The organism is Sphingomonas trueperi (assembly GCF_040545965.1).
Classification (GTDB): domain Bacteria; phylum Pseudomonadota; class Alphaproteobacteria; order Sphingomonadales; family Sphingomonadaceae; genus Sphingomonas; species Sphingomonas trueperi_C.
Genome location: NZ_JBEPMV010000002.1, coordinates 55,360 through 170,702, shown reverse-complemented (window position 1 = coordinate 170,702; position 115,343 = coordinate 55,360). Strand labels below are relative to the sequence as shown.

The 115,343-nt window shown below is 66.0% G+C and carries 100 protein-coding genes and 1 tRNA gene (2 of these 101 only partly in view); 37 read left to right on the top strand and 64 right to left on the bottom strand.

The genetic code is table 11. The features are described from left to right. On the bottom strand, positions 1-135 hold the beginning of the coding sequence (locus ABIC35_RS04620; protein ID WP_121079380.1) for a DODA-type extradiol aromatic ring-opening family dioxygenase. It extends 666 nt beyond the left edge of the window; the window shows 135 of its 801 coding nt (coding positions 1-135); the start codon lies at positions 133-135; its stop codon lies beyond the left edge, outside the window. A 78-nt stretch (positions 136-213) separates the two neighbouring features. On the opposite strand from ABIC35_RS04620, the gene ABIC35_RS04615 reads away from it, so the two are divergent. The 3 genes from ABIC35_RS04615 (at position 214) to ABIC35_RS04605 (ending at position 2,473) form a co-directional block, all read left to right on the top strand. After that, positions 214-687 (top strand): (2Fe-2S)-binding protein, encoded by a 474-nt coding sequence (locus ABIC35_RS04615; protein WP_093294958.1) that lies wholly within the window; start codon positions 214-216, stop codon positions 685-687. A gap of 107 nt (positions 688-794) precedes the next feature. Further along, the gene (locus ABIC35_RS04610) at positions 795-1,676 is read left to right on the top strand and encodes an RcnB family protein (RefSeq protein ID WP_121079378.1); all 882 of its coding nucleotides are present in this window, start codon (positions 795-797) and stop codon (positions 1,674-1,676) included. A gap of 74 nt (positions 1,677-1,750) precedes the next feature. Next, positions 1,751-2,473: a 2OG-Fe(II) oxygenase gene (locus ABIC35_RS04605; protein ID WP_354278322.1), complete on the top strand. Its 723-nt coding sequence runs from the start codon at positions 1,751-1,753 to the stop codon at positions 2,471-2,473. Positions 2,474-2,476: 3 nt separating this feature from the next. On the opposite strand, the gene ABIC35_RS04600 is transcribed toward ABIC35_RS04605, so the two are convergent. After that, the gene (locus tag ABIC35_RS04600) at positions 2,477-2,896 is read right to left on the bottom strand and encodes an RrF2 family transcriptional regulator (protein WP_121077083.1); all 420 of its coding nucleotides are present in this window, start codon (positions 2,894-2,896) and stop codon (positions 2,477-2,479) included. 130 nt (positions 2,897-3,026) lie between these two features. On the opposite strand from ABIC35_RS04600, the gene hcp reads away from it, so the two are divergent. The 5 genes from hcp (at position 3,027) to ABIC35_RS04575 (ending at position 8,406) form a co-directional block, all read left to right on the top strand. Beyond that, entirely contained in the window at positions 3,027-4,667 is a 1,641-nt protein-coding gene (gene hcp, locus ABIC35_RS04595) for a hydroxylamine reductase (RefSeq protein WP_121077081.1), read from the top strand. An 84-nt stretch (positions 4,668-4,751) separates the two neighbouring features. After that, positions 4,752-6,518, top strand: coding sequence for a single-stranded-DNA-specific exonuclease RecJ (gene recJ, locus ABIC35_RS04590; RefSeq protein ID WP_121077079.1), 1,767 nt, complete (start codon positions 4,752-4,754; stop codon positions 6,516-6,518). Between the two features lie 54 nt (positions 6,519-6,572). Continuing rightward, positions 6,573-6,647, top strand: a tRNA-Glu gene (locus ABIC35_RS04585). A gap of 60 nt (positions 6,648-6,707) precedes the next feature. Next, on the top strand, positions 6,708-7,721 hold the full coding sequence (locus tag ABIC35_RS04580; RefSeq protein WP_436286774.1) for an Arm DNA-binding domain-containing protein: 1,014 nt from the start codon (positions 6,708-6,710) through the stop codon (positions 7,719-7,721). Next, positions 7,693-8,406: a hypothetical protein gene (locus ABIC35_RS04575; protein ID WP_121077078.1), complete on the top strand. Its 714-nt coding sequence runs from the start codon at positions 7,693-7,695 to the stop codon at positions 8,404-8,406. The genes ABIC35_RS04580 and ABIC35_RS04575 overlap by 29 nt, the downstream gene beginning before the upstream one ends. A 254-nt stretch (positions 8,407-8,660) precedes the next feature. Here ABIC35_RS04575 and ABIC35_RS04570 read toward each other — a convergent pair whose 3' ends face one another. Further along, positions 8,661-9,974, bottom strand: a complete 1,314-nt coding sequence (locus ABIC35_RS04570; protein WP_183049385.1) for an HlyD family type I secretion periplasmic adaptor subunit — start codon at positions 9,972-9,974, stop codon at positions 8,661-8,663. A gap of 38 nt (positions 9,975-10,012) precedes the next feature. Next, on the bottom strand, positions 10,013-11,734 hold the full coding sequence (locus ABIC35_RS04565; protein ID WP_121077074.1) for a type I secretion system permease/ATPase: 1,722 nt from the start codon (positions 11,732-11,734) through the stop codon (positions 10,013-10,015). A 284-nt stretch (positions 11,735-12,018) separates the two neighbouring features. On the opposite strand from ABIC35_RS04565, the gene ABIC35_RS04560 reads away from it, so the two are divergent. Both ABIC35_RS04560 and ABIC35_RS04555 read left to right on the top strand, forming a co-directional pair. Next, positions 12,019-15,807: a calcium-binding protein gene (locus ABIC35_RS04560; RefSeq protein WP_121079376.1), complete on the top strand. Its 3,789-nt coding sequence runs from the start codon at positions 12,019-12,021 to the stop codon at positions 15,805-15,807. A 206-nt stretch (positions 15,808-16,013) separates the two neighbouring features. Further along, complete coding sequence (locus ABIC35_RS04555) at positions 16,014-17,084, top strand: NAD-dependent epimerase/dehydratase family protein (protein ID WP_121077072.1); 1,071 nt, start codon at positions 16,014-16,016, stop codon at positions 17,082-17,084. A 554-nt stretch (positions 17,085-17,638) separates the two neighbouring features. Here ABIC35_RS04555 and ABIC35_RS04550 read toward each other — a convergent pair. Together ABIC35_RS04550 and ABIC35_RS04545 are read right to left on the bottom strand one after the other, a co-directional pair. After that, positions 17,639-18,274, bottom strand: coding sequence for a helix-turn-helix transcriptional regulator (locus ABIC35_RS04550; RefSeq protein ID WP_183049384.1), 636 nt, complete (start codon positions 18,272-18,274; stop codon positions 17,639-17,641). A gap of 97 nt (positions 18,275-18,371) precedes the next feature. Beyond that, positions 18,372-20,573 carry a GumC family protein gene (locus tag ABIC35_RS04545; protein WP_147425873.1) on the bottom strand — a complete coding sequence of 734 codons (2,202 nt, stop codon included), beginning with the start codon at positions 20,571-20,573 and terminating at the stop codon, positions 18,372-18,374. A 333-nt stretch (positions 20,574-20,906) separates the two neighbouring features. On the opposite strand from ABIC35_RS04545, the gene ABIC35_RS04540 reads away from it, so the two are divergent. Beyond that, positions 20,907-22,283, top strand: coding sequence for a lipopolysaccharide biosynthesis protein (locus ABIC35_RS04540; RefSeq protein WP_183049382.1), 1,377 nt, complete (start codon positions 20,907-20,909; stop codon positions 22,281-22,283). Here ABIC35_RS04540 and ABIC35_RS04535 read toward each other — a convergent pair. The 8 genes from ABIC35_RS04535 to ABIC35_RS04500 all read right to left on the bottom strand — a co-directional run bounded on the left by ABIC35_RS04535 (position 22,201) and on the right by ABIC35_RS04500 (position 30,340). Then, positions 22,201-22,914: a LuxR C-terminal-related transcriptional regulator gene (locus ABIC35_RS04535; RefSeq protein WP_121077064.1), complete on the bottom strand. Its 714-nt coding sequence runs from the start codon at positions 22,912-22,914 to the stop codon at positions 22,201-22,203. The genes ABIC35_RS04540 and ABIC35_RS04535 overlap by 83 nt on opposite strands. A gap of 137 nt (positions 22,915-23,051) precedes the next feature. Next, a complete protein-coding gene (locus ABIC35_RS04530; RefSeq protein ID WP_183049381.1) occupies positions 23,052-24,161 on the bottom strand; it encodes a glycosyltransferase family 4 protein in 1,110 nt (369 codons plus the stop codon). Beyond that, positions 24,158-24,862 (bottom strand): HAD family hydrolase, encoded by a 705-nt coding sequence (locus ABIC35_RS04525; RefSeq protein ID WP_121077061.1) that lies wholly within the window; start codon positions 24,860-24,862, stop codon positions 24,158-24,160. The genes ABIC35_RS04530 and ABIC35_RS04525 overlap by 4 nt, the downstream gene beginning before the upstream one ends. Continuing rightward, positions 24,859-25,881 carry an ATP-grasp domain-containing protein gene (locus ABIC35_RS04520; protein ID WP_121077059.1) on the bottom strand — a complete coding sequence of 341 codons (1,023 nt, stop codon included), beginning with the start codon at positions 25,879-25,881 and terminating at the stop codon, positions 24,859-24,861. Before ABIC35_RS04520 ends, ABIC35_RS04525 begins: the two co-directional genes overlap by 4 nt. Before the next feature lie 2 nt (positions 25,882-25,883). Further along, entirely contained in the window at positions 25,884-26,573 is a 690-nt protein-coding gene (locus ABIC35_RS04515; protein WP_121077057.1) for a PIG-L deacetylase family protein, read from the bottom strand. Beyond that, positions 26,570-27,481, bottom strand: a complete 912-nt coding sequence (locus ABIC35_RS04510; RefSeq protein WP_121077054.1) for a methionyl-tRNA formyltransferase — start codon at positions 27,479-27,481, stop codon at positions 26,570-26,572. The genes ABIC35_RS04515 and ABIC35_RS04510 overlap by 4 nt, the downstream gene beginning before the upstream one ends. Then, positions 27,453-29,195, bottom strand: a complete 1,743-nt coding sequence (locus ABIC35_RS04505; RefSeq protein ID WP_121077052.1) for a sugar transferase — start codon at positions 29,193-29,195, stop codon at positions 27,453-27,455. Before ABIC35_RS04505 ends, ABIC35_RS04510 begins: the two co-directional genes overlap by 29 nt. Beyond that, a complete protein-coding gene (locus tag ABIC35_RS04500; protein ID WP_183049380.1) occupies positions 29,192-30,340 on the bottom strand; it encodes a glycosyltransferase in 1,149 nt (382 codons plus the stop codon). The genes ABIC35_RS04505 and ABIC35_RS04500 overlap by 4 nt, the downstream gene beginning before the upstream one ends. Before the next feature lie 675 nt (positions 30,341-31,015). Between ABIC35_RS04500 and ABIC35_RS04495 the strand changes: the two genes are divergently transcribed. The 7 genes from ABIC35_RS04495 to ABIC35_RS04465 all read left to right on the top strand — a co-directional run bounded on the left by ABIC35_RS04495 (position 31,016) and on the right by ABIC35_RS04465 (position 39,711). After that, positions 31,016-33,013, top strand: coding sequence for a polysaccharide biosynthesis protein (locus ABIC35_RS04495; RefSeq protein WP_121077048.1), 1,998 nt, complete (start codon positions 31,016-31,018; stop codon positions 33,011-33,013). 14 nt (positions 33,014-33,027) lie between these two features. Next, positions 33,028-34,287: a DegT/DnrJ/EryC1/StrS family aminotransferase gene (locus ABIC35_RS04490; RefSeq protein WP_121077046.1), complete on the top strand. Its 1,260-nt coding sequence runs from the start codon at positions 33,028-33,030 to the stop codon at positions 34,285-34,287. A 12-nt stretch (positions 34,288-34,299) separates the two neighbouring features. Next, the gene (locus ABIC35_RS04485) at positions 34,300-35,142 is read left to right on the top strand and encodes a sulfotransferase (protein ID WP_354278321.1); all 843 of its coding nucleotides are present in this window, start codon (positions 34,300-34,302) and stop codon (positions 35,140-35,142) included. Next, positions 35,139-36,410, top strand: a complete 1,272-nt coding sequence (locus ABIC35_RS04480; RefSeq protein WP_121077042.1) for an O-antigen ligase family protein — start codon at positions 35,139-35,141, stop codon at positions 36,408-36,410. Before ABIC35_RS04485 ends, ABIC35_RS04480 begins: the two co-directional genes overlap by 4 nt. A gap of 125 nt (positions 36,411-36,535) precedes the next feature. After that, entirely contained in the window at positions 36,536-37,069 is a 534-nt protein-coding gene (locus ABIC35_RS04475) for a polysaccharide biosynthesis/export family protein (protein ID WP_354278320.1), read from the top strand. Next, a complete protein-coding gene (locus ABIC35_RS04470) occupies positions 37,066-38,340 on the top strand; it encodes an outer membrane beta-barrel protein (RefSeq protein ID WP_183049379.1) in 1,275 nt (424 codons plus the stop codon). The genes ABIC35_RS04475 and ABIC35_RS04470 overlap by 4 nt, the downstream gene beginning before the upstream one ends. A gap of 30 nt (positions 38,341-38,370) precedes the next feature. Continuing rightward, positions 38,371-39,711 (top strand): pectate lyase family protein, encoded by a 1,341-nt coding sequence (locus ABIC35_RS04465; protein ID WP_121077036.1) that lies wholly within the window; start codon positions 38,371-38,373, stop codon positions 39,709-39,711. On the opposite strand, the gene ABIC35_RS04460 is transcribed toward ABIC35_RS04465, so the two are convergent. After that, a complete protein-coding gene (locus ABIC35_RS04460) occupies positions 39,688-40,557 on the bottom strand; it encodes a hypothetical protein (RefSeq protein WP_121077034.1) in 870 nt (289 codons plus the stop codon). The two genes, ABIC35_RS04465 and ABIC35_RS04460, sit on opposite strands and share 24 nt — an antisense overlap. 234 nt (positions 40,558-40,791) lie before the next feature. On the opposite strand from ABIC35_RS04460, the gene ABIC35_RS04455 reads away from it, so the two are divergent. After that, the gene (locus ABIC35_RS04455; protein WP_121077032.1) at positions 40,792-42,429 is read left to right on the top strand and encodes a hypothetical protein; all 1,638 of its coding nucleotides are present in this window, start codon (positions 40,792-40,794) and stop codon (positions 42,427-42,429) included. On the opposite strand, the gene ABIC35_RS04450 is transcribed toward ABIC35_RS04455, so the two are convergent. The 6 genes from ABIC35_RS04450 to rfbF are packed head-to-tail and all read right to left on the bottom strand — an operon-like array spanning position 42,323 to position 48,735. Then, positions 42,323-43,345: a glycosyltransferase family 2 protein gene (locus ABIC35_RS04450; protein WP_121077030.1), complete on the bottom strand. Its 1,023-nt coding sequence runs from the start codon at positions 43,343-43,345 to the stop codon at positions 42,323-42,325. The genes ABIC35_RS04455 and ABIC35_RS04450 overlap by 107 nt on opposite strands. Continuing rightward, on the bottom strand, positions 43,342-44,283 hold the full coding sequence (locus ABIC35_RS04445; RefSeq protein ID WP_121077028.1) for an NAD-dependent epimerase/dehydratase family protein: 942 nt from the start codon (positions 44,281-44,283) through the stop codon (positions 43,342-43,344). The genes ABIC35_RS04450 and ABIC35_RS04445 overlap by 4 nt, the downstream gene beginning before the upstream one ends. 19 nt (positions 44,284-44,302) lie before the next feature. Beyond that, positions 44,303-45,523, bottom strand: a complete 1,221-nt coding sequence (locus ABIC35_RS04440; RefSeq protein ID WP_121077026.1) for a class I SAM-dependent methyltransferase — start codon at positions 45,521-45,523, stop codon at positions 44,303-44,305. 26 nt (positions 45,524-45,549) lie between these two features. Further along, on the bottom strand, positions 45,550-46,773 hold the full coding sequence (locus ABIC35_RS04435; RefSeq protein WP_121077024.1) for a DegT/DnrJ/EryC1/StrS family aminotransferase: 1,224 nt from the start codon (positions 46,771-46,773) through the stop codon (positions 45,550-45,552). Beyond that, positions 46,764-47,924: a CDP-glucose 4,6-dehydratase gene (rfbG, locus tag ABIC35_RS04430; protein ID WP_183049377.1), complete on the bottom strand. Its 1,161-nt coding sequence runs from the start codon at positions 47,922-47,924 to the stop codon at positions 46,764-46,766. The genes ABIC35_RS04435 and rfbG overlap by 10 nt, the downstream gene beginning before the upstream one ends. Further along, a complete protein-coding gene (gene rfbF / locus ABIC35_RS04425; RefSeq protein ID WP_121077022.1) occupies positions 47,917-48,735 on the bottom strand; it encodes a glucose-1-phosphate cytidylyltransferase in 819 nt (272 codons plus the stop codon). The genes rfbG and rfbF overlap by 8 nt, the downstream gene beginning before the upstream one ends. A gap of 336 nt (positions 48,736-49,071) precedes the next feature. On the opposite strand from rfbF, the gene ABIC35_RS04420 reads away from it, so the two are divergent. From ABIC35_RS04420 to ABIC35_RS04400, 5 genes are all read left to right on the top strand, one after another. Beyond that, positions 49,072-50,175 (top strand): glycosyltransferase family 4 protein, encoded by a 1,104-nt coding sequence (locus ABIC35_RS04420; protein ID WP_354278319.1) that lies wholly within the window; start codon positions 49,072-49,074, stop codon positions 50,173-50,175. Next, the gene (locus ABIC35_RS04415; protein ID WP_121077018.1) at positions 50,166-51,797 is read left to right on the top strand and encodes a sensor histidine kinase; all 1,632 of its coding nucleotides are present in this window, start codon (positions 50,166-50,168) and stop codon (positions 51,795-51,797) included. Before ABIC35_RS04420 ends, ABIC35_RS04415 begins: the two co-directional genes overlap by 10 nt. Continuing rightward, the gene (locus ABIC35_RS04410; RefSeq protein ID WP_121077016.1) at positions 51,794-52,444 is read left to right on the top strand and encodes a response regulator; all 651 of its coding nucleotides are present in this window, start codon (positions 51,794-51,796) and stop codon (positions 52,442-52,444) included. The genes ABIC35_RS04415 and ABIC35_RS04410 overlap by 4 nt, the downstream gene beginning before the upstream one ends. Positions 52,445-52,518: 74 nt before the next feature. Beyond that, entirely contained in the window at positions 52,519-53,499 is a 981-nt protein-coding gene (locus ABIC35_RS04405; protein WP_220667352.1) for a class I SAM-dependent methyltransferase, read from the top strand. A 184-nt stretch (positions 53,500-53,683) separates the two neighbouring features. Continuing rightward, complete coding sequence (locus tag ABIC35_RS04400; protein ID WP_354278318.1) at positions 53,684-54,295, top strand: PEPxxWA-CTERM sorting domain-containing protein; 612 nt, start codon at positions 53,684-53,686, stop codon at positions 54,293-54,295. A gap of 379 nt (positions 54,296-54,674) precedes the next feature. Here ABIC35_RS04400 and ABIC35_RS04395 read toward each other — a convergent pair whose 3' ends face one another. After that, positions 54,675-55,817 carry a S41 family peptidase gene (locus tag ABIC35_RS04395; RefSeq protein WP_183049376.1) on the bottom strand — a complete coding sequence of 381 codons (1,143 nt, stop codon included), beginning with the start codon at positions 55,815-55,817 and terminating at the stop codon, positions 54,675-54,677. A gap of 85 nt (positions 55,818-55,902) precedes the next feature. After that, the gene (locus tag ABIC35_RS04390; RefSeq protein ID WP_121077011.1) at positions 55,903-56,880 is read right to left on the bottom strand and encodes an AraC family transcriptional regulator; all 978 of its coding nucleotides are present in this window, start codon (positions 56,878-56,880) and stop codon (positions 55,903-55,905) included. Positions 56,881-57,194: 314 nt separating this feature from the next. On the opposite strand from ABIC35_RS04390, the gene ABIC35_RS04385 reads away from it, so the two are divergent. From ABIC35_RS04385 to ABIC35_RS04370, 4 genes are read left to right on the top strand one after another with little or no spacing between them, the layout of a single operon-like run. Continuing rightward, complete coding sequence (locus tag ABIC35_RS04385) at positions 57,195-57,836, top strand: acyl-homoserine-lactone synthase (RefSeq protein WP_183049375.1); 642 nt, start codon at positions 57,195-57,197, stop codon at positions 57,834-57,836. 2 nt (positions 57,837-57,838) lie between these two features. Further along, complete coding sequence (locus tag ABIC35_RS04380) at positions 57,839-58,057, top strand: hypothetical protein (protein WP_121077007.1); 219 nt, start codon at positions 57,839-57,841, stop codon at positions 58,055-58,057. Between the two features lie 42 nt (positions 58,058-58,099). Further along, positions 58,100-62,107: a non-ribosomal peptide synthetase gene (locus ABIC35_RS04375; RefSeq protein WP_121077005.1), complete on the top strand. Its 4,008-nt coding sequence runs from the start codon at positions 58,100-58,102 to the stop codon at positions 62,105-62,107. 33 nt (positions 62,108-62,140) lie between these two features. Next, a complete protein-coding gene (locus ABIC35_RS04370; protein ID WP_121077003.1) occupies positions 62,141-63,427 on the top strand; it encodes a glycosyltransferase in 1,287 nt (428 codons plus the stop codon). A 34-nt stretch (positions 63,428-63,461) separates the two neighbouring features. Here the strand turns inward: ABIC35_RS04370 and ABIC35_RS04365 are convergent, their stop codons facing one another. The 16 genes from ABIC35_RS04365 to ABIC35_RS04290 all read right to left on the bottom strand — a co-directional run bounded on the left by ABIC35_RS04365 (position 63,462) and on the right by ABIC35_RS04290 (position 78,474). After that, complete coding sequence (locus tag ABIC35_RS04365; protein ID WP_121077001.1) at positions 63,462-64,172, bottom strand: autoinducer binding domain-containing protein; 711 nt, start codon at positions 64,170-64,172, stop codon at positions 63,462-63,464. Between the two features lie 633 nt (positions 64,173-64,805). Beyond that, positions 64,806-65,036 (bottom strand): 50S ribosomal protein L31, encoded by a 231-nt coding sequence (rpmE, locus tag ABIC35_RS04360; RefSeq protein ID WP_064313046.1) that lies wholly within the window; start codon positions 65,034-65,036, stop codon positions 64,806-64,808. A gap of 82 nt (positions 65,037-65,118) precedes the next feature. Continuing rightward, the gene (locus ABIC35_RS04355; RefSeq protein ID WP_121076999.1) at positions 65,119-65,334 is read right to left on the bottom strand and encodes a hypothetical protein; all 216 of its coding nucleotides are present in this window, start codon (positions 65,332-65,334) and stop codon (positions 65,119-65,121) included. An 18-nt stretch (positions 65,335-65,352) separates the two neighbouring features. Next, positions 65,353-65,832 (bottom strand): 3-hydroxyacyl-ACP dehydratase FabZ, encoded by a 480-nt coding sequence (gene fabZ / locus ABIC35_RS04350; RefSeq protein WP_121076997.1) that lies wholly within the window; start codon positions 65,830-65,832, stop codon positions 65,353-65,355. Next, complete coding sequence (locus ABIC35_RS04345; RefSeq protein ID WP_121076995.1) at positions 65,829-66,590, bottom strand: OmpH family outer membrane protein; 762 nt, start codon at positions 66,588-66,590, stop codon at positions 65,829-65,831. Before ABIC35_RS04345 ends, fabZ begins: the two co-directional genes overlap by 4 nt. Then, positions 66,590-69,337, bottom strand: a complete 2,748-nt coding sequence (bamA, locus tag ABIC35_RS04340; RefSeq protein WP_121076993.1) for an outer membrane protein assembly factor BamA — start codon at positions 69,335-69,337, stop codon at positions 66,590-66,592. The genes ABIC35_RS04345 and bamA overlap by 1 nt, the downstream gene beginning before the upstream one ends. A 68-nt stretch (positions 69,338-69,405) precedes the next feature. Further along, positions 69,406-70,539, bottom strand: a complete 1,134-nt coding sequence (locus ABIC35_RS04335; RefSeq protein WP_121076991.1) for a M50 family metallopeptidase — start codon at positions 70,537-70,539, stop codon at positions 69,406-69,408. After that, on the bottom strand, positions 70,536-71,693 hold the full coding sequence (locus ABIC35_RS04330) for a 1-deoxy-D-xylulose-5-phosphate reductoisomerase (protein WP_121079368.1): 1,158 nt from the start codon (positions 71,691-71,693) through the stop codon (positions 70,536-70,538). Before ABIC35_RS04330 ends, ABIC35_RS04335 begins: the two co-directional genes overlap by 4 nt. Then, a complete protein-coding gene (locus ABIC35_RS04325) occupies positions 71,690-72,490 on the bottom strand; it encodes a phosphatidate cytidylyltransferase (RefSeq protein WP_183049374.1) in 801 nt (266 codons plus the stop codon). The genes ABIC35_RS04330 and ABIC35_RS04325 overlap by 4 nt, the downstream gene beginning before the upstream one ends. Next, positions 72,487-73,155: a polyprenyl diphosphate synthase gene (gene uppS, locus ABIC35_RS04320; RefSeq protein WP_436286773.1), complete on the bottom strand. Its 669-nt coding sequence runs from the start codon at positions 73,153-73,155 to the stop codon at positions 72,487-72,489. Before uppS ends, ABIC35_RS04325 begins: the two co-directional genes overlap by 4 nt. A 108-nt stretch (positions 73,156-73,263) precedes the next feature. Further along, a complete protein-coding gene (gene frr / locus ABIC35_RS04315; protein WP_121076988.1) occupies positions 73,264-73,821 on the bottom strand; it encodes a ribosome recycling factor in 558 nt (185 codons plus the stop codon). A 33-nt stretch (positions 73,822-73,854) separates the two neighbouring features. Beyond that, positions 73,855-74,583 (bottom strand): UMP kinase, encoded by a 729-nt coding sequence (pyrH, locus tag ABIC35_RS04310; RefSeq protein ID WP_121076986.1) that lies wholly within the window; start codon positions 74,581-74,583, stop codon positions 73,855-73,857. 123 nt (positions 74,584-74,706) lie between these two features. Beyond that, on the bottom strand, positions 74,707-75,636 hold the full coding sequence (gene tsf, locus ABIC35_RS04305) for a translation elongation factor Ts (RefSeq protein ID WP_121076984.1): 930 nt from the start codon (positions 75,634-75,636) through the stop codon (positions 74,707-74,709). Positions 75,637-75,718: 82 nt separating this feature from the next. Next, a complete protein-coding gene (gene rpsB / locus ABIC35_RS04300) occupies positions 75,719-76,474 on the bottom strand; it encodes a 30S ribosomal protein S2 (protein ID WP_019369395.1) in 756 nt (251 codons plus the stop codon). 435 nt (positions 76,475-76,909) lie between these two features. Continuing rightward, the gene (gene pssA / locus ABIC35_RS04295; RefSeq protein ID WP_121076983.1) at positions 76,910-77,749 is read right to left on the bottom strand and encodes a CDP-diacylglycerol--serine O-phosphatidyltransferase; all 840 of its coding nucleotides are present in this window, start codon (positions 77,747-77,749) and stop codon (positions 76,910-76,912) included. Next, a complete protein-coding gene (locus tag ABIC35_RS04290) occupies positions 77,746-78,474 on the bottom strand; it encodes a phosphatidylserine decarboxylase (protein ID WP_121076981.1) in 729 nt (242 codons plus the stop codon). Before ABIC35_RS04290 ends, pssA begins: the two co-directional genes overlap by 4 nt. 196 nt (positions 78,475-78,670) lie before the next feature. Here ABIC35_RS04290 and ABIC35_RS04285 point away from each other — a divergent pair, with 196 nt between their 5' ends. After that, on the top strand, positions 78,671-79,294 hold the full coding sequence (locus tag ABIC35_RS04285; RefSeq protein ID WP_121076979.1) for a class I SAM-dependent methyltransferase: 624 nt from the start codon (positions 78,671-78,673) through the stop codon (positions 79,292-79,294). 98 nt (positions 79,295-79,392) lie between these two features. Here ABIC35_RS04285 and manD read toward each other — a convergent pair whose 3' ends face one another. The 5 genes from manD to ABIC35_RS04260 form a co-directional block, all read right to left on the bottom strand. Continuing rightward, the gene (gene manD / locus ABIC35_RS04280) at positions 79,393-80,601 is read right to left on the bottom strand and encodes a D-mannonate dehydratase ManD (protein WP_121076977.1); all 1,209 of its coding nucleotides are present in this window, start codon (positions 80,599-80,601) and stop codon (positions 79,393-79,395) included. A gap of 141 nt (positions 80,602-80,742) precedes the next feature. Further along, positions 80,743-81,540: an SDR family NAD(P)-dependent oxidoreductase gene (locus ABIC35_RS04275; RefSeq protein ID WP_121076975.1), complete on the bottom strand. Its 798-nt coding sequence runs from the start codon at positions 81,538-81,540 to the stop codon at positions 80,743-80,745. Beyond that, the gene (locus ABIC35_RS04270; RefSeq protein ID WP_121076973.1) at positions 81,537-82,553 is read right to left on the bottom strand and encodes a phosphotransferase family protein; all 1,017 of its coding nucleotides are present in this window, start codon (positions 82,551-82,553) and stop codon (positions 81,537-81,539) included. Before ABIC35_RS04270 ends, ABIC35_RS04275 begins: the two co-directional genes overlap by 4 nt. Further along, positions 82,550-83,635 (bottom strand): Zn-dependent alcohol dehydrogenase, encoded by a 1,086-nt coding sequence (locus ABIC35_RS04265; RefSeq protein ID WP_121076972.1) that lies wholly within the window; start codon positions 83,633-83,635, stop codon positions 82,550-82,552. Before ABIC35_RS04265 ends, ABIC35_RS04270 begins: the two co-directional genes overlap by 4 nt. A 9-nt stretch (positions 83,636-83,644) precedes the next feature. After that, positions 83,645-84,928 carry an acyl-CoA dehydrogenase family protein gene (locus tag ABIC35_RS04260; RefSeq protein WP_121076970.1) on the bottom strand — a complete coding sequence of 428 codons (1,284 nt, stop codon included), beginning with the start codon at positions 84,926-84,928 and terminating at the stop codon, positions 83,645-83,647. Between the two features lie 139 nt (positions 84,929-85,067). On the opposite strand from ABIC35_RS04260, the gene ABIC35_RS04255 reads away from it, so the two are divergent. Next, positions 85,068-86,303 (top strand): TetR/AcrR family transcriptional regulator, encoded by a 1,236-nt coding sequence (locus tag ABIC35_RS04255; RefSeq protein WP_121076968.1) that lies wholly within the window; start codon positions 85,068-85,070, stop codon positions 86,301-86,303. Positions 86,304-86,502: 199 nt separating this feature from the next. On the opposite strand, the gene ABIC35_RS04250 is transcribed toward ABIC35_RS04255, so the two are convergent. The 7 genes from ABIC35_RS04250 to cyoA are packed head-to-tail and all read right to left on the bottom strand — an operon-like array spanning position 86,503 to position 93,143. Next, positions 86,503-87,030, bottom strand: a complete 528-nt coding sequence (locus ABIC35_RS04250) for a response regulator transcription factor (protein WP_121076966.1) — start codon at positions 87,028-87,030, stop codon at positions 86,503-86,505. After that, complete coding sequence (locus tag ABIC35_RS04245; protein WP_121076964.1) at positions 87,027-88,298, bottom strand: ATP-binding protein; 1,272 nt, start codon at positions 88,296-88,298, stop codon at positions 87,027-87,029. The genes ABIC35_RS04250 and ABIC35_RS04245 overlap by 4 nt, the downstream gene beginning before the upstream one ends. Next, positions 88,295-88,960 carry an SURF1 family protein gene (locus ABIC35_RS04240; RefSeq protein WP_121076962.1) on the bottom strand — a complete coding sequence of 222 codons (666 nt, stop codon included), beginning with the start codon at positions 88,958-88,960 and terminating at the stop codon, positions 88,295-88,297. The genes ABIC35_RS04245 and ABIC35_RS04240 overlap by 4 nt, the downstream gene beginning before the upstream one ends. Before the next feature lie 23 nt (positions 88,961-88,983). Continuing rightward, positions 88,984-89,376, bottom strand: coding sequence for a cytochrome o ubiquinol oxidase subunit IV (gene cyoD / locus ABIC35_RS04235; RefSeq protein WP_121076960.1), 393 nt, complete (start codon positions 89,374-89,376; stop codon positions 88,984-88,986). Continuing rightward, positions 89,373-89,999, bottom strand: a complete 627-nt coding sequence (gene cyoC, locus ABIC35_RS04230; protein ID WP_121079366.1) for a cytochrome o ubiquinol oxidase subunit III — start codon at positions 89,997-89,999, stop codon at positions 89,373-89,375. The genes cyoD and cyoC overlap by 4 nt, the downstream gene beginning before the upstream one ends. A gap of 4 nt (positions 90,000-90,003) precedes the next feature. Further along, positions 90,004-92,001: a cytochrome o ubiquinol oxidase subunit I gene (gene cyoB, locus ABIC35_RS04225; protein WP_121076958.1), complete on the bottom strand. Its 1,998-nt coding sequence runs from the start codon at positions 91,999-92,001 to the stop codon at positions 90,004-90,006. Between the two features lie 8 nt (positions 92,002-92,009). Beyond that, entirely contained in the window at positions 92,010-93,143 is a 1,134-nt protein-coding gene (cyoA, locus tag ABIC35_RS04220; RefSeq protein WP_121076956.1) for a ubiquinol oxidase subunit II, read from the bottom strand. Between the two features lie 129 nt (positions 93,144-93,272). Here cyoA and ABIC35_RS04215 point away from each other — a divergent pair, with 129 nt between their 5' ends. Beyond that, on the top strand, positions 93,273-94,604 hold the full coding sequence (locus ABIC35_RS04215; protein WP_121076955.1) for an MFS transporter: 1,332 nt from the start codon (positions 93,273-93,275) through the stop codon (positions 94,602-94,604). A 77-nt stretch (positions 94,605-94,681) separates the two neighbouring features. After that, positions 94,682-95,434, top strand: coding sequence for a nucleoside triphosphate pyrophosphohydrolase (gene mazG / locus ABIC35_RS04210; RefSeq protein ID WP_121076953.1), 753 nt, complete (start codon positions 94,682-94,684; stop codon positions 95,432-95,434). Positions 95,435-95,588: 154 nt separating this feature from the next. Here mazG and hflX read toward each other — a convergent pair whose 3' ends face one another. The 7 genes from hflX to dusB form a co-directional block, all read right to left on the bottom strand. Then, positions 95,589-96,881 carry a GTPase HflX gene (gene hflX, locus ABIC35_RS04205; RefSeq protein WP_121076951.1) on the bottom strand — a complete coding sequence of 431 codons (1,293 nt, stop codon included), beginning with the start codon at positions 96,879-96,881 and terminating at the stop codon, positions 95,589-95,591. 7 nt (positions 96,882-96,888) lie between these two features. After that, a complete protein-coding gene (hfq, locus tag ABIC35_RS04200; RefSeq protein WP_277600097.1) occupies positions 96,889-97,440 on the bottom strand; it encodes an RNA chaperone Hfq in 552 nt (183 codons plus the stop codon). Between the two features lie 64 nt (positions 97,441-97,504). Then, a complete protein-coding gene (gene ntrX, locus ABIC35_RS04195; protein ID WP_121076947.1) occupies positions 97,505-98,884 on the bottom strand; it encodes a nitrogen assimilation response regulator NtrX in 1,380 nt (459 codons plus the stop codon). Then, complete coding sequence (locus ABIC35_RS04190) at positions 98,881-101,148, bottom strand: sensor histidine kinase NtrY-like (RefSeq protein ID WP_121076945.1); 2,268 nt, start codon at positions 101,146-101,148, stop codon at positions 98,881-98,883. The genes ntrX and ABIC35_RS04190 overlap by 4 nt, the downstream gene beginning before the upstream one ends. A gap of 94 nt (positions 101,149-101,242) precedes the next feature. Then, positions 101,243-102,682 (bottom strand): nitrogen regulation protein NR(I), encoded by a 1,440-nt coding sequence (gene ntrC / locus ABIC35_RS04185; protein ID WP_121076943.1) that lies wholly within the window; start codon positions 102,680-102,682, stop codon positions 101,243-101,245. Then, a complete protein-coding gene (locus ABIC35_RS04180; protein WP_121076941.1) occupies positions 102,679-103,788 on the bottom strand; it encodes a two-component system sensor histidine kinase NtrB in 1,110 nt (369 codons plus the stop codon). The genes ntrC and ABIC35_RS04180 overlap by 4 nt, the downstream gene beginning before the upstream one ends. Then, on the bottom strand, positions 103,764-104,762 hold the full coding sequence (dusB, locus tag ABIC35_RS04175) for a tRNA dihydrouridine synthase DusB (protein ID WP_121076939.1): 999 nt from the start codon (positions 104,760-104,762) through the stop codon (positions 103,764-103,766). Before dusB ends, ABIC35_RS04180 begins: the two co-directional genes overlap by 25 nt. Before the next feature lie 145 nt (positions 104,763-104,907). Here dusB and ABIC35_RS04170 point away from each other — a divergent pair, with 145 nt between their 5' ends. Both ABIC35_RS04170 and ABIC35_RS04165 read left to right on the top strand, forming a co-directional pair. Further along, on the top strand, positions 104,908-106,065 hold the full coding sequence (locus tag ABIC35_RS04170; RefSeq protein WP_121076937.1) for a bifunctional 2-C-methyl-D-erythritol 4-phosphate cytidylyltransferase/2-C-methyl-D-erythritol 2,4-cyclodiphosphate synthase: 1,158 nt from the start codon (positions 104,908-104,910) through the stop codon (positions 106,063-106,065). A 39-nt stretch (positions 106,066-106,104) separates the two neighbouring features. Then, on the top strand, positions 106,105-106,641 hold the full coding sequence (locus ABIC35_RS04165; RefSeq protein ID WP_121076935.1) for a CinA family protein: 537 nt from the start codon (positions 106,105-106,107) through the stop codon (positions 106,639-106,641). On the opposite strand, the gene ABIC35_RS04160 is transcribed toward ABIC35_RS04165, so the two are convergent. Together ABIC35_RS04160 and lipA are read right to left on the bottom strand one after the other, a co-directional pair. After that, positions 106,566-107,063 carry a type II toxin-antitoxin system RatA family toxin gene (locus ABIC35_RS04160; RefSeq protein ID WP_121076933.1) on the bottom strand — a complete coding sequence of 166 codons (498 nt, stop codon included), beginning with the start codon at positions 107,061-107,063 and terminating at the stop codon, positions 106,566-106,568. The two genes, ABIC35_RS04165 and ABIC35_RS04160, sit on opposite strands and share 76 nt — an antisense overlap. Beyond that, complete coding sequence (gene lipA, locus ABIC35_RS04155; protein WP_121076931.1) at positions 107,063-107,995, bottom strand: lipoyl synthase; 933 nt, start codon at positions 107,993-107,995, stop codon at positions 107,063-107,065. Before lipA ends, ABIC35_RS04160 begins: the two co-directional genes overlap by 1 nt. Positions 107,996-108,125: 130 nt before the next feature. Between lipA and ABIC35_RS04150 the strand changes: the two genes are divergently transcribed. Next, positions 108,126-108,755: a carbonic anhydrase gene (locus ABIC35_RS04150; RefSeq protein ID WP_121076929.1), complete on the top strand. Its 630-nt coding sequence runs from the start codon at positions 108,126-108,128 to the stop codon at positions 108,753-108,755. Positions 108,756-108,899: 144 nt separating this feature from the next. Here the strand turns inward: ABIC35_RS04150 and ABIC35_RS04145 are convergent, their stop codons facing one another. The 3 genes from ABIC35_RS04145 to aspS are packed head-to-tail and all read right to left on the bottom strand — an operon-like array spanning position 108,900 to position 112,520. After that, positions 108,900-109,676: a polyphosphate kinase 2 family protein gene (locus ABIC35_RS04145; RefSeq protein WP_121076927.1), complete on the bottom strand. Its 777-nt coding sequence runs from the start codon at positions 109,674-109,676 to the stop codon at positions 108,900-108,902. A gap of 8 nt (positions 109,677-109,684) precedes the next feature. Continuing rightward, positions 109,685-110,701, bottom strand: coding sequence for a 2-hydroxyacid dehydrogenase (locus ABIC35_RS04140; RefSeq protein WP_121076925.1), 1,017 nt, complete (start codon positions 110,699-110,701; stop codon positions 109,685-109,687). A 16-nt stretch (positions 110,702-110,717) separates the two neighbouring features. Continuing rightward, on the bottom strand, positions 110,718-112,520 hold the full coding sequence (gene aspS, locus ABIC35_RS04135; protein ID WP_121076923.1) for an aspartate--tRNA ligase: 1,803 nt from the start codon (positions 112,518-112,520) through the stop codon (positions 110,718-110,720). A gap of 146 nt (positions 112,521-112,666) precedes the next feature. On the opposite strand from aspS, the gene rnd reads away from it, so the two are divergent. After that, on the top strand, positions 112,667-113,842 hold the full coding sequence (gene rnd, locus ABIC35_RS04130; RefSeq protein ID WP_121076920.1) for a ribonuclease D: 1,176 nt from the start codon (positions 112,667-112,669) through the stop codon (positions 113,840-113,842). Then, positions 113,839-114,129, top strand: a complete 291-nt coding sequence (locus tag ABIC35_RS04125; RefSeq protein ID WP_121076919.1) for an I78 family peptidase inhibitor — start codon at positions 113,839-113,841, stop codon at positions 114,127-114,129. Before rnd ends, ABIC35_RS04125 begins: the two co-directional genes overlap by 4 nt. Before the next feature lie 6 nt (positions 114,130-114,135). Here the strand turns inward: ABIC35_RS04125 and ABIC35_RS04120 are convergent, their stop codons facing one another. Continuing rightward, positions 114,136-115,343, bottom strand: partial view of a cryptochrome/photolyase family protein gene (locus ABIC35_RS04120; protein ID WP_121076917.1) — the 3' portion only. 166 nt of this gene lie beyond the right edge of the window; only the last 1,208 of its 1,374 coding nucleotides appear in the window; the start codon falls outside the window, past its right edge; the stop codon is at positions 114,136-114,138.

The following is a 115,343-nucleotide window of genomic DNA, read 5'->3' as shown; positions in this document are numbered from 1 at the left end:
CTCGGGTAGGCTGGCGATCAGCCCCGCGAGATAGGCTTGCATCGGGCGCCACATCGGATCGGGCGGACCGCCGGCGGGGTCCATGAAGAAGCAGGGGCCGCCGCCATGGGGGATGAAGAGTGCGGGTAAGGTCATGCCGGCAATGTCGCCCACGGCCTGGCCCTCGACAATGCCGGTTTCGGAAACCGGTGGTTTCCCGCTAGGGTCGCCGCCATGACTCGGTTCACCGTCAACAACCAGCCGGTCCAGTACGACATGGATCCGCAGACGCCCTTGCTCTGGGCCTTGCGCGACGCCTCCAACCTCACCGGCACCAAATATGGCTGCGGCACCGGCGATTGCGGCGCCTGCACCGTGGATATCGACGGCGCCGCGCGGCTCGCCTGCCGCGAGACGATCGGCGCGATCGAAGGCACCTTCGTCACGACGATCGAGGGGCTATCGCCCGATCGCAGCCATCCGGTGCAGCAGGCCTTCCTCGCCGCCAATCTCGTCCAGTGCGGCTATTGCATCCCCGGCATGGTGATGGCGGCATCGGTGCTGATCCGTACCAATCGCAACCCGTCGGAGGAAGACATCCGCCAGGGCATTCCCAATATCTGTCGCTGCGGCATCTATCCGCGGCTGGTCGCGGCGATCCAGGACGCCGCGCGCATTGCCCGCGGCGACCCGGCCGACGACGCCTGAATGCTTTCAATCTGCTGTCAGTCCAATTCAGAACCCGCTCAGTGTCGGGCGCGTATTCAGGCAGCATCGGCACGGCGACTTCGCCGCTGCCACCGGAGAATGGTTCGATGAAGAGGATGCTGTTGGCGGCGATCGCAGCCGCGACTGCGCTGGTTCCCGCCGCTGCCATCGCGCAGGAGCGCGGCGAGCATCGCGGCAATGGCGGCTGGATGCGCCCCGACAACTTCCGTCCGCAGGGCGGCCAGGGTGGCCAGGGCTGGCAGCGCCCGCAAGGTCAGCCCCAGGCACAGCCCCAGCCGCAGGATCGTGGCAATTGGCAGCGCCCCCAGGGTCAGCCGCAGAACGGCGGCAACTGGCAGCGGCCACAGGGCGCGCCCCAGGCGAGGGATCGCGGCGACTGGCGCCGGCCCGAAGGCCAGCCGCGCCCGGCCTTCCAGCAGCCGCAGGGAACGCAAAGCCCCGTCCAGCCGCAGCGCGACTGGCGCGGTGGGCAGCGTCCCGACTGGCAGAACCGCGGCGACGTCCGCAGCCCGCAGGCCTGGCAGGATCGCCGCTGGGACGATCGCGGCCGCGCGCAGTGGAACGGAACCCGCGACTGGGGCCGCCGCGACGGCTATCGCGGCTGGAACGATCGTCGCGACTGGGATCGCGCCGATCGCTGGCGCGGCAACGGCGGGATCTGGAACAATGGCTGGCGCAACGACAATCGCTACGACTGGCGCGCTTATCGCGACTATAACCGCAGCCTCTATCGCCTGCCGCGCTATTATCCGCCGGCGCGGTGGAGCTATGGATACCGCCGATTCTCTGTAGGTTACCGGCTCGACAGCTTCCTGTTCGCGCAGCAATATTGGATCAGCGATCCCTATTCCTATCGCCTGCCGGAAGTCTGGGGGCCGTATCGCTGGGTCCGCTATTATGACGACGCGCTGCTCGTGGACGTCGACAGCGGCCAGGTGGTCGACGTGATCTACGGCATCTTCTGGTAAGCGAGACGGCGGTCGGCAGCGATGCCGGCCCCTTCCGCTTGCAATCTCCGATGTCCGCGGCAAAGAGTCTCGCCGTGAGCAAGACCAACCCCAACAGCAAGGGCTCGCCCTCCCCCGAACGGGCAAAGATCGGCCGCGAGGTCGCAGCACGGCTGGACGCCAACCCAAACGTGCGCCGCGCCAAGGTCGAGCTGGCGCAGGTCTATACCTATCCCGATTTCTTCAGCGACGCCGAGTGCGACATGCTGATGGCGCTGATCGACAGCAATGCCCGCCCCTCGACGCTGCTCGCCGCCACCGACGACCCCGACTATCGCACCAGCCACAGTTCGGACCTGTATCGCTGGTCGCCCGACGTGCTGGCGATCGATAACCGCATCGCCGATCTGCTCGGTATCCCGGTCGAGAATGCCGAGACGATGCAGGGCCAGCGCTATGCGCCCAACCAGCAGTTCCGCGCGCATTGCGACTATTTCCACGAAGACAGCGGCTATTGGGACAAGATGGTCGAGACCGGCGGCCAGCGTACCTGGACCGCGATGGCCTATCTCAACACCGTCGAGGAAGGCGGCGCCACCTGGTTCCCGCGCGCCGGCATCCGCTTCAAGCCCAAGCGGGGCCTGCTGGTGATCTGGAACAACATGCTTCCCGATGGCAGCCCCAATTACGACACGCTGCACGAAGGCATGCGCGTGGTCGAGGGCACCAAATACATCATCACCAAATGGTTTCGCGAGCAGGCCTGGATAAAGGCCCCGATCCAAACCTATCGTTCGGGCGTGGTCGACGCCGACTGAGCCTCAGGCGGCGTGCAGCGGCCAGAGCTGGTCCGAGCGCCCGCGCAGCACGTCCGCCAGCGTGTAGCGCCGCAGCACGTCCATGAACGCGCGCCGGGCCTCGGCGAGCACGCCCGGCAGGTTGCAGCCGCGGACCAGCCGGCAGCCGGTACAGTCGACCATGGCACAGCGCGGCTCGGTCACGTCGAGCACCGCGCCGATGTTGATCTCTGCCGGGTCGCGCGCCAGCCGGATCCCGCCGCCACGACCACGCACCGCCTCGATATAGCCGGCATGGGTGAGGCCGTTGGCGATCTTCAGCAGATGCGTGGCGGAAATGTCCTGCGCCTCCGCCACCGACGCGATCGAGACGCGCCCCTCCCCGCTGCTGCCCAAATGGATCAGCAGACGCAGCGCGTAATCACTGTGGCGGGTCAACTGCATGCAACATCTTCTTAGCTGGCGAGCTCTGCAGATGCATGCGGAAGACTACGTATGTTTGACAAGTATCAAAGTGACGACGTCGGCCGCCGAATAACTGGAATTCGATATTCAGCTTTATCGGAGACCGGCGATGTACTGCGTCCAGTGCGAACAATCGAACAAGGGTGGTTGTGCCGCCAAGATGGGCTCCTGCGGCAAGACCGCGCAGGTGGCGGAACTGCAGGACGTGCTGCTCCGGGTGATGCAGGGCGTGTCGGTCTATGCCGATCGCGCTGCCGCCAAGGGCGCGCGCGACGCCGAGGTCGATGCGTTCACGCCGCACGCCTGGTTCACCACGCTGACCAACGTCAATTTCGACGACGCGCGCTTCGTGCCGCTGATCGCCCGTGCGCTTTCGATGCGCGAGCGGGCGCGGCTGCTTGCCGAGACCGCAGGCGCCGATCTCTGCTCGCTCCCCGAGCCCGCACTGTGGAGCCCCGGCACCACGCCGTCCGAACTCGCCGCCGCGGCCCCTGTCGCCGCGATCCAGCGCTTCCTGGACCGCGACGGGCCCAGCATCGTCGGCCTGCGCAATCTGATCCTGTACGGCCTGAAGGGCACCGCCGCCTATGGCGAGCATGCCCGCGTGCTCGGCTTCGAGGAGGACGCGATCAGCGCAGAGTTCCACCTCATCGCCGCCTTCCTCGCGACCGACCCGACAGATGTAGACGCGCTGCTCGGCAACGCGCTGGCGATCGGTGCGCTGAACCTCAAGGTCATGGAACTGCTCGACGCGGCCAACACCGGCCGCTTCGGCCACCCGGAGCCAACGGTGGTGCGGATGACGTCCAAGGCCGGCAAGTGCCTGCTCGTCTCCGGCCACGACATGGGCGATCTGGATGCCATACTCCAACAGACCCAAGGCACCGACATCCAGGTTTACACCCATGGCGAGCTTCTCCCCGCAAACGCCTATCCCGGCTTGAAGAAGTACGCACATCTCGCCGGCAACTACGGCGGCGCCTGGCAGGACCAGCAGAAGGATTTCGACGCCTTCCCCGGCGCGATCGTGATGACCTCCAACTGCCTGATCAACCCCAACCTCAAGGGCTATGGCGGCCGCATCTTCACCGCCGGTCCGGTCGGCTGGAACGGCTTGCCGCATCTGGTGGACCATGACTTCGCGCCCGCGATCGCCTGTGCCCTCGCCCAGCCCGGCTTTGCTGAGGACGCGCCCGAGCAGACGATCACCATCGGCTTCGGCCGCAACACGGTGATGGGGGTCGCCGACACGCTGCTCGGCATGATCGGCAAGGGCGAAGTGAAGAACCTGTTCCTGATCGGCGGCTGCGACGGCGCGCGACCGGGGCGCAACTATTTCCACGACCTCGCCATGGCGACGCCCAGGGATAGCTTGGTCCTCACCCTGGGCTGCGGCAAGTTCCGCTTCAACCGCGAGGATCTCGGCACGATCAACGGTGTCCCGCGGCTGCTCGACATCGGCCAGTGCAACGATGCCTATTCGGCGATCCGCATCGCCACCGCCGTCGCCGAGGCGCTGAACGTCGGCGTCAACGACCTGCCGCTTCATTATGCGATCAGCTGGTTCGAGCAGAAGGCCACCGCGGTGCTGCTGACGATGCTGCATCTAGGCCTGCGCCGGATCCATCTGGGCCCCACCCTGCCGCAGTTCCTCACGCCCGAGGTACTCGGCATCCTGGTCGACAAGTTCGACATCCGCCCGACCGGCGATGCGGCGACCGACCTCGCGCTCATGCTCGAGGCGGCCTGAGCAACCCGGCCCCGCCCGGCGTGCCGGGCGGGGTTTCGGCGCATGCCCCTCGACAATCGGCCACCCCCCAGCCACATCGGGGGCATGTCCCCTGCCCTCAATGTTCACCATTCGATCCTTGGTCAGCCCTGGCGCTGGCGCGGCCTCGCCGCCGATGCGCGCGACCCCAATTTTGCTCCCGACGACCTCGTCACCCAGTTGCTGCTCACCCGCGGTGTCGATCGCGCCGATCTGGAGCGCCACCGCACCCCGAGCATCCGAGCCTTCATGCCGGACCCCTCGATCTTCCGCGACATGGACCGCGCTGCCGAGCGCCTTGCCGACGCAGTGGAAGCGCGCGAGCAAGTCGCGATCTTCGGTGACTATGACGTCGATGGCGCCACCTCCGCCGCGCTGCTGATCCTGCTGCTGCGCGAACTCGGCCTGGAAGCTACCCCCTATATCCCCGATCGGCTGATGGAGGGCTATGGCCCCTCGGGCGAGGCTTTGGTCCGCCTGAAGCAGCAGGGGCACCGGCTGATCGTCACCGTCGATTGCGGCGCACAGGCGTTCGAGGCGCTGGCGATGGCGCGCGACGCCCGGGCCGACGTGATCGTCGTCGACCATCACAAATGCGCGACCGAACTGCCGGTCGCGCACGCGCTGGTGAACCCCAACCGGCTCGACGAGGCCGAGGGCGCCGAACACGGCCATCTCGCCGCAGTCGGCGTCGCCTTCCTGCTCGGCGCCGCGCTGGTGCGGACCCTGCGCGCGCGCGGCTTTTTCGCCAGCCGACCCGAACCACGGTTGCTCGATCTGCTCGATATCGTGGCACTGGGCACCGTGGCCGACGTTGCGCAGCTCAAGGGGCTCAACCGCGCCTTCGTGGCGCAAGGCCTCAAGGTGATGGCGCGGCGCCGCAATATCGGCCTCGCCGCGCTGATCGAAGCCTCGCGGCTCACCCGCGCGCCGACCTGCACCGACCTGGGCTTTGCGCTGGGGCCGCGGATCAACGCCGGTGGCCGCGTCGGCAAGTCGGATCTCGGTGTCCGCCTGCTCACCACGCGCGATCCCGTAGAGGCACGCGCCATCGCCGCCGAGCTCGACCTGCTCAACGAGGAGCGCCGCGCGATCGAGGCCGAGGTCCAGGCCGCGGCCGAATCGCTGTGCCTCGTCGGCGGAGACCGCATGGTCGCACTCGTCTCCGGTGAAGGCTGGCATCCGGGCGTGATCGGCATCGTCGCGGGGCGGCTGAAGGAGAAGTTCGGCAGGCCGGCGCTGGTGATCGCGATCGGCGAGGACGGGATCGGCAAGGGCTCGGGCCGCTCGATCCCGGGCGTGGACCTGGGCGCGGCGGTGCTGGCGGCAAAGGACGCCGGGTTGCTGATCGCCGGCGGCGGTCATGCAATGGCCTGCGGGGTAACCGTGGCGGCCGAAGGCGTGGAAGCGCTCGCCGCGTTTCTTGAACAGCGCCTCGCCGAGCGAATCGCCGCCGCACGCGGCGAACGCGCCTTGCTGCTCGACGCAGTGCTGAGCCCGGCGGGCGTAAACCCGATGCTGGTGGAGGCAATGGAAGCCGGCGGCCCCTATGGGATGGGATGGCCCGCGCCCCGAATCGCCGCAGGGCCGGTGCGCGTGATCAAGGCTGATGTGGTCGGCACCGGGGGGCACGTCCGCGCGATCGTCGCGGGCGCGGACGGACAGAGCCTGAAGGCAGTCGCCTTCCGCCAAGCCGAGTCGGAACTGGGCCAAGCATTGCTCTCCGCACCCTCCCATCGCCGGCTGTGGCTCGCCGGTCGGGCGAAGATCGACACCTGGGGAAGCCGCCCCGCAGCAGAATTGCACATAGAAGATGCTGCATGGGCAGATTGAGTGCTTGACGGCTGCGGAATCGCCCCCTATTCGGCCGCTCCACGCCAAGCAGTTGGCCCCTTCGTCTAGCGGTTAGGACGCGGCCCTTTCACGGCTGAAACACGGGTTCGATTCCCGTAGGGGTCACCAAATTGCCTCTCCAGGGCATACCAGAACATGCCGTAACTGGCTGATTTCTGCGCTTTTTTGGTGGTATCGGTCCCTTATCAAGCTGGCAGAATGCTCTACCTGCTCGTGACGCCATCCGGCGGACGCTGTTGGCGCATGAACTACCGGCATTACGGGAAACGAAAGACCCTCGCTTTCGGGGTTTGGCCCGACACCGGTCTGGCAGAAGCACACGCCGCGCGTGCCGCCGGGCTGGACCCGAACAATGCGACGCTCGCGACCGGTTATCTCGATCTGTACAATCAGTCGCCGACCGCCGCCGCCCGCTTTTTCTATCAGATCAGCACGCTGCGCGAGACGGGGGTTACGCGTCAGAGCGTCACCGATCTTCGCATCCACGCCTATATCGACCGCACGACCGGCGAACGCTTTTCGCTGCCAGGCGGCGGTCGCGCGGGATCAGGCTTCGTCAACATCGCGCGACAGACGCTCGGCCGCGAACCGACCGAAGCCGAGGTGCAACGGACGCTCCGCGCCGACCAGTCCCGCAGGATGCAGGACATGGACGCGGCGATCTCGACCGCCGGGCCGGCCACGTCCGTAACGCCGCGCACCGTGGCCGGTGACGGCCCCCCGCGGTTCGCCAGCAGCCCCGGGATCGACCTTACGCCGGCGGCGACGCGCAGCGCCAATGCGCTGCACGACTCGATCCGGTCGACGACCGGCTACGCGATTGACGTGACCAGTGGCAGGCGTAGCCCCGATCGCCAAGCGGCGGCGATGTACGGCAATTTCGCGGACAACAGCGCGCCTCGCTCCGCCAATCAGGCGGCCTTCAACGAGGTTCGAGACGCCTATCTTTCCGGCAAGCGTGCCCGCCTGGGACGGGCGGCCATCGTCGATCGCATGGCCAATGTGCTCCAGCGGCAGGTCGATCGGGGCGCGCTGGTCTCCCGCCACATATCGGATCGCGCGCTTGATATTCGCCTTCCACCTGCGGCGAGCCGCCAGGCCGTCGTGGCAGCAATACGTGACGATTCCTTGGTTCAGTCGATAGGGATCGAGGATGACCATCTCCACGTCCAGCTTCGCTAGCGTTCTGCTGCTGGCCTCCGCGCCGATGGCGCTGCTGCTCGCCGGCGGAGGTGATCGGGCAGGCAGCGCACCCGCTGCGCCTGCGAGAGACGCGCCGCAGACGCAGATGCAGGCCGCCGCGGAAACCCATCCTGCCGCGCGCCAGAGCACGAACGCGGCCACGCGCTACAACTCTGATCTGGACAAGGCCGTGGCGGGGGCGAAGAAGATGCCCTTTCCGACGGGCGTCGCCGGCATCGGCGGCATGGACTGTTCGCCCGCAACGCTACGGGGGACGGATCCCGCTTCTCGCGCCTTCACATTGACGCTGCCCGCAGACGCATCCGCGCGCCGGCACGTGATTGCGGTGGTGACTCCAGAACGTGGGCTGCTGGGGATATACGCTCCCTACGATGCGGATGCCGTGGAGGCGGGCGACCTCCTCATCCCCTCGCAGGCGATCTCCTGGGCCAAGGCTCGCACACAGAACCGGTTCGCCGTTGATACGGACGATCTCGACGGTCTGCGGCCCGGCGCGACCAAACCGGAAGCTTTGTTCCTGGAGCCGGGCCGCTATCGGTTTGCGTTGATCAACGGCATGGATGCCGCGTTGCTGAAGGCCAACGGTACCTCGGTGAAGGTAATAGCGGCCTGCTCGGTCGATTGGGCGCCGCGAGAGGCGGGTTCAGCCGGAACATCGCCGTAGCGTTCTTGTAAAGCTTGGCTGCGGGTGCGCGGGCGAGGAGACGAAGGCTGGAGAGTACACGCTCGACTTGCCCATGCCGACGCCGACAAGAATGCGACGTTCGTCGGCGACGACTCCAGCAGCAGCTTGTTCCAAGAGCCGAGGACCAGCACTTTCCCGCTCGGCCATCGAAGCGCATCTGACAATAAGCCGTGATCTGTCAGACTGTCTTCATCCGAGCGCGACGCGGCGGTCAGCGGTAAAACCTAAAATCCTCAACGCTCCCGCAACGATCGCCAGAAGGGGCTGAGCAGCGGAGCCAACGCATATTGCAACGGCGTCCGCTGCCGCAGCTGGATCAATGCCTGTGCGGGTGTGCCGGGTTTCGCCACGTAGGTGGTAGCACCTAAGTCGCCGCGACCTAGCGCAGACGGATCGATGACAACGTCTGCCGAGAAAAAGGGGATGCCCGTGCGCGGTTCCACCAGTCGATCTGCCGAGATGCGCGTCAGGGTGCCGGTGAGGTCTGGAGAGCTTCGGTCGCGCAGCGCGCCAAGCCGGATGATCGTTCGCTGACCAACCTTCACGTCGGCCGCGTCGTCTGGAGAAACTCGAACGCGCAGGAGTAATGATCGATGATCGGGAACGATCTCCATTAGCGTCTGCCCCGGCGTGATGACTCCGCCCTCGGTGAACACGGCCAGACCGATGACCGTACCCGTGACTGGCGCACGGATCTCCGCATGGGCCAGCTGTTCGCGTACGGCAGCCAGACGCGGCGCGAGATCGTTCAGCGCCATCTGAGTCTGGTACAAATCGGCTTGCGCGCGAGAGCGATAGGCACTTGTCGCTTCGGCGCTCGCCAACTCGCTCTCCCGTACCGCGCCATCCGCCTGCAAGGCACCCTGGTCCAGCTGGTCGTGCTGGCCTGCCAGTTGCGCATGCGACCGTTCCAGCTCGCGAAGCCGTGTCTGCGAGACCCAGCCCTTTCGCGCCACCGGTGCGAGCGCTGAAAGCTCGGCCGTCAGCAGGCCAATCTGTTTCTCAGTGGAGGCGCGTTGGTAGCGCAACCCCTGTGCCTGGTGCCGCGACTGACTGGATCTTTGTGCCAACTCTGCCTTGCGCGCCGCCAACTCGCTCGTCAGCGCAGCCAGCATGGCGTGTTGTTGCGCCATCGCCTGCTGTGCCTCGCGCAGGGCATTGCCGGTCAGCCCTGCAAATTCACCCGGCGGCGCGAAGCTGCTCTGCCCGAGCAGCTGGGCCTGCTGCCGCGCGCGCTGGGCCAGTAGCTGGACCTGTTGACCGACAAGCCCGCGTTCCTGCGCGCGTAGCGATTCCGCAGATAAGCGGATCAGAAGCTGCCCATGCTGAACATGCTGTCCCTCGGCGACCAGCAGCTGCTCAATCACGCCGCCCTCGCGTTGTTGCACGGCCTGTCGTTCCCCGGCGACCACAATTTCGCCGGGCGCGTAGGCCGCAGCATCCAGCCGGGTCAGCGCCGCCCAGCCAAGAAACAACCCGAAGAATAAGAGCGCAGTAATTGCCCCCAACCGTATGTCGCGCGCGGAACCGCCCGGGTTGGCGCCCAACGAAGGGGCCTGCTCGAACGCGGCTGGTCCAGCATGTTTCACGCGTGCGCCACCGTTCGGGCAGTGCCGCCGTCAAGTGCAGCAAGGATCGCGTCGCGTGGGCCAATGTGCTGGATGCGGCCGCTGTTGAGCACGATCAAGCGATCGAGGACCGGCAGAATCGTACGCTTGTGCGAAGCGAGAACGATCGTGCACCCCCGCGCCTTCGCCTGCTGCAACACCTCTAGCAGGCGCACGTCGCCCGACCCATCGAGATGCGCGTTCGGCTCGTCAAGGAGGAGCAGCACGGGATCGCCGTAGAGTGCGCGGGCGAGCGCGATGCGGTGCGCCTGGCCCACCGACAGCCCTCCGCCGTGCGCATCAAGTACATACTCATAGCCACCCGGCAGCCCCAGGATCATCTCGTGAATGCCGGCCGCTTGCGCCGCGGCAATCGAGCCCCGATCGGCGCCCCCCGATTCCTTGAGACGTTCGGTGGCGAAACGGCAGATATTCTCCTTGATCGTTCCGCCGAAGAGCTGCGGGTCTTGGGGCAGATAGCCGACGTGACGAGCGAGGCGTTCCGCGTCCCATTGGCTGGCCTCTGCGCCATCGATGCGCAGGATGCCACGGTTCGGCGGGACGATCCCGGCCAGCAGCCTCAGCAGCGTCGACTTTCCCGCGCCGCTGGGCCCGATAATGCCGATAGCCTCTCCCGCAGCGATGTCGCAATGGATAGCAGTGAGGAGGGGCACCTCACGCCGCTCATGTACGACAGTGACATCTTCCAAGCGCAGGGCGCCGCGCGGGGTCGGAAGTCGCGTGGGGAGCATTTCCGGCGACGTCGCGCCAAGCAGCGCGTTCAGCTGGCGCATGATGTTGCGGGCCTGCTGTAGGCTCCGCCACGATGCGATCAACTGTTCGGCAGGGGCGAGCGCCCGCGCGATGAGAAAAGACGAGGCAAAGATCGCGCCCGCCGATATCTGGTCTTCCGCCGCCAGCCAGGCGCCGAGCCCGAGCGCGCAGGATTGCAGCGCGAGTCTCAGGAAGCGCCCGAACGATGTATAGTTTCCGGACGCGAAGCCCGCCGCGACCTGTTGGTGGAGCAACGCCTCGCGCTGCCGCATTTGGCGCCGCACCATCGCCGTCCGCATGCCCAGCGCGCGAACGATGTCCGATCGCGCCAGAATGGCATCCTGGCCCGCATAGATGGCCGCGGAAAGCAACTGCGCCCGGCTCACCGAGGCTCTCGTGACGCGTTCGGAACACCAGGCGGTCATCGAAAGCGCCATCACGCCCACCAGAGCGAGCGCCCCGATCCAGGGGTGCAGCAGCGTACAGATCAGGAGATATACCGGCATCCATGGCGCGTCGAAGAGCGCTAGCGCGCCTGCGCCCGTGAAGGTTTGCCGCGCGGCGTCGAAATCTCGCATAGCCTGTCGCGCCGCAATCGGCTGCGAACGCGCGAGAGTGGCATCGAGAATAGCCGGTGCAAGCGCTGCGTCGATCCGCAGCCCGGCACGAACGAGCAGACGCACGCGAATGCGGTCAAGCACGGCCAGCGTAACCAGCGCAAAGAGCAGCGCGACGGTCAGCACGGCCAATGTCGCCAGACCGTGCGTAGGCACCACACGATCATATACCTGCAGCATGTAGACGGTAGGCGCGATGTACAGCAAGTTGACCAGCGCGCTGAAACAGGCTGCACCGATGAAGTGCGACCGGCACAACCCGAGGGCTGCGTTCAGTTGCGTCGGATGACGCGCCTCATCCGCGGGCATCGTGCAGCTCCTGCGAAACTATCTGAATGCCTATCGCCATCTTCACCCACGAAGTGAGGAAACACACCTTGTCGAAGGCGCGCCCGCCCTTTGCGCATGCATTGCATGCGACAGCGGTGGCGCGTGATCACTCTTTCGGGTTAGCTCACTTGCCGGCCGAGGCGGCCGAAGCATCGTCGCTGAAGGTCTTGGGGGTTACGGTGGTACCCAACTGCGCGTGTGTCGCGCTGCGATGTGTCGGCGTACGATGTCCCAGCGGCTCGCGTGCCGCGCGGGAGGGCATGATGGCCGACTATTTCAACGTTCTGGGCAGTTCCACCGTTACCGGTGGAACCGGACCCGACAGGTTCTTCCTGTTCAACAAGGATACAAACCTAGATCGCCTGCGCGCCGACGGGACTGTCGCGAATTTCGTCTGGAACACGTCGCTGCACTGGGCGGACGGATCCGTGTTCCAACTGATCGGCATCAACGTCAACATTTCGATGGATCTGATCATCGGCGACAAGACCGATGCTCTCTACGGGTCCAACTTCAACGACGCCATCGTCTACAACAATGGTGGCTTCGGCGACGGCCTTGGGGGGTTCCGAGACATTCAGCTGATGTACCTGGGCGGCGGGGACGACTTTGTCGACCTGACCGGGCACGGCGTTGGCGGCGTCGCGTATGCCAAGGACATGAAGATCTATGCCGGCGACGGCAACGACACCATCGTCGGCGGTGCGGGCGCGGACATCCTGTACGGTGAAGCGGGCGACGATCTGATCCTCGGCTTCGCTGGGGCAGATGTGATCTATGGCGGCGACGGGAACGACATCCTCTATGGCGAGGATCTCGGCTACGACAACAGCTCCAGCTATGACACGCTGTTCGGCCAACGCGGCAACGACATTCTCTACGGTGGCGGCCGCAACGACAAACTCGACGGCGGAGACGGCAACGACATCCTCTATGGCGGCGCGGACGACGATTCGCTGATCGGGGGAAGCGGAGACGACATTCTCTATGGCGACGACCTGAACAACTCCGGCAACGACAAGCTGAGCGGCGGCGCGGGCAATGATCAACTGTACGGCCGCGCCGGCAATGACGAACTCCATGGCGACGCGGGGGACGATCTGATCGATGGGGGTACCGGCCGGGATTATCTGGGCGGCGACGCCGGGGCGGATACGATCCTCGCTGGTGCCGGCGACGACACCATCGACGGCGGCGACGATAGTGACACGGTGGTCTTCACCGGAAATCGCACCGACTATCGCTTCACCGTCAACGCCGACGGCAGCTTGACCCTCGGTGATCTGCGGAGTGGCAGCCCGGACGGAACGGACACGATCCGGAACGTGGAATATTTCGCCTTCGCCGATGGCACGGTCTCCACCAACCACCTCAATACGCCGCCCGTCATCGTCTCCAACGGGGGCGGCCCGACCGCTGCCATAGATATCGTTGAAGGGGCGACGGGCGTACTCGCAACGGTACTCGCCAGCGATGCCGATGTCGGCCAGTCGCTGCGCTACGCCATCGGCGGCGGCGTCGACGCGGCCCTGTTCCGCATCGACGCCGCTACGGGCGAGCTGTCCTTCGTCACCGCTCCCGATTTCGAGGACCCCTACGACGCGAATGGCGACAACAGCTATGAGGTCACGGTAATCGCCGACGACGGATTTGGCGGAGTCGCGCAGCAGGCGATCACGATCAAGGTGGCGGACGCCAGCGACGGCAGCCCCCCCACCATCACCTCTGACGGCGGGATGGCAGCCGGATCGATTTCGATACTGGAGAACAGCACCTCGGTGACAACGGTTCAGGCTATTCAGCCAGACGGACTTTCCCTCTCCTACCGGATCGTCGGCGGAGCCGATGCTCAGCGCTTCCTGATCGACGCAAACTCCGGCGCCCTGTCCTTCGCCGTCGCACCCGATAGGGAGGCGCCAAGCGACGCCGATCACGACAATGTCTACGACGTCGTGATCGGTGTCAGCGACGGGACCAATGGTGATCACCAGCGGCTGGCTGTCACCGTCATAGACGTGAACGACAATCCGCCGGTGCTCACTTCCTTCGGGGGTGTTCCCGTAGCCATGCTGTCCCTCGCGGAAAACACAACCGGGGTCGCGGTGATCAGCGCCACCGACGCCGACGGCACCGCCGCAACCTACCAAATCCTGTCCGGCGACGATGCGGCGCTCTTTGCAATCGACGCGGTCACCGGGGCCCTGTCGTTCAAGAACGCCCCCGATTTCGAGCAGCCTCTGGATGCAAATGGCGACAATATCTATTCGGTCGTGGTCGGCGCGACCGATGGCGCGACGATGGTCACCCAGGCGCTCTCGATCAGCATCGGGAATGTGAACGACCTCGCACCGATCATTCAGTCCAACGGCGCCGGTGCGAGCGCGCAAATCGGGATGCTGGAGAATAGCAGCTTCGTGACGACCATCACTGCGACGGACGGGGATGGTACCACACCCGCATACGCCATCGTCGGGGGGGCCGACGCGGCGTTCTTCACCGTCGATGGCAGCACCGGCGCGCTGCGCTTCGTCAAGGCGCCCGACTTCGAGTTCGTCCGCGATGCCAATGGCGACAACGTCTATGACGTGATCGTCTCGGCCAGTGACGGGACCTTCATCGATACGCAGGCGCTAAGCGTACAGATCCTCGACGTGAACGAAATTGGCCGCACGCTGACGGGCACCAGCGCCGGGAACATTTTCTCTCCCACCGCGCCGGCGGCAGCGCAGACCACGGACCTTAACGACACGATCTACGCACTGGCAGGGAACGACGTCATCGATGGCGGTGCAGGTGCCGATCGCATGGAGGGCGGTACCGGCAATGATACCTATTATGTCGACACCTGGTCCGACGATGGTTTCTCTGGCAATGACGACCTTGTCGTCGAGGCGCCGAATGCAGGTACAGACCTCGTCATCAGCAGCGTGAACTATCAGCTGACGGCCGAGGTCGAGAACCTGACGCTCGTCGGTACTGCGGTCTCGGGAACCGGAAACATCCTTTCCAATATCATCACCGGCAACGTGCTGGACAATGTTCTGGACGGCGGCGCGGGAAACGACCGGCTTCTGGGGGGCGATGGCGCGGACACGCTGATAGGCGGCGACGGGACCGACATCCTGAACGGCGAAGCCGGCAACGACACCCTGTTTGGCGGTGCGGGATCGGACGTGCTGGACGGCGGAACCGGCGCAGACCGCATGGAGGGCGGCACCGAGAACGACACCTATTATGTCGACAGCTGGTCCGACGACGGCAACGCATCGAACGACGATACCGTGGTAGAGTTGGCGGGTGGCGGCACCGGCGATCTGGTCAATGCCTCCGTTACCTACCGCCTGCCCGATCAGGTCGAACGGCTCACTATGACCGGTTCGATAGCCATCGATGGCTATGGCAACGCGCTGGACAATGTCATCACCGGGAACAGTGCAGCCAATCTGCTGTCGGGCGACCTCGGCAACGACACGATGGACGGCGGCGACGGCAACGACATCTTGCAGGGCGGCGAAGGCAATGACGTGCTGAGCGGCAGCGGTGGTGACGACCGACTGTTCGGCGGCAACGGCGTTGACAAGCTGGACGGAGGAAACGGCAACGATCTGCTCGACGGGGGAGCCAGCAACGATACGCTGCTCGGCCAGGCGGGGGACGACATCCTGACCGGCGGCAAGGGCAAGGACGTGATGACCGGTGGCGCCGGTGCAGATACGTTCACCTTCGCCTTCGGTGACACGTCGGCAACGAGCGGCTTCCTCGACACGATCACCGATTTCGACGCGACGCAGGACTCGATCGACATCGACGTCTTCACCTCGCCGCTATCGCCTGCGGCCTATGCCGAACAGGCCATCGCATCGAACGACTACAGCACCGCGCTGACCACGGCTAAAGCGACCGCAACGCCTGGCATCGCGGCGGTGTTCATCGCCGGGACCACGGATGGCTGGGTCTTTTGGGATGGCAATGGCGACGGCGCACTCGATCAGGCGGTGACGCTGCAGGGTGCCAACGCGCTCGCGGCGTTCGACGCGCACCACCTGTTCTAGGTGGACCTACCTCCAATTTTCCAAGCGTTGGCTCGCTGGAGCGCAGATGGAAATGCCGACCACCCTTCTCGGTAATTACTGCCGGACCCGGGTGTCGCTACCCTGCTTCGATATCCGCCATCGCAGGAAACCGGCATGCTTCTCCTCAACGGCATCCATGTGCCTGGTCCACAACGGTCGACAATTCACCGGGAGGGGGTCGGCGCATGACCCAGTTCCTGATCACCGGCGCCGCCGGGTTCATCGGCTATCATCTCGCAAGCCGCCTGCTGGCCGATGGGCACGGTGTTTGCGGAATCGATGGGATGACGCCTTATTACGATCCTGCACTCAAGGAAGCCCGGTTGGAACGGCTGGAGAGATGGCCCTCATTCCATCTCATCCGCGGGATGGTCGAGCAGCCGGGGGTGATAGCCGGCGCCATCCAACGCTGCGCACCCGATGTGATCCTGCATCTGGCTGCACAGGCCGGCGTCCGCTACTCGATCGACCATCCCGGTGCTTATATAGACAGCAATCTGGCAGGCTCCTGGCAGGTCCTCGAAGCCGCCCGTGCGGCACCACCCCGCCATCTGCTGCTTGCCTCCACCTCGTCCGTCTACGGCGCCAACCCCATCGCGCCCTTTGCGGAGTCGCATGGTACCGATGAACCGCTGAGCCTGTACGCCGCGACGAAGAAGAGCATGGAGGTGATGGCACATAGCTATGCGCATCTCTTCTCCATCCCCACGACGGCATTCCGCTTCTTCACCGTCTATGGTGCCTGGGGCCGGCCGGACATGGCGCTGTTCAAGTTCGTCGATGCGATCCTGCACGATCGGCCGATCGACGTGTACGGCCATGGGCGGATGTCGCGCGATTTTACCTATGTCGACGATCTAGTCGAAGCGATCGTGAGGCTGATCCCCGTCCTTCCCACCGAGGCGAGCCGCGTGCGATCGAGCGCCGCGACCGACACGCTTTCACAACACGCGCCATTCCGCACCGTGAACATCGCCGGCGGCAAGCCCGTACCACTCATCGAGTTCGTTCGAACGATCGAGACTTGTCTGGAGAGGCGCGCGACGATCCGCATGCTCGAGAACCAGCCGGGCGATGTCCCTTTAACCTATGCGGATCCCTCGCTGCTGAAGGCATTGACGCAGTATGTGCCCGCCACGCCCATCGACGTCGGGGTGGCCGTGTTCGTTGACTGGTACAAGCGTTGGCGCGGAATGTCCGCGCCGATATATCAGGCCGAGCTTCAGGATCAGATCATCGGGCGACCGCAGTTGTAAGCCGGCAACGGCCCGGTCCCGCCAGCGATCTGCCCCCAATATCGTACATCGTCCTTCGCCATCGCGCTCAGATATTCTTCCATGTTGGTATAGCCGTCGCCGTCCTTGTCGTCCTTGGCATTCCATAACAGGGGATTGGTGTTCCGGAAGCGTCGCTCTCACGCGTCAGGCATGCCGTCCTTGTCGGAATCCAGCTTTGCTCGATGGGTCGAAGGACTGCCCAGCCACTCGCCTCGGCCACAGAGGATGGTCAGGCGTTCTGGAAGAGATACGGCGCGCGGTCGCACATCCGCACTCGAAAATGCCGCAAGATCAGTTCGTCCCCGCTCGTCTGGTATCGATCAGCAAGTCTACCGGGTTGTACCGATTACCCAGGCGAAGTTCGATGCCGCCGGGGGAAGTCTAGCCGGCGATCTGGATCCTGGGTACCGTGGCGTGCTATCCGCGTCGAATACCACAGCCACCCGCCTTGCGATATCTTCCAGACGGATATTCTAAGATTCAGCCGTTAGTGATCGCTGACAGAGCTCACTATATTTGTACGGCTATCGAGTTCAGGCCATCTTGTCTCGGGATACGATTGCGACGACTTGTGTCCGATTATTCGCATTGAGCCGCCGCATTAGCGCCCTGACGTGGGCTTTCACGGTGCGCTCCCGCAGGCCGAGCTCGATTGCGATCTCCTTGTTGGTCGCCCCACGCTCCAGTAAGGCCAGCACCTGTTCCTGCCGGCGCGTGAACATCGGCTCTGGCTGCTCGCCGTAGCTCTGCCGTGTCCCCGTCGCCCCGCAAAGGATTCGCGTATAGTCGAATGCCGGATAGATCACCCAACCCGCACACGCGAAGCCAATGGATTGCACGATCCGGTCCAGCGAAATCGCGTCGTCGAGTAGCACGCGCACACCCTGGTACGCAGCGGCCAAGGCCTGCTCTGGCTCTATCGTTTCTTTCAGCACCAACACCACAAGACTGCCCCCGGCTTCCCGCAGTCGCCGGACAATCAGGGAGAGCGCGGCTTCGTCGAACCGGTCGGCCGCGAGATTGACCAGCACCGCATCCGTTCCCCGCTCGCACACAATCGCTACCGCCTCGTCGATATTCGCCACCGCGCCCACGGTTACGATGTCCCGCGTCTCCGCCAGCGCGGCTTCCAGACAAGCGCGAGGCAGTTGCCGCGGATCGATGATCAACAGCCGGGCGGGGCCCTTCCGGCGCTCCTCGCCCTGCCCCCCGGCGCCGCACCCTCCGCCCTCCTCTGCCCTCATCGGACCACGCTCAGCGGAGGGGTCACGCGGCGCGATCAAAGATCGGAAGGCGGGGGCGGCGGCGTTGATCGTGCTGGTCGCGGTAATAGCCCCGCACCTGCTGGTAATATTGTAGCCCGTCGCCCAGCGCGAGCCGCGCATGCCGGAGATAGCTGACACGGTTGAACACGACGCCGGTGATGTCGCCGTCGAACTGTTCGAGGGTCGATCGCACCAGATCCGGCGTCGTATGCTCCCATGGCAGGACCAGCAGCACCGCGTCGGCGAGTTGACCGGCCAGCCGGGCATCGCCGGCGGCGAGGATCGGCGGCGTATTGAGGATCACATAGTCGAACGTTCGCCGCAGCGTCGCCAGCATGTCGGCCACCTTGCGCGAGGCGAGCAACGCCTGCGGATCGGCAGCGCTCCGGCGGGCATGGATGAACTTCAGCGCCGGCAGCGCCGCATTCTGTTGGATGATGTCCTCCAACGACGCCTCGCCCTGCAGATAGTCGAGCAAATCCGGAGACTCCGAGCCCGGTTGCGCCAGCGTGCCCAGGTCCGGCCGCCGCAGGTCGAGCTCCACCACGATCGCAGATCGCCCGGTGGCGGTCGCCGCCGCGGCGATCGCGACGGCCACGGTCGTCTTGCCGTCGCCGGGCAGCGGGGAGGTGACGACGACGATATTGCCGCTCTCGCGCGGCAGCGTCCGTGCCAGCTTGCGCTCGACCGACCGGGCAGCCTCGGCAAAGGTCGCATAGGGCCGATCGGTGACCATCAGATGCGCGGGGAGATCGTCCCGCCGGTTCAGCGCCGGGATCATGCCGAAGGTGGCGAGCCGGCTCAGTTCGTAGACCTGCCCGGCGGTGCGGACATGATTGTCGGTCGCCTCGGCAACGATCACATAGAGAAAGCCGAAGATCAGCGCCGCTGCCGAGGCCGCCCCCATGATCGGCATGGATCGCGGGAAGCTGGCCTGGGTGGGACGCAACGCGGGCGAGGCCAACGCCGCATCGGCCTTGACGACGTCGCTGAGCGTTTGCTTCAGGCGGGACAAGATCGACACATACACGCTCTGCAGGGCGGTAACGTCGCGACCATAATCGGCTAGCGGCACGCTCGTGACCCCGCGGTCCAGCGACTGGGCACGCAGGCCGGCAACATCTCCTGCCAGAGTCGTCCGCCGGGCTGCCTGCGCATTGACTTCCGCGCGTAGCTGCCGCTGCACCCGGTCCCCCTCCTCGGATATCGTCTGGCGAACCTGCGTAAGCTCGGCTTCCGCCTTGCGCACGTCGGGATGGCCGCCGCCATACGATGTACGAAGCTGCGCAATCTGTGCCGTCAGCACGCCCTCGCGCGCTTTCAGCTCGGCGAGCAGGGGCGAGACCGTCGCATCCCCGCTGGCGACGCGCGCCGCTGCCTCAGAAACGGCGGCCTTGGATGCGGCGAGTTCGGCGCCAGCGCGCGCGACCTGCGCCGCATCCCCGGCGCCGCCGACCTCCGCGTCTATTCCGTGCACCCGGCGGTAGTTCGCGATCTTGAGCTCGGTAGACACCAATTGCTGGCGAAGCTCGCCCGCGCGCCGCCGCAGTGCCTCTGCATCGCGGATCTGCGACGCGCGGCGCTCCCGGATCTGCGTGTCCATATAGGTCGTCGCAACCTTGTTTGCGATGCGCGCCGCCTTTTCGGGCGATGTCGAACTGACCGTGACATTGATGTAGTTGGACGTCGAATCCTGCGCGACCTTCAGGGCGGAAAGAAGCCTGTCCGTCACTTTCTCGCTCATCTGCGGCGTGACGATCAGCTTGGCCGGCGGGGCGGCAGGAAAGAAGGTATCAGAAAACCACCTACGAAGCCCCGTGTTAGGCATCGGCAACGCCGGGTTGAACTCCGGATCCCCGGTCAGCGCCAGATCCCGTACGACCTGGCGGGCAACTGCGCGGGACTGGAGCAGCTGGATCTGAGTGTCGATCTGGTGCGCCTGACGCATCTCGATGTCACGAATGGAGGGCGGCGCAGTCGATGCGGCGATCGAGTCCGGCATGCCGATATCGGCGGTATCGACCCGCATCACCGCCGTTGCATCGTACCGCGGCGCGATCATCGAGAGCACCAGCGCCGTTCCCAGCAGCGTCAGCGTGATCGTCACGATCAGGCCTCGCATGCGTCGGCGCAGGATGCGGATCAGCTCCGTCGAACCCGTCGTCATGGTTTCCGCCGGTGCCGGCAGCAATGCTTCCTGCATGTTCACTGGTCGTCTCGCCCCCTACGCTTCCAACCGCTCGGGTGTAGGGCGCGACGGCGGGAGACGCATGGTCCATGACGGATGATTGACCGGCTCTTAAAGTCGGGCAGCACCTGCCCAAAGGGATGAGGCGCAGTTCCACGCGACGCGCGCACGGCGGGCCGGGCTATCCCAAAAGCGACATAGCCAATCCCTGAGCAAAGCTGCGATGACGTGCGCGATGCGGCGCTATCCGGCGCAGCACCTCGAAGCCGGCAGGTGTGATCCGCTGGCACCTTCGACGGGAGAGACAGATTTGCGGCGCAAGGCAATAGTAGCGCACCGGTGCAGCCGGTGAGCGAGAATCCCGCCGGCTGTGCAACCCCTGCCGTGCGGGCGACGGCTGCGTCCCCCGCCCCCGCTTCGATCTTTCGCTTTGCGCGCAACGCGTTCCACTTGCTCACCGGCAATGCGGCTTCGGTCGGGCTCGGCATGATCACCCTCGCCTTCACCGCCCAGATCCTCGGGCCCGCCCTGTTCGGCATCCTTGCGACCATCGAAGGCTATTGCCGAATGGTGGACCAGGTCGTCCGGCTGGAAACCTGGCAGGCGCTGATCCGCTACGGCGCCGAAACGCTCGAAGCCGGTGCCGGCGACCGTTTCCGCAGCCTGATCCGGTTGGGTCTGATGCTGGATTTCGGCGGCGCAGCACTGGCCGCGCTGATCGCACTGGCGGGCGTTTCTCTGGTGAGCCCTTGGCTCGGATGGGGCGTGGCCGAAGCAACGATGGCGCGGGTCTATTGCATCACGGTGCTGTTCGGCATTTCATCGACGCCCATCGCCGTGCTGCGCCTGTTCGATCGGTTTGCCGTCGTCGCCTGGATGGAGCCGGTGATCGCGCTGGCCCGACTGGGCGGCGTCGTCGCGATCTGGGCATTGGATGGCTCGATCTGGCAGTTGCTTATCCTCGGCATCACCCTGCAATGCTGCCAGCGTCTGGTGCTCGGCTGGTGCGGCTGGCGTGAGCTGATGCGCCAGGGCCATACCGGCGTGCTGCAGGCGCCGCTGAAGAATGCGAAGCAGATGTTCCCGGGATTTCGGCGGTATCTGTTCGCCGCCAACGCAACCGTGCTGATCCGCAAGAGCACGCAGGAACTGGATCTGCTGGTGGTCGCCGCATATGCCGGCCCCACTGGTGCCGGCATCTATCAGCTCGTCCGCAAATTCACGCTCGCCGCCACCAAGGCGGGAGCGATGGTGCAACAGGTGGTATACCCCGATCTGGCGCGAACCTGGGCTCGCCGGGACCTCCCCGCCTTTGTCTCGACGATCCGGCAGATGGAAGCGGTGACACTAACCTTCGGTCTGCTGCTCTTCGCATCCGCCTGCCTTGCCAGCGATCGCATCGTGGCGATCCTCGGTGGCGGGCAATTCGAGGACGCCGTGCATCCGCTTATTGCACAAACCTTCGCCGGCCTGTTGTTCCTCTCCGGCAGTGCGCTGAAGCCGGGTCTCGCCTCAATGGGACTGCAGATGGCGATGATGCCCCCCACGATCCTCGCTGCGTGTATTTTCTACCTGGTGCTGTTTCTAGCGGTCCCGCAGATCGGCGTCGTGGGCGCGAGCCTGGCCCATATCGCCTTCAACCTCATTCTGCTGCCAGCATCTCTTCTGATCTGCAGCCGGGGCTTGCGAGCGGCCGACCAAGCTCCTTCGGCCGGGACAGGTTGAAGCCCCGGCTCGCCGCCCAGATCGCTGCTTGCGTGCGGTTTTGCACGCGCAACTTGCGAAGGATCGCCTTGATATGCACCTTCACGGTCGCATCCGCGATATTCAGCCGGCGGGAGATGATCTTGTTGGGATCGCCGTCCATGAGGCACCGGAGGATTTCGATCTCACGGCTCGAAAGCGGTACGCCGGAAGTGCCGACCTGCCCCTCGTTCCAAATGATCTGGGGCACCGAGTGGATCAGCGAGTCCGCTACTTCAGAGGGCAGCACCCGCTCGCCCATCGCGACAAGCCTAAGGGCCCCAGCCAGGGGTTCGCAGGAGATTGCCTTGACCAGATATCCATCGACGGCACCGCTGGCGAATGCCTTCCCGACGTCTTCAAGACGATATTGATCGATCATCAATACGATACGTGTTGTACTTGAAGCTTCTCTAATATGGCGACAGGTTCCGATACCCTCGTCCACGTCGTGCGCATCAACGATCACAAGATCGGAATGGGCAAGATCAATAGACCCGCTTTGCGCGCTGGCAGCATCCACCACAAAGTTCTGATCTATCAAAATCCTACGGAGCCCTTCTCGGATTATCTCACTTTTCCCGATAATGGATACATGCAGCTGACGATTCATCGCGCCCCTCCCCCTTTGGGTTCAATCAAAAACAAGCAATTGGAAAAAAGCCTTTTTTAGTGTTTGCCCATAACGTCGAAACGTTTTTACCGATTACAGGTATTTTTCCTGATTAAGTATACATTAATTCGAGGTATTCAGTGCCACAGATTGGTACATTCGAGCCCTGCGTGGCGACCTATCACGTCAATCCACGACTCAGGGGTAGCTCGTTTGTGCCATCCTTGATCCGACGCCTGCGCCGCCAGACGAGCGCGAAGGGGTGGATCCGTCATCACCCGCAGCAGCGCCTCGCTCAGCGCGCGAACGTCGCCATTCGCGACAAGCAGTCCGTTTCGTTGGTGCTCAATCAACTCGCTCGGTCCGTACTCGCAATCAAACGCAACCACGGCCATGCGTGCCTGCATCGCTTCGAGCAGCACATTCGGATAGCCCTCATAGCGCGAGGGGAGGACGAAGCAGGAGCCGGTCGAGACCCAGGATCCTGGTACCTCGCTGAGCCCTGGCAGGCGAACGCGTCCGGTGAGACCCAGTTGCGCCACCTGCCGCTCCAGTTCCAGCCGATCTGGCCCCTCGCCCCAAATGACCAACTTCCAGGCGGGCACCGCCTCGGCGATGGCGGAGAACGCATCGAGCAGCAGGTCAAATCCCTTCTGCGCCGTCAGCCTGCCGACGGCCACGAGTACGGGGAGATCGGGCGCTACGGGCTGCGGACCACGCGGTCGATCCATGGGGTTGGGGAGAACCACCGCGCGCGCCCGCTGCCCTGGTGGCAGGCAGGGGCGGCTGCGCTCGGTCTGTAGTACGATCTGTGCCGCCCGGGCATACAGCAGCCGAAGCGCGAAATTCCATGCTGGGCTCATAGCTTGGCGCTGCGGGTTATTGCGCTCGGCCACAATGGTCGGAATACCCGTGCCGGAAGCGGAGATCAGCGAAATGACGTTGATCTTGGTGAGAAAGGATACGAGCACCGTGAATTGCCGCGCGCGCAGGAGCCGCCGCAACGCGGCCAGGCGGCGGGCCACGGCCCACCACTTTGCCGCGCCGCCGCTACGCGGCGGCAGGTCAAGCCTCTCAAGCCGCACGTCGGGATGAAAGCTGTTGAAGGGCGGTGACGCGGGACTGTCGAACGCCACGACCGTTACCTGCCAGCCCCGCTCGATCGCCGCACGCGAGACGATCTCGATCACGCGTTCGGCGCCACCGGCATCAAGGCCTGCGAGGACAAAGGCGACGTGAACCGTCACGCCCACCGCCTCCGCCTGACCGCAAGCAGCTCTTCGACCAGGCCCGGCGTCAGCGCTTCCAGCGAGGCGATCTCTGCGTCGGCCGCGTGACGCGGGCTCGGCGGCACCCGGGGGTGAATCGCGCCGGGCCGATTGATCTGGACGGTGCTCCACCCGAGCCGGGCCGGAGTTATGAAATCCTTGGCCGGGTTGTCGGCGACATAAAGAAATCCGGTCGCTGTCCCTGCGCGGCTGGCGTGAACCACCTCGAAGGCGCGCCGATGCGGCTTCCAGAAGCAGCGCCCCCAATCATCGGTGCAGATGATGGGATCGATGTTGAAACGGTGCAGGCCGAGCGCATCGATCTTTCTCCGCTGGCTCTCCGCAGCGCCGTCGGTGATGAGCGCCATCGACCAATCGCAGGGCGCCTGCAGGAACGCGAGCGCATCGGGCTCCAGCGCAATGTCCGGCAGGTGCGCGCGATAGCGGATGATGCATTGATCGATCAATTCGGGTTCCGGCGTAACCCCCAGCGCAGCCAGCGTGGCGTCGAACAGCCTGGTGGTTACGCCCTGGCGTCGCAGACTGCAGGCGGTTTCGCAGAAACCGTGCGTGCCAAGGCTGGCGTCCGCCCATTCCCCCACGGCGGCGAGGCCGCTCCGGATATAGCCCTCCTCCAGGTAGAGCGTGTCGTCCAGATCGAGAACGATGGTGGTCGTCATGATTGGACGAACACCGCTGCATCGTAGCGCAGCATCATGACCCCCTCCGCCCAGTCGTTGCCCGCAGTGCTGGGCAGCCCCAGCCGGCTCTCGAGCAGCCAGCGCGCGAAATGCGCGCCGGCATGGTCGGCCAGCGGAAAGCCGCCGCCGAACCTCGCATTGATCTCGAAGACGCTCGCCGTCGCATCCGGGTTGATCATCGCTTGGTAGCAGAGCACGCCCGACGCGTCCGGCAGCTGGGCGGCCATCGCCTCGGCAGCCTCGATCAGCCGCGGGGCGCGCCGCGTGACGCCCTTCTCCACCTCCCCCGCGCGCACGCTGATCCGGCGATGTGGAACCACGGCGCGAAGCCGCCCTGCATCGTCGAAATACATGTTCACCGTCCACTCGTCGCCGGTCAGCAACTTTTGCACGATCATTGGCTCGGCTTCGTCGCGCGGCAGTTCGTCCGGGCCGCGGGCGATCAGGATCGCGCGGCTGGCGCTCCCGTGCCGCGGTTTGACGATGGCCGGCCACATCCAGTCGCCGGGGTTCTCCCGCACCTCGTCGAGCGTGGCCGTGCGCGGGTTGGCGACGCCACAACGATCGAGGAACTGCGCGGTGGCCAGCTTGTCCCTCGCCATCCCCACCACGTCGGGCGCGCTGATCGCGACGCGGGCGCCGGCCTGCTCGAAGCGCTCCCTGGCTCGCGATAAGGGCAGCAATTCGGGATCGATCGTCGGCACCACGAGCGCCACCTTCCGATCGCGGACAATCGCCAACAGGGCGTCGACATAGCCGGGCGCGGTCGCTTCGGGCACCGGATAGGCCCCATCGGCGAGATGGCAGGCGGCACTGAGAAGCGGCTGCTTGTCGCACGCCAGCACCTCCAGATCGATGCCGAGCTCCGCACCACCGCGGCGGAATGCCTCGATCAAGCCCGCGCGTCGGCCGGCCGAGGTGATCAGGATGGTCAGATGGTGTTGCTGCCTGCGCCGTGATCCGTGCCGGTCGAGCGTGGACGCGTTGAGATGGAGCATTGCTAAAGAACCTCCCGAATGGCGACGAAGGCTTCGGCGGCGTCGCGGTGCACCGTGGCGCCGCGCAGCATGGCAAGCGCGCGGATGGCTTCCAGAGACCGCTCGTTGGGAAAAGCGCAGGCCTGCGAGTGGAAGCATGCGAACGCGGCGAGCTTGCGCTCCAGGGTAGCGCCGATGTCGATATAGACGTTGGGAACGAACGGCGGATGCAGCACCGGTGTGGACCAGTTCGTCTCCGACAGCGTTTCATAGGCGAACACTTGGGTTGGATAGTCGGCCTGCCTCGGGCGAAGCGCGACCATCGCCGACTGGAACACGCGCTGGTGATCCACATGGATGTCGCCGGGGAACGGCAGGAAGACGATGGTGGGACGGACCGCGTCGATTGCTGCGCCGATATGCGCGTTGATCGCCGCCTGCGGCACCTGGTCGAGCTCGGCCGCGGGCAAGTCGAGGAAATAGGTGGCCGTCACGTTCAGCATTGCATGGGCAGCGCGCGCTTCGGCACGCACCTGTTGCACCCGCTCGTCAGAATAGCGCGGCGCCGTTCCGCGAGTGACCACAACGACTTCCACCAGCACGCCCTCGTCGTGCAGCCGGGCGATCGTGCCGCCACAGCCAAGCACCTCGTCGTCCGGATGCGGCGCGATGACGAGCGCACGTGCGCCCGCGGGGAATGCGGTCCGCTTCATGCTGCACCCAGGATGCTGTGCGGACGGGGCGGCGACCCGTCCGGCGTTTCCCACTCGGTGATGACCAGAGCGCCGCCGTCCCCGCACCGCACCGTGAAGCCTGCCCCGCACCGCGCGAGGACCTGTCCCGGCAGTGCATGATGCCGGTCCGCGGCGGGGGCCGGCTCGGCCGCCCACAGGATGACGCGTGTGCCGCCGCAGTTGGAGAAGGCGCCGGGATATGGCCGGCCGACCGCACGAATGAGGCGTTGAACTTCGTGCGCCGGCCTGTTCCAGTCGATCCGGCCGTCGTCGGGCCGCCGCCGCGTCGCCCATGTGGCGCACCGCGGATCCTGGACCGTTCCCGACACGTTGCCATGCGCCAATCTCGGCAGCGTCTCGTCGAGCAGATCGGCCAGGGCGACCATGTGCTTGCGGTACAGGCTGCCCGCCGTCTCGTCCGGCGCAACGTGGAAGAAGCGCTGGCCCAGGATATCGCCGCTGTCCACGTCTTCGTCGATGTAGAACAGCGTCGAGGCTGTGATTTTCTCGTCGAGCAGGATCGTCCACGGGATCACCGCGCGCCCCCGCAGGCGTGGCAGCGGCGCGGGGTGATAGCCGACGACGCGCCCGCCGGCGGCAGCGCGGAACGCCGGCCCGCAAAGCTGGGACCAGCCGATGACGAACACCATGTCCGCCGCCAGCGTACCCAGCGTATCGATGAATTCCGGACTGTTGACGTTGCGGACGAAGATCGTGTCGACGCCGGCCGCGGCCGCCGGGGCGGCCAGATCGACAAAGTCCGAATGCCGGTGCGAGAGATCCGGTGGGAGCGTGGCGACGGCCGCAAGGCGCCAGTCCGGCGCGCGAAGGAAGGCATCCAGCGCCACGCGGGAGCCCTCAACCGCGCCGATGAGAATGGCTTGCATGACAATGCTCGATTTGGCGTGAATCTATCCGTTCGCCACGCATCAGCGTAACGAGGGTCCGGAACAGGATGGCGATGTCGATCCGCCAGCTGCGGTTGTGGACGTACCAAAGGTCCAGCGCCAACTTATCGGCATCCTCCAGCAGGCTGTTGCCATGGATTTGCGACCAGCCGGTCAGGCCGGGCCGGACCGAGCTGCGGTCGATGCCCCCCTGCCCCATCGCCGCGATCGTTTCGGGCAGCAGCGGTCGTGGACCGACCAGGCTGAGATCGCCGCGCAGCACGTTCCAAAGCTGGGGCAGTTCATCCAGGCGGCTGCGGCGGAGCGCCCGCCCGAAGGGCGTCAGCCGCGCCGCATCGTCCCGAATGTCCCCCGCGCGAACGGGTCGCATCGAGCGGAACTTTACGAGGACGAACGTCCTGCCGAACCGGCCGGTGCGGCGTTGCCGAAACAGAACGGGAGTCGACAGCGACAGGAGGACGGCGATACCCACGCAGGCAAAGAGGGGAGCGAGCGCCAGCAGCGCCGTCAGCGCCACGGCTCGCTCCAGAAGCGGCCAGTCACCCAGCCCGCTTCCGCCCGGGACCGGCCGCTGACCCGCCAGCCCCATGGCGCTCAACAGCTGCGCATTGACCTTGTCGACATCGTAGGTCTGGACGGCGGCTTCGCGCGCCCGTGCGCCCATCTGCGCAATTCGGCCAGGATTCTCGATGAGCCTGCGTAGCGCAGTCGCAAGCGCATCGCCGTCGCGGGGCGGCACCAGGAAGCCGTTCCACCCGTCGGTCACCGCATCCCGGCAGCCCGGCATGGAAGTGGTTACGACCGGGCGTCCGGACGCCAGCGCCTCGAGGATCGTGCGCGGCAGCCCCTCGCGATAATAGCTGGGCAGCACGAAGACGCTGGAATTCTGAAGATGCGGCGCAACGTCGCGGCATTCCCCAAGATACTCGATCACGCCCTCGTCGGACCACGCCGCGATTTCCGCCTCGGTCACTGCGGTAGGATTGCTGTCTCGCGGGCCGAGGATGCGGAATCGGGCGTTCGGGTATTCCGCGCGCAGCGTACGCGCTGCTGCCACGAACTCGAGCAGCCCCTTGTCCCGCATCAGGCGAGCGATCATCAGGAAGACGGGACCGTCCACCGGAAGCGAAGCGGGCCGGAAGCGATGAACGTCGACACCCGATCCCGGCACTTGCTCGACCCGCTGGTCCGACCGAACGATGCCATGCCGGACCATCTCCGCCCGGTCGTCCGCATTGAACACGAAGATGCCCGCAGCGCGCGCCACTGCGGCGCGGTAGAGCGCCGAGATCAGCTTGCGTAGCGCCGGGCGATCGAAATCGCTGCCATAAACGTGACCCAGGCCGCTCACCATCGCAAAGAACGCGGTCTGTCGGCGCGTCAGGCGGCACGCCAAGCCGGAATAGAGGATCGGCTTTTGCGTATAGGCGAGCACCACGTCCGGCCGCTCGCGGCGTATCAGTCGCACCAACGCGCCAAACGTAACGACATCCCGGAGCGGGTTGGTTCCGGTCCGATCCATTGGCACGCGATGGTAGCCGACGCCCATTGCCGCGAGCGCCGCCTGCGTTTCGGCATCCTCATCCGGCGCGCAGGCAACGACGTCGTGACCGTGTGCGACCATACTCGCGAGCAGCGCCCCCCGAAAGTTGACCAGGGAATATGCAAGGCTGGCCACGACGAGGACCTTCATGCAGATTGCACCGGCAACAGGGTGGCGACGGCATCCGGAAGCCCGGAAGATGGCGACGAGCTTCGGTCCAGTACCGATGCATAGAGCCGCCGATATTGGCTGGCGACCCGAGTCATATCATATTCTGCAACAACCCGCTCGCGGCCCAGTGCGCCCAGCCGATCCCATCCCGCGCGGCCAAGCCGCACCAGTTGCACCAACGCCTGCGCCATGGCCTCACGATCGCCCGGCGGGACGATCACCCCCGCCTCGCCGAGGATCGCGGCGCAGTCTCCGACGTCCGTTGCGATGCAGGGCACGCCGCACGCCATGGCTTCGCCGAGGACGTTGGGAAAGGCCTCCCCCCAAGCCGAGGAAAGCGCGAGCAGGTCCACGCCGGGCAACCAATCGGCGACGTCGGTTCGCTCTCCGGCGAGCGTATAGGAGCTCGGCGGGAGATCGCGCAGGGCTGAAGCCAGCGGCTCCGAGGGGCTGTCGAGGCCCGTGCCGACGAGCAGCAGATGGACCTTTCCGCCCAGCGAACGCGCCCGCGCCGCAGCTTCCACGAGCATCCGATGATCCTTCATCGGGTGCAGGCGTGCGACCATTCCCACAACCGGATCTTCCGAGACGATCCCGAAGCGATGCCGCAGAAGCGCCCGTTTTGCGCCATCGGGCCGAAAGCGCTCACAATCAAATCCGTTGGGGATATGCACCGCACGATCGGCCGGGAAGCCGAACGCGGCATGCTCGCGGGCGGCCGCATGCGAATTGTAGATGATGGCGGCCGTCGACGCCGCGAAATGGCGGCTCAGCGCCAGCAGACGCCGGGTCATGCGGGTTTCGTTCGCCGGATCATGGAGCGAATGACGCACATTCCAGATCACCGGCACGTTGCCGCCGTGGAAAAAGCCTGCCGCGGTGGCGGCCAGATTGCCGTGGTACATCCAGCCCTGGAGGATATCCGGGGAGAGACGTGCCGTGATCCGGACGAGCCGCAACAGCGCCAGCGGGTTCATGATCCCGCGCCGCATCCCCAAGGTATAGATCGGGCAGCCGGCATCGCGCAGCTGCGGCGCCAGTACGCCGGGCTGCAGGAGCGACAGAACACTTGCTCCGCTGGCGCGCGTGCCGGCTTCGGCGGCGATCAGCTTGGCGAGCATCATCTGTGCTCCACCCATGTCGAGGCTGGTTGCGATGTGCTGTGTCGCGATGGAACGTCGAGCCGTAGCGGCCTCGCTCGCCCGGCTCATTGCCCGGCTACTCCATCGGCGTCGGCGGCGACCACCACCACCCTGCCCTTCCGGGCCCACCGGGTGGCGGCCGCGGACCGCTTCAGGGCCTCCCGTTCACGCCGGTCCCTGCATAGTCGCCGCGCCGACGCCCGTCCTGCGTATCGAGCCGCGGTGGCTGCACATGGTCGCACTTTCTGCATTGCAGATCCGATGGAATCCAGCATCTCCGATCGCCCCCCTGCTTGAGGCGAAACGTAGCGGTGTTATGGGATTCGGCGCATTGCTACTTCGGCCATCCCCTTTCGGATTAGGGTGATGCACCATGGGGCAGGTGGGGCGCGAAGGCGTTAGCGGATCTTCCAAGACGGGGTATTGCCCCTCCCACTTCCGTTAGCCAATCCCATACGAGGTATTCCGCACACTCGAAAGTATGGGACCCTCTGCTCGGCTTCATGCCCGCATCCGCCAAAGATACAGTCTCCTCCACGATCCGGTGACGTGGGGGCATCCCTGCCAGATCGTACCGGCATCGCTGCCAAACGGAAGATTTCCTTTGCCGATCGGCGCGCATCGCGTCGCGCTGCAAGCAGAATCTGGGGGAAGAGTATGCGACCGCTTCAACGACGGTATTGGCACTCGATTTCCGCGCGCGCCGCCGCCATCATCCTGGGCGACGCCGTGTCGGCAGCGCTCGCGTTGGTCATCGCGCTGGCGCTGCGCACCGATGGGGAGCGGGCAGGCACCTATCTACAGGCCTTTCCCGCTGCACTGCCGCTGTTCGTGGCCGTTTCGGTTGGCGCTTTTGCAATCTTTCGATTGCACCGGCGCCTCTGGCGGTTCTCGTCGGTTACCGATCTGGTCGCGATCATCGCCGCCGCGACGCTGGCCGTCTCCGGCTTCGTATTGCTCCTGGCGACGATCGGCAAGCTCGGCTGGATGCCCCGCTCGATCCCGGTTCTCCTCTGGCTGGTGCTGGTGACGCTAATGGGCGGAGTGCGCGTAGTGCGCCGCGCCGCGGCCGACTATCTCGGCGGAATCGTCCGCCCGCCGCGCCCCTTGGGTGCCGTGGCCGGCCATTCCCGCCGCGTGCTCGTCGCGGGCTCGGGCGATCAGGTCGAGCGCGTGTTGCGCTATATCGAACGCGAGCGCGGAACGCTGCTGGATCCTGTCGGCATTCTCGACCATGTCGAAGCGCGCGCCAGCCTGCGCGTTCGCGGCGTGCCGATTTTGGGCGCGATCGGCGAACTCGCCCGAGTGGTCCAGGCGTTGGAAGCTACCGAGCGCCGGCCCGATTGCCTGCTCTTCGCCGGCGACCCGGGACAGCTGCACAATGGCCCGCTCGTGTCCATGGTGGCGGCCGCGCATACGCTCGGCCTCGAGATCGCCTATCTGCCCGGCGTCACTGAATATGATCCGGCGCACAGGAGGAAGATCGACCTCCGCTTCGTCGATGCTGCCGATCTGCTTGGCCGCCCGCAGGTCGAGCTCGACGCACAGCTCGTCGGCGAGGCGCTGCGCGGCCGCTCCGTACTCGTGACCGGCGCCGGCGGCACAATCGGCCGCGAGCTGGTACGCCAGATCGCCGCCTTCGCGCCGCGCAAGCTGATCCTGCTCGATGCTAGCGAGATCAACTTGTACGAGGCGGATCTCGAAATGCGGGAGAACCATGCCGGCGTGCCGCGCGTGGCAGTGCTTTGCTCCATCCGCCAGCGCGCCCAGCTGATGCAGGTATTTGCCGAGCACCGTCCCGACCTGGTCTTCCATGCCGCCGCGCTCAAGCATGTGCCCATCGTGGAGGAGCATCCCGCCGCCGCGGTGCAGACCAACGTGCTCGGCACGCGCAACGTCGCCGACGCAGCGCTTCGCTATGGCGCGACCGCCATGGTCCAGGTGTCTACCGACAAGGCGGTCAATCCGGTTGGCTTTATGGGCGTTACGAAGCGTCTTGGCGAGCTCTACTGCCAGGCGCTCGATCTGGAGGGACGCGATCGGCCGCGGGCGCCGCGGTTCATGACCGTGCGGTTCGGCAATGTGCTGGGGTCGAGCGGATCCCTGATCCCCCTCTTCCAGCGCCAACTGAAGAAAGGTGGGCCGCTGACCGTCACCCATCCGGAGATCACGCGGTTTTTTATGACGGTTCACGAAGCCGTGCAATTGGTGCTGCACAGCGCGGCGCGCGGGATGACGGACCAGGAAACCCGAGGCCGCATCTTCGTCCTCGACATGGGAGAGCCGGTGCGGGTGATGGACATTGCCCGCCGCATGATCCGCCTGTCCGGCCTGCGCCCCGGTGTCGACGTGGATATCGAGGTCGTCGGTCTCCGGCCTGGCGAGAAGCTGTACGAGGAGCTGTTCGACACGCGCGAGAAGCGCAGTCCTTCGCCGCTCAAAGGCGTGTTCGAGGCAGCCTCCCACATCATGCCGAAGCCAATGCTGCAGCGCGTGTTCCGCCAGCTGGCGGAGGCGGCGGAGCAAGGGGATGACGCGGCGTGCCGGACGATTGCCGTTGCCTTGCTCACGAAGGAAGCGGAGCCGCAGCCTCTGCCCTCGCTGCCGCAGGTGGCGCACGTCGCGCAGCGCGAACTGCTCGCGCACAGCTTCTGACATCAGGAGGAATCATGCGAGACTCCGCAGCAACCCTGACGCCCATCGAGCCGACATCGGCATTCCTCCAGACCGAATATGCCCAGCCTGAGCCGACTGATCCGCCCATCCGTTCGCGTTGGCCGATCTATGGCGAGGACGAGATCGAGGAAGTCCTGGCGGTGCTGCGCTCGGGCCGGGTCAACGCGCTGCACCACGGCGAGCGTTGCAAGCGCCTCGAGGAAAGGTTCGCACAGCGGTGCGGGCGTTCCCACGCTATCGCCGTTTCCAATGGAACGGTCGCGCTGGAGCTGGCGCTGCGTGCGCTTGGCGTCGGGCCGGGAGACGAAGTGATCGTTCCTGCCCGCAGCTTCATCGCAACCGCGAGCTGCGTCGCGGCAGTCGGTGCGCGCCCGATATTCGCCGATGTCGACCCGATCACGCAGAATCTCAGGGCCGAGACCATCCTTCCCGCGCTGACGGATGCCACACGCGCCGTGATCGTGGTGCATCTGGCTGGTTGGCCGGCACCCATGGACGAAATCGTTGCGTTGGCGGACGCGGTTGGGCTCAAGATCGTCGAGGATTGCGCGCAGGCGCATGGCGCGATGCTGCGGGGCCGCCCGGCGGGCGGGTTCGGGGACGCCGCGGCATTCTCCTTCTGCACTGACAAGATCATCTCGACCGGAGGCGAAGGCGGTCTGCTGGTGCTGAAGGACGAAGCGGCCTGGGCACGCGCCTGGGCCTTCAAGGACCATGGCAAGCACCCCTCCGCGATGGCGGGTGGGGCGCCGGACGGCACGTTTCGCTGGCTGCACAGCTCGCTGGGGAGCAATTATCGATTGACGGAACTTCAGGCCGCTATCGGCCTCCGCCAGTTGGCGAAGCTGCCGCACTGGGTGAAAATCCGGGGGGAGAACGCGCAACGGTTGAACGATCGCCTCGCCGACCTGGTCGCCGTACGACGGACGCTGCCGCCTAGCGACACGCTGCACGCCTATTACAAATATTATGCCTTCATCCGGCCGGAGCGACTGCAGCGCGGATGGTCGCGGGACCGGATCCTCGCGACCCTCATCAAAGCGGGCGTACCCGCCGGGTCCGGGATATGTCCCGAGATTTACCGCGAGCAGGCATTTCTAAGCAGCGTATCCGTGCCGCCGTCCCGCCTGCCCGTCGCGGCGATGCTGGGCGAGACGAGCCTCATGCTCCCCTGCGATCCGACCCTCGACTCCCGGACCATCGATCGCATGGGCGACCTCGCCGCCGAGGTCCTCGCGCAGGCGACCAATTGACAGGGGACTATCGTGCACCAGCGGCTTCTTCCCAGCTTCATCATCATCGGCGCGGCCAAGGCGGCCACGACTTGGATCGCTCACCAGTTGCGGTCACGCGGCGACGTTTTCCTGCCCGGCCCGGAGCCCCATTATTTCAGCCGCGCCTATGACCGCGGGGCCGCGTGGTATGAGTCGCTGTTTGCGGCAGCACGACCAGGGCAGCTGATCGGCGAAAAATCCGCGGACTATCTGGCCAGCCCGGAGGCGCCCGCTCGTGCCGCAGCGCTCCTCCCGCGCGCCAAGCTCGTAGCGCAACTGCGTAACCCCGTGGAACGGGCCTATTCCGATTACTGCATGCTTTATCGGCGCGGCCAGGTAGGGCCGGAAATCGACCGCTATCTCGATCGACATCTCACCCGCACGCCGCGGTTCCTCGACGACGGCCTCTACGCGCGCCACCTCGCACGCTGGCTGGACCGCTATCCGGCGGAGGCCCTGAAGGTGATCCTCTACGACGATATCCGCGGCGCCCCCGAACAGGTACTCGGTGAGGTCTGCACCCTCCTATCGATTCCATCGGTGCCGGTGGACCGGGAGCAGGTCCGCGAGCGCAAGAACGATAGCGAGGCGCCACTGGTGCCGATGGCACTGCGCCGCCTGCCTTCGCCGGTGAAGGCACTGGTAGCGCCGTTGCGCGGCAACAGGTTGTTCGAGAATCTGCGCAACACGATCGCCCGCCCCGTTCGCTATCCACCGCTGAGCGACGCGCTGCGCGAGAAGCTGACGGATTTCTATCTCGACGACGTCGAGGTGCTGAGCCATTTGGTCGGGCGCGATCTGACGGCCTGGACGCCGGCCAGGCTACCGGTGTGACCGCCGCAACGGCTCTCCTTTACGCGCCGACCCTGGGCGCGCGTGTGCCGAAGCTGCGGCAAGCGGGCATCGCGGCGACGCTGCTTGCCGTGGCACTTGCCTGCTACACGACATGGCGGCCGGTGAACGCGTTTCTGTTCACCTTCAGCGATGCCGCCTTCTGCTTCTCCATCCTCGCCGCACTGGGGGGCAACCGCTTGGCGCCGCGCCCCTTTGGCCGCTTGTCGGCAATGTGGTTTTTGGGCCTGGCGCTGCTGCTGGCCGGCCTTCTGATCGGCAGCGTCGCGCATGGCGATCCGCTCCGCTGGATTATCGTCGCCGCGCAATATGACTTTGCGCTGGCGCTCGTGCCGATGGTGATGCTGGGTCTACCGCCCGCAGCCGCGACCCGCCAAGCACAAGCGCTGGTGCTGGGCGTGGTTGGCATGGAGGCATTTGGCATCTGTGCCTATCTCTGGATGCGCGGCAGCTATGAAGCCGCCAAGATACTGGGCGCCGAGTTCATTACCGGCGAGCACCGTCTCGGCGCCTTCATGGCGGACGCCAACTGGAACGCCTCGATGATTGCGATGACGCTGCCCTTTGTCCTGTACCTGCACCGCGTACAGCGGCTGGGGCATGTCACGGCGGCGGGGGCCCTGAGCATCCTGGCGGCCGGGACACTCTTCTCCGGGTCGGTCACCGGCGTCCTCTCCACTGCCGCGGCCGGGCTGTTGTTCCTGATAGTGGCAGGCGGCGGAAGATCGCTGCGATTGGCACTGCCCTTGCTGCTGCTGGGCGGGATTGTCGTCACCTCCAACCTGGGCGTTCCGACGGCGTTCGAACGCCGCGTGCTCGGCGCACTTGAGGAGCAGGATCTGGCCCGGGCGGGCACGTTCACCGGACGAGTCGCGCTGATGCAGGAAGCCTGGACCATTGTCGAAGGTACGACGCTAGTCGGCCTCGGCGCAGATCAATATCGCGTGGTCAGTCGCTTCCAGGCGCCCGTTCACAATGTGTATCTTCTGCTCTGGGCGGAAGGCGGGCTGGCGGCCGCACTGGGCTGGATCCTGATGCTGCTCGTCCCGCTGGCCATCAGCCTTGCCCGATTGCGGACCGATCGCCTGGCGGCGGCGCTGGGCCTGGCGGTTCTGCTCCCCTTTTACGGCTTCACCTTGGCCGCGCCGCATATGTATGCGCGCAGCTGGATCGTGCCCGTTCTCGCCGCCGTCGCCATCATGGCCTCGCGGCAGCTACCACGGCGCGGGGAAGCACCTCATTCCGACTGACTACCCCCTTTGGGACAGCCTGGATGCCCGGAAGTACCCGTCCGGCCACCGCAGCATCGCGTACAATCATCGGCATAGCAGATGCGGGGGAAGATCATATGAATGCCCGACAGACATTGGCTTGCATGTCGTTGCTGATCCTCGGGGGATGCGCGTCCGGCGTGAACCGCCTGCCGCAAATCACCACTGCGCCGGATCAGGTTTACCGGCTCGCCGCGGGGGACGAGATCCGGATCACCGTGTACGGCTTCGACAGCATCACCAACACGTATGTCGTCAGCGACACGGACAGTATTTCGCTTCCGCTGCTCGAGACGATCACGGTAGGCGGGTTGACGCCGGCGCTTCTGGAGCAGGCGATCGCAGAGCGGCTGCGCAGCCGCGACCTGGCGCCGAATCCGAGCGTCAGCGTGCAGGTGCAGAAGACCCGCCCCTTCTTCATCCTCGGAGAAGTGCAGCGGCCCGGCCAATATCCCTATGTGCCGGGAATGACCTTGCTGACCGCCGTGTCGATCGCCGGCGGCTATACGTTCCGTGCGCAAACGCACGCTGCCGAAATGCGGCGCGCACAAAATGGCGTGCACCAGCATGGCCGCGCCGACCCGAACACGCCCGTTCTCCCCGGTGACATCATTTCCGTCTGGGAGAAGTCGTTTTGATCGACGGCGCTCCCCTTGTCAGGGGGCGCGAGCGGGGAGCGCGACAACGGCGCATTGCAGTGGCACTGCTGCCGCTGGGGCTTGCGATCGGCGCCCCCGCCGACGCGCAGCAGGTCGAGCGCCGCGGCGTCTCCCCGCGAAACCTGCCGCGACCGGGCTATGAGCCGCATGTAACGCGTCTCGGCAATGCCACCGCCCGCATCGAGGTCGACGTCTCGGCGCTCGATGATTCGAACGTGTTCGCGACGTCTCGCAAACCTGTGAACGACGTGATCGTCGTCACCCGGCCCCGCGCGAACCTCGACTGGAGCAGCAATGCGGCGACGCTGCACGGCGAAACCTATGCCGCGGTCTTCAAGCATGTCGATGTCACGCAGGAAGACATGGCGAGCTTCGGCGGGGCGCTGACCGGCGCGCTCCGCGCGAGCCGGCAACAGACTATCACGAGCAGCCTCCGCTTCGATCGGGTCCGCGAGAGCCGCACCGATCCGGAAAGCCGGCGCAACCTCAACCAGCCGCCGCGCAAGATCGATGCCCTGGCGGGGGAGCTCGGATATGCGGTGAAAGGCGCAAAGGTCGCGCTCGCGCTGGTGGGCGGTTATCAAAGCTACAACTATCTCGATCCGCTCGAAAGCGATCGGGACATGCGGCTGTACCGTGGATCGGCAACCCTCGAGCTGCGCCCGAACGCCCCGCTTTCCCTCTTTTTCCAAGGCTATGTCGCGCGCCGCGATTTCCTCCGCGCGGTCGATTTCAGCGGGGTGGACCGTGACGCCACCACGGTCGGGGCGCTGCTCGGGCTCGGCCATGGGCTGACAGGTCTCGTGCAGGGCAAGATTGGCGTGGGTATCTTCCGGTTTGCACCAGACGCGCCCGGTCTCCCGGCCTTCACCGGACTCGCCGTCGACGGCCAGCTGACCTGGTCGCCGCAACCCCGCACCGCCGTGGTGCTCACGGTATTTCGCGGCGATGTCGCCACGGTGCGCGTCGGGGCTACCAATCGCATCGATACCGACGTTGCGCTTCGGCTCGAGCAAGAGGTGCGGCACAATCTGCTGCTGGAGGCCCAGCTTTCCTTCAGCGACATTCTTTACCGCGGACCCTCGCAGCGTTCGCTGACTACCTATGCCGCACGAATAGAGAGCGAATATCTCTTCAGCGGCAAGATGTCCGCTTTTGCCGCCGGCACCTTCACGCGCCGCGACGGGCGCCTGATCACCGATCGCTTTACCCGGCCCACGGTGGAGCTGGGCCTTCGTTTCCGCTTTTGAGGGGACAAGATGATGCCGAGGGCAACCAGTATGGTGAAAACGCGAAGGCTTGTCTGGAGCGCGGCTACGATCGCGATCCTCAGCCTGCTGGTGGCGGATAGCGCCGCCCAGCCCGGCGCGGCAACGCAACGCCTCGCGTTCCAAGGTGCCGAGGGCTTCGGCCGCTTCGCTGTCGGCGGCCGCGGCGGGCGCGTCCTGATGGTGACGACGCTGGCTGATTCAGGGCCGGGATCGCTGCGCGCCTGCATCAATGCGTCGGGGCCTCGCATCTGCATTTTCCGGGTGGGTGGAGTCATCCGCTACACGACCAAGCGGCCGGAGATCCGCAATCCGTATATTACTATTGCGGGCGAGAGCGCACCCGGCGGCGGCATCCTGATCACGCACGCCGGCGGCCCCGACGCCTTCACGCCTTTCGTCATCAAGAACACGCATGACGTGGTCGTCCGCCATATCCGCGTGCGAATGGATCGGTTCGGCGCCATCCGCCGGGCTGACAGCGCCTTCATCATCGAAGGCAGCCGCAACGTTATCTTAGATCACGTCAGCAGCTCCTGGGCGCGCGACGAGAATTTCGGCGGCTATGCCCAGAATGACGCAATCACCGTCTCCTGGTCGATCTTCGCCGAGGGTGTACCGCGCCACGACAAATGCGGCCTGCTGGCAAGCGATCCCGCTGGTCCGCAGCAGCTGAGCTTCGTGCGCAATCTGTGCGCGCACAATGGCGATCGTGCGCCCGACGTGAACTTCCCGCCCGCCTCCTGCGTCGAGGTGGTGAACAACGTGCTCTACAACGCCCAGGTGCAGTTCACCGAAATCTGGGAGAGCAACGGCGGCAGCCCGGTGAACGTCATCGGCAATTATTATCGCCGGGGTCCCAACACGCCGCGGCTGGCGTTCGGCATCGACCGGGTGCTGGTCGGATCCACCGGGAAGGCCCGCATCTATCAGCACGACAACATCATGGATGGAAGCGGCATTGTCATCGCGCCAGCTGCGCAAAACGCGCTTGTCGACAACCCGGTGTGCGGCCTGGCGACCAAACCCATTCCGGCGGCTGCCGCCTATGATGCCGTGCTAGCGGGCGCTGGCGCCTTTCCGCGCGATGGCGTCGATGCGCGTATCGTGCAGGAGGTGCGTGACCGTGGCGGCGCGATCGGTCGGCCCAACCGGGTGCTGCCGGCAATCGCGGGTGGCGCGCCCTATGCCGACCGAGACGGCGACGGCATGTCCGATCGGTGGGAACAGGCGCATGGATGCGACCCGCGCGTATCGGACCCGTGGAAAATGGATGCGAGCGGCTGGTCCTGCCTCGAGCGTTTTCTCGACTATGCGCACCGCGAGCGGCTAGCGGGTCGCGCCCCCGCTTGAGACGGGGGCCGACAGGAACTCCGCCTCGACTTCCGATCCCCCGCCCCAGCGCTCGACGGGATCGAGGCCGCCGGCATCGTTCATCCGGAACAAGGTGCCGCGGTGATCGCCGCCGCCGTGCGTGCGCACCACGGCCAGCCAGGATCCCGCGCCAGCCAGGTAGGATCGCACGTTGCACACGGCCGCCTCCAACCCGGCGTCGCTAAAATAATGACGATTGAGGATGTTGGCGGCGCGGATCAGCTCAAACCTTCCGGCGAAGCGACAATTGGCCACGGCAATATCGTCTTCCACCAGTTCCACCCCCCCCGCCCGGGCCAGACGCGGGCTGACGAGCGGTACGGGCGAACAGGCGCGGCGGACGCCAAGCCGCGCACGTGCGCGTGGCGCCAATTGGCGGTCGACGAGGCGGCGCACCAGCGCCATGCCCGTCACATAATCCAACCGCCGGTTCCAGGGCCGCAGCGGCACGCCACGCAGATCATATTGCAGGATATGGCCGCCGGGTTCGACCAAGGCACGGCAGCCCCAGGGCAGATCGACGAGATAGCCGGTCATCGACCGATCGGTTCCGGTCACCGCCACCGGACGGCCCGATCGCCAAAGCGCCTGCGCCAGTTCGAGGGTCGTGACGCCCGACGAGATGCCGAGATCAAGCACCCTGCGCGGCTGCGCGCCCGCGGCATCGAGCCGCCGGATGATGGCCTGGTCGATTGTCGCAAGCCGGCCCGTCGCCGTGCTCTTGAACGTGTTGTTTGCCGTCTTAAGGGCGCCGAAGAATGCGGCTTCCGATCGCGCGGATACACGTGCCGGATCAGTGGAGAGAAACCTGGAAGCGGTCTGCACGATGTCCCCTCGCTGGCGAGCGACGCTCGATGTCGCTCGCCGCCATCTAGCCGGGGCGCGAAGCGCGATGCGCGTTCAACAACGGACTACTCCCCCTGCACAGGGCTGGCGGCGCGTTCGCGGCGACTATCCTGCGCGGAGCATCAGGGGGAAGACAGTACGATGGAATGGACTGGTACGCGACCCGCCGAGTTCAGGGCCTCGGAACGGGCGAAATCGACGCGATGGGGCTGGTTGCTCGCGTGGCTGCCGACGGTCTCCCTCGCCACGGCGTTGACCTGCATCGCAGCGCGGATCCTGGTCTATCCGCTGCAGCATGACGAGCAATTCTATCTGCCCGCATCGATCCTGTTCCGGTTCCAGGATCTTTATCCCGGAATCGGGTTCAGCCATTTGCCGAACCTGCCGATCCTGCTGCACGGCGTCTTCGCGCTGGCACCGCATGGACCCTATCTGCTTGTTGGCAGGATCGTCATCATCGCCGCCTGGTTCGCGACCATTGCCGCACTGATCCTCGCCGGTCGCCGCTACGCCAAAAGCGGGTTGCTGACGGCGCTGATGGTCGCACTGCTGGTCTGCAACCCCGGTCTGACGGACGCGACCGGCATGGCAGTGACCAACAACTTCATCGCCACGCCCTTCGCGCTGTTCGGCCTGCTTGCACTACTGGAGGCGCTGGAGCGACCGGGCGGCTCGGCCCGGCAGGCTGCGCTGGCCGGGTTCCTGCTGGCGATCGCCATGGGGTTCAAGGCCAACTACGTGGTGCTGGCCCTGCCGGTGATCTCCGCTGTCCTGCTCTTGCCGCGGAGCGCTCCGCTCCACCGCCGCTTGCGCAGCACCGCGTTGCCGCTCGCGGTGGGAGCGCTGGTCGGCGCCGCGCCGACCCTGTTGTTCCTCGCCGCCGATCCGGTGGGCTTGCTTGCCCATGTCTTCCATTTCCATCGTGGCCCGCAGATCGCCTATTGGCACGCCCATGGGGATCCGTTCGACCCCAAGATCCTCAGCATGACTGCCAAGATGGCGCTGGCAGCTCGGCTCTGGCTTGGCGGCACCAACCTGATGCTGGTGCTGGCACTGGCAGCCGCGTCCACCCTCGCCTGGCCGCGCAGGCGCCGCGACGCGACCCCCGCGGACGGCGCGGCGCTGATGCTGCTGGGTATAGTCGGCGTCACTGCGCTGGCGTCGTTTCTGCCGACGCCGGCGTTTCCGCAATATTACACGGCGCCGATTCCCTTCGCGGTGCTGCTGCTCGCGCTGCTCCATGGCCGCCTCGATGCGCCGTCGCGCGACGCGGCGCGGCCCTGGCTGATCGCGGCGCTGGCCGTGGCGGTGGTGCTCGGCGCGCCGGCGCTGCTCTCCACCCTGCCGCGCGCCGCCAGCATCTCCGCCTGGGCGGGCGTTCGGGTGCATGCTGATGGCCGTCGGATCGCGCAGCTGGTCCGAGCGAACGGGCGCGGCACCATGGTGGTGACCCTGTCACCGGTGCATGTGCTGGAGGGCGGGCTGACGATCGATCCGTCGCTCGCGCTGGGGCCGTTCGTATACCGCGCAGCCGACTGGATACCCGCGGAGGACAGGCGCCATTATCGCTTCCTCGCCTCGCCCACTACCATCGAGGCGCGGTTGGAACAGCAGGCGCCGGCAGCTGTCCTCGTGGGCGCGGAGGGTGCGCTAGACGCGCCGCTGCTGCGCTATGCGCTACGCCATGGCTTCGAGATGCACAGCGTTGACCTGCCGGGTGCCGGGTTCGAAGCGCCGCTCTTGCTCACGAGACCTCGCTCGGCGCCATCGCCCGAACGATCGCTGGCCGCGTCGCCGGGTTTCGCTGGTCTCCCGGGTCCGCAGTCACCGGGCCCACATAGGCCTCGATGATCGGGGCGGGCCGCCGCTTCACCTGCAGGAAGATGCGTCCCAGATATTCGCCGATGATGCCCAGGAACAGCGCGTTCAGGGTGATGCCCAACAACAGCAGCATCGTGGTGGTCGCGAAGCCAGCGGGCCAAGCCTGTCCGAACACCAGGCGCCCGAGGAGATAGACCGCAAGCAAGACCGTTGTGCTGAGCCCGACCAACAGGCCAACGCCCGAGGCGACCCGCAACGGCACCAGCGAATGGTTCAGCACGCCATCGGTCGCCAGCGCCAGCATCTTGCTGAGCGGAAACTTGCTTTCCCCCGCCAGCCGGGCGGCACGATCATATTCGAAGCCGATCTGCGAAAAGCCCATTGAACTGATCAGCCCGCGCAGATAGGGGCTGGTGTCCCGCACCTGTCGCAGCTCGGCGAGCAGGCGCGCATCGACGAGGCGGAACTCGCCGGCATTCAGCGGCAGTTCGTCCTCGCTGAGCGCGTTGACTCCGCGATAGAATAGGCGTCGCAGCGCCGCCGTGAACCAGCCATCGGACAAGGAACGACGCACGCCGTAGACGACCTGGTGCCCTTCCCGCCAGAGCTGCAGCATGTGGGGGATCAGGCAGGGCGGGTCTTGGAGATCGCAATCGATCTGAACCGAACACGCCCCGCGCGCGTGCTGGTAGGCGACGAGCAGGGAGCGCTGATAGCCGACGTTGCGCGAGAAGCGGATGATCCGGACGCGGGGATCCTGCCGCGCGATCGCCTGCAGCCGCTGGAACGTCGAATCCGTGGAGTGATTGTCGGTGAAGAGTATCTCATAGTCATATGCTTCCAGCCCGGCGAACACCTGGCGGATCTCTCCATAGGCACGGTCGACATTGGCCTCCTCGTTGAACGCCGGGACGAGGATCGATACGAGCGGACGGCGATCCATCATGCGGGCACCCGCTGCGTCATGGCCGCGATCATCCCGGCCAGCCCTTCTCGCAAGCCGATTTTCGCCACCCAACCGAGCTTGGCGAAGGCTACCTCCGGCGAGCCCCACAGAATGGGATTGCCAAAGGCTTCCTTGGCGGGATCGCCAAAGTTGATCAGGTCGGCGCGCGCGCCGGTCAGCTCGACAACGAGTTCGGCAACCTCGCGCATGCTCGGCGCCTCGCCCGTGCAGAGATTCACGACAGCGCCGCCCTCGATCTCGCACCGGGCGAGTGCGCGCAAGCCTGCGACAACGTCGTCGACATGAACCAGATCGCGCCGCCAATGCGGGTGTCGCACCAGGCTCTCCCTGCCGTCCAGGCAGCGCTGCAGGATCCAGGGCAAGAAGAAGCTGTTGTCCTGGCCAACGCCATAGGTCAGTCCCAAGCGTGCAGTGGCGATGCGAAACGGCAATCGGGGCTGCAGGGCGGCGGCATAGTGGGTGGCCGCCACCATCGCCGTGGTATAATCCGCCAGCGGCTGTTCCCGCTGCCACTCGCATGAGGGTGCCGCCCCCCTGCCATATTCAGCCAGCGACCCCGTGCGCACGAGCACACGGGGTCGGGCCTCGTTCGCTGCCGTCAGCAGGTTCAGGAAGTTGCTCAAGTCTTCGGTCAGCCGCTTCGGACGTGCGATATTTCTTTGGTCGGGATCGCGACCAGTTCCACTGGCGAGATGGTAGATGATGCTGGGCCTAATCTTGAGCAGGCAGTCGCAAAGCGCGTCGAGATCGTCGAGATGCACCCGCACCACATCGATGCCGGGCGACAATCGCCGTTCGTCCAGAAGACCGCGCGGGCGAACGAGCACGTGCACGTCGTCACCCTCTCGCGCATGCGCGATCGCCAGACGCGAGCCGATGAAGCCGCCCCCACCCGTTATCAGAACCCGTTCTGCCATACGTGCTTCCCCCTGCCCTTCAACCCACCAGGATCGGCTCCGGCAAAGGCACGAGGAAGCGGCCGCCACGGGAGGTGAATTCGGACTGCTGCTCGCGAATCTCGTCGAAGAAGTTCCACGCCAGCACCAGCAGGACGTCCGGTTGCTCGCGCGCGATCGCGTCCGGCGACAAGACCGGGATCTTCATCCCGGGCGAATAGAGGCCCTGCTTCAGGGGGTTCCGATCCACCAAAAAACTCAGTGCATCGGGCCCGATGCCGAAATAGTTGAGCAGCGTGTTGCCCTTGGCGGGCGCGCCGTATCCCGCGACCTTCAGCCCTTGCCGCTTCAAGTCCTCCAGCATCTTGATCAGATCGGTGCGCACCCGCCCGATCCGATCGGCGAATGCATCATAGGTCGCGGCGACCAGCATGCCGCCGTCACGTTCTTCGGCCAGCATCTGACCTACTTCCGGCGTCGGTTCCGCAATGCCTGCCGGACGAAGAAACACGCGCATCGATCCGCCATGGATCGGCAGTCGCGTGACATCGACGACGTCGAGCCCGAAGTAGCGGCCTAGTTCGGCGATCGACAACAGGCTGAATTCCGATACATGCTCGTGATAGACCGTATCGAACTCGTTCTTCTCGAGCAGATCTTTGGCCCAAGGCACTTCGATCACGAACACGCCGTCGTCGGCGAGAAGGCGCTCGATGCCTTCCATGAACAGGTGCAGATCCCCGATATGGTTGAACGTGTTGGTCGTGACGATCACCTTGGCCGGCCCGCGCTCCGTACGCAGCGCCTTGGCCACCGCCGGATCAAAATAGGCGACGTGCACCTCCACCCCACGCCCGTTGGCGATCTCGGCGAGATTTGCCGCGGGATCGATGCCGAGCGTCCGGCAGCCTAGCGCGTTGCAGGCACGCAGCAGCAACCCGTCATTGCAACCGATATCGACGATCAGCCCGCCCTCCGCGACGCGGGACAGGGTCGCGGCGAGCTCGTCGAAATGGTGGTGCATCGTCGTGGCCCCGGAGGGAACGTACAGATACTGCCGGAAGAAGTCGGCCGGAATCTGGTCGGCGACCTGGATCAGCCCGCAATGCAGACAGGCTTGGGTATTCAGCGCAAAGCTGGGCTGCGCTTCCTCCAGCTCGGACGGACGAACGAACATGTTCGCCGGCGGATGCGCGCCCAGCGGCAGGAAAAGATAGGGCTTCGGCGCCAGACACGCGCGGCAATGATCAAGCTGTTCCATAATTGGCCCCCTTTGAACGTGATGGATCAGGCGCAGGTTCGAGCGCGGCTGGCGTGCGGCGATGCGACCCGGTGCGCGAGTGCGGCGAACGATTGGTGAATGTGGCGAATCTGAGCGTCGTTCAGTCCATGATGGCAGGCGAGCAGAATGCCGCCCCGCATGACTGCGTCCGCATGCGGATAGCCCGCCGGATCGACCCTGGCCTCCACGTTGCGCATGGCCGGCTGCCGCAAAATATTGCCGGTGAAGACGACGCGCGTCTGGATATCGCACTGCTCCAGATGGATCTGCAGATCGCGGCGGGTGAATGGCGCATCCGGCTTCAACGTGAGCGGAAACGCCAGCCAGCCGGTTCGCGCCTCGGCAAGCTGGTCCGGCAGGATGAACCACTCGGCATAATCGGCAAAAAAGCTGTAGTGCCGCTCGAAATTCCGCTCGCGCGCGGTGATGTTGGCTCGCAGCTTCTCCAACTGGATCAAGCCGAAGGCCGCGCCGATCTCGGATGGCTCCAGATTGAAGCCGAGTTCCTCGAATACGAACTTGGCGTCGTAGGGAATGCCCTGCAACTGAACGTTGAAACGTCGCTCGATGCTTTCGGAGTCGGCGAACAGCGAGGAGGAGCGCCCCCAGGAGCGCAGCAACAGCCCGCGCTGCGCCAGTGCTTCATCGTTCACGCACAGCATGCCGCCGTTTCCCGCGGCGTTGATCACATGCGACCCGTAGAAGCTTGTCGTGCTGATCTCCGATCGCGTGCCGGTGCTCGTGCCCCGCAGCGTCGCGCCCAGCGTATCGGCGCTGTCCTCCACGACAATCAGGCCGTGAGCATCGGCCAGCGCGCGGATGCGGTCCCAGTCCGGCAGGTTACCGATCAGCGAGGGGATCATCATCGCGCGGGTCCGCGGCGTTATCATCGCCTCGATCGCGTTCTCGTCGATATTATAGGTTCCGGGACGGACATCGACGAAGGCGGGCACGAGCCCCTTGCGGATGATCGGCGCGACCGTGGTCGCGAAGGTCAGCGCGGGCGTGATGACTTCGCTGCCGGGCGGCAGGTCGAGCAGCTCGAACGCCAGATAATTGGCCGACGAGCCTGAATTCACCATGATCCCGTGACGTTTGGAGAAGAGCGCAGCCACCGCCTGCTGCATCCGCCGGACGGCATCGCCCATCTGAGTCGAGCCGCGAAGCACCGCGACGACCGCGTCGATCTCGGCTTCGCCGTGGACGCTCTGGCCATAGTTCACCCGCATGATGAAGCTGTCTCCACTTGCTTGTTTAGACCTGTATCGGAGAGAAAGGTGTCGCCGGCAGTTGAGACGTAGCGCTCGATCTGCGCCTCGCTGAATGCCCGCATGTCGGCGCTTCCGGCGTAAAAGGCCCGGTACCACCCCGCCGTCAGATCCAGGGCGAGGTCCAGTGAGAGACGGGGCCGCCAGCCAAGCGCAACCCGGGCCTTGGTGCTGTCCAGACGCAGGATGCCCGCTTCCGGCGGGTGCTGGCCTCTCTGTTCGAACATAATGTCGAGGTCCGGTCCCCAGTGGCACCGGAAGGTCGCCACCAGGGTCTCCACGTCCACAACGGCGTCGGCGTCCGGGCCGAAGTTCCAAGCACCCGCAGCTCCAGGATCGCCGTCGAGGATCCGAGCGCCGAGCATCAGATAGCCAGCCAACGGCTCCAGCACATGCTGCCAGGGGCGTATGCTGGCGGGGTTGCGGATGCGCACGGGAGCGTTGCTCCTTGCGGCACGGATCAGGTCCGGAATCAGCCGGTCGGCGGACCAGTCGCCCCCGCCGAACACGTTGCCCGCGCGGGCGCTGGCGATCTGCGGACTGTTGGCGCCGTGGAAGAAGGAGCGCCGGTAGGCGTCGACCACGATTTCCGCACAGCCCTTCGACGCACTATAGGGATCGGCGCCGCCAAGCCGGTCCTGCTCGCGATAGCCCCACACCCATTCGCGATTGTCATAGCATTTGTCGCTGGTGACGATCAGCGCACCACGCAGGTTCGGCATTCGACGTGCCGCGTCGAGCACGATCGCCGTCCCCGTCACGTTGGTGGCGAACGTCTCGACGGGCTCGGCATAGGATTGCCGCACCAGCGCCTGGGCGGCCATGTGGACGACGAGTTCGGGATCGCAATCCGCCACAGTGGCGTCGAACGCAGTCTGGTCGCGGATATCGGCAACGCGGTGGTCGACGAGAGTTTCGATGCCGGCAGCATCAAAAAAGCTGGGTCGGCCGTCGCCTATGGGGGGGAGCGCGACGGCCGTTATATCGGCGCCCAGTCGCCGAAGCCACAAAGCCAGCCAGCCGCCCTTGAACCCGGTATGCCCGGTCAAGAGAATGCGGCGGCCGGCGAAGGCCTGTCGCAGCCGGCTTTCGTCCAACAGCAGCTTACCCATTGGCCAGGCCGACGGGTGCCGCGCCGACCGGCGCCAAGGCGGGGCGCAGGTCCAGCCAGGGAATCTCGCCGGTGGCGCAAAGCGCGCTGAGGTGATCCCGATCCCGCACCGTATCCATCGGGTGCCAGAAGCCGGTGTGGCGATAGGCGAACAGCTCGCCGTTGCGCGCAAGCGCGGCCAGCGGCTCCTGCTCGAGCACATCCTCGTCGCCGGAAAGATAATCCAAGACCTCCGGCTCAAAGACGAAGAAGCCGCCATTGATCCAGGTCTCGTGCTTCCGCACCTTCTCGGTGAACTCGGCAACACGGTCGCCCGCCAGTTCCAGATTGCCGAAGCGCGCGGGCGGTTGCACCGCCGTCACCGTGGCGAGCCCGCCATGCGAACGATGAAAGGCGAGCAGCGCCTCCATGTCGATATTGCCGACGCCGTCGGAATAGGTGACCATGAAGGTCTCGCCGCCGATCCATTCGCGCAGCCGCCGCAGACGTCCGCCGGTCATCGTCGCCAGCCCGGTATCCACGACAGAGACGTTCCAGTCCACCGTGCGCGAGGGTCGCAGGGCGATGGCGCCATCCCCGACCTTGATGGTGAAATCGTTGGCCATGAAAGGCAGATCATGAAAGAACTTTTTCATCATCATGGCCTTGTATCCACAAGCCACAATGAAATCTTGGTGACCCCAATGGCTATAAATGTCCATGACATGCAAGATGATCGGCTTTCCGTTCACCTCCACCATCGGCTTCGGAGTCGAAACTGTCTCTTCGGACAGCCTTGACCCGAAACCTCCTGCCAACAGCACCGTTTTCATTGCCAGCCCCCCAGACCTACGGTGAGCTGTTCTCACCTGACGCCGCCAGTATAGCTGCTGCAGCGCGCGGAGATGCATGCGCAAGCGGAGTAGCACCTAGCCTTTTGCATGATGGCGCAGACCCATTTGGCGCGGGCGCGCCGCCTCTTCATGGGGTTCCGGCCGGATAGCTCGGAAGAGGTACTCCAACGAACCGGCGTCGGCCTGTTATACCGGCTGCCTCGGCCGAGACTGTCCTGATACCCATGCGACATGCATTCCATGCGCAACCGAGCTGCCCGCGAGCGACCAAGGATTTGTTTCCCGCTGTGCGGGGACGAGATCGGCGGGAGCCACTTGTCCGTCCTCGGCCTTCTCAAGAGTCTGGACCGGAGCCGCTTTGACCCTGTCGTGCTCGTGGAATCTGCGGAAGGCAGGATCGCGAACCTGATGCGCGGTGCTGATGTCCGCGTCGAAGTGGCAGCCGCCGGCGCCGCGCTTCGCCATGGCAGGAGCGTCGGCTTGCAGGAGCTGGCGCGCATCGGCCGCTGCTCGGGGGCATTGGCGCGGCAGCTGGCTCGGCAAAGGATCGACCTCGTCCATCTGAACGATGGGCGAAGCTGCGCCACATGGAGCCTCGCTACCAAGATGTCGGGCGCGAAGCTCGTCTGGCACCACCGCGGCTCGCCAAATTCACGTGGACTCCGCCTCGTTGCCCCTCATCTGGCCGATGCGGTCGTGTCCGTATCCCGCTTCGCGCTCGGCCCGTCCGAAAGCAAGCTCCGTCGGGCGCGCGTTGTCTATAGCCCGATCAGTGCCCAGCTCAGCCTGAACCGCACCGATGCCCGGGCGCGATTGGTCGAGGAGCTCGGATGCCCTCCCGAGACGTTCATCATCGGGTTCTTCGGCGTCCTAATTCCACGCAAGCGGCCCTTCGCCTTCATCGATGCGGTCGCCGCGATGCAGCGGATCGAGCCGGGAACGCCCGTGGTCGGTGCCCTTTTCGGCGAGCCGCTGGAAATTGACGAGTCCGCTCTGGCGGAACATGCCAGGGCCCGCGGCGCGGAATCCGCGATCCGGCTGATGGGCTTCCGCTATCCCGGCATCGACTGGATCGCTGGCTGCGACCTGCTCATGGTGCCCGCCGTGGACGAGCCGCTCGGGCGCACGCTGGCCGAAGCGATGCTGGTGGGCACGTCGATCGTCGCGACGCGGTCGGGTGGCAATGCGGAGGCGCTCGAAGAAGGGCGGTTCGGCACCCTCGTCGAACCCGATGATGCGGAGGCCATGGCGCGTGCAGCCCTCTTACTTCGGGCGGACAGCGCGCGCCGCAACGCCGCGGTTCATGCGGCGGCGATCGCCGCCCATCGTCGGTTCGGCGAACAGCACCATGCGACCGCGATCATGGATCTGTACGAGGATGTGCTCAGCACCCGGTTCGGGGAGCGCCGATGGCAGTGACCGTGCCCAGCTCTCCTTTCGCCAGGCGGCGGCGAAATCTTAATCCTGCCGCGCAATGGCTGGCGCTGTACGGCGACGATGCGGAGATGCTTGTCAAGGCTGGCAGGGTTGTCACCGCGTTGTTCGTGCTGTTCGCCATCTATCTGGACCCGACCCAGCCCTCCAATTTCGTACAGCAGGCCTATGCTATCCTGATCGCGTACGTGCTGTTCGCGCTGCTGAAGCTCTGCACCCGCCTGCTGCAGAGCATGGGCGATCTGGCGTGCACGTTGGTCGACACGCTGATGATCGGGCTGCTGGTGGAAGTCACCGGCGAACTAGAAAGCCCGGTTTTTGCGCTTTATTCGTACGCCCTGATCTCAACGGCGCTACGCTGGCGGTGGCGCGGAATTCTTGCCGTCGCGACAGCGCTGCAGGGTATCCTGATTGTCGCCGCGCTGACCACTGCCCCCGACGGCGACCCCGAAACCAACTTCCTGATCCTGCGCTCGGTCTCGGTTTGGCTGACCGTGATCATGCTCGGCTATTTTGCTACCCACCGCGACCGCAGCAACGCCCGGCTGCGGGAACTGGCTTCCTGGCCGCACGACATCCTTGTCGAGGAAAATCGCCCCTGGTTCGCCTCGTCGCTGCGGCACGCAGCCAGCGTGCTGAGCGCACGGCAGATCGTCGTCATCTGGCGGGACCAGGATCAGGCAGAAACGCACATGGCCATGTCGTCCGATGCCGGCATGCGCTTTGAGGATGCTCCCGCCATCGTGGACGATTCGTTGTTCAACGATGCGCTGGGCCGAACGCTCAAGTTCGTTCAGGGCAGGAGACGGCGCCTGATCGACGCCCTTATCAGCACGGAATGGAACGCTGCCTTCGTCACGGGCTTTGCATCGATCCGCTATCGCGGCGCCATCGTCGTCATCGACCCCGCCGTCACCGACCAGGACGCAATGCTGCTGATGCGGATCGTCGCGTCGCGCATTGCGATGGAGCTCGAGCAATTCGCGTTGATCCAGGAACATGTGTCGACCGCCGCGGTCAAGGAGCGAATGCGGGTAGCCCGCAACCTCCACGACAGCGTCCTCCAGGACCTCACTGCCGCAATCCTGCAGATCGACGCCGCGGAGCGTGCGCTGCACGGGGCGCCGCGTGAAACCCTCGCCCGGACATCGGATGTGCTCCGCCAGCGTCAGCGTAGCATTCGACGTCACGTCGCCGGCACGCCCCTGATGCCTGATTGCCACCACCATCTCGCGGATCAGCTGAACCTGTTCGCCCATCCGCTCAGGGCGCAGTGGGACTGCAATCTGTCGCTCAAGGTAGATCCTCCCGATCTGACCGTGCGAGAGCCCGTTCTCGCCGAGCTCTGCCTGATGATCTCGGAAGCCACGGCGAATGCGGCACGGCACGGCGCCGCCACTGCAGTGGATGTCGCGGTCACCGGACGCGGTCATCTCGTCGACGTCATGATTCGGGATAATGGCAATGGCGGCCGGCGAGACACGCTGCCAAGGCCGCGATCGCTGGCAAGCCGCGTGACGGATCTGGGCGGCAGGATGGAAGTTACCGCGACCGATGGTGCGCTGCGCGTCCATCTCCAGATTCCCACCGCGAAGTGCGTGGTATGACGACGATCGTTATCGCAGACGATCACCCGCTGATCCGCCGCGGCCTCCGCGATCTCATTGCCGGAAGCACGGATATGAGCGTTCTGGCGAGTTGCTATGACGGGCGCGATACGCTCGATGCTTTGGCACGGCATCAGCCCGATCTCGCACTGCTGGACGTGGCGATGCCAGACCTAGACGGTCTCGAAGTAACGAGCTGGATCGCGCGCAACCGCTGGCCAATCCGGGTGATCCTTTTGTCCGGATGCATCGATGCAGAGCAGGTCGTTCGGGCCATCGCGGCGGGCGTGCACGGCATCGTGCTCAAGGATTCACCGTCCGCGGATCTGCTCTCGTGCTTGGCTCGCGTCGCTAAGGGCGGCCGCTGGCTCCCGCATGCCATCGTCCAGCCCGCAATCCGAGAAACCGCGGAGACCACGAAAGTCAGCGGGGGGTTCGACATGCTCACCGCACGGGAGCGTTCGGTGGCAGAACGGGTAGCCGCCGGACTGTCCAACCGGGAGGTGGCCGACCAACTTGGCTTGGCGCAAGGGACCGTCAAGATTCACCTGCACAGCATCTATGCGAAACTTCAGGTCGACAACCGCACGGCGCTTGCCATTGCGGCGAGCAGGCGACCCGGCATCCGGGCGCAATTTCGCGACTAGCCCCATCGTGCCAACTGCCTCCCAAGAGGTATATCCCGCGATAGATTTATCGACGCCGTTCCTAGCCTACAAACGTGCCCGCGCCCGAAGCGATCGGCGCGTTTGCATTGGTGAGGAAGATGCTAGCGAAACTTTGTGACTTGGAATCGATCCTGCGCTGCCCAGTCAGCTTGCACCCGCTGGTCCGCGACGGCGATGTGCTGCGCAGCCAAGCCGGCGCCCAATGCTATCCTAGAGTCGGCGGCACCCCGGTACTGATCGATTTCCGGTGTTCGGTCCGAAAGCGAGAAGAACTGCTTGCGCAGGCTGCCCAAAGCGCGATCGCGCGCCCTAGCCATCGCGGCGTTCTTCACCACGTCAAACGCCTTGTGTCGCCGGAGAAGGAGTCAACAAGGCGAAACATCGACCGCTTGATCCACGCGTTGCCGCGTCGTGGCGGGGCAACGGTGCTCGTCATAGGCGGAGGGACGATCGGACAAGGCTTAGGCGCGCTCTATGACGATCCCGACCTTCGGGTGATCGCCTTTGACCTGTACGCCTCGCCCAACGTCCAGTTCGTCGCCGATGCACACCAGATTCCGCTGGCCGAATCATCCTGCGACGCCGTGGTGATCCAGGCGGTATTGGAACATGTGCTGGAGCCGCAGCGGGTCGTCCAGGAAATCTGGCGCGTGCTGAAGCCGAATGGCCTAGTGTACGCCGAAACACCATTTCTGCAGCAGGTGCACGAGGGCGCCTACGATTTCACGCGCTTCACGGAAAGCGGCCACCGCTACCTGTTCAAGCAGTTCGAGATGATCGATTCGGGAGTCAGTGGCGGCCCGGGAACGCAGCTCATCTGGTCTCTGGACTATTTCGCCCGCTCCTTGTTCCGGTCGAGATTGGCAGGCAAGATGTGCAAGCTGGCTTTTGCCTGGCTACGCTTGTTCGATCAGTTCATACCTCCGAGCTATGCCTCGGACGCGGCAAGCGGGGTATATTTTCTAGGAAGGCGCTCCCTCGTGACTGTCGATCCCGACAGCATCATCGATTTCTATCGCGGCGCTCATCCCTAGGCATGTTCCACGGACGGCCTTGTCCCAAGCGCCCCCATCCTGGGGAACTCCACCATCTTGAGGTAGCGCATTGGCCCCACAGGTCCGGCTCATAGCCGCATTGTGATGACGGCGTTCGGCACGGGTTAACCCCTTTGCTTACCTTGTTGATAAAAACTCGGTTCAGCTAACATAGCAGCCTGAGATGGACAATTTTCAGGGAGCAGGCAGCATGAAATCTTCATATTTACGGGCAGCATCAGCCGTCATTGCACTAATTGCCACCCCGAGCATCGCGAGCGCTTCTACGGTTATCTCGCAGAAATGCGTGTCTGTTTCCTCTGCGTCGGGCTGCCTATTTGAAGGCGACATCACGAGCAATTCTGACGCAATGAACACGAAGGGCTACATCAACGCTCAGAACGCATACAATGCTTTTATTCACGCGATTGGAAGCGGGAGCCCCGACATCAGGCTTTCCTTCCTTTTCGATACCAGAACGACTCCCGGCCTTTTTACCGGCAAGGCCTTTGGATCATGGTCGACGCCCGGCTTCCTGGTGGACTATGTCGCGGTCGGCGCCGGGCCTAATTTCGTCCTCTACAAGATCGCACCAGCCAGCAGCGGAAGCTGGAGCACGATGGATATTCCGTACGAGAGCAATCCCCGCGAAGCTTCACACCTGGTGTTCTTTGGCACCGAGTCGGGTGTTGTACCCGAACCGGCCAGTTGGGCGATGATGATCGCCGGCGCGGGCATCGCGGGCGCAGCCTTGCGCCGTCGCCGCAGCGAAAGGATGCGGTCCGCGTGTGCCTGATTTGTCGGCGGCCAAATTTTCCGGTGGAAGGGTCTGTCTAGGGCTTCCAGACATGGCAAGCCGAGGAGCATAAACAACGGTGCACCCGATAGACGTCGCGTTCACTGGGCGCCATCCGCCTGATTGATTGAGCATCATCGTCGCGTGTGGGATTTCATCGATTGCCGGCGTTCGCGGGAGGAAGCTGCTGCGAATGCTGCCATCTCGACGCCGCTCGGATGCGGTGATTTCGGGGCTCGGGAGGTATGCTGCCAACACATCTGATAGCCTTGCGATGTTTATGTCGCCGGTCTTGGGTATGCTGACATATTGTCGCGGGCATTGCGGCACCGGGTGCTGCGGTCCGGCCCTTGCGTCGCCACGCAAATCTGCGGAAGCTTCAACCCGTCTGGTGCAGCCATCTGGCTGCGCGCTCCATCACCGGGTCGCGGGCTGCCGCAATGTCGGCGATCGACGGCGCTACGACAATATCGGGAACGATTCCGGCGTCCGGCACCGCCGCCGAAGGAAAATAGCCGATCAGCGGCAGGTCGAACTCGATGCCGCTCGCGGGTAGCCGGACGAAGAAGAAGCAGCCCCCGTTGATCCCGCGCCGGTTGCCTCCGGTCGGCGTGCCGAACAGTCGCACGCGGCCGCTCCGTCGCGCCTTCTCGGCGAACTGAAAGGTTGCCGAGCTGTTGACCGGCCCGACGAGCGCGGCGACAGGCAGTTCGAGCGAGCGGGCCGCCGGCTGGATCGACGACCCGCCATGCGCACCCTGGAGAATGTAGAAGCCGTTCGTCGTGGGTCGTGCATCGGCGCCCAGCGTCCGGAAGCTGTTGTCCCAAGTATCGAGATAAGGATCTAGCGAGGACGGGGTCCGTCGGAAGCGTACGCGGCGTTCCGCCTCGGGGTTCTGGAGCGGCGTGCGCAGCAGGCGCGCGAGGATGACGTCGCCGCAATCCTCGCCCCCCTCGTTTTCGCGCAGATCGACGATCAGGCCCTTCGCGCCGGAGAGGCTGTCGAGCCGGGCCTCGAGCCAGCCGCGCCAATCCCACTTGCTGTCGTAGAGCGCCCAACCGGGCATGGTAAGCACAGCGATGCCGTCCGATCGCATGGTCCAGTCCCACACCGGCGCGTCGCCGCGATAATCACGCTGGATGGTTTGCGCGCGACGCTGGTTCAGGTCGATTGCCGGCAGCGCAACGCTCGCGTCTTGTCCATCCGGACGGCGCGCCGTGAGGGAATGCAGACCCCGCGGCGGCGGGCCGAATTCCAGCCCGTGGAACACGTCGAAGAACGCGATCGCGTCGTCGCCCCGCACCTCCAGCAGCGACACGCGCTTCGCATCATTATGTCCATCGGCGCGGGCATAGGGCAGCAGCCGCGCCAGCATCGCGCCCGGCGCGACCCCGTTGATCGACAGCACTTCGCTTCCACACGGCAGATCGCGGCCGCCATGATCCGTGACGACCATGGCGCCGCCGATCCAGCGAAACTGAAACGGCAATCGCGTCGAGCGGTCGAACAGGGCTGTCGCCACTGCCTTTTTCTGGTTGAAGAAGTTGCAATAGCTGTGCCCGCAGCGGATCGTCGCGAGAAAACGGGATAGCAGCAGATACCGCGTCTCAAGATCGGCCGCGGCAACGAAGCCGGCTTGCCGCCCGCATGCGGCCGATGAAGCTCGAGAAGTTGAGGCCGAGCCCCTCATTCACCGCGCGCGAAAGATGATGGGTATTGGTCCCCAGGCGTTGCGCCAGCAACGTGAGCGACAGATCCGGATCGCAATGCCAGCGTTCCGCCGCCACCGTCGCCGCCCATCGCTCTGCGACACTGCGCCAGTCGCGAGACGATGGCGCCGTTTCGGGGATCGCGAGATTGTGGAGGCACGGAAACGGCAAGGCCGCATGCCGCCATCCTTCTATGCCGATGTAGAGCGCAAACGCGGCAATCGCGACATACAGCCCCATCAGGCCGACATAGCCGATCGGCGCGATGGCATCCCAGACGGCATATCCCGTCCATACCGGCAACAGCACGAGCGTCGCGCCCATCGCCCGGCCCAGCCAGCGGGCAGCGAACCGGTGATCGTCGCTGCGTTGACCGGCAAGCAGGGTGCGATAGCGATGAAGCAGGCGCAACCCCGCTATTCCGTAGCAGGCGAGCCCGGTGATGGTCGCGAGATCCACGACGACCGAATAGCGCTGGTGAACGATGTCCCACCATTGCTCCTTTGCCGGCAACGGCAACAGGAAGCTCGCGGTGAGGAAGATCGCCTGAACGACCGCGGGCATCAGGTGTCGCCAACCCTTGTATGGCCATCGCCCGGCCAGCAGGGCGTATGCGTACAACCAGATGAGCGGTGCGACCGCGAGGGTGATCTGGAACGGCGCGAACGTCAGCCAGCGCCAGCGATCGAAAAACCCGGCAAACCCGATCAGCCAGGGCAACAGGATGCCGACCATGACGATCAGCAGGGCTGCCAGCGTGCGGTTCGCTGCTCGATTGGCGAGGACGCGGGTCAGCCCGGCGGCGATAGCCAGCAACTGCACCGCGGCGATCGCGAGGATCGCCGTGCGCCATCCGAAAGTCAGGCCGTCGAACATCGTCCGTCCATGCGATGATGCTATCGCGAAACGCCACCGAAGCAATGCGGTCTCGCAGCGGGTCCTTTTCGCCTCCGCGTGCCGCTGCAGCTCCACTCGGCGTTGCTCAGCGTCATGATCGACGGCCGGCATAGGTATCGGGCGAACGGCGAGGGCGGCGCCGGGCCAGGCAACGCAATCGATCGGCCATAATACCCAGACCGATGAATCGTTTAGCAGAATCAGGTCCCTGCGAGCTGACCCTACCAGATCTGAGAGTTGGCGGGAGCCCCTTCAAAAAGGATTGTGCGCCGCAGCGAACACGAGGTGCGGTCATGATCGACTTGGTAACGTGGCAATCGGCGCATCTGTTCGGCGACGCCCTCGCCGATCAGTACCGCTTCCGACACGAGCAGTTCGTCGTCCGATCCGGGTGGAACGTGCCGCATTTCGACGGCATGGAATATGACCAGTTCGATACCCCGGCAGCAAGATACCTGCTTTGGCGGGATCATGCCGCACGGGTGCGCGGGATGGTGCGGCTGCTCCCCACCACCCGCCCCTACATGACCGAGACGCTGTGGCCCGAGCTCGCGCCCCAGGAAGGGCCGCCGCGCGCCGATATCGTTTGGGAAAATACGCGTTTCGCAGTCGACCGCGCGCTGCCTCCACCGCTGCGAAAGACGGTGACGAGCGAGCTCATCCTGGCGTCGCTTGAATTCGGCGTCTGCCATGGGATCGAGCGCTATCTGCTGATTTCACCGCTCTGGGTACTGCGCGGCGCACTGGCTGCCGCGGGCTTGGAGCACCGCCTGCTACAACAGACCGACACGCTCGGGCGCTGGCCGGTGGCGAGCGCCTATGTGCCCGTGTCCGAACAGATCCTCATGATCGCGCGGCAGCGACTTGGCGTGCATCACCGGGTGCTTGCCGATCCAAATGCCGACGCTTGCCATCCTGCCGTGCAGGCTGCCTGACCGTGCAGCTCCCGCAACGCCGGAAGATCGCCAGCCGCCTGGCCAAGGCGCTTCGATACCTGCAGCGCGAAGCTAAGGCCGCGGCGTTGGACGAGGTGGCCGCGGCACTCGCGCATGCAGAACGCTCCGCCGGCGGCGCGTGCCGGCCGGACGCCGGCGCAGGCGTCGACCAGGGCGCGGCGCCGCCCTCGACCGCCGATCGGGCGAAGCGGCCATCGTGACGCAGTTTCAGACCATTGGGGCATGAAGGGGGAGACGACGCGATGCAGTATGGATCCGAGCAACTATTGCCACTGACCACCGCACAACGCGGCCTGTGGATCGGCAGCCAGATCGCGCCGCCGGGTTCCACCTTCAACATCGCCGAGGCGGTCGAGATTCTGGGGGACATCGATCCGGATCTGTTCGTGGCGGCGATCACCCAGGTGTCCGAGGAAGCGGAAACCACCCGCATCCAGATCGTCCAGACCCCCGAAGGCCCGATGCAGCGGGTGGTGCCTTCGGTACGTACCAACTTTCCCTTCGTCGATGTGAGCAGCGAACCCGATCCGGACGCGGCGGCACAGGCCTGGATGCGCGCGCGCATCCTGGCGCAGCTCGACCTCGAGCAAGATGCGCTGTGGGTCAGCGCGCTGCTCAAGCTCGCCCCGCAGCGCCACCTGTGGCTGCAATGCTGCCACCATATCACGCTCGACGGATTTACCGGCGGGATGCTCGCCGCGCGCCTTGCGGAGGTCTACACGGCCTTCGTCGAGAACCGCGCGCCCGAGCCGCACGGCTTCCTGCCGATCACGCTGCTCGCCGAGCATGAGCAGAGCTATCGCGACTCCGACCGCCGCGAAACCGATCGCAGCTATTGGGTCGAGCAGCTGCGTGACGTGCCCGAGGCGCCGACGCTGTCGATGCGGCTCGATCGCCGCAACACCGCCGCCTCGGGCGCCGATGGCGGCTTCATCCGGCGTTCCTGGACGATCCCGGCCGAGATGGTCGAGCGATTGCGCGCGCTGGTGCGCAGCCACGGTGCGACGCTGCCGCAGGGCCTCACCGCCATGCTCGCCGCCTATCTGTTCCGCATGACCGGCAAGGAGGATTTCGTCGTCGGCATGCCGATGACCGGACGCGGCAGCCGCACCCTGCGCCAGGTGCCCGGCCTGGTCGCCAATGTCGTCGCGCTACGCTTCCGGCCGGTGCGCGAGAGCAGCTTCGTCGATCTGCTTTCGCAGTCCCGCCGCGTGCTGCAAGGCGCGTTGCGGCACCAGCAATTCCGCTACGAGGATCTGCGCCGCGAACTGGGCTTCAACGAGATCAACCGGCACCTCGCGCGGTTCAGCGTGAACATCGAGCCGTTCGATTATGCGCTGCGCTTCGGCGTCGCCACTGCGCGCAGCCACAATCTGAGCAACGGGGCGATGGAAGACCTGACCGTTTTCCTGTTCGACCGGCAGGACGGCAAGGGCATAAGGATGGATTTCGACGCCAATCCGGGCCTTTATACATATGGCGAGCTCGACGCGCATCTCGCGCGGGTCGAACGGTTGATGTCCGCGGTGCTCGACGATCCGGAGGCCGCCTTGGTCGCGCACGACCTGATCGGCGGCGAGGAGCGCGCGCGCTGGGCGGCGCAGGTCCGCGCGGCCGAGCGCGCCTGGCCCACCGACGACGTGCACGCACTGATGCACCGCACGGCAGGGGATCGCCCCGACGCACCCGCGGTGATCGATGCGGCGGGCGATCTGAGCTATCGCGGCCTCGCGAGCGATGTCGAAGCCCTGCGACACCAGCTGGCGGCGGCGGGGATTGGTCCCGGCCACCTCGTCGCGGTGACGCTGCCGCGCGATCGGCGGCTCGTCACCGCCCTGCTCGCGATTGCCGAGAGCGGTGCCGCCTGGCTGCCGCTGAACGGCCATGGCCCGGTCGATCGCCTGCACGCCATCCTGAAGGACGCGCAGCCTTCGCTGGTGCTGTGCGACGCCGAGATGGAGCTGCCGATCGCCGCCCCGCGGCTGGTGCTGGCACGCGCCGGCGAGGCCGGCCTGCTCCATGGCGGCATTGCCGATCCGGCCCCGCGAGTCCCCGCCGGGACCGCCTACGTCACCTATACCTCGGGCACCACGGGGAGGCCGAAGGGCGTCGTCGTCTCGCACGCCAATATCCGCAACCTGCTGCTATCGATGCAGGAAATTCTGTCGATTGCGCCCGACGAGCGCCTGCTGGCGATCACCACGGTGACCTTCGACATCGCGGTGCTCGAACTGCTGCTACCGCTGGTCGCCGGCGCGACGGTCGTCGTCGCCACCCGCGAGGAGGCGGGCGACCCCAAGCAACTGGCGGCGGCGATCGCACGCCACGGTGTGACCGCGCTGCAGGCGACCCCCACCATGTGGCAGGCCATCCTCGGTGCCGGCCAGGGCGAGGCACTGCGCGGGCTGCTGCTGCTGACCGGCGGCGAGGTCCTGTCCGGTCAGCTGGCCGAGCGGCTGCTGGGCCTCGGGCGCGCGGTGTTCAACCTCTACGGCCCGACCGAGACGACGATCTGGTCGACGGCGCAGCAGATCGGCGCGGCGGACCTGGTGCTCCCGGCGATCGGATATCCGCTCGCCAACACCCAGCTGCACATCGTCGATGCTTATGGCATTCAGTTGCCCGACGGCGTGATCGGCGAGCTGGCGATCGGCGGCAGCGGTGTCGCGACCGGCTATCTCGGCCAGCCCGTGCTGACGGCCGAACGCTTCCCGCCCGATCGCTACCGCAACGAGGCGGGTGCTCGGCTGTACCGCACCGGCGATCGCGCCGTGCGCGAGGTGGACGGCGTGGTGCGCACGCTCGGCCGCAACGACGATCAGATAAAGATCAAGGGCGTCCGCGCCGAGCCGGCGGAGATCGAATCCGCGCTGCTCCGGCTGAACGGGATCGAACAGGCCGCCGTCGTGCTGGAACGCGGGAACGACGGGGCGATGCTGGTCGCCTATCTCGTCGCCGCCGAAGGCCATCCGCCCGCCGACCCCGCGAAGCTGCGCCGCGCGCTCTCGACGATGCTGCTGCCGCAGATGATCCCGTCGCGCTTCCAGTATCTCGAGGCGCTGCCCCGGACGCCGAACGGCAAGCTGGATCGCCGCGCGCTGCCCCGCCCGGGGATGCAGGAAGTGGCCGAGAGCCGCGCCGCGGTGCAGCCGCGCACCCCCACCGAGATCATGCTCGCGCAGATCTGGCGATCGGTGCTGGGGGTGGAGGAGATCGGCGTCCACGACAATTTCTTCGATCTCGGCGGCGACAGCCTGAGCGCGGTGCACCTCGTGACGGCACTGGCCGATCTGGGCGCCGATCTCTCGATCGGCCATCTGTTCACCGAACCCACCATCGCGGGCCTCGCGCCGCTGTTCGAGGGCAGCGCGCAAGGCTCCGGCTTCCTCGATGTGGTGCTGCCGCTCCGCAGCGGCGGCGATGCCGCGCCCTTGTTCTGCCTCCACCCAGTGCTGGGCGTGGGGTGGAGCTTCGCCACCTTGGCGCCGCACCTGCCCCAGCGTCACCCGGTCTATGCGCTCCAGGATATCGGGCTGCTCCAGGGCGATGCCCGTCCGGCCTCGATCGAAGCCCTGGTCGACATCTATCTCGAGCAGATCCGCGCGGTGCAGCCGGCCGGCCCCTATCACCTGATCGGCTGGTCGATGGGCGGATTGATCGCCCATGGCATCGCCGCCCGCCTGCGCAGCGCGGGCGAAGCGGTGGCGCTGCTCGCGCTGCTCGATTCCTATCCCTTCCTCGGCACGGAGGCGGATCCCGAAGACATGGAAGAGACGGTGCTCATCCGTGCCGCGCTGGATTTCCTGAAGCTGCAGCCCGATCCGGGCGCGCCGATGCCGGAGACGACGGATGCGCTGGTCGAGCTGATCGCCGCTGCGATCGACATGGGCGACCTGCCGGCCACGCTGGGGCAGGAAATCGGCGACGTGCCCGCGTTCATCGAGCGTCTCCGCGCCGTGACCGTGCACAATCTCGGCTTGGCGCGGCGCTACCGGCCCGGCCATGCCGATACCGATGCGCTGTTCCTCCGCGCCGCCCTGCGCGGCGGTGACGGGGCGGGTGCGGTGATCCATGACAGCCCCACCGTATGGGGCAGCCATCTGGCGGGCCTGCTCACCATCCACGAGGTCGATTGCCGGCATCAGGATATGATGCTGCCCGCCCATGCGGCCCGGATCGGCGGCATCATCACCCGGCACCTCGATGCGCTGGCGCGAGATGCCGTGCTGGTAGAGGCCGAACGGCCCTAGCGCACCGCAGCGGCACGGCGACGGAGAAACGACATGCGTATCGCTATCTTCACCATCGGCACGCATGGCGATGTGCGGCCCTTCGTCGCCTTCGGCCGCCACCTCCAGGGGCAGGGCCATGGCGTAACGATAGCCACGAGCGATCGTCATCGGGGCATCGTCGAGCAACTGGGGATGCGGATTGCCCCTCTCGAATCGGACTATGCGGCGCTGATGGCGCGCGAGCGGGCGCTGATGGAGAGCGGAAACCAGCTGAAGATGGCGGGCACCGTCGCGTCCACCATGATGCGATGGGTGCCGCAATGGGCGCGGCAGGGCATGGAGGCGGCGCGCGGCGCCGATCTCGTGCTCGGCTCGGGCTCGGGCACGATCCTGGGCGCCGCGGTGGCGGAACGGCTCGGCGTGCCGTTCGTGCAGGCCCAGTTCATGCCGCTGACCCCGTCCCGGCACATGGCGCCAATCTGGCCGCTGCCCGGCATGCAAATGCCCGCCGCCGCCAACCTCGCCCTGTCGCACGCGCTGCGCATCGCGATGTGGCGGATCTTGGCGCGACCCTCCAACTCGCTCCGCGAAACGCTGGGACTCCGCCCCTTCCCGCTCCTCGGCCCCTGGTACGAACGCGAGCAGCGAGTGCGGCCGCAACCCATTCTCTACGCGTTCAGCAGGCATCTCCAGCCCCAACCCGCGGACTGGTCGCCGGGGCGGGCGGCGGTGGTCGGCTTCTGGTCGCTCGACCAGGGGCGCGACTGGACGCCGCCCCAGGCGCTCCAAGACTTTCTAGATGCCGGGCCGCCGCCCCTCTATGTCGGGTTCGGCAGCATGCTTGGCGGCGACCAGCAGCGCTTCACCCGGCTGATCCTCGACGCCGTGCGGCAGACCGGCCGGCGCGCGATCATCGCGACCGGCTGGGGGGCGCTGGAGTCGGCGGAAGCGGCGCCGGACGTGTTCTTCCTCAAGGAGGCGCCCCATGACTGGCTGTTCCCGCGGGTGGCGCTGGCGGTGCATCACGGCGGCGCCGGTACGACGGCGGCGGCGACTCGGGCCGGGCTGCCGCAGGTCGTCGTGCCGTTCCTGGCCGACCAGTTCTTCTGGGCGTGGCGGCTCAAGCGCGCCGGGGTGAACCCGGTGCTGCTCGATCGGCGGACGATGACCGCGCAGGACCTTGCCGATGCGATGTCGCTGGCGGCGCAGGAGCATGTGCGCGCGGCGGCGGCGCGGCTGGGCGGCCTCCTCCAGGCGGAGCAGGGAATGGAAAATGCCACCCTTGCGCTGGAGCGCTGGGGTTTGCTGCCGACGACGGAACCGCGTCGAGTTCGTTAGCTGGCATAGGCCCAGCCCCCCGCGCTGGCCGCAGTCAGGGCGAGATCACACCCAGCATGATCGCGCTGACCACCGCCAGCATGCGGCCATTGCTGCCGAGCTTGGCGCAAGCATTCTTAACGTGGAAATTGACCGTGTTCTCGCTGATACCGAGCAGCATTCCGATTTCCCAGGCGCTCTTGCCGCGCGCGGTCCAGGTCATGCAATCGCGTTCGCGCGGGGTCAGGCGGATCGGGGATTTGGATGCGCCGGCAAGCGCCTTGTAGCGTTCGAGAAACTGCGCGGAAATCATGCTCAGGAACGGGCGCGCGCGGTGGAGCGCGTCGGCGTCGCCTGCGCCGAAGCTCGCCACGAAGGTCGTCCCGTCCGTCATGTGGATCGGCACCGTGAACCCCGTCACCACGCCGAAGGCCCGCGCTTCGTCGAGCAGGCGGCGTTGGGCGGCGTCGAGGTTGCCGAGTTCCGCCCAGCTATAGGGTATGTCCCGATGCGCGATCGCGCGGATCGTGGGATCGATCTTGATATAGTCGTTGGCGTGGTAATGGCGCTGCCAGGCTTCGGGATAGTGCACGAAGATCACTTCTTCGGCGCGAAGCATGTTGGACCCGAAACGCCCCAGAGCGAAATGGAAGTTCCCTACGCTTGCAACCGCGGCGCTGAAGCGCTCGCAAAGTTGATGGATGTCGATTGCGGCGCCGAAATCAGCAGCGATGGTCAACAGGGCGTGCGAGACGGCGGCGGTCATGCGCGCTCGCGAGCCTTGAGCCGACCACGCGCCCAGCGGTGTGCAAGCGACCTACAGGGAGTCATTGCGCATCAACCACATGACACCTCCAATGCGATTGCCCCCAAAGCCAAGGGCGCCGCTACCTCAGCGGAGATCCATTTCTGAAAGTCTCAAAACGTCGCGAATTAATCCAACGTTTGCACAAATTGGTATCAATAAATGCTTTAAACAATCGTTTTTTTGCATCACGTGCAAAAACACATATCGCGCTTGCGGCTCAAAGGCTTGCGCGGCACCGTGCGCGTCACCGAACCAAACGCATCTGGTCTTGCGACGGCATATCAGGAGCGGCAGCGGAGTCGCTCACTACACGGAAAGCGAGCAAGATCTGATCAATTTCATGGCAATTGATCAGGCTGGCAGCGGGCGAATTTCCACTTCCGGCAGGATGCGCCAGCGCAGCAACGGACAAAATCGGTGGCAACGCGGATCGCCGACGTGGCGGCAGCCCAATCAGACGCTGCGGGAGCGACCGCAATGCCCTTCGCGGCACTCCCCGCCCCAGAAACGAAAAAGGCTTCCCCGCACGATCGTGCGAAGGAAGCCCTTTCGAAAACCATCGGCCGGGCGTCCTCGCCCGGCATTGATGACTTACTTCTTGCCGAGCGTGAGGCCGCCGAAGCGCTTGTTGAAGCGCGCGACCTGGCCACCCTGGTCGAGCAGCTGACCGCGACCGCCGGTCCAGGCCGGGTGCGCGAGCGGATCGATCTCGAGCTGCATGAGATCGCCTTCCTTGCCCCAAGTGGAGCGCGTCTCGTACACGGTGCCGTCGGTCATCTGCACCTTGATCATGTGGTAATCGGGGTGGGTGTTCTGCTTCACATCGAATTCCTTGGAAAAAGCCGCCGGTTTCCGACCGGCAGCGGACGCGCGCGCCTAGCAGAGCCCAGGCGCCAACGCAACCTCATTGCCGTATGCCCCACCAGCGGCGGAGCGCGACCAGCGACCAGATCGCCTCCACCAGCCCGAACGGCCAGGCTCCCTGAAGGAACCCGTAGGCCGAACCGAGCAGGCAGGCGCCGGCAAAGCAGAGCACCCACCAGGTCGAGCGCGCCTCCAGCGCGTAGGTGACGAGCATCGCCGTCACCGCGAACAGGCCGAACCAGGTCAATGCGTCCATGGTCCGGCCCTGCCCTGCTCAGGCGCTGGGCGGATCGGCGATCATCGCGGTGAATTCACATTCCGCCGCCAGTTCGCCGTCGATCAGCGCCTTGCCGGCGAATTTGCAGACGCGCGAACGCTTCTGCACGAATTCGACTTGGAGCTTGAGCAGCACGCCCGGCTCCACCGGCTTGCGGAACTTCACGTTGTCGATCGCCATGAAGTAGACGAGCTTCCCCGAGCCGGCGAGCCCGAGCGACTCTACCGCCAGCACGCCCGCCGCCTGGGCGAGCGCCTCGACGGTGAGAACGCCCGGCATGATAGGACGGCCGGGGAAATGGCCCTGGAAGAAGCTTTCGTTGATCGTCACCGCCTTCACCGCCACGATCGACTGGTCGAGGATCAGCTCCTCGACCCGGTCGACCAGCAGCATCGGAAAGCGATGGGGCAGCGCTGCCATCACCCGCCCGATATCGAGCGGACCGATGTTGCTGCCCCCCTGCGCTTCCCCGCTCACCGCGGTTCGGGCTTGGCCGGCTTGGTCGCGGGCGCTGCGGCCGGACGAGCGGCACCCGGCGCCGCGGCGGCACCCTGCTGCTGTTGCTGCTGCGCGCGGGCGGCGGCGAGCTGATAGGCGCGACGCTTCAGCTCGTTCACCTGCTGCTGGAACTGCACGGTGCGCTGCTGCGGCTGCCAGTTGGCCGGCGGCGTGATCGCAACGGTCGGCGTCTTGTCCAGCTCGGCGACGACCGCGTCGGTGACGTCGACGGCGTCCGGTGCATAGACGATCGCCTCCGGCTGAAGGATCACGTTGATCTTGCGGGCATTGACGACCGAGATCTGCGCCGCGTCATAGAGCGCCAGAATCTTCTCGAACGCGAACAGTTCCGCCAGGATCGACGGGGTCTGCAGCTTCTGGATTTCCTCGTTCGCCTGGTTCTGCAGCGTCATGAGCTGGGTGTAGTTCGGATCCTTGCGGGCCGCTGCGGCCTGCTCTTCGGCTTCCGAGACCTGGCCGTCCTTGTTGGTGTCGATCGTCGCGATCAGCGCCCGCGCGTCGGTTTGGAACTTGGTCTGGCGCGCCTGGATCTGGTCACGCACCGGCTTGAAGGTGGTGTCCAGCTGCGTCTCGGCAGTGGTGAACGCCTTCGCGCGGGTAATCGCCTCGATCGTATTGATCGTGGCGATACCGGCGACCTGCGCCGACGCCGGCGCGGCAACAGCCATCGCCGCGGAGGCGGCAAGCGCCGCCGCGAATACACGGTTCTTCATCATTAGAACTGAGTCCCTACGTTGAAAGTAACAAGCTTCTTGTCGTCGCCCGGCTGGCTGACCAGCGCCTTGGCGACGTCGATACGCAACGGGCCGAAGGGCGAATTCCAGTTTACGCCGAAACCGACGGAAATGCGCGGCGCGGCGGTGCTCCCGCGATACTGTTCGTAGAACAGCCCGCTCTGGTTGAGCGCGCGGGTATTGATCGAGGTGCCGACGCAGGGCTGACCTGCCGCGGCCGCATAACCGATCGTGCAGGTCGTATAGTTGCCCAGCTGATCGCCGCTCGTCACGGTATAGAGCGGATTGCCTGCGCTGTCGTTCAACGGCCGCGGCGTCACCGACGGCGAGTTAAGCGCATCATTGTTGACTCCCTGCTTGCCGGTTGTCGGGTCAATGTACGGCGGGAAATAGCCGTTGACCGCAGGCCGGCGGATCGAGAACAACGAACCCATCTGGACGTAGATCGACGGACGTAGGCCCAGTTCCGCCGCACCCGAACCCAGCGGGAGCTCAAGTTCTGCCTTGGTAAGATAGTAAGCCTTGCCGCCCAGTGCGTCGTCGACAATCTGGTCGCGGCTGGTGATGACTGTCTGCGTCCCCGTCGCCGGGTCACCGGTATATTGGTAACGCTGCACGCGCGGACCGACGCCGCGAATGTCGAAGCCGCGGAACTGCGGCTCGCCCAGATAGAAGCGATCGGTGATCCGGACTTCGCTGCCGTCGAGGCTCTTGATCGCGCCGCCTTCGCCGGTGAGCGAGAACACGAAACCGCTGCCCAGGCCCCAATATTTCGCGCCGTCGATGCGACCACGAACATAGTGGACGTCGCCACCGAGGCCGGCCACGTCCACGCCCACCGACACGCGCTGGCCACGCGTCGGCCGCAGGCGGCTGTTGAGGCTGTCATAGATTAGCGACACGCCGACCAGCGAGGTCAGACGATTGCCCACCGCTTCGCAATAATAGCGACCGGCTAGGAACGGATCGCACTTGCCGTCGGTGTAGAAGGTCGACTGGTCGAGCGTGACGTCGTCCTTCGACAGATAATAGCGTGCCGACAGCGTCCAATATTCGGTGAGCGGCAGGCCCGCCACGAGCTGGAAGCCGGTCGAGACCTGCTGGTAGGTCGTGTTGCGGGTCGTGCCCAGATAGTTGAACGAGTTGTAATCGCGGCGGAAGATCGTCGCGCCCAGCGCGATGTTACTGTCGAACAGATACGGCTCGGTGAAGCCAAGTTCCACCGACTTCGAATAGCTCGAATAGTCCGCCGAGATGCTCGCGGTCTGGCCCATGCCGCGGAAGTTGCGCTGGCGGATCGAGGCCTGGAGGATGAAGCGCTCCAGGCTCGAGAAGCCGGCGGACAGGGTCAATTCGCCGTTCGGCTTCTCTTCAACGTTCGCGGCCAGGACGATGCGGTCCGGCGCCGAGCCTTCCTTGCGCTCGATCTCGAACTTGTCCTGGAAATAGCCCAGGCTGTTGATGCGGTCCTGCGAGCGCTTGACCAGGAAGGTGTTGAAGGCATCGCCTTCAGCCACGCGCATTTCGCGGCGGATCACCTTGTCCTGCGTCTGGCGATTGCCGGTGATGTCGACGCGCTCGATATAGGTGCGGTTCGCCTCGCCGATGTGGAAGTTCATCGACATCGTCAGCGCATCCTTGTTGCGCTGGAAGTCGGGGCGAACGTCGGCAAAGGCATAGCCGAACAGGCCGGCGGTCTCGCTCAGCTGCTCGACCGTGTCCTCGACGGCCTTGGCGTTGTACCACTGGCCTTCCTTGATCGGCAGCGCCGCGGCGAGCTTCTTGTCGTCGAAGTCGCGGATCGCACTGTCGACCGTGACCGGGCCGAACTTGTAGCGGGGGCCTTCTTCCACCACATAGGTGATGATGAAGTCCTTCTTGTCCGGCGTCAGCTCGGCCACGGCCGAGATCACGCGGAAGTCGGCATAGCCTTCGGTCAGGTAGAACTGGCGCAGCTTCTGCTGGTCATAGGCCAGGCGATCCTGGTCGTACGACGTGTTCGAGCTGAGGAAGTGCGAGAAGCTGGCGACCTTGGTCGCCATCTGCGCGCGCAGCTTCTTGTCGCCGAACACCTCGTTGCCGATGATGTTGATCTGGCGGACCTTCGACTTCGCGCCCTCGTGGATCTCGAAGATCACGTCGACACGGTTCTGGTCGAGGCTGACCATCTTCGGCTCGATGCGCGCGGCGAAGCGGCCCTGGCGGCGATACAGCTCGACGATGCGAGCGATGTCCGCACGCACCGCGGTGCGCGTGAAGATCTGGCGCGGCTTGAGCTTGATCTCCTTGTCGATCTTGTCCTGCTTGAGGCGCTTGTTGCCTTCGAAGACGACGCGGTTGATCACCGGGTTCTCGCGGATGCGGAGCACTAGGTTGCCGTCGTCGAGACCCTCGATCGCCACGTCGGCGAGCAGTTCCGAGGCGAGCAGGTCCTTGATCGCCTGGTCGATGGTCTCCGCCGTATAGCTGTCGCCCACGCGCAGGCGCGTGTAGCTGAGCACCGTCTCCGGCTCGATGCGCTGCGAGCCTTCCACCCGCAGCGACTTGATCGTCCGCACCACCGCCGGCGTCGCCGGAGCGGGTGCAGCCTGAGGCTGGGTCGCCGGCGCCGCGGGCTTTGCCGCGGTCTGCGCCTCTGCCGGCGCTACCACGCCCGACAGGATCGTCCCTGCCAACAGCGTAGCCGTCGCCCGCGCGCCCAAATTGCTTGCCTTGATCGCAGTCACCATCCCACCCCAGTCGGAATCCAAATATTGCCGGAACGCGCGCGGCATATTGCCGCCCTGCACGAACCCCCTCAACCGATCAAGCCGGCCAGATGTCTCCACACACCGAAAGCGCCCAGATCGTTGAGCGTCACGAACAGCATCAGCGCGAGGATCGCGAGCATGCCGCCCCGAAACGCCCATTCCATCACCTGCGGCTCCACCGGGCGCCGGCGGACCGCCTCGACGGCGTAGAACAGGAGATGACCACCATCCAGTACCGGAACTGGCAACAGGTTGATGAATCCCAGATTAATGGAAACGAGCGCGATCAGAAACGCGAACTCGATCGGTCCCATGGAGAGTCGTTCGCCCGAAACCTGGGCGATCTTGAGCGGCCCGCCCAGCTCGGCAACCGAGCGGCGGCCGGTGATGATCTGGCCCAGCCCGTCCACCGTCATGCGGACGATGTCGGCCGTCGTGCGCAGGCCCACCAGCGGCGCTTCGAGCAACCCCACCGGCACCTGGGTCGAACCCGCCGCGCCGATACCGAGCTGGCCGATCTTGTATTCGTTGCCGAAGCGATCGCGCTCCAGCCGGGTGCCGATCACCGCGTCGACGCTGCGCGCCGAGCCGCCACGGACGAAATCGACCCGTACGGGTTCGTTCGGCCGCAACTGGGTGAACTGCACCATGTCGGCATAGGTCTCGACCGTGCGGCCACCCAGGCCGGTGATGCGGTCCCCGGGCTGCAGGCCGGCCTTAGCGGCGGCGCTGCCCTGGATCACCGTGCCGATCACCGACGGCGTGCGGTTCTCGCCGAACATGAAGGCGAAGGCCGAGAGGATGACGATCGCGACCAGGAAGTTCATGATCGGGCCGGCGGCGACGATGATCGCGCGCTGCCACAGCGGCTTGGCCTGGAAGGTCTTGGCGCGCTCGCTCGCCGGCAGCTGCAGCCATTCGGGCGAAGGCCGGCTCGCCGGGTTCATGTCGCCGGCGAAGCGGACATAGCCTCCCAGCGGCAACAGGCTGAACTTCCAGCGCGTGCCGCGGCGATCGGTGATGCCGGCGATCTCGCGGCCGAAGCCGATCGAGAATTCCTCGGCCTTCACCCCGAAGAGGCGGCCCGCCAGATAATGGCCCAGCTCGTGCAGGAACACGAGCGGCCCGATCACCAGCGCGAACGCCAGAATGGTGAGCAGGATGCCGGGGGATTGGATCAAGCGACGCAGTCCTTCACTCGCTCAGCCGCATAAAGCCGCGCCTCCTCATCGATCGCCAGCACGGCGTCGAGCGTTTCCGGCGCGGCCGGGTCGTAGCGCGACAGCGTATCGGCAGAGATTGCGGCAATTTCAAGAAATCCGATCCGCCCAGCGAGAAAGGCCGCGACGGCGACTTCGTTGGCCGCGTTGAGGATCGCCGGACGCGCCCCGCCTGCCTTCAATGCCTCCATCGCTAGCGCGAGCGCCGGGAAGCGGTCGAGATCGGGATTTTCGAACTCCAGCTTGCCCACTGCGGCAAGATCGAGCGGCGGGCACGGCGTCTCCATCCGCTCGGGCCAGGCCAGTGCATAGGCGATCGGGGTGCGCATGTCGGGCGTGCCGAGCTGGGCCAGCACCGACCCGTCGACATATTCCACCATCGAGTGGACGACCGATTGGGCGTGGACCAGCACCGCCAGCTGCTCGGCGGCGACCGGAAACAGGTGGAAGGCCTCGATCAGCTCGAGCCCCTTGTTCATCATCGTCGCCGAATCGACCGAGATCTTGGCGCCCATCGACCAGTTGGGATGCGCCACCGCCTGTGCGGGCGTGATGTCGCGCATCGCTTCCTTCGGCGTCCCACGGAACGGCCCGCCGCTGGCGGTGAGGATGATCCGGCGGACGCCCCTGGGCGCCGTGCGATCGAGGCACTGGAACACGGCATTGTGCTCCGAATCGACCGGCAGCAGCGTCGCGCCGTACGCACGCGCCGCCGCCATCATCACCTCACCCGCCGAGACGAGCGATTCCTTGTTCGCCAGCGCGACCGTGCCGCCTGCCTCCAGCGCGGCCATCACCGGCTTGAGCCCTGCGCTGCCGACGATCGCCGCCATCGTCCAGTCGGCGCCCATGCGCGCCACGTCGCATACCGAATGCGCCCCGCCCATCGCCTCGACGCCGCTGCCGGCCAGCCGCTCCTGCAGCGCCGGCAGACACGTCTCGTCGGCGACCACGGCGCAGCGCGCGCGAGTGCGGATCGCCGCCGCGGCGAGCTTCTCGACATCACAGTTTGCGGTCAGCGCCACAACTTCGAAGACGTGCGGATGTCGTTCGATCAAATCCAGCGTCGAGGTGCCGACCGAGCCGGTCGCCCCCAACACCGTTACGCGCTTCACCACCAGTATCCTCCCACAACCACCTGATGATGGATCGCAAAAAACAAAGCTGCAACCGGGGCCGCGAACACCAGCCCGTCGAGCCGGTCGAGAATGCCGCCATGGCCCGGCAGCAAATTGCTCGAATCCTTCACGCCGGCGACGCGCTTGAGATGGCTCTCGTAGAGATCGCCGATCTGCGAGGCAAAGGCGACAAGCGGCGATACCGCCACCAGCCACCAGCCGATCGCCGTGCCCGGCGCCGCCGCGACGAAGGTGGCAGAGAACAGGATTGCAGCGACCAGCCCGCCGATCAGCCCCGCCCAGGTCTTGTTCGGGCTGATCGAGGGCGCAAGCTTGGGCCCACCGATCGCGCGCCCGGCAAAATAGGCGCCGCTGTCGCACACCCAGACGATCGCCATCGTCCACAATGTCGCGGCGAAGCCTTGCGGATGGTCGCGGAGCAGCAGCAGCGCGAGCACCGGGAGCCCGACATAGATCTGCCCCGCCGCCAGCTTGCCGTTCCGCGTCACGATCGCGACGAAGAAGAAAGCGCCGAAGATCAGGCCCAGCGCCAGGAACCCCGGGCCGGCGGCGGCCGGGCTCAGGATCGCCAGCGGCACCATCATCACATATTGGGTGAGGCGACGCTTGCTCTCGTCCCCCGCCAAGGTTGCCCATTCGCCAATCATCAGCACCGCCGCCCCGGTGATGACCAGCCAGAAGCCCCAGCCGCCCGCCCACAAGGCGGCGAGCGCGAGCCCGACCAGCGCGAGCCCGACGACGGCACGTTTCGGAAGATCGGAATTCTTGCTCACAGGCCCCCGAAGCGCCGCTGGCGTCGCCCGAACTGGGCCAGCGCGTCGGCCAGCGCGCGCTCGTCGAAGTCGGGCCATAGCGTGTCGACGAACAGCAGTTCGGCATAGGCCGCCTGCCACAGCAGGAAATTGGAAAGCCGCTGCTCGCCGGAGGTGCGGATCATCAGGTCGAGCGGGGGCAAGCCTGCCGTCTCCAGCTCGCTCTCGAACCGCGCCTCGTCGATCGTGGCCGGATCGAGCGTGCCGTCGCGTGCCTGCTCGGCCAGCCGCCGCGTGGCGGCCAGCAGTTCGGCCTGTGCGCCATAGTTGAGCGCCAGCACCAGCGTGGGCCCGGTATTGACCGCGGTCCGCGCGATCGCCGCCTCGATCATCGTGACCAGATCGGGCGAGAGCTCGCGCCAGCCGCCGATCACCCGCAGCTTGACGCCGTCCGATACGATCTGGTCGAGCTCGCGTTCGAGGAACTGCCGCAGCAGCCCCATCAATGCGCCGACTTCCTCTTCCGGGCGCCGCCAGTTCTCGGACGAGAAGGCGTAGAGTGTCAGCACCTCGATGCCGAGCGACCGCGCCGCACGCGCGACGCGGCGCACCGCCTCCACACCCTGGCGATGGCCAGCGACGCGCGGCAGCAAGCGCTTCTTCGCCCAGCGCCCGTTGCCGTCCATGATGATCGCGACATGGCGGGGCGGCGGGGTCTCGCCGCCCGAAGCGGAGGCCAGCTTAACGGCCACCGCGCCCTGCCCTTTCGGCCGCACCAGAAGCTCCGGGGCGGATCACTTGCCCAGGATTTCCTTTTCCTTGGCAGCCGCTGCCGCATCGATCTCGGCGATCGTCGCGTCGGTGATCTTCTGGACCTCTGTCTCGTGGCGCTTGCGCTCGTCCTCGCCGAACACGCCCTTCTTCTCGTCGGTCTTCAGGCTGTCCATGCCGTCGCGGCGCACGTTGCGCGCGGCGATGCGGGCCTTTTCGGCGTACTGGTTGGCGAGCTTGGCGAGCTCCTTGCGGCGCTCCTCGGTCAGGTCCGGGATCGGCAGGCGCAGCGTCTGGCCGTCGACGATCGGGTTGAGGCCGAGACCGGCCGAGCGGATCGCCTTGTCGACGGGGCCGACGTTCGACTTGTCCCACACCTGCACCGACAGCATGCGCGGCTCGGGCGCCGAGACGGTCGCCACCTGGGTGATCGGCATGTGCGAGCCATAGACCTCGACGGTCACCGGATCGAGCAGCGTGGTCGAGGCGCGGCCGGTGCGGAGACCGGTCAGATCGTGCTTGAGCGATTCCACGGCGCCGGCCATGCGGCGCTCGAGATCTGCCTTGTCATATGCGGCCATTTTCGGCTTTCCTTGAAGCGTGGTTGCGGTGGGTTACGCGGCGTCCGCATCCTGGACGATGGTGGAAGTCCCCTCGCCCCGGAGCACCGAAGCGAGATTGCCCTCGCCGCGGATGTTGAACACCACGATCGGAATATGGTTGTCGCGGCACAGCGCCACGGCGGAGGCGTCCATCACCTTCAGATTGTCGGCAAGGACGCGGTCGTAGCTGAGCGTGTCGTAGCGCTTCGCCGTCGGCACCTTCTTGGGATCGGCGTCGTACACGCCGTCGACCGAGGTGCCCTTGAACAGCGCGTCGCACTTCATCTCGGCGGCGCGCAGCGCGGCGGTGGTGTCGGTGGTGAAGAACGGCAGGCCGGTGCCCGCAGCGAACAGCACGACGCGGCCCTTCTCCATGTGCCGCTCGGCACGACGGCGGATATAGGGCTCGCACACGCTGGCCATCGGGATGGCGGACTGGACGCGGGTCTCGACGCCCACCTTTTCGAGCGCGTTCTGCATCGCGAGCGCGTTCATCACCGTGGCGAGCATGCCCATATAGTCGGCGCTGGCACGGTCGAAGCCTTGCGCCGCCCCGGCGATGCCGCGGAAGATGTTGCCGCCGCCGACGGTCATGCAGATTTCGAGGCCGCTTTCCTTGGCCTCCTTCACCTCGAGCGCGACGCGCTCGCAGGTCTCAGGATCGATGCCGAACTGGCCCTGGCCCATCAGGACCTCCCCCGACAGCTTGAGAAGAATGCGGCGGACGGTCGGAGCAGTCATGAGGTTCCTGAAATCTTGAGAAGCGGACAGCGAAGCGGCGCGGACCCTAGAGGAGCCGCGCCGCGCGAACAAGCGTGGATGCCGGGGAAAAGCCGTCGAAACGGCCCCTCCCGGCGCGCCTGATTACTTGGTGAGACCGGCGGTCGCAGCCACTTCGGCAGCGAAGTCGCTCTCTTCCTTCTCGATGCCTTCGCCGAGCTGGAAGCGGACATAGTCCTTCAGCACGATCGCCGAGCCCGAGTCCTTCGCCGCCTTGGCGATGACGTCCGAAACCGGGGTCTTGCCGTCCATCACGAACAGCTGGCTGAGCAGGGCATTCTCCTTGGCGAACTTCTTCACCGCGCCGTCGACCATCTTCTCGATGATCTCGGCCGGCTTGCCGCTCTCGGAAGCCTTTTCGGCAGCGATTGCACGCTCGCGGGCGAGCACGTCCTGGTCCAGGCCGCTCTCGTCCAGCGCCAGCGGGAAGGCGGCCGCGATGTGCATCGCCAGCTGCTTGCCGAGGGGCTCGAGCACGTCGACACCGGCTTCCGATTCGAGCGCGACGAGCACGCCGATCTTGCCGAGGCCCGGCGCCGCCGCATTGTGGACGTACGGGATCACCGCGCCCTTGGCGACTTCGACCTTCTTGGCGCGACGCAGCACCTGGTTCTCGCCGATGGTGGCGATGTTGGCGGTCAGCGTCTCGTCGACGGTCTGGCCCGACGCCATCTTGGCGGCCTTGAGCGCGGCGATGTCGTCACCGGTCTCGAGCGCGAGCGACGTGGCTTCGCGAACGAAGTTCTGGAAGATCTCGTTCTTGGCGACGAAGTCGGTCTGCGAGTTCACCTCGATCGCGACACCCTTGGTGCCGGCGACGGCCAGGCCGACCAGGCCTTCGGCGGCGGTGCGGCTCGACTTCTTGGCGGCAGCGGCGAGGCCCTTGGCGCGCAGCCAATCGGCAGCGGCTTCCATGTCGCCATTGGTCTCGGAGAGCGCCTTCTTGCAATCCATCATGCCGGCGCCGCTCTTTTCGCGGAGTTCCTTGACGGCGGCTGCAGTGATCTCGGCCATGTCTCTATTCCTCAGTTAAAAGTCGGGCGGAGCAGTGCGTGCGCCCTGCCCCGCCCCGATTACGGTTCGATGACGCGGGCGATCAGCCTTCGACGGCTTCCTCGACCGGCGGCTGCTCGGCAGCACCGAAGTCATAGCCCTGCTGCATCAGCGCCTCGCGGCCGCCACGGGTCGCGGCGATGGCGATGGCTTCGCAGTAGAGGCGGATGGCGCGGCTGGCGTCGTCGTTGCCCGGAACCGGGAACGCGATGCCGTCCGGCGAAACGTTCGAGTCGAGCACGGCGACGACGGGGATGCCGAGGGTGTTGGCTTCCTTGATCGCCAGCTCTTCCTTGTTCGCGTCGATCACGAACATGATGTCGGGGATGCCGCCCATGTCGCGGATGCCGCCGAGCGAGAGCTCGAGCTTGTCGCGCTCGCGGGTGAGCTGCAGCACTTCCTTCTTGGTGAGGCCGTGCGTGTCGCCCGACAGCTGCTCTTCGAGCGTCTTGAGGCGCTTGATCGAGTTGCTGATGGTCTTCCAGTTGGTGAGCATGCCGCCCAGCCAGCGGTGGTTGACGAAATGCTGGCCCGCGCGACGCGCTGCCTCGGCGATCGGCTCCTGCGCCTGGCGCTTGGTGCCGACAAACAGCACCTTGCCGCCGGCGGCGACGGTCGAGCTGACGAACTCGAGCGCGCGGGCGAAGAGCGGAACGGTCTGCGACAGGTCGATGATGTGAACGCCGTTGCGATCACCGAAGATGTAGGGCTTCATCTTCGGGTTCCAGCGATGGGTCTGGTGACCGAAGTGCGCGCCCGATTCGAGCAGCTGCTGCATGGTGACGACGGGTGCCGCCATAGGGATAACTCCTTCCGGTTGGTCCTCTGGGAAGCGGGAATTCGAAATCGCTCCGAACACCGGGTTATGATGCTTCCCATGCGGGGTTGAGGCGGGCCGCTTAGTCGATCGCGCAGCCGGGCACAAGCTGGAACATTATCGGAACATCGCTTGACGCCGGAACATGAATGGAACATACAGCGATCAGAACGCGATTGATGGAACAGGCACGACTCTCGGTGGTTCGAGGTTCGTGGGTTCCGCTGGGATCGGCGTTGAAGATCAGGAGCCGGGTAATGACTGGATTCGCTGTCTTTTTTCTGTTCGGGTCGGCTTTCACGGCCGCTGTCTGGACGCTCTACGCAAGCATTCATCCGCAACTGCATCGCTTCGCCGAATTGTTCGGCATGGCGCGGCCGGTGGCGCTTCCCGCCCCGTCGCCGCGCCTGTCGCGGGTCAGGGTACGATCGGTTCCGGCGCGGATGCCACGCCCCCGCCCGCAGCGCGCAGCCGCCTGATCCGGCGGTAGGAGCGAACGCTGAACGGGATGCTGGCGAGATAGGCGATCGCCACGATCGCCAGCGTCGTCCAAGGCGCAGATACGAGTGCGGCGGCGAGTGCAACCAGCACTGCAATAGCCTCGAACCGGACATTCTGGCGCAGCCGGATTTTCGGGCCGAAGGTTGCGACGCTGGAGACCATCAGGATGGCGATCAGCACCGTCCACACGGCGATGACGATCGGCGCACGCGTGATCGCCTCACCGGTCCACAGCCACAGATAGACCGGGGTCAGCGCCAGCGCGGCACCGGCCGGCGCCGGAACACCGGTGAGGAAGCCCGCAGACTTGTGCGGTTGCTCGGCCAGATCGATCTGGGCATTGAAGCGGGCCAAGCGCAGTGCGCAGAACAGCGCGTGGAGCAGCGCAACCAGCCAGCCGAACCGCCCCAGCGCCTGAAGCGACCAGAGGTAGAGGATCAACGCAGGCGCGACGCCGAAGGAGATTGCGTCGGACAGACTGTCGAGCTCGGCGCCAAAGCGGCTCTCAGCGCGAACCAACCGGGCGATGCGCCCGTCGATGCCGTCCAGTACCGCGGCGGCGAGCACCATCAGCACGGCCGCCTCCCAATTGCCCAGGATCGCGAAGCGGATGCCGGTTAGGCCGGAGCAGAGCGCAAGCGCCGTAACGGCGTTTGGGAGCACCGCGCGAAGCGGGATGCCGCGCGGCAATGCCGGCCTGCGACCCGTCCCCCGCCGATCGGGCCCGCGCCGAAAGCGCGGGCGTTCGTCGCTCATTGCGCCACCCCGGTGGCGTTCTGGATGTTGCGGCGGGCGATGATCGTCTCCCCCGCAATGGTGCGCTGGCCAAGAATCACCTGCGCGCCATATTCCTCGGGCAGGAACACATCGACGCGGCTGCCGAAGCGGATCAGCCCGATGCGCTGGCCAGCCACGACCATGTCGCCCGGCTTGACGAAGGCGACGATGCGGCGGGCGACCAGACCGGCGATCTGGGTGAAGCCGATGCGCAGCCCGTCACGATCCTCGACCACCATGTGCTGGCGCTCATTCTCGTCGCTCGCCTTGTCGAGATCGGCGTTGAGGAACTTGCCCGAAATATAGATGACGTGCCGAATCGTGCCGGTGATCGGCGTGCGGTTCACATGCACGTCGAATACGCTCATGAAGATCGACACGCGCACCATCGGCTCGGTGCCGAGCGCGTGCGGCCCGGCAAGCTCAGGCGGCAGCGGCACGCGCTGGATCATGGTGACGAGCCCGTCGGCGGGGGCGACGAGCACGCCCTCCTCCACCGGCGTCACCCGAACGGGATCCCGGAAGAAGGCGGCGACGCCGAGCGTCAGGAACAGAAGCGGCCAGGTGAGGACGTCCCATACCCACAGGCTGGCAACGGCGATCGCAGCGGCGATCAGCACATATTTGCGGCCCTCGGGGTGAATATCGGGAAAACGCCACTTCACCGTCGAGGTGCCTATTGGTGGCTTATCGAGCGATGTCATGCGCGCGGGTTGTAACCGTCCCGCCGCAGATTTCCTAGCCACTCCGGTGCTCCGGGAAAATGCAGGGCAACAAAGCGGCTCTCCGGCGTTGTTGCCGTGGCCAGGATCGGGATCCTTTTCGACGACGGTCGCTTGCATATCCGCCGGAATTTGCGCAACCGATGTCCCGAAGCGTCATATTTTCGTAAGGAAGCCCATGCCCCCTTCGACCGCCACCGCAAAACGCCGGAGTGCCCGTCGCACCCGCCCGGCCGGTGTGCCCTCGCCGACGATGTTCTTCCTGCAGCAGTTCCTAAAGCGCCCGGTGATGGTTGGCGCGGTCGCGCAATCTTCGGGGCGACTGATTCGCCGCATGCTGAGCAAGGTCGATTGGGCGAACACCAAGCTGTTCGTCGAATATGGCCCGGGCGTCGGCACCTTCAGCCGCCCGATCCTCGAGCGCCTCGGCCCCGACGGCAAGCTGATCGTGATCGATACCAACCCCGATTTCATCCGCTATCTGCGCCAGTCGATCGACGATCCGCGCTTCGTCGCGGTGCTCGGCTCGGCCGCCGATGTGCAGAAGATCGTGCGCGACAACGGCTTCGAGCAGGCGGACTATATCGCCTCGGGCCTGCCCTTCTCGACCCTGCCCGACGGCGTCGGCGATGCGATCGCCAAGGCGACGCGCGACATCCTGCGGCCCGGCGGCGCATTCCTCGTCTACCAGTACAACCCCAATGTCCGGAATTTCCTGACGCCGCATTGGGACAATATCGAGCACGAGATGGAATGGTGGAACATCCCGCCGGCCCAGCTATGGTGGGCCTGGAAGGACTGAGCCTCCTACACACAATCAAAAAAGGCGGCCATGGGCTTCCACGGCCGCCTTTTTTTAATCGAAGCAGCGGGGCGACAGCAGCGCCGCCCCGGCTAGGCTCACCAATTCCACATCGTCCCGTCCTCGAGGCGGGCGACCGGCAGATAGGCGGGCTTGTACGGATATTTCGCCGCCAGTTCCTCGTCGATGTCGACGCCGTGGCCCGGCGCCTCGCCGCAGTACAGATAGCCCTTTTCGAAGTGGTAATCGTGCGGGAACACCGCATCGGTCTCTTCGGAATGGCGCATATATTCCTGGATGCCGAAGTTCGGGACCCAGGTGTCGAAGTGGAGTGCGCAGCCCATCGTCACCGGCGACAGATCCGTCGCGCCGTGGCAGCCGGTGCGGACCTGGTAGAGGCTGGCGAGATCGGCCAGACGACGCAGATGCGTCAGGCCGCCGGCACCGACCACGGTCGCGCGCAGATAGTCGATCAGCTGGTTCTGGATCAGGTCCTTGGCGTCCCAGATCGTGTTGAAGATCTCGCCCACCGCCAGCGGGGTGACGGTGTGTTGGCGGATCAGCTTGAACGCTTCCTGGTTCTCGGCCGGGGTCACGTCCTCCAGCCAGAACAGCTGATAGGGCTCGAGCATCTTGCCGAGATTGGCGGCTTCCTGCGGCGTGTAGCGGTGGTGGCCGTCGTGCAGCAGGTGATGGTCGAAGCCATAGGTCGCGCGCAGCTTCTCGAACAGCTTGGGCACATAGTTAAGCGCCTTGCGCGTATCCCAGCCGGTGACCGAGGGCAGCGCCGCATCGGCCGGCTCGTAATACATGGTGCCGCGGCCGACGCCGTACGCATCCTTGATGCCCGGCACGCCGGTCTGCGCGCGGATCGCCTTGTAGCCCAGGTCGATATATTTGCCGACCGCATCGACGGTCTGCTCGATATCGGCACCGTTGGCGTGGCCGTAAACCATCACGCCGTCGCGGCTGCGGCCGCCGAGCAGCTGGTAGACCGGCATCCCGGCCATCTTGCCCTTGATGTCCCACAGCGCCATGTCGACCGCCGCGATCGCGCGCATCGTCACCGGGCCGCGGCGCCAATAGGCACCGCGATAGAGATATTGCCAGATATCCTCGATCCGGCGCGGATCCATGCCGATCAGGCAGGGGATGACATGGTCTTCGAGATAGGAGACCACCGCCAGTTCGCGGCCATTGAGCGTGCCGTCGCCGATGCCGTATACGCCCTGATCGGTCTGAATCTTCAGCGTCACGAAATTGCGGCCGGGGCAGGTTACGATAACCTTGGCCGAGACGATCTTCATCGAGCTACCTCTATAGGCTGTTTGTTGCCGCTGGCCTGACCAATCCGCGCGCCCATGTCAAGAGATTGGCCAGACCTCCGGTGTACACCATAGCCGCGCCGAGCTAACCATTTCTCAACGCCAGCACGGGCTCGTCGCAGCTCAGAACGCCGGTTTTCCGAATACCTGGCGCGTTACCGGATGGCTGCTGCTGAGGCCACCATCCACCGCAATCGCCTGCCCGTTGACATAGCTGGCGGCGTCGGATGCGAGGAACAGTGCCACCTCGGCGATCTCGTCGGGTCGTCCCGCCCGTCGCAGCGGATTGAGCTGTCCGAGCTTCTCCTCCTTGCCCTGTTCGCGGGCGTAGTCGAAGGCGCGCTGGGTCATGCCGGTCTCGATCAGCCCGGGGCAGATCGCATTGACCCGCACGCCCGAGGTGGCGAGCTGCTGTGCCGCGGACTGCACCAGGTTGATCACGCCTGCCTTCGAGGCCGAATAGGGCGTGCCACCCGCCCCTGAGCGAAGCCCCGCGACACTTGCTGTGCACAGGATCGCTCCGCCCCCGCGCGCGACGATCCGCGGCGCGGCGTGCTTGATGGCGAGAGCCGGGCCAATGAGATTGACCCGAAGCACTTCCGTCCAAAGCGTTACGTCTGCATCAAAGATACCTGCGGTCCCGCCGGAAATCCCAGCATTTGCGTAGAAGATGTCGAGCCCGCCGAACTGTTCGCACGCAGTCTCAACAAGCCGCTGCACATCGCTCTCGTTGGCGGCGTCCATCTCGATCGCCAAGGCCCCGTCGAGACCTGCGATGGTTTCATGTACGCCGGCGTCGCGATCGGCCGCCACCACCTTCGCGCCGCGCGCCGAGAACGCACGAGCCGTCGCTTTACCGATGCCGGACGCAGCCCCAGTAATCACCGCTACCTTGCCGGTAAAATCGAGACCGCCGCTCATGCCCCTGCCCTTTGCGCGAAGTGCCACGCCGCCGACGCCAACCCCGGCAGCCGCTCGACCGTCTTGGCCGCCTGCGTGCTCGAGGCGTTGCCATCGAGCATCCGCTTCTTGATCCCCTGAACGATGCCGGTCAGGCGGAACAGGTTGTAGGCGAAATACCAGTCGAGATCGGGCACGCCGTCGCGGCCCGTGGCAGCGCAGTAGCGCGCTACCATCGCCTTGATCGTGGGGATGCCCGTCTCCGGCCCCGCCAGCCCCTTCACGCCCGAGCGGCCCTCCGGCTCCGTCACCCAGTTCATCAGGAAATAGGAGAAATCGGCCAGCGGATCGCCGAGCGTCGACAATTCCCAGTCGAGCACCGCCAGCACCTGGGGGCGGTCTGCGGCGAAGATCATGTTGTCGATGCGATAATCGCCATGGACGATGCTGGTTCGGGTCTGGAGCGGCACCGTCCGCGGCAGGAATTCGATCAGCGCCTCCACCTCCGGCAGATCGTCGGTCTGGCTGGCGCGATATTGGCGGGTCCAGCGCTCGACCTGGCGGGTGAAATAATTGCCGGGCTTGCCATAGTCGCCGAGCCCGACCGTGGCGGGATCGATACGATGTAGCGCGGCGAGCGTATCGACGATCGCCTCGTAGACAACGGTGCGCTCCGCCGGCGCCATGTCCGGCAGCGAGCCGTCCCAGAAGGTGCGCCCCTCCACCATCTCCATCAGGTAGAAGGGCGCGCCGATTACCTGCCGGTCCTCGCACAGCGCATAGGGCCGCGCGACCGGGAAGCCGGCGGGATGCAGCGCGGCGATCAGCCGATATTCACGCTCGACCGCGTGCGCGGACGGCAGGATCGTGCCGAACGGCTTGCGACGGAGGACATAGGCACCACTAGCACTTTCAACACGATAGGTCGGATTGCTCTGCCCGCCCGGGAACTTGGTGACGGTGACCGGACCGGTGAAGCCGGGCACTTGCGCCAAGGCCCAAGCCGCAAGGCGGGTTTCGTCGAGGTCGCTCATGCGAAGGTGATCACCGAGCGGACGCTCGTGCCCTGTCGCAGCTTTTCGAGCGCTTCGTTGACCTCACATAGCTCGATGCGCTCGGCGACGAGCGTGTCGAGGTCGAGCTTGCCGTCCAGATAGAGCTGGACCAGCCGCGGCATGTCGATCGGAAAGCGAGTGCTGCCGAGCAGCGAACCCTGGATCTTCTTGCCGGTGAGGAAGGTGTGTCCCGGCAGGCTGACGCTCTGGCCGGGCGCGATCATCCCCAGGATCGTGGCGGTGCCGCCGCGGCGGAGTATCTGCCAGGCGAGTTCTGCCGTCGCGGGCCGCCCGACAGCTTCGATCGCATAGTGCACTCCGCCGCCGGTCAGCGCGAGCACCTGCTTGGCGATGCCCTCCGCGGCCGGATCGAGCGTATGCGTCGCCCCCATCTTCTCCGCCAGGGTGCGCTTCTCAGGCACCGGGTCGAACGCAAGGATCTGGCCTGCCCCGGCGATCTTCGCGGCGTTGATCGCGGCGAGGCCGATCCCGCCCGCCCCGATCACCGCGACGCTCTCGCCCGGCCGCAACCGACTGTCGTTGAAGATCGAGCCCGCGCCGGTGATCACCGCGCAGCCGAGCAGCGCGGCACGATCCAGCGGCATCTCCCGACTGATCGCGACGCAGGCATTTTCATGCACCAGCATCATCTCGGCGAAGGCGGAGAGGTTGAGGAAGGGCGCAAGCGGCCTGCCGTCGGCAAGCTTCAGCCGCGGCTCGGCATCGGCAGGGCGCCGTGTCGAGGGATCGACGCAGAGCGACGGCCGGCCGGTCACGCAGAACTCGCACGACCCGCAAAAGGCAGTGAGGAAGGTGATGACATGGTCGCCGGGCCGCAAATGCGACACGTCCGAGCCAACCGCCTCCACCACGCCCGCCGCCTCATGCCCCGGCACGGTCGGCACCGGGTGCGGGAAGGCGCCGTCGACGAAGTGCAGGTCGGAGCGGCACACGCCCACCGAGGCGGTGCGGATCAGCACCTCGCGCGGGCCCGGCTTGGAAACCTGCACCTCTTCGATCGCGAGCGGGGTTTTGGCCTCGAACAGGACGGCTGCTTTCACGGCCCTCTCCTACCGGCTCACGCCGAGATCGCCGGAAGAGGCGCGATCCGCCTTGAACTCGGCATATTTGCCGAACTCGGCGCGGGCGATTGCGCGGGCATGGACCTCGTCCGGGCCGTCGGCGAGCCGCAGGGTGCGGACGCTGCCCCAGTTGTGCGCGAGATCGAAATCGTCGCTCACCCCTGCCCCGCCATGCGCCTGGATCGCGTCGTCGAGGATCTGCAACGCCATGCTCGGCGCCTGCACCTTGATCATCGCGATCTCGAGCTGGGCGGCCTTGTTGCCGGCCTTGTCCATCATGTCGGCGGCCTTGAGGCAGAGCAGCCGCGTCATCTCGACATCGATCCGCGCGCGGGCGATGCGCTGCTCCCAGATCGAATGATCGGCGATACGCTTGCCGAACGCGACGCGGCTTACGAGCCGCTTGGCCATCGCGCCGATCGCCTCTTCCGCCACCCCGATCGTACGCATGCAATGGTGGATGCGGCCCGGCCCGAGCCGACCCTGCGCGATCTCGAACCCGCGACCTTCGCCGAGCAGCAGATTGTCCGCGGGCACGCGCACGTCACGCAGCACGATCTCGGCATGGCCGTGAGGCGCGTGATCATACCCGAAAACCGAAAGCATCCGCTCGATGGTCACGCCGGGGGTGTCGAGCGGCACCAGGATCATGCTCTGCTGGGCATGCTTGGCGGCGCCGAAATCGGACTTGCCCATCAGGATGGCGATCTTGCAGCGCGGATCGCCTGCGCCCGAGGACCACCATTTCCGCCCGTTGATCACATAATGATCGCCGTCACGCTCGATCCGCGTCTCGATATTGGTCGCGTCGGACGAGGCGACCGCGGGCTCGGTCATCAGAAAGGCCGAGCGGACTTCGCCGCGCATCAGCGGCACAAGCCACGCATCCTTCTGCGCGCGCGTGCCGTAGCGGTGGAGCACCTCCATATTGCCGGTATCGGGCGCCGAGCAGTTGAACACCTCCGACGCCCAGCCAACCCGGCCCATCTCCTCGGCGCACAGCGCATATTCCAGGTTGGTGAGCTGCTCCCCCTCGAAAACGAAGCTGTCGTCGACATGGGCCCGGCCGGACTGGGGCGGCATGAAGAAATTCCACAGCCCCGCCGCCTTGGCGCGCGCCTTGACGTCCTCCAGTACCGGATTGACCGACCAGCGCTCGCCCGCAGCAGCAGCGGCACGATACTCGGCCTCGCGCGGCCTGATCTCGGCGTCTATGAAGGCCTTCACCCGGTCGCGGAAATGGGTTTCGCGCGCGTTCAGCGTGAAGTCCATGGCATCGCTCTCCTGTCGTTCTTTGCATCGAGCCTAGCCCGTACCCGATATTCGGTAAAGGGCGCTGCCCGATCAAATTACTACATACCGACATCAAAAAACCATTTGGGCGTGCAGCGGAAACGGCTAAGCTGAGGGGATGCAATCGCCGCCCAAGACCGAGACCACCAACACCAAGCGGTTCCAGGCCAAGCGCGACGCCATCCTGGCCGCCGCCGCCGCCGCGATCAACGAGCAGAGCGCGAAGGGCATGACCTTCGCCGATGTCGCAAGGCGCGTCGGGCTCAACACCACCTCGGTCACCTATTATTTCAAGCGCAAGGAAGACCTGGCGGCCGCCGCGTTCGAGCAGACGCTGGCCTGGCTGCACGACATCCTCGACCAGGCGCTGGCCGAGCCCACCCCCGAGGCGCGCGTCGCCCGCTTCCTCGCCATCAACATGGAGCGGCTGGCGCGGATCGGGCGCGGCGAGGAACAGGCCGTGGCGATGCTCTCCGACCTGCGCGCGATGGAGGAGCCGCTCAAGGGCAAGCTGCTCGCCGGCTGGCGCAACGTGTTCCGCAAGACGCGCAGCCTGTGGGGCAGCGACGGCAATCGCGCCGAGACCGACCTGCGCGGCGCCCGCGCGCATGTGCTGCTCGAGAACAGCTTCTGGCTGAACGCCTGGATCACCCGCTACGAGATCGACGAATATCCGCGCGTCGAGGCCCGGCTGATGGACGTGTTCCGTCACGGCATCGCGGCGCCCGGCCAGCGCTGGGCCCCCGAACTGTTCGAGCTGGTCCATGACGAGCCCGAGCCCGGCCGCGAGGCGTTCCTGCTCGCCGCCACCCGGCTGATCAACGAGCTCGGCTATCGCGGCGCCTCGGTGCAGCGCATCGCCTCCGAGCTCAACGTCACCAAGGGCAGCTTCTACCACCATCTCGACGCCAAGGACGATCTGGTGATCGCCTGCTACAAGCGCAGCTTCGACATCCTCGCCGATGCGCAGCGGCTGGCCGAGGGCCATGCCGGCAGCCAGTGGCAGCGGATCGAGAGCACGCTGGCGACGCTGCTCGACTATCAGTTCTCCGAGCGCGGGCCGCTGCTGCGCACCACCGCCCTCTCCGGCCTGCCCCCGCATGTCCGCAACACGATGCTCGATCGCTCGAACCGGATCGCGCGGCGCTTCGCCGGCATGCTGTCCGACGGCATCGCCGAAGGCACGATCCGCCCGATTGACCCGCTGGTCGCCAGCCAGGCGCTGATGGCGCTTCAGAATGCGGCGTTCGACATGCGCAAATGGGCGGGCACGATGCCGCGCGAGCGGGCGGTGGCTTTCTATGCCTCCACCCTCGCCTATGGCCTGTTCGACGATCGCGTGCTGGAGGGCTGACACGAAGCTGCACGGGCAAGACCCGTTCGCACTTCCCAATACGTCACCCCGGCGAAAGCCGGGGTCCATTGAGGTCTCGCTTTCGGCTCTTGCTGATACCGAGAAGCGAATGGATCCCGGCTTTCGCCGGGATGACGGGCGTGGAGGCGGGGTGCATCCTTGCCAGCGCGACTTGGTATGAGAGCGACGTCCCACCTCGTCAGAGGTGCTTCTTGTCCAGCTTGCGGGCCAGCGTCCGGCGGTGGAGCCCCAGCCGCCGGGCCGCTTCGGAGAGGTTGTAGTTGGTATCCGCCAGCGTCTGGTGGATATGCTCCCATTCGAGCGTCTTGATCGAGGTCGGCCGTGCCTTGAGCTCGGTATCGACATCGCCTTCGACGCGATCGAACGCCGCTTCGATATCGTCGGTGTTCGCCGGCTTCATCAGATAGTTGGTGGCGCCGAGTTTGACGGCCTCGACCGCGGTGCTGATGCTGGCGAAGCCGGTGAGCACGACGATCCGCATGGTCGGGTCGATCTCGTGCAACTGCTTGACGCAGACCAGCCCCGAACTCCCGCCGAGCCGCAGGTCGACGACGGCGCGGTTGGGCGCGAACTCACGCGCTAACACCTCCAGATCTTCGGGATCATTGCGCACTTCGACCGTGTAACCACGGCGCTCAAAGGAGCGACCGAGGGTGCGAGCGAACACCACATCGTCTTCGACAATCAACAACTTGTGCGCGGTCATTCGCCTTCATCCTCAAGTGCGAGCGCCGCCTGCGGCACGCGGAGCAGCACCTCGGCACCGCCGGCCTCGCTATTGCGCGCCGTCAGCGTCCCGCCCAGCGTCCGTAGCACATTGTGCGTCAGGAACAGCCCCAGACCGGCACCCTGCTTGCCCTTGCTGCTGTTATAGGGGTCGCCGATGCGCGGCAGGATCTCGTCGGGGAAGCCGCGACCGTCGTCCCGGACCGACAGCACCAGCGCATCCTCGTCCTGGTCGACCGAGAGCCGGATGCGAGTCGCCCCGGCTTCCACCGCATTGTCGAGCAGGTTGACGATCGACTGGCCGAGCGCGCGATCGGCGACGATCGGCAGATCGCTGCCCAGGCGATAATCGAGGATCACGCTGTCATTGCGCGGCCAGGCCTCCACCAACCCGGTGACGAAGCGGCGCAGCGTGGTGCGCTCGGGCGCCTCGCCGCTTATCTCGCCCGCGGCGAACAGGATGCCGGCGACGATCGCCTTGCAGCGCGCCACCTCGGCCTGCATGTCGGCGACCTCGGCGCTGAGCTGCGGGTCCTTGGCGATCTTCCGGTCCGCGCGCCAATCGCCCAGCGCCACCGAGATCGAGGCGAGCGGCGTGCCCAGCTCATGCGCGGCACCGCTGGCGAGCAGCCCCATGCGGACGATATGCTCTTCCTCGGCGGCGCGCTGGCGGAGCTCGGCGAGGCGCGCGTCGCGATCGCGCAGGTTGCGCGCGATCCGGGTCACGAACTGCACGATAAGCGTCGCGGTGAGCGTGTAGTTGAACCACAAGGCGAACAGGAAGGCGCCCGACAGCGAGGTCGCGAGCATCGGCGGCAACGACAGCGGCCGGTGCACCACCGCGAGAAAGGCAAAGGCCGCGCTGGTGAGAAAGACCAGCGCCCAGCTGGAGGCGGTCTCCAGAAGCACCGCACCCAGCACCACCTGCAGCAGATAGAGCGACACGAAGGGATTGGTCGCGCCACCGCTCAGATAGAGCAGCACCGTGAGGCACATCACGTCGACCAGCAGCCCGGCCATCACCTGCGCGTTGGTCGCGGGGCGGAGCGCGCGGGCCGGGTACATCGCCAGGTTGAGCGACACCAGCACGCCCACCGTGACGAGCATCGGCACCAGCGGTAGCCGCAGGTCGAAGACGAGATGGACGCCCAGGATCGTGGTCAGCTGCCCCAGCACTGCCAGCCAGCGCAGCTGGACAAGCAGCAACAGGTTGCGGCGGGCGGCGTCCTCCGGCGTCGCCGTGGTCATGCGTCTCCGCGTCCGCGCCACGCCCGCCAGGCGAACCAGGCGGTCAGCAGCGCCAGGCCGAACCAGGTCAGCGCATAGACGAGATGGTTGTTGCTGAAGCGGACGACGGTCATCCCGCCCCGCGGCCAGCCATCGCCGCTGCGATCGGCATCGATGAAATAGGGCGCGATCTGCGGAAGCCCCTGCCCCATCGCGGCGACGTCGCGCGAATACCAGCGATTGGCGGCGGGATCATTGGCGCGCAGGAAGCCGCCCTTGGGCTCGCTGATGCGGAGCAGCCCAGTGATGCTGACCGGCTTCACACTGGTGGTGATGCAGTCGGGCAGCGTCCGTCCTTCCGGCAGGAAGCCGCGATTGACGAAGACGGTGAAGCCGCGCGCGGTGACCAGCGGGGTCATCACCCATTTGCCGGGACCGATTTCGGTGACGGCCTGGGCCAGCTTGGTGCGGCAGGGAAGGAAGGTGCCGGTCACGCTGACGCGGCGATAGGTCGCTTCGCTATTCACGCCGGACCATTCGGCGGGCCCGGGGGCGGGAACCGGCGCCGTGGCCAATCCCCGCTCTACCCGGTCGATCAATGCCAGCTTCCAGGCGCGTCGCTCGACCTGCCAGATGCCGAGGCCGAGGAGGATGGCGATCAGCGGCAGCAGCGCGATCGCCATCCAGTTGCGGGAAGCCGGCCGGCTCACATGCCGGCGCCGGAAGCCATCCCGGGCATCATGTTGAGGTTCATGTTGAACATCACCCACAGCGAGCCCGCGAGCGCGATGACGATGATGATGATCGTGAACACCAGCGCCATCAGGGTCCAGCCCTGCTCCGACTTGCTGTTCATGTGGAGGAAGTAGATCATGTGGACGACGATCTGCACCATCGCCAGCGCCGCGCAGATCGCCACCGCCACGCGGGTGTCGGCGATCCAGCCGCCCATCACGATCCCGAAGGGGATCGCGGTGAGGACGACCGAGAGCAGGAAGCCGGTGATGTAGCCACCGCGGGTCGAGTGCGGCGCATCATGGCCATGATCGTGGCCGTGACCATGGTCATGGCCGGCGTGGCTGTGGGGGTGCGCGCTCATCGCATGGCTCCAAACAGATAGACGAAGGTGAACACGCCGATCCAAATCACGTCCAGGAAGTGCCAGAACAGCGACAGGCACTGCAGGCGACGGACATTGGCCGGGATCAGGCCCTTGCGACCGATCTGCACCATCAGCGTGAACAGCCAGATCAGGCCGAAGGTGACGTGCAGACCGTGGGTGCCCACCAGGGTGAAGAACGAGGACAGGAACGCCGAGCGCCACGGACCCGCACCTTCATGGATCAGGTTCGAGAACTCGTAGAGCTCGATGCCGAGGAAGGCGGCGCCGAACAGTGCGGTCAGCAGCAGCCAGGCCTGGACGGCGCCCTTGCGCTGTTCCTGCATGGCGATCATCGCGAAGCCATAGGTGATCGACGAGAACAGCAGCATCGCCGTGTTCACCGCCACCAGCGGCAGCTCGAACAGCTCGTGGGAGGTGGGGCCTCCCGCATAGCTGGTGCCATAGACGCCCCAGGCCGCGAACAGCATCGCGAAAATGAGGCAGTCGCTCATCAGGTACATCCAGAAGCCGAGCAGCGTGCTGCCGCCGGGTTCGTGATGCTCCTCCTCGAGCTGGTAAAAGACGGGCGTCTTGCCCGTCGGTGCAGTCGTGGCGCTCATCGCGTCAGGCTCCATGGCGCGCGAGCACCGCGGTGCGCGCATTCTCGGTTTCGGTCACTTCTTCTGCGGTGATGTAGAAGTCGCGATCATAGTTGAAGGTGTGGGCGATCGCGGTGACGAGCAGTCCCAGGAACGATGCGGCCGCGAGCCACCAGATGTACCAGATCATCGCGAAGCCGAAGGCCAGCGAGAAGCCCGCCAGGACGATACCCGCCCAGGTGTTCTTCGGCATGTGGATCGGCAGATAGCCCGAGACCGGACGCACGGCGCCGCGCGACTTCATGTCGTACCAGGCATCCAGGTCGTGAATGACCGGCGAGAACGCGAAGTTGTAGGCCGGCGGCGGCGACGAGGTCGCCCACTCGAGCGTACGCGCGTTCCAAGGGTCGCCGGTCTCGTCGCGCAGCGCCTCGCGGTTGCGGATGCTGACGAAGATCTGGAGCAGGAAGGCGGCGATGCCGACCGCGATGATCGCGGCGCCGATCGCGGCGACCACGAACCAGATCTGCAGGCTCGGATCGTCGAAGTGGCGCAGGCGACGGGTCACGCCCATCAGGCCGAGCACGTAGAGCGGCGTGAAGGCGACCCAGAAGCCGACGACCCAGCACCAGAAGGAGACCAGGCCCCACTTCTTGTCGAGCTTGAAGCCGAAGGCCTTGGGCCACCAGTAGTTGATGCCCGCGAACATGCCGAACAGCACGCCGCCGATGATCACGTTGTGGAAGTGCGCGACCAGGAACAGCGAGTTGTGCAGCACGAAGTCGGCCGGGGGCACCGCCAGCATCACGCCGGTCATGCCGCCGATCACGAAGGTCAGCATGAACGCGATCGTCCACATCATCGGCAGTTCGAAGCGGATGCGGCCCTTGTACATGGTGAACAGCCAGTTGAAGATCTTCGCACCCGTCGGGATGGAAATGATCATCGTGGTGATGCCGAAGAAGCTGTTCACGCTCGCGCCCGAGCCCATCGTGAAGAAGTGATGGAGCCAGACGAGGTACGACAGGATGGTGATGACCAGCACGGCGTAGACCATCGAGGTGTAGCCGAACAGGCGCTTGCTCGAGAAGGTCGAGGTGACCTCGGAGAAGACGCCGAACGCCGGCAGGATCAGGATGTAGACTTCCGGGTGGCCCCAGATCCAGATCATGTTCACGTACATCATCGGGTTGCCGCCGGCGGTGTTCGTGAAGAAGTGCGTGCCGACATAGCGGTCAAGGCTGAGCATCGCGAGGACGGCAGTCAGCACCGGGAAGGCGGCGACGATCAGGATGTTGGTGGCAAGCGCGGTCCAGGTGAAGATCGGCATCTTCATCAGGCCCATGCCCGGCGCGCGCATCTTGACGATGGTGGCGACCAGGTTGACGCCCGAGAGCAAGGTGCCGACACCCGCGATCTGCAGCGCCCAGACATAATAGTCGACGCCGACGTCCGGCGAATAGTCGAGGCCCGACAGCGGCGCCATCGCCAGCCAGCCGGTCCGCGCAAACTCGCCGATGAACAGGCTGGCCATCACCAGCGCTGCACCCGCCGCCGTCATCCAGAAACTGAAATTGTTCAGGAACGGGAAGCTGACGTCGCGCGCGCCGATCTGCAGCGGCACCACGAAGTTCATCAGGCCGGTGACGAAGGGCATCGCCACGAAGAAGATCATGATCACGCCGTGGGCGGTGAACACCTGATCATAATGGTGCGCGTTGAGGTAGCCTTCGTTGGCGCCGAACGCCATCGCCTGCTGGCCGCGCATCATGATCGCGTCGGCGAAGCCGCGCAGCAGCATCACCAGGCCCAGCACCATGTACATGATGCCGATGCGCTTGTGGTCGACGGTGGTGAACCACTCCTTCCAGAGATAGCCCCACAGGCGGAAATAGGTCAGCGCGCCGAGAAGCGCGATGCCGCCGAGCGCGACGCCGAAGAAGGTGGCGACGACGATCGGCTCGTGGATCGGCAGGCTCTCGATCGAGAGCCGGCCGAAGATCATCTTCAAAGTGTCAGACATGGCAGTGCTCAAGCCTCGCCCGCCGCCGCGCGGCCGGGATAGGCCGGCGCGTCCATGCGGGTCATGTTACGGTTCGATTCCGCGCCGGGTTCGGAGTGGCCGGCGGGAGCGCCGTGCGGATGGGTCAGGTGCGGACTGGTCTTCATTTCATCCGGCGACTTCATCAGCGCGCCATCGGCGCCTTCGCCCGGACGGTTGTTTACCGCAGGCGCGACTTCCTGGGCACCCGCACCATGGTGCATCATGCCGTGGCCGCAGGCGGTGCCCGGCTTCACGCACATCTGCACGATGCGATCGAACAGACCGCCCTCGACGGTGCCGAAGTGCATCGCGGGCACCTTCTCGCTCGGCTTTTCGAGCGTGAGATACCGGGCGGTGTCGAGCGCCTGGGCGGACGCCTTGGTCTTGGCGACCCACTGGTCGAAGCCAGCCGCATCCACCGACTGGGTCGGGAAGTGCATGTAGGAGAAGCCCGCGCCGCTATAGTTGGCGCTCTGGCCCTCGAAGGTGCCGACGCGGTTCATCACCGCGTGGAGCTTCGTTTCCATGCCCGGCATCGTGTAGATCATGCCCGCCAGCGCCGGCACGTAGAAGGTGTTCATCACGCTCGACGAGGTCAGGCGGAAGCGCACCTGGCGATCGGCCGGCAGCACCAGCTCATTGACCGTGGCGACGCCCTGCTCGGGATAGATGAACAGCCACTTCCAATCGAGCGAGACGACCTGGATCTCCAGCGGCTTCTGGCCGGCCGGGATCGGCTTGCCCGGCGCGATGCGGTCCAGCGGCCGATACGGGTCCAGCTGGTGCGTCGTGAGCCAGGTCAGCGCGCCGAGCGCGATGATGATCAGCAGCGGGGCAGACCAGATCACCAGCTCGATCCGGGTCGAGTGATCCCAGTCCGGAGCATATTCCGACTCGGTGTTGCTCGCGCGATATTTGAACGCGAAAACCACCGTCAGGATCATCACCGGCACGATGATGAGCAGCATCAAAAATACCGACCAGAGGATCAGGTCGGCCTGCTGCCGTGCAACATCGCCGGATGGATTCATCACGACAAGGTCGCACCCGCCGAGGAGCAGCGGGGCAGCAAGGGGTGCGATCAAGGCCGTCGGCCTGAGGGCACGACGAAACGGGGTCATGGATCGAAACATAGCGGCCGCGAGTTAGGAGGGGTTGTGCGGGTGCGAAATAGGACAATTTGTCCCATGGCTGCAACCCGAGAGTTTCCCTAGGTGCTTTCCCCAAAGCTTTGCGGTAGACATATCCCTATGGCCAATGCTCAGCTTGGTTCGACGCAGATCGAACATGACGCCCGCCTGATCAACACCTCGCACGGTGACGATCACCTCCGCCCCGGCGACATCGCCATCGGCGTGATCATCGGACGAACATCCGAGTTCTTCGACTTCTTCGTCTACGCGATCGCCTCGGTGCTGGTCTTCCCGGCGCTGGTGTTTCCCTACATGGATCGCGTGACCGGCACGCTCTGGTCGTTCGCCCTCTTCCCGCTTGCTTTCATCGCCCGTCCTATCGGCACCCAAATCTTCATGCGCATTGATCGCCGTCATGGACGCGGCGCGAAGCTCACGCTGGCGCTGTTCCTGCTCGGCACCGCGACGGTGACCATGGCGTTCCTGCCCGGGTACGAGCAGGTCGGCATCTGGTCGGCGATCCTGCTGGCGGCACTCCGCGTGCTGCAGGGGCTGGCGCTGGGCGGCGCCTGGGACGGCCTTGCCTCGCTGCTGGCGCTGAATGCCCCGGCCTCGCGCCGCGGCTGGTATGCGATGGTGCCGCAGCTTGGCGCGCCGCTCGGACTGATGGTGGCGAGCGGGCTGTTCGCCTATTTCGTCAGCGCGCTCGACTCGGCCGACTTCATGAGCTGGGGCTGGCGCTATCCGTTCTTCGTCGCTTTCGCGCTCAACGTCGTGGCGCTATTCGCCCGGCTGCGCATGGTCGTGGCGCCCGAATATGTGAAGCTGTTCGAGAGCCGCGAACTCACCCCCTCGCGCGTTACCGCGACGATCAAGGCACAGTGGCGCAACATCATCATCGGCGCCTTCGCGCCGCTGGCGAGCTTCGCGCTGTTCCACATGGTCACCGTGTTCCCGCTGTCGTGGATCGCGCTGTACACCAACGAGGATCTCACCCGCTTCCTGCTGATCGAAGTCGGCGCGGCTGCCTGCGGCGTCGTCGCGATCGTGATCTCGGGCATCCTTGCCGATCGGATCGGCCGCCGCTCGCTGCTCGGCTATACCGCCGCCGCGATCGCCGCCTATTCGGGCTTCGCGCCGCAGCTGCTCGAAAAGGGCAATGCCGGTGAGACGGTGTTCATGGTGCTCGGCTTCATCCTGCTCGGCCTGGCGTTCGGCCAGTCCTCGGGTGCGGTCGCCAGCAACTTCCCGAAGCGGGCCCGCTACACCGGCGCGGCGCTTACCTCGGACCTCGCCTGGCTGTTCGGTGCCGGCTTCGCGCCGCTCGGTGCGCTGCTGCTGGCGGCGAACTGGGGCGTGATCGCCTCGGGCCTGTACCTGCTCTCGGGCGCCGTCGGCACCCTGGTGGCGCTCTACTTCAACAAGGAGCTGGGTCGCCGGCTCGACTGATCCCTGCGCGGCTTGCTTAAGCCCCGCGCGACCTGCAAAGGCCTCCTGTCCGCACCCGCGTTCAGGAGGCCTTTTGCATGACGTCCCCCACCGGCATCGACCGCCTGGTCGCCATCATGGAACGCCTCCGCGATCCCGAACGCGGCTGCGAATGGGACGTGGCGCAGACCTTCGAGACGATCGCGCCCTTCACGATCGAGGAAGCCTATGAAGTGGCCGATGCGATCGAGCGCGGCGACATCAGCGAGCTAAAGGACGAACTAGGCGACCTGCTGCTCCAGGTGGTCTTCCATAGCCGGATCGCCGAAGAGGCGGGGCAGTTCGGGCTTGCGGATGTGGTCACCTCGATCAGCGACAAGATGGAGCGGCGGCACCCGCATATCTTCGGCGACGTGGCCGAGGGCGGGCATCATCTGTGGGAAGTCATCAAGGCCGAGGAGCGCGGCGCCAAGGGCGCATCAAGCGCGCTCGACGGCGTGGCGATCGGTCTGCCCGCGCTGCTGCGGGCCGAGAAGCTCCAGAAACGCGCGGCGCGCACCGGGTTCGACTGGCCGGACGCCACGGGCGCGCGGGCGAAGATCCTCGAGGAACTGGAAGAGGTCGAAACGGCGGAGAACGACGCGCACCGCGCCGAGGAGGTGGGCGACCTGCTGTTCGCGGTGGTGAACTATGCCCGCAAGCTGGGCGTGGAGCCCGAAGCGGCGCTGCGCGCGGCGAACGGCAAGTTCGAGCGGCGCTTCAAGGCGATGGAGGAACGCGCTGGGGAGGCGTTCGTCGGGCTGGACCTGGAGGGCAAGGAAGCGCTTTGGCAGGTGGTGAAGCGGGGTTGACCCTCCCCCATCTCCCAGACGTCATCCCGGCGAAAGCCGGGATCCATTCGCCACGCGCTTTCAGCAGGAGCCGCGACGAAGTGCCAATGGATTCCGGCTTTCGCCGGAATGACGAATTAAAGGCCTCAACGACGTCGAGAGCGCTTGCGCTCCCCTACCCGCGCGTGACGAACCGCTCGTAATCGCGCGGGGCCATGCGGACCTCATACACCGCCTGTTCGTCCTCGATATGCTGCTCGATCACATCGCCATGCTGGTGCAGCCACGCGGCGGCGGCGCCATCGGCAGGATCCAGCCGCAGCGTGTAGCGGCGATGCCCCTCGGTCAGCCGCCCAGCAACCGCCTCGACCAGCGAGTCGACGCCCTCCCCAGTCAGCGCCGAGATCACCCGCACCTCGTCGGTCCGACGCGCAGCCATCGCCAGCGCTTCGTCGCGCTGCTCGTCGTCAAGCAGGTCCAGCTTGTTCCACGCCTCGAAGCGTGGCGTCTGCTCGGATACGCCGATTTCCTGGAGCACCTTCTCCACGTCGACGCGCTGCGCCTCGGTATCCGGATGAGCGATGTCGCGAACATGGATCAGCAGGTCGGCCGAGACCACCTCTTCCAGCGTCGCCTTGAAGGCGGCGACCAGCTGGGTCGGCAGTTCGGAGACGAAGCCGACCGTGTCCGACAGGATCGCCTTGTCGATGCCCGGCAGCGAAATCTGGCGCAGCGTCGGATCGAGCGTGGCGAACAGCAAATTCTCGGCCATCACCCCGGCACCGGTCAGCCGGTTGAACAAGGTCGATTTGCCTGCATTGGTATAGCCGACCAGCGCCACCACCGGCCAGGGCGCGCGCTGGCGCCGGTCGCGGTGGAGCGTGCGGGTGCGGCTGACCTGGTCGAGCTCGCGCCGCAGCCGCGCCATGCGGTCGCGGATCAAGCGGCGGTCGGCCTCGATCTGGGTTTCGCCCGGGCCGCCGAGGAAGCCGAAGCCGCCGCGCTGGCGCTCGAGGTGGGTCCAGCTGCGGACCAGCCGGCCCGCCTGATAATCGAGATGGGCGAGTTCGACCTGCAGCCGGCCTTCCGCCGTGCGGGCGCGCTCGCCGAAGATTTCGAGGATCAGGCCGGTCCGGTCGATCACCTTGCAGCCGAGCGCCGTTTCGAGGTTGCGCTGCTGCACCGGCGTCAGGCCAGCATCGAACACCGCGAGCTGGAGCTCGCCGTCGCGGACCGTCTCGGCCAGGGCTTCCACCTGGCCCGAGCCGATCAGCGTGCCCGGCTTGGGCTGGCGCAGCCGGACGGCGACCCGCTCGACCACGTCGACGCCGATCGCCGCGGCGAGGCCGGCCGTTTCCTCCAGCCGCGCCTCGGCGTCGCGCGAGCTTCCGCCCATGTCCGGATAGACGACGAGCGCGCGTGCGCCCCGCGCGAATTCGTCGGGGTCGCGCTCGAAACCAGTGCTCATGCGAGGATCAATCCTCGTCGCCGCCGTTGGTTTCCTCGGCGAGGTTCAGCGGGTGCGCGGGCTGTACGGTGGAAACCGCATGCTTGTAGACCAGCTGGGCCATGCCCTCGCGCTGGAGCAGCATGCAGAACAGGTCGAACGCAGCGATCTGGCCCTGCAGCATCACGCCGTTCACCAGGAACATGGTGACGTTTTCCTGCTGCTTGCGGACCGCGTTCAGGAAGATTTCCTGCAGCACCGGGTTCTTGTGCTGATATTCGCCCGCCGCCGTGAGCAGCGCGGCGAGGTCCATCGGGCCCGAGGGCATGATGGTGGAAATGGCATGCTTGTAGATCAGCTGCGACTGGCCGTCGCGGCGGAGCAGCACCGAAAAATTATCGAACCAGGTGACGATTCCCTGGAGCTTGACGCCCTTGACGAGGAACATTGTCACCGGCGTCTTCGACCGGCGCAGTGAGTTGAGGAACAGGTCCTGAAGCGAAGTCTGCTTCTCTGCCATATGGTGGCTCCATTTATTCTTGGCGGGATTTGTCCCGCGGTGCGCCGTTCCCGGCGTCAGGGTCGGCGCCACCCCGGCGCCGGGGTCCAATCTAGGACCTTCCGGCGCTTCCGTCCATAGCGGCTCAATCCTCGCGTGCGTCGGTAATGCCGAGCAGCTTGAGCTTGCGGTGCAGGGCCGAGCGCTCCATCCCGATGAAGCTCGCGGTACGCGAGATGTTGCCCGAGAAGCGGCGGATCTGGACGCGGAGATATTCGCGCTCGAAGCTCTCGCGCGCCTCCTTGAGCGGGGCGCCCATGATCGCATTCGAGGCCATGCCGCTGCCGCTGTCGCTCTGGCGGCCCAGCACCTCGGGGGGCAGCAGGTCGACATCGATCCGCCCGATCCGGTCACCCGGCGCCAGGATCACGGTACGCTCGACGACGTTGCGCAGCTGGCGGACATTGCCTGGCCAGTCATAACTCTGCAGCGCGACCATCGCGTCGGCGGCGATCTCCGGCGTCGGCACGCGGCGCTCGGAGGCGTAGTGCGCGACATAATGCTCGACCAGCGCGGGGATGTCCTCGCGGCGGTCGGTCAACGCCGGGATCGGCACCGGCACCACGTTGAGCCGGTAATAGAGGTCCTCGCGGAAGCGGCCGGCGGCGATCTCCGCCATCAGGTCGCGCGCCGTGGCCGAGACGACGCGCACGTCCACCTTCACCACGCGCGTGCCGCCGACGCGGCTGAAGCTCTGGTCGGTCAGCACGCGGAGGATCCGCGCCTGGGTGGCGACCGGCATGTCGGCGATCTCGTCGAGGAACAGCGTGCCGCCATGCGCCTGTTCGAGCAGGCCGGGGCGCACGAGGTCGCCGCTTTCCTCGACCCCGAACAGCTCCTCGTCGACCCGGTCGGGGGTCATTCGCGCTGCGCTGACGATCACGAAGGGTGCATCGGCGCGCTGGCTCCAGCCATGGAGCAGCCGCGCCGCGACTTCCTTGCCGACGCCGGCGCCGCCGGTGATCAGCACCCGGCTGCCGGTCGAGGCGACGCGCTTGAGGGTGGCGCGCACCGTGTTGATGGCGGTCGAAGTGCCCTGCAGGTCGTTACCCCGCCCCGTCACCGCGCGCAGCGAGGCGACTTCGCGGCGGAGGCGTTCGGTCTCGGTCGCACGCGCCACCATCAGCAGCAGCCGTTCGGCCTCGAACGGCTTCTCGATGAAGTCGGAGGCACCGCGACGGATCGCCGCCACCGCGGTATCCAGATTGCCATGGCCCGAGATCACCAGCACCGGGATCGAGGGATCGCGCCGCTTGATCTCGTCGAGCAGTTCCAGCCCATCGAGCCGCGAGCCCTGCAGCCAGACGTCGAGCAATACCAGGCTAGGCCGGCGCTCGGCGATCGCCTCCAGCGCCGAGTCGCTGTCCGCGGCGTTGCGGGTGGCGTAGCCCTCGTCCTCCAGCACGCCGGCTACCAGTTCGCGGATGTCGCGCTCGTCGTCGACGACGAGAATGTCCAGGCTCATGTTCTGCTTCCGATCCGGGTGAGCATGGCCGGGCGCGCGTCCTTCGCGTCGTCCGGCGTCTCCGTGAGTGCGACGCTGGCCAGCATCGCGGTATCGAAGCACAGCGTCACGAGCGTGCCGCCGCCGGGGCGGTCGGCAAAGCCGATCGTGCCGCAATGTTCTTCGACGATCTTCTTGACGATGGCGAGGCCCAGGCCGGTACCCCGGCTGCGCGTCGTCATATAGGGCTCGACGATCCGGTCGCGCTCGACCGGGAGGCCGACGCCGTTGTCGGCGAGGGTGAGGACCAGCCTATCGTCGCCTTCGGGCTGGATGGTCAGGTGCACCTCGCCTTGCGGCAGCTCCGCCCCCTGCCCCGGCGCGTCATTACGCGCCTCGATCGCTTCCACCGCGTTCTTGACGACGTTGGTCAGCGCCTGGCCGATCTGGCGACGGTCGCACACCAGCGAGGGTGCCGGATCCGGCGCGTCGAGGGTGAAGCGCAGCGCCGGGTGCGCGACTTCGTGCAGGAACATCGCCTGGCGGGCGATGTCGAGCAGCGACTCGCGCCGGAACATCGGCTTGGGCATCCGCGCGAAGGAGGAGAATTCATCGACCATCCGCCGCAGATCGCCGACCTGGCGGACGATCGTCTCGGTCAGCCGCGCGAACACGCCGTCGCTCTGATCTACCTGCTTGCCATAGCGCCGCTGGAGCCGCTCGGCGGCGAGCTGGATCGGGGTCAGCGGGTTCTTGATCTCGTGCGCAATGCGGCGGGCGACGTCCGCCCAGGCGGCGCGGCGCTGGTCGTTGAGCTGCTGGGTGATGTCGTCGAAGGTGAGCACCTGGCCGCCCTCGTCGGTGGTGACCTTCACCGCCAGCGTCCGCGCCTCGCCGCCGCTGGCGATCTGGACGATCCCCTCGCGCTCGCCGCTGGCCAGGATGGCCTCGAGCTCGGGGGCGAGCGCTTCCAGCGGCTGGCCGACCGGCTGCTCGGCGGCGTTGCGCAGCAGCGCGATCGCCGAGGCGTTGATCAGCCGCACGCGGTGGTCGCCGCCGATCGCGATCACGCCCGCCGACACGCCCGACATCACCGCTTCGATCAGCGCACGGCGGCTGTCGAGCTGGGCGTTGGCGGTGACCAGCGCGTTGGTCTGGTCCTGCAGCCGCTCGGTCATGCTGTTGAAGGCGATGCCGAGCGTGGCGATCTCGTCGATCCGCTCGGGCGTCGGCACGCGCGCGCTGAGGTCGCCGTCCGCCACCTGCCCCGCCGCCTGGACCAGCTGGTCGACCGGACGCACCAGCCGATCCGCGACGGCAAGCGCAATCCAGGTCGCGATGCCGACGATCAGCAGCGCGACGCCGAACAGCACCGCGTTGAACTGCAGCTGGAGCGAACGCGAGCGGGCGATCAGCGCCGAATATTCGTGCCCAATCCGATCCGAAGCGAGGTTCTGGCGGTTCAGGAAGTCGACATTGTTGGGCGTGGCGACATAGAGGAACAGGTTGGCCGAGCGGTCGACCGGGGTCACCACCCACACCATCTCGGAATCGTAATTGATGTAGCTGTCCTCGTTGCGCAGCACATTGAGCACCTTGCCGGAGACGCGACGCTTGAAGGTGGGTCCGGACGGCGCCTCATAGGCATAGAGCGCCTCGACGCGCTTGCCGTCGATCACGCGGAACAGCACGGACTGGAAGAACTGGCGGAAATAGGTCTGGCGGAGGAACCAGTCCTCGAAGACGGCCGAACGCTCGGGCACCTTGGGCGAGGTTTCGAGCATGTCGCTGACCATCTGCCGCGCCTCGCCCTTCCAGCGCTGGATCACCAGCCCCTTGCCCTCATTGGCGAGCGCTTGGGTAGACGTGAGTGCCGCACGCGCCCGTTCCGATCCCCAGAGCTGGATGCCCGACTGGAACATGATCGAGGCGGCGATCACCGCCAGCACGATCGGCACGCTGGCCATCAGCGAGAACACCGCGACCAGCCGCACGTGCAGCCGCCCGCCGCCTGCCAGCGCGGAACGCGCGGTCCGCTTGAGCGCGATCCGCCGCCCGATCAGCACGATCAGCGCAACATAGGGGAGCAAGTTGACGAGCAGCAGCGCCGCGGCGACACCCGGGCTGAACAGCTGCTGGTTGGAATGCTGGCGAACGAACCAGTAGGTGATGACCGGGGTTGCGACGGCCAGCGCGACCACCAGCATCTCGACCAGCCGAAACGCCCGTCCGGGGCGCGACCAATCTTCAGGGCTATCGAGACTCGTTGGAGCTACGGCGACCATTGCCCCCTGTGTACACAGGGATTGTGGCCAAAAGAACACATAATATTGCGGATTTGTCACCCGCACGCATCGGCCTGCCGCAGATCGCGTGTCGTCAGCTTGTCGGATCGTCGCCGCGCGTTGCAATCCCCAGCGTATCCAGACGCTTGCGCAGCGTGTTCCGGTTGATGCCGAGCGCCCGCGCGGCGCGGAGCTGGTTCTGCTGGTGGCGCGCAAGCATCATCTCGATCAGCGGACGCTCCACTTCGCTGATGATCCGGTCGTAGAGCGTGCCGTCGTCGAGTGCCCGCGGCTCCTCGATCGCGATCCGCTCCAGCCGGGCACGGATCGCCGCCTCGATGCCTGCGTCGCGGGCGACCGGCAGCGCACCGCCGCCGTCCCCGAGCGCACGACGGAGCGCGGCGGCATCGATCCACTCGTCACGCGAGAGCGCGGCGATGCGGCGCATCAGGTTTTCCAGCTCGCGGACATTGCCCGGCCAGTCGAGCGTCTCGAGCAGCGCCACCGCATCCTTGTCGAGCTGCTTGCGCGGCAGCCCGTCCTCGGCCGCCCGGTCGAGGAAATGGCGGGCGAGCAGCGGAATGTCCTGCCGCCGCTCCCGCAAGGCCGGTAGGCTGATCGGCACGACGTTGAGCCGGTAGAACAGATCCTCGCGAAACTGGCCGACCTGAACCAGCTGGGCGAGGTCCTTGTTGGTCGCCGCAACGATGCGGACATCGGCGCGGATCGTCCGCGCGCCGCCGACGGTGGTGAACTCACCCGATTGCAGCACGCGCAGCAGCCGCGTCTGCGCATCCATCGGCATGTCGCCGATCTCGTCGAGGAACAGCGTGCCGCCGGCCGCCTGCTCGAACTTGCCGGCGACGCGCGCCTGCGCGCCGGTGAAGGCGCCGCGTTCATGGCCGAACAGCTCGGCCTCGATTAGCTCGCGCGGGATCGCCGCCATGTTGAGCGCGACGAAGGGCGCGCGGCGACGTGGGCCCAGGTCGTGGATCGCCTTGGCGACCAGCTCCTTGCCAGTGCCCGACTCACCGCTGATCAGCACGGTGAGGTCGTTGGAGACGACGCGGGCGATCACCCGGTACACCTCCTGCATCGCCGGCGAGCGGCCGATCAGCGAGGGGCCCCCGCCCTGCTCTGCATCGGGCTGGTCAGTGGGGCGACGGCGGCCGCGGGCCATCGCGCTCTGCACCGCATGGGTCAACGCATCGAGGTCGAACGGCTTGGGGAGATAGTCAAAGGCGCCGACCTCGGTGGCGCGCACGGCCGTCGCCAGCGTGTTCTGCGCCGAGAAGACGATCACCGGCAGCGTCGGATGCTCGGCCATCAGGCCGGAGACGACGTCCAGCCCGTTGCCGTCCGGCAGCACCACGTCCGTCACCAGCACGTCGGGCACGCCGGTGGTGAGCGCACGACGCAGCTCGGCGACGCTCGCCGCCGTGGCGACGCGGTGCCCCTCGCGCTTGAGCGCGGCGGCGACCACGGTGCGGATCGCGGCGTCATCGTCGACGACCAGAACCGAGCCGGGCGTCATGCCGTGGCTCGCGGCAACAGGATGCGGAACACCGTAACCTCCGGTTCGCGTTCGCGGGCATATTGGACGATCCCGCCCATGTCCCGCACCAGTTTCTCGACGAGCGGCAGCCCCAGCCCCTTGCCCTCCGGCTTGCCCGAGACGAACGGCTCGAACAGATGCTCGGCAATATCGGCGGGGGCGCCGGGCCCATTGTCCATCACGCAGATTTCGATCGGTAGCGGCCGGCGCGGCTGGCCGGGGCCGGCATTGACCGACATGCCGTGGCGGAAGGCGGTCGACAGGATGATCCGCGGCTGGGCGAGGCCCTTGAGCGCCTCGGCGGCGTTCTTGAGCAGGTTGATCAGCACCTGCAGAAACGCATCGCGATCGACCAGCACCGGCGGCAGCGAGGGATCGAACCATTCCTCAATGACGATTCCACGCGCGAAGCCGGCCAGCGCCACGCGGCGGCCATGATCGAGCAGCGGGTAGATGTTGGTCGGGGTCAGATCGAGCGGACGCGTGTCGGTGAAATCCTGCATCCGGTCGATCAGCGCGGCGATGCGGTCGACTTCGGTGGTGATCAGCCGAGTGAGTTCGCCATTGGTCTCAGGGTCGCCGCCGCTCTGGAGCAGCTGGGCCGCACCCCGAATGCCGGAGAGCGGGTTCTTGATCTCGTGCCCCAGCATCGCCGCAGCGCCGATGGCCGCACGCGCACCGGCGGTCCGATCGAGGCCATGGTTCATCTTGCGCGCCTGGGGGGCATGATGGAGCGTCACGATCCGCCAGCCGGGATGGTCCGGCACCTGGCTTTCGAGGAAGTCGACGCGCAGCCGCGCGCCGCGCACTGCCTCGATCTCGGCATCGAACGCCGCGAAGCCGCGCCCGTCGCGGCGGTCGGCATAGTCCTCGGGGGGCAGCAGCACCGCATCGTATGGCTGGCCGACCATGCTGGTCTCGCTATGGTTGAGCAGCACCTCGCAGGCGGGATTGGCATGGGCGATGCGCCCGTCCGGATCGAGCACGAGTACCGCCACCGGCAGCGCGCCAAACAGCTCGGCGAAGCTGGGTCCTTCTACGGTTTGCGGGCGGAACCGCTTCAGGCCGCCGCGCGAGAAAGCCACGGCTCGTAGAACTCCGCCAGCATGTCGAGCACCTTCACCGGGTCGACGACCTGGTTCACCTTGTTGCGGAACTCGGCCGAACCGTGCAGCCCCTTGGTGTACCACCCGAGATGCTTGCGCATCATGTTGACGCCCACCTCGTTGCCGTAATGGCCAAGCGTCTCGACATAATGCTCGGTGATGACGCGATATTGTTCTTCGATCGACGGTTCGGGCTTGTCGCCCTTGCCGGTCAGCGCGTCCATCACTTGGCGGAGGATCCACGGCTTGCCATAGGCACCGCGGCCGATCATCACGCCGTCCGCGCCCGACTGCGCCAGCGCCTCGCGGGCATCGGCCACCGAGCAGATGTCGCCATTGACGATCACCGGGATCGACACGGCATCCTTCACCCGGCGCACGAAGCTCCAGTCGGCCGAGCCGCGATACATCTGGTTGCGGGTGCGGCCATGGACCGTCACCAGCTTGGCGCCGAGGTCCTGGGCGATCTTCGCGAGGTCGGGGGCGTTGAGGCTGTCGAGATCCCAGCCCATCCGCATCTTGACCGTCACCGGCGCCTTCACCGCGTCGACGCAGGCGCGAATGATCGCGCCGGCATGGTCGAGGTCGCGCATCAGCGCCGAGCCGGCGTCGCCATTAGTCACCTTGCGGACCGGGCAGCCCATGTTGATGTCGATGATCGACGCGCCGCGATCCTCGTTGAGCTTGGCCGCCTCGGCCATCTCGTGCGGGGTGCAGCCGACCAGCTGCATCGAGACCGGTTCCTCGATCGGATCCCAGGCGGCCTTCTGCACCGATTGCCGCGTCTCGCGGATCGCGGCGGCGCTGGCGATCATCTCGGTGACGTTGAGCCCCGAGCCGAAGCGACGCACCGCGCGCCGGAACGGCAGGTCGGTAACGCCGGTCATCGGCGCGAGCAGCACCGGGGCTTCGACCGTCACGGGGCCGATCTGGATGGGGGCGAGTTCGCGCATCAATTCTGCCTGAAAATCAGGCAGCGCATGTAGCGATCCGGGGCCGGAAGGGCAAGGTCGCAGAAATCCGAGCGGGCCGTGACATAGCATTGCCCGGCCGGCGCAGGCCTACCCCTGCCCCGTAAACTCGGCTAGGCGCTCCGCCATGACCGCGTTCAGGACCGCCGCCATCCTTGTCGCCGCCGGCAGCGGCACCCGCGCCGGGGGCAGCGTGCCCAAGCAATATGCCCTGCTCGGCGGCAAGCCGCTGCTCGCCTATGCCCATCAGGCGCTGAGCGGCCATCCCAAGATCGACGTAGTGCTGACCGTGATCGGCGAAGGCCAGGAAGCGCTGCTCGAAGCGGCGCTGGGCACCACGCCCTTCGTCAGCGGCGGCGCCACGCGGCGCGATTCGGTGCGGAACGGGCTGGAGGCGCTGCTTGCCGGCGGCTTCACCCATGTCCTGATCCACGACGCGGCCCGGCCCTTTCTTCCGGCGCGGGTAATCGACGACCTGCTGACCAGCCTCGGCACAACCGGCGGTGCGATCCCCGCGCTCCCCGTCGCCGACACGCTCGTCCGCGGCGAAGGGGACCTGATCGGCGACACCGTGCCGCGCGACGCACTCTACCGCGTCCAGACTCCGCAAGCCTTCGCCTTCGATGCCATTCTCGATGCGCACCGCCGATGGCCCGCCGAGGCGGAGGCGACCGACGACGCCCAGATGCTGCGCGCGATCGGCGGCCAGGTCGCACTCGTCCCCGGAGACCCGATGCTCGAAAAGATCACCCATCCCGCCGATTTCGCCGCCGCCGAGACGCGGCTGGCTTCTTCCATGCGCGTCCGCACCGCCACCGGCTATGACGTCCACCGCTTCGCCGAGGGCGAGGCGCTGTGGCTCGGCGGCGTGCGCGTGCCCCACAGCAAGGGCCTGTCCGGGCATAGCGATGCCGACGTCGCGCTGCACGCGATCACCGATGCGCTGCTCGGAACGATCGGCGCGGGCGATATCGGCATGCACTTCCCGCCCAGCGACCCTCAGTGGCGCGGGGCGGCCTCGGCGCGCTTCCTCGAACATGCCGCGTCACTGCTCGCAGCCGAGGGCGGCGTGCTCGACTTCATCGATGTGACGCTGATCTGCGAGGCGCCCAAGATCGGGCCGCACCGCGAGGCGATCCGCGCCTCGATCGCCGCGATCCTCGGTCTTGATCCGGGACAGGTGAGCGTCAAGGCCACGACCACCGAACGGCTGGGCTTCACCGGCCGGGGCGAGGGCATGGCGGCGCAGGCTGTCGCAACCGTACGCGTACCTGCAAGGAACTGACTCGTAACACCCTTCATCCAATGGCAAGGGGGCGCCGCTATGGACACGATTCTTCCCACCGAACTCGTAGAAGCCGCGCGTAAGGTCATCGACGCGAACCGCGCCGCCGGCCGCCGCGTCGCCGTCGCCGAGAGCTGCACCGGCGGCCTGGTCTCCGCCGCGCTGACCGAATTGCCGGGTTCGTCCGACGTCTTCGACGCCGGTTTCGTCACCTATTCCAACGACGCCAAGATGGACGTGCTGAAGGTGAGCCTCGACGTGCTCGAAACCTTCGGCGCCGTTTCGATCGCGGTGGCCTGGAGTATGGCGCAGGGCGTGCTGGAGCGCACCAAGGCCGATGTCGCCGTGGCGATCACCGGCATCGCCGGCCCGGGCGGGGCGACCGAGAACAAGCCGGTCGGCACCGTCGTCTTCGCCCAGGCGATCCGCGGCGCCGATCCCAAGCACGTCGTCGCCGACGCGCGCCATTTCGAGAATAACGGCCGCGGCGGCATCCGCCTTCAGGCGGCGTTGTGCGCGCTCGACCTGTTGATGCCGTCGCCCGAGGTGCCGGTCGAGGAACCCGAAGCGGCGTAGAGCTTCGCCGCGCGCTCCTCGAACGCACCGATCATCTTGCGGAGCGCGCGGTCGAACACCTGGCCTGCCAGCATCTCGAACACCCGATTCTTGAACGCGAAGTCGACGCAGAAATCGACGTAACAGCCGCCCTGCCCGTCCGGCCGGAACTTCCAGTCGTTCGACAGGTGCTTGAGCGGCCCATCGACATATTCGACATGGACGGTCTCGGGCCGTGCCTTGGTGACGCGCGAGGTGAAGGTTTCGCGCAGCCCCTTGAAGCCGACGATCATGTCCGCCACGACCTGGGTGTCGCTCGACGAGCGCACGCGCATCGCGCTCACCCAGGGCAGGAACTCGGGGTAGCGCGCGACATCGGCGACCAGATCGAACATCTGTTCCGGCGTATAGGGGAGATGCCGGGTTTCGCTGTGCTTGGGCATCAGGCCTTGGCGCTCGCCTTCGCCAGCTTGGCCTCGCGGGCCGCGCGCATCTCGGCGAAGTCCTCGCCGGCGTGATAGCTGGAGCGCGTGAGCGGGGTCGAGGCGACCTGCAGGAAGCCCTTGGCCCGGGCGATCGCGCCATAGGCCTGGAAGTTCTGCGGGGTCACGAACTCCTCGACCTTCGCGTGCTTCGGCGTCGGCTGGAGATACTGGCCCATGGTCAGGAAATCGATGTCGGCCGAGCGCATGTCGTCCATCACCTGATGGACCTCCAGGCGCTGCTCGCCTAGGCCGAGCATGATGCCGGACTTGGTGAAGATCGACGGATCGAGCCGCTTCACCGTCTCCAGCAGCCGCAGCGAGGCATAATAGCGCGCGCCCGGGCGGATCATCGGATAGAGCCTCGGGACGGTTTCGAGATTGTGGTTGTACACGTCCGGCCGCGCGGCGACGATCGCTTCAACGGCGGCCTCGTGCTTGTTGCGGAAATCGGGCGTCAGTATCTCGATCGTGGTGGTCGGGCTCGCCTTGCGGATCGCCTCGATCACCTTGACGAACTGGCTGGCACCGCCGTCGGGGAGATCGTCGCGGTCCACCGAGGTGATGACGATATGCTCCAGGCCCATCTGCACGGCTGCCTCGGCGACGTGCTGGGGCTCCAGCGGATCGACCTTGCGCGGCATGCCGGTCTTGACGTTGCAGAAGCGGCAGGCCCGCGTGCACACGTCGCCCAGGATCATCACCGTCGCGTGTTTCTTGGTCCAGCACTCACCGATATTCGGACAGGCGGCCTCTTCACACACTGTGGTGAGGTTCTTGGAGCGCATCAACGCACGGGTCTTGGCGAACCCTTCCGAGGTGGGGGCCTTGACGCGGATCCAGTCGGGCTTGCGGACGCGCTCGGGGCGCGGCAGCGGAGTCTGCTCGTTCATGGGGGGCAGATAGAGCGCCCGGACGCGTTTCGCCAGTCCCGGAAATTGCGCATGGCGTTGCACGGAGCGTAAGCGGCGTAAGTGCGTTCGGGCCGTCGACAAGGCAGACAAGGACGGTTAGGCGAGCCCCATGGCAGGATTTCGAGAACTGATCGGCGGCTATCACCGCTTCCGCAACGAAGGCTGGAGCCAGCAGCGCGCGCGCTGGGCTGAGCTGTCCGAGGGCCAGAGCCCCAAGGTGATGGTGATCGCCTGCTCCGACAGCCGAGTCGATCCGGCGCAGATTTTCGACACCTCACCCGGCGAGATCTTCGTGGTGCGCAATGTCGCCAATCTGGTGCCGCCCTTCGAGATGGGCGGCGGTCGTCACGGCGTGTCGGCGGCGCTGGAGTTTGCGGTGACGCAGCTCGAAGTGCCCGAGATCGTGGTGATGGGCCACGGCGCCTGCGGCGGCGCGCATGCGGCGCTCACCCAGCGCTTTGCCGATGCCGAAAATGGCGAAGGTGGGTTCATCGCGCATTGGGTCGACATGCTGGAGGGCGCGCGCGAGCGGATTGTTGCGGAGCATGGCGAGGGCCCGGCAGCGGTGCGCGCGATGGAGCAGGAGACCGTCCGCGTCTCGATACGCAACCTGCGTACCTTCCCCTTCGTCGCCGAGCGCGAGGCCGCGGGGAAGCTGACGATCCACGGGGCGTATTTCGCGATCGCCGACGGCGTGCTGCACGTGATGGGCGACGACGGCAGCTTCGCAGCGGCGTGACCTTCTAGATCCTCCCCGGCACGGGGAGGGGGACCATGCGCAGCATGGTGGAGGGGGGCGTCCACAAGGGTCATCGCCCGCGGAGATCCCCCTCCACCACGCGGCCACGCCGCGCGGTCCCCCTCCCCGTACCGGGGAGGATCGTCAGAACTTCCCCAGCGCTTCGGTGGCGACCTTCACCACTTCCGGATCGAGCTCGGGCGGCACCATCGGCACGTGCTTCTCCAGCTGCTCGGCAATCGCGGTCAGCGCCGCGATCCGCGCCGCCTTCTTGTTGTTCCCGTCGATCACCGTCCAGCGCGCATGCGGCGTGTCGGTCTCGTGGAACATCTCGTGCATCGCATCGAGATAATCGGCCCGGCGCGCGCGATTGCGGAAATCGTCCATGCCTGTCTTCCAGCGCTTCCACGGATGGGTCAGCCGGTCGCGCAACCGCTTGTCCTGGGTCTTCTGCGTCACGTGCAGGAAGATCTTGATCAGCGTTGCGCCATTGTTGACCTGCTGCGCCTCGAAATCGTTGATCTCGGCATAGCCGCGACGCCAGTCGGTTTCGCTGGCATAGCCCTCCACGCGCTCGACCAGCACCCGGCCGTACCAGGTGCGATCGAACACCGCGATGTTGTGCTGGGCAGGCAGGCGCTGCCAGAAGCGCCAGAGGAAATGGTGCGACAGCTCCTCCTGGGTGGGCGCGGAGATCGGCCACACCTCATAGTAGCGCGGGTCCCATTCGGCGGTGAGGCGCTTGATCACGCCGCCCTTCCCCGCCGCGTCCCAGCCTTCCAGCGCGACGATCGCACGGCGCTTGTGGATGATGTGCGCGGTCTGGATATGGCTCAGGCGCTTCTGCAGCTTGGCGAGCTCGGCGTCATAGTCGCCGTCGAAATGGTCGCCGGCCTCGTAGTCGGAAAGATTGATCGTCATGGGAGCCCCTAACGTGCAGGCGCGATCAAGGCTGCATCGACCCGGTTCGCAAGCGGTCGCCCCGCCTCGAAATCGGCGATGCTGGCCAGCGTCGTCTCGGCGATCGCGGACAGCGCTTCTTCGGTAAGAAAGGCCTGATGGCCAGTGATCAGCACGTTAGGGAAAGTGAGCAGCCGCTGGAACTGGTCGTCGGCAATGATTTCGTTCGACAGATCCTCGAAGAACAGGTCGGCTTCCTGCTCGTACACGTCGAGCGCGACGGCGCGGACCTTCCGCGCCTTGAGGCCCTCGATCAGCGCCGCTGTGTCGATCAACGCGCCGCGGCTGGTGTTGACGATCACCAACTCGTCCCGCGCCTCGGCGATCACCCGCGCGTCGATCAGCCGATGCGTCTCGGGCGTGAGCGGACAATGGAGCGTGACGATCTCGGCGGTGCGCAGCAGCTCGTCGCGCGGCACATAGCGGACGCCGATCGCCTCCAGCTCGGGATCGGCGTGGAGATCGCTCGCCAGCACCGTGCAGCCGAACCCGGCCCGCAGCGCGCGGGCGACCAGCGCACCGATCTTGCCGGTGCCGACCACGCCTACGGTACGACCATGGAGATTGCGGCCGATCAGACCGTCCAGCGCGAAATTGTTTTCCCGGACCCGCGACCATGCCCGCGGGATCTGCCGATCTACCGCCAGCAGGAGCCCGACGGTGAACTCCGCCACTGCATGGGGCGAATAGGCCGGCACGCGCACCACGGCGATGCCGAGCCGCTCGGCCGCCGCGAGGTCGACATTGTTGAACCCGGCGCAGCGCAGCGCCACCAGCCGCACGCCGACCTTCGCCAGCGCTTCCAGCACCGCCGCATCCACGCCGTCATTGACGAAGACGCACACCGCCTCATGCCCCGCCGCCAGCGTGGCGGTCAGCGCATCGAGGCGAGGTTCGAGAAAGGTCAAATCATGGCCGAAGCGCGCGTTCGCCTCGGCAAGAAAGCGGCGGTCATAGGCCTTGGTGTTGAACACCGCGACGCGCATGACCGCCGGCCTCCGCTCAGCCGGCCTTGGGGCCGTCGATGCCCGGCGCCAGCCGGATGTGCAGCTCCTTGAGCTGCTTGTCACTCACCGCGGACGGCGCGTGCATCATCAGATCCTCGGCCTTCTGCGTCATCGGGAAGGCGATCACCTCGCGGATGTTCGGCTCGTCGGCGAGCAGCATCACGATGCGGTCGACACCCGGGGCCGAGCCGCCGTGCGGCGGCGCGCCGAACTTGAAGGCGTTGATCATGCCCGAGAAGTTCGTGTCGACATCCGCCTGCGTATAGCCGGCGATCTCGAACGCCTTGTACATGATCTCCGGCTTGTGGTTCCGGATCGCGCCCGAGGACAGCTCGATGCCGTTGCAGACGATGTCGTACTGATAGGCGAGGATGTCGAGCGGGTTCTTGGTCTCCAGCGCCTCCAGCTCGCCCTGCGGCATCGAGAAGGGGTTGTGGCTGAAATCGACCTTCTTCGCGTCCTCGTCATATTCGAACATCGGGAAGTCGACGATCCAGCAGAACTCGAAGCGCTTCTTGTCGATCAGCTCCAGCTGGTCGGCGACTCGGGTGCGCGCCAGGCCGGCGAGCTTGGCGGCCTGCGCTTCCTTGCCCGCGGCGAAGAAGATGCCGTCGTTCGGGCCCAGGCCCATGGCTTCCGCCATCGCCTTCATGCCGTCCTGGCCATGGTTGTTGGCGATCGGGCCGCCGAACACGCCGTCCTTCTGCGTCGCATACCCGAGGCCGGGGAAGCCTTCGCTCTGCGCCCAGCTGTTCATGTCGTCGAAGAACTTGCGGCTCTTCTCGTGGGTGCCCGGTGCCGGGATCGCGCGGACGACGTCGCCGCCCTCGACGATCGAGGCGAAGCGGCCGAAGCCCGAGCCCTTGAAGAAGTCCGACACGTCGGTGATCACCAGCGGGTTGCGCAGGTCCGGCTTGTCGTTGCCGTACTTCAGCATCGATTCGCGGTACGGGATGCGCTTGAACGGCAGCGCGCTGACGCTGCGGCCCATACCTTCCCAGTCGGCGAACTCCTCGAACACGCCGTGGAGCACCGGCTCGATCGCCGCGAACACGTCCTCCTGGGTTACGAAGCTCATCTCGAAGTCGAGCTGGTAGAATTCACCCGGCGAACGATCGGCGCGGGCGTCCTCGTCGCGGAAGCACGGCGCGATCTGGAAATAGCGATCGAAGCCGGCGACCATCAGCAGCTGCTTGAACATCTGCGGCGCCTGCGGGAGCGCGTAGAACTTGCCCGGATGGACGCGGCTGGGGACGAGATAGTCGCGCGCGCCCTCGGGGCTCGACGCGGTGAGGATCGGCGTCTGGAACTCGGTGAAGCCCTGATCGATCATCCGCCTACGCAGCGACGCGATGACGTTCGAGCGCAGCAGGATGTTCTTGTGGACCTTCTCGCGGCGGAGATCGAGGTAGCGGTTCCGCAGACGGATCTCTTCCGGATAGTCCTGGTCGCCGAACACCGGCATCGGCAGGTCGGCCGCCGCGGACTGGACGGTCACCTCGGCGGCGCGGACCTCGATCTCGCCGGTCGGCAGGTTCGGGTTCACCACGCTGGCATCGCGCGCAACGACCGTGCCGGTGACCGTGATCACCGATTCGGACCGCAGCGACTCGATCGCCTCGAAGGCCGGGCCGCTCGCGTCGGTGACGATCTGGGTGATGCCGTAATGGTCGCGCAAATCGACGAACACCAGGTCGCCATGGTCGCGCTTGCGGTGCACCCAGCCCGACAGGCGGACGGTTTGCCCGACGTCCGCGGAGCGGAGCTGGGCGCAGGTGTGCGTGCGATAGGCGTGCATGATGCGGTTCTTCTCACCTTGGCGTCTTCCCGCCACGCTTGGCGGTGCCGGTCCGGGCCGGCGCGACGATATTGAAACACTATGACCGCGCGCATTCCGGTCACACCCCACTTTTGTCAACCCGAAGACCGGTATATGGGCATGCGATGCACATTCATGGTCTGATCGAAGACAGCGTCACCCTCGCCGATCTCTGCAAACGCCTCGCGAAGTCCGACTTCATCACGGTCGATACCGAGTTCATGCGGGAAAACAGCTACTGGCCCGAGCTCTGCCTGATCCAGGTGGCGAACGACAAGGAGGCCGCGGCGATCGATCCGATGGCCCCGGACCTCGACATGGGGCCCCTGCTCGACCTGCTGGTCGAGAATGAGGATGTCCTCAAGGTCTTCCACGCTGGCGGCCAGGACATCGAGATCGTCTACAACCTTACCGGCAAGACTCCGCACCCGATGTTCGACACCCAGGTCGCCGCGATGGCGCTCGGCCAGGGCGAGCAGATCGGCTATTCCAATCTCGTCGACACCTATCTCGGCATCGTCGTCGACAAGGGCGCCCGCTTTACGGATTGGGCCCGCCGCCCGCTCGACAAGCGCCAGATCGACTATGCCATCGCCGACGTGACCCATCTCTCCAAGATCTTCCCCAAGATGCTGGAGAAGCTGCGCAAGTCTGGTCGCGGCGTGTGGCTGGATCAGGAGATGGAACGCATCTCCAACCCCGAAAACTACCGCAACGATCCCGACCAGGTGTGGCAGCGCGTCCGCATCAACAGCCGCAAGCCCGAGGTGCTCGGACGCCTCAAGGCGCTGGCCCGCTGGCGCGAGCTGGAGGCGCAGGGCAAGGATCTGCCGCGCGGCCGCATCGTCAAGGACGAGACGCTGGCCGACATCGCCGCCAATCCGCCGCGCAAGCAGAGCGACCTCGCCAAGGTGCGCGGCCTTTCCGCCGCCTGGGCGGGCAACGATATCGGCGGGCGGATGATGGCGGCGATCGCCGAGTCGAAGCCGCTGCCGGCCGACGAGATGCCGGGTCGCGAGGAGCGCAAGCCGTCGCTCGGCAAGGACGGCGCGCTGGTGGCCGACCTGCTGAAGCTGCTGCTCAAGATCCGCGCCAAGGAAGTCAACGTCGCCCCCCGCCTGCTGGCGCGCTCGGAGGATCTCGAGGCGCTCGCCGCCGGGGTGCGCAAGGACCTGCCGATCCTGGAGGGCTGGCGCTATGAGCAGTTCGGCCGGGACGCGCTGGCGCTGGTCGAGGGCCAGCTCGGCTTCGCGGTGCGCAACGGCAAGCTCAAGATGAGCCGCACCGAGGATCCGGCATGATCCGCGCCCTCACCCTGCTCGCACTGGCCGGCACGGCTGCCGGCTGCGCGCCCCAGAAGAAGGCCGAGCCACTGCCGGCGATGGTCGAATGCGACGCCAACCGCGTGCAGGACCTCAAGGGCAAGCAGCGCTCGCCCGCGATCGAGGCCGACGCCCTCGCCCGCTCGGGTGCCAAGCGCATCCGCTGGGTCGAGCCCGGCTCGGCGGTGACAATGGACTTCCGTGTCGACCGGCTGAACCTGCATGTCGACGCCGCCGGCACCATCACCGACGCCCGCTGCGGCTGAGCCGCCTCAGCGAACCGCCCGGCCCGCCGCGAGCGCGCGCTCCCGCGCCTCGCGGTGGTCGATGCGCTTCGGCGGATAGGCGGCCGGGCGGCATCCGGCCGCGTCCGGATCGTGGATCGCGGCGTCGGGCAGCTTGGCGAGCTCCGGAACCCATTGCCGGATATAGCCCGCCGCATCGAACTTCTCGGACTGGGTGAGCGGCGCCATCACCCGACTCCACTGGCTCGAATCGACGCCCGAGCCCGAGACCCACTGCCAGTTGACCGCGTTGTTGCCGTAATCGGCATCGACCAGCGTGTCCCAGAACCAGCGCTCGCCCTCGCGCCAGTCGATCAGCAGATGCTTGATCAGGAAACTGGCCGCGATCATCCGCACGCGATTGTGCATCCAGCCGGTGGCCCAGAGCTGGCGCATCCCGGCATCGACGATCGGATAGCCGGTTTGCCCGCGCTGCCAGGCGCGGAGATCGGCCTTGGCATCCCTGCCGCTCCGCCATTCGAGCTTGTCGAAGGCGGGGCGACCATTCTTTGTGGCGTAGTCCGGAAACTGGCAGATCAGGTTCTGGGTGAAGTCGCGCCAGCCCAGCTCGCGCAGATATTCCTCCACCTGCCCGCCCGCATCCTCGACCGCATGCCAGACCTGCGCGGGCGAAAGCTCGCCGAAATGGAGGTGCGGCGACAGGCGCGAGCTGCCTTCGATCGAGGGCAGGTTGCGCGTGTCGTCATAGCGGGCGGCATGTTCCTGGAACCGCCGGAGCCGCTGGTGCGCACCGGCCTCGCCGGGCGTCCATTCCTCGCGGAAGCCGCCGGCCCAGTCGGGCTTGGTTGGGAGCAGATCCCATTCCTCTAGCTTGTCGCTCTTCGGCCAGTTGGACGGCGAGCCGATCTTCTGCGGCACCCGCAGCGGCGTGGCGGGTGGCAGGCGCTCGCGCAGCGCCCGGTAGAACGGCGTGAAGATCTTGTAGGGCTTACCTGCGCCCGTCGTCACCGCGCCCGGCGGGAGCAGGTAATTGCCGTCGTGGCAGCAGAGCGTCAGGCGCTGCGCTACCGCGCGCTCGGCATTGCGCCACCAGGGCTCGTAATGGCGGATGCAGTGGACGGTGCTTGCGCCGGTCTCCTCGGCGAGCCGTGCCAGCTCTTCGTCGCTCTTGCCCCGGCGCAGGATCAGCCGCGATCCCTTCGCGCGCAGCGCCGCGTCGAGCGCTGCAAGGCTGT

What these genes read in the sequence shown, in the direction of transcription:
- ABIC35_RS04250 (WP_121076966.1), bottom strand. Translation starts at nt 87,030, where the DNA reads ATGACCGCGCACAAGTTGTTGATTGTCGAAGACGATGTGGTGTTCGCT.
- ABIC35_RS04390 (WP_121077011.1), bottom strand. Translation starts at nt 56,880, where the DNA reads ATGTTCGACGGCCTGACTTTCGGATGGCGCACGGCGATCCTCGCGATC.
- ABIC35_RS04365 (WP_121077001.1), bottom strand. Translation starts at nt 64,172, where the DNA reads ATGACCGCCGCCGTCTCGCACGCCCTGTTGACCATCGCTGCTGATTTC.
- mazG (WP_121076953.1), top strand. Translation starts at nt 94,682, where the DNA reads ATGACGTCCCCCACCGGCATCGACCGCCTGGTCGCCATCATGGAACGC.
- dusB (WP_121076939.1), bottom strand. Translation starts at nt 104,762, where the DNA reads ATGCGCGAACTCGCCCCCATCCAGATCGGCCCCGTGACGGTCGAAGCC.
- ABIC35_RS04240 (WP_121076962.1), bottom strand. Translation starts at nt 88,960, where the DNA reads ATGGCGATCGCGCTGCTGCCGCTGATCGCCATCCTCCTCGGCCTCGGC.
- ABIC35_RS04525 (WP_121077061.1), bottom strand. Translation starts at nt 24,862, where the DNA reads ATGACGACCACCATCGTTCTCGATCTGGACGACACGCTCTACCTGGAG.
- manD (WP_121076977.1), bottom strand. Translation starts at nt 80,601, where the DNA reads ATGAAGATCGTCTCGGCCAAGGTTATCGTAACCTGCCCCGGCCGCAAT.
- bamA (WP_121076993.1), bottom strand. Translation starts at nt 69,337, where the DNA reads ATGGTGACTGCGATCAAGGCAAGCAATTTGGGCGCGCGGGCGACGGCT.
- ABIC35_RS04565 (WP_121077074.1), bottom strand. Translation starts at nt 11,734, where the DNA reads ATGCCCGCGGATGAGGCGCGTCATCCGACGCAACTGAACGCAGCCCTC.
- ABIC35_RS04400 (WP_354278318.1), top strand. Translation starts at nt 53,684, where the DNA reads ATGGACAATTTTCAGGGAGCAGGCAGCATGAAATCTTCATATTTACGG.
- ntrX (WP_121076947.1), bottom strand. Translation starts at nt 98,884, where the DNA reads ATGAGCCTGGACATTCTCGTCGTCGACGACGAGCGCGACATCCGCGAA.
- ABIC35_RS04475 (WP_354278320.1), top strand. Translation starts at nt 36,536, where the DNA reads ATGTCGTTGCTGATCCTCGGGGGATGCGCGTCCGGCGTGAACCGCCTG.
- uppS (WP_436286773.1), bottom strand. Translation starts at nt 73,155, where the DNA reads ATGGACGGCAACGGGCGCTGGGCGAAGAAGCGCTTGCTGCCGCGCGTC.
- frr (WP_121076988.1), bottom strand. Translation starts at nt 73,821, where the DNA reads ATGGCCGCATATGACAAGGCAGATCTCGAGCGCCGCATGGCCGGCGCC.
- ABIC35_RS04150 (WP_121076929.1), top strand. Translation starts at nt 108,126, where the DNA reads ATGGCAGGATTTCGAGAACTGATCGGCGGCTATCACCGCTTCCGCAAC.
- ABIC35_RS04445 (WP_121077028.1), bottom strand. Translation starts at nt 44,283, where the DNA reads ATGGCAGAACGGGTTCTGATAACGGGTGGGGGCGGCTTCATCGGCTCG.
- ABIC35_RS04450 (WP_121077030.1), bottom strand. Translation starts at nt 43,345, where the DNA reads ATGATGGATCGCCGTCCGCTCGTATCGATCCTCGTCCCGGCGTTCAAC.
- ABIC35_RS04490 (WP_121077046.1), top strand. Translation starts at nt 33,028, where the DNA reads ATGCGAGACTCCGCAGCAACCCTGACGCCCATCGAGCCGACATCGGCA.
- ABIC35_RS04610 (WP_121079378.1), top strand. Translation starts at nt 795, where the DNA reads ATGAAGAGGATGCTGTTGGCGGCGATCGCAGCCGCGACTGCGCTGGTT.
- cyoC (WP_121079366.1), bottom strand. Translation starts at nt 89,999, where the DNA reads ATGAGCGCCACGACTGCACCGACGGGCAAGACGCCCGTCTTTTACCAG.
- ABIC35_RS04275 (WP_121076975.1), bottom strand. Translation starts at nt 81,540, where the DNA reads ATGAGCGGCGGTCTCGATTTTACCGGCAAGGTAGCGGTGATTACTGGG.
- ABIC35_RS04495 (WP_121077048.1), top strand. Translation starts at nt 31,016, where the DNA reads ATGCGACCGCTTCAACGACGGTATTGGCACTCGATTTCCGCGCGCGCC.
- ABIC35_RS04615 (WP_093294958.1), top strand. Translation starts at nt 214, where the DNA reads ATGACTCGGTTCACCGTCAACAACCAGCCGGTCCAGTACGACATGGAT.
- ABIC35_RS04290 (WP_121076981.1), bottom strand. Translation starts at nt 78,474, where the DNA reads ATGACATCGCTCGATAAGCCACCAATAGGCACCTCGACGGTGAAGTGG.
- ABIC35_RS04345 (WP_121076995.1), bottom strand. Translation starts at nt 66,590, where the DNA reads ATGATGAAGAACCGTGTATTCGCGGCGGCGCTTGCCGCCTCCGCGGCG.
- ABIC35_RS04535 (WP_121077064.1), bottom strand. Translation starts at nt 22,914, where the DNA reads ATGAATCGTCAGCTGCATGTATCCATTATCGGGAAAAGTGAGATAATC.
- ABIC35_RS04505 (WP_121077052.1), bottom strand. Translation starts at nt 29,195, where the DNA reads ATGAAGGTCCTCGTCGTGGCCAGCCTTGCATATTCCCTGGTCAACTTT.
- ABIC35_RS04125 (WP_121076919.1), top strand. Translation starts at nt 113,839, where the DNA reads ATGATCCGCGCCCTCACCCTGCTCGCACTGGCCGGCACGGCTGCCGGC.
- ABIC35_RS04555 (WP_121077072.1), top strand. Translation starts at nt 16,014, where the DNA reads ATGACCCAGTTCCTGATCACCGGCGCCGCCGGGTTCATCGGCTATCAT.
- ABIC35_RS04140 (WP_121076925.1), bottom strand. Translation starts at nt 110,701, where the DNA reads ATGCGCGTCGCGGTGTTCAACACCAAGGCCTATGACCGCCGCTTTCTT.
- ABIC35_RS04510 (WP_121077054.1), bottom strand. Translation starts at nt 27,481, where the DNA reads ATGCAAGCCATTCTCATCGGCGCGGTTGAGGGCTCCCGCGTGGCGCTG.
- ABIC35_RS04410 (WP_121077016.1), top strand. Translation starts at nt 51,794, where the DNA reads ATGACGACGATCGTTATCGCAGACGATCACCCGCTGATCCGCCGCGGC.
- rpsB (WP_019369395.1), bottom strand. Translation starts at nt 76,474, where the DNA reads ATGGCGGCACCCGTCGTCACCATGCAGCAGCTGCTCGAATCGGGCGCG.
- rfbG (WP_183049377.1), bottom strand. Translation starts at nt 47,924, where the DNA reads ATGGGTAAGCTGCTGTTGGACGAAAGCCGGCTGCGACAGGCCTTCGCC.
- hflX (WP_121076951.1), bottom strand. Translation starts at nt 96,881, where the DNA reads ATGAGCACTGGTTTCGAGCGCGACCCCGACGAATTCGCGCGGGGCGCA.
- cyoD (WP_121076960.1), bottom strand. Translation starts at nt 89,376, where the DNA reads ATGAGCGCGCACCCCCACAGCCACGCCGGCCATGACCATGGTCACGGC.
- rnd (WP_121076920.1), top strand. Translation starts at nt 112,667, where the DNA reads ATGCACATTCATGGTCTGATCGAAGACAGCGTCACCCTCGCCGATCTC.
- ABIC35_RS04260 (WP_121076970.1), bottom strand. Translation starts at nt 84,928, where the DNA reads ATGGACTTCACGCTGAACGCGCGCGAAACCCATTTCCGCGACCGGGTG.
- hcp (WP_121077081.1), top strand. Translation starts at nt 3,027, where the DNA reads ATGTACTGCGTCCAGTGCGAACAATCGAACAAGGGTGGTTGTGCCGCC.
- ABIC35_RS04355 (WP_121076999.1), bottom strand. Translation starts at nt 65,334, where the DNA reads ATGGACGCATTGACCTGGTTCGGCCTGTTCGCGGTGACGGCGATGCTC.
- ABIC35_RS04245 (WP_121076964.1), bottom strand. Translation starts at nt 88,298, where the DNA reads ATGACCACGGCGACGCCGGAGGACGCCGCCCGCCGCAACCTGTTGCTG.
- cyoB (WP_121076958.1), bottom strand. Translation starts at nt 92,001, where the DNA reads ATGTCTGACACTTTGAAGATGATCTTCGGCCGGCTCTCGATCGAGAGC.
- ABIC35_RS04575 (WP_121077078.1), top strand. Translation starts at nt 7,693, where the DNA reads ATGACCATCTCCACGTCCAGCTTCGCTAGCGTTCTGCTGCTGGCCTCC.
- ntrC (WP_121076943.1), bottom strand. Translation starts at nt 102,682, where the DNA reads ATGACGCCCGGCTCGGTTCTGGTCGTCGACGATGACGCCGCGATCCGC.
- ABIC35_RS04215 (WP_121076955.1), top strand. Translation starts at nt 93,273, where the DNA reads ATGGCCAATGCTCAGCTTGGTTCGACGCAGATCGAACATGACGCCCGC.
- ABIC35_RS04160 (WP_121076933.1), bottom strand. Translation starts at nt 107,063, where the DNA reads ATGCCCAAGCACAGCGAAACCCGGCATCTCCCCTATACGCCGGAACAG.
- ABIC35_RS04370 (WP_121077003.1), top strand. Translation starts at nt 62,141, where the DNA reads ATGCGTATCGCTATCTTCACCATCGGCACGCATGGCGATGTGCGGCCC.
- lipA (WP_121076931.1), bottom strand. Translation starts at nt 107,995, where the DNA reads ATGAACGAGCAGACTCCGCTGCCGCGCCCCGAGCGCGTCCGCAAGCCC.
- aspS (WP_121076923.1), bottom strand. Translation starts at nt 112,520, where the DNA reads ATGCACGCCTATCGCACGCACACCTGCGCCCAGCTCCGCTCCGCGGAC.
- ABIC35_RS04145 (WP_121076927.1), bottom strand. Translation starts at nt 109,676, where the DNA reads ATGACGATCAATCTTTCCGACTACGAGGCCGGCGACCATTTCGACGGC.
- ABIC35_RS04515 (WP_121077057.1), bottom strand. Translation starts at nt 26,573, where the DNA reads ATGAAGCGGACCGCATTCCCCGCGGGCGCACGTGCGCTCGTCATCGCG.
- ABIC35_RS04560 (WP_121079376.1), top strand. Translation starts at nt 12,019, where the DNA reads ATGGCCGACTATTTCAACGTTCTGGGCAGTTCCACCGTTACCGGTGGA.
- ABIC35_RS04465 (WP_121077036.1), top strand. Translation starts at nt 38,371, where the DNA reads ATGGTGAAAACGCGAAGGCTTGTCTGGAGCGCGGCTACGATCGCGATC.
- ABIC35_RS04170 (WP_121076937.1), top strand. Translation starts at nt 104,908, where the DNA reads ATGACCGCGTTCAGGACCGCCGCCATCCTTGTCGCCGCCGGCAGCGGC.
- rfbF (WP_121077022.1), bottom strand. Translation starts at nt 48,735, where the DNA reads ATGAAAACGGTGCTGTTGGCAGGAGGTTTCGGGTCAAGGCTGTCCGAA.
- cyoA (WP_121076956.1), bottom strand. Translation starts at nt 93,143, where the DNA reads ATGACCCCGTTTCGTCGTGCCCTCAGGCCGACGGCCTTGATCGCACCC.
- ABIC35_RS04435 (WP_121077024.1), bottom strand. Translation starts at nt 46,773, where the DNA reads ATGCGGGTGAACTATGGCCAGAGCGTCCACGGCGAAGCCGAGATCGAC.
- ABIC35_RS04545 (WP_147425873.1), bottom strand. Translation starts at nt 20,573, where the DNA reads ATGCAGGAAGCATTGCTGCCGGCACCGGCGGAAACCATGACGACGGGT.
- ABIC35_RS04520 (WP_121077059.1), bottom strand. Translation starts at nt 25,881, where the DNA reads ATGCTCCATCTCAACGCGTCCACGCTCGACCGGCACGGATCACGGCGC.
- ABIC35_RS04190 (WP_121076945.1), bottom strand. Translation starts at nt 101,148, where the DNA reads ATGGTCGCCGTAGCTCCAACGAGTCTCGATAGCCCTGAAGATTGGTCG.
- ABIC35_RS04440 (WP_121077026.1), bottom strand. Translation starts at nt 45,523, where the DNA reads ATGGAACAGCTTGATCATTGCCGCGCGTGTCTGGCGCCGAAGCCCTAT.
- ABIC35_RS04415 (WP_121077018.1), top strand. Translation starts at nt 50,166, where the DNA reads ATGGCAGTGACCGTGCCCAGCTCTCCTTTCGCCAGGCGGCGGCGAAAT.
- ABIC35_RS04255 (WP_121076968.1), top strand. Translation starts at nt 85,068, where the DNA reads ATGCAATCGCCGCCCAAGACCGAGACCACCAACACCAAGCGGTTCCAG.
- ABIC35_RS04285 (WP_121076979.1), top strand. Translation starts at nt 78,671, where the DNA reads ATGCCCCCTTCGACCGCCACCGCAAAACGCCGGAGTGCCCGTCGCACC.
- pssA (WP_121076983.1), bottom strand. Translation starts at nt 77,749, where the DNA reads ATGAGCGACGAACGCCCGCGCTTTCGGCGCGGGCCCGATCGGCGGGGG.
- ABIC35_RS04600 (WP_121077083.1), bottom strand. Translation starts at nt 2,896, where the DNA reads ATGCAGTTGACCCGCCACAGTGATTACGCGCTGCGTCTGCTGATCCAT.
- ABIC35_RS04500 (WP_183049380.1), bottom strand. Translation starts at nt 30,340, where the DNA reads ATGATGCTCGCCAAGCTGATCGCCGCCGAAGCCGGCACGCGCGCCAGC.
- pyrH (WP_121076986.1), bottom strand. Translation starts at nt 74,583, where the DNA reads ATGACTGCTCCGACCGTCCGCCGCATTCTTCTCAAGCTGTCGGGGGAG.
- ABIC35_RS04375 (WP_121077005.1), top strand. Translation starts at nt 58,100, where the DNA reads ATGCAGTATGGATCCGAGCAACTATTGCCACTGACCACCGCACAACGC.
- ABIC35_RS04270 (WP_121076973.1), bottom strand. Translation starts at nt 82,553, where the DNA reads ATGAGCGACCTCGACGAAACCCGCCTTGCGGCTTGGGCCTTGGCGCAA.
- ABIC35_RS04165 (WP_121076935.1), top strand. Translation starts at nt 106,105, where the DNA reads ATGGACACGATTCTTCCCACCGAACTCGTAGAAGCCGCGCGTAAGGTC.
- recJ (WP_121077079.1), top strand. Translation starts at nt 4,752, where the DNA reads ATGTCCCCTGCCCTCAATGTTCACCATTCGATCCTTGGTCAGCCCTGG.
- tsf (WP_121076984.1), bottom strand. Translation starts at nt 75,636, where the DNA reads ATGGCCGAGATCACTGCAGCCGCCGTCAAGGAACTCCGCGAAAAGAGC.
- ABIC35_RS04385 (WP_183049375.1), top strand. Translation starts at nt 57,195, where the DNA reads ATGATCGACTTGGTAACGTGGCAATCGGCGCATCTGTTCGGCGACGCC.